This is a genomic window from Pseudomonas sp. MHK4 (assembly GCF_054600775.1).
The window spans coordinates 619,979-703,861 of the sequence record NZ_BAAIAK010000003.1 but is presented as its reverse complement, the minus strand read 5'-3'; the positions used below and the strand labels follow the sequence as shown (position 1 = coordinate 703,861).

Here is an 83,883-nt window from a genome sequence, read left to right as displayed (position 1 = left end):
AACCACTTGCGCTTCAGATCTCTCGTCAGCGGGAGGCGAATTCTACAGCGTTACACGCTGCTGTCAACACCTCTTTTTCAACTTCCTTCGCGCTTCGATGAACTGAAGCAACCTGCTGCCGAAAACCGCTTAACTCCTTGTTTACCAAGGAATTTTCCGTTTCGACTACGCCGGAAGTGGGGCGAATTATAGGCTTCTGAAATTCGCCGTCAACCTTTTGTTTCAGGTTTATTCAGACTTGAGCGTAATACGCGCAAATGCCTTCTTGCCGGCCTGACAAACGTGGGTCGCTCCCAGTACGCATATAAAGGAGCGATCGACGACCTCGCCATCGATACGCACACCACCAGAACCGAGCAGATCTCGGGCCACAGCCGAATTCTTCACCAGCCCTGCCTTATTAAGGACAGCGGCGATCGGCATATCTTCGGCAGCAGTCAATTCGATCTCAGGCAGATCGTCCGGCAGCTCGCCATCCTTCATACGGTTACCTGCCGCACGATGAGCGCCGGCCGCAGCCTCTTCACCATGGAAACGGGCAACGATTTCTTCAGCCAGCTTGATCTTGATGTCACGCGGATTGGCACCCGCCTCGACATCGGCACGCAATGCATTGATCTCATCCATGGATCGGAAGCTGAGCAATTCGAAGTAACGCCACATCAGCACATCAGGAATGGAGACCAGCTTGCTGTACATCACCCCCGGTGCTTCCTGGATACCAACGTAGTTGCCCAGGGACTTGGACATCTTCTTCACGCCATCCAGACCTTCAAGCAACGGCATGGTCAGAATGCACTGGGCTTCCTGGCCGTACCCACGCTGCAGCTCACGCCCCATCAACAGGTTGAACTTCTGGTCGGTACCGCCGAGCTCGACGTCTGCGCGCAAGGCGACCGAGTCGTAGCCTTGTACCAGGGGATACAGGAACTCGTGAATGGCGATCGGTTGGTTGGTCGTGTAGCGCTTGTCGAAATCATCGCGCTCGAGCATGCGAGCCACGGTGTATTGCGAAGTCAGGCGAATGAAGTCGGCCGGCCCCATCTGATCCATCCAGGTGGAGTTGAACGCCACCTCGGTTTTGGCCGGATCGAGAATCTTGAACACCTGAGTCTTATAGGTCTCGGCGTTCTCAAGAACCTGCTCGCGGGTCAGCGGAGGGCGCGTTGCGCTCTTACCGCTCGGATCGCCGATCATCCCGGTGAAATCGCCAATCAGGAAGATCACCTGATGACCCAGCTCCTGGAACTGGCGCAGCTTATTGATAAGCACGGTGTGCCCCAGGTGCAAATCAGGGGCAGTCGGGTCGAAGCCTGCCTTGATCCGCAGCGGCTGGCCACGCTTGAGCTTTTCGATCAGCTCGGACTCGACCAACAGTTCTTCCGCACCACGTTTAATCAGCGCTAGCTGCTCTTCAACCGACTTCATAACAGACCCGCAAGGCTCGAATTCAAAGGGGATCAACCATACAAGATCGCGCGGCAAATACAAAGTTTGGCCGGCGCAATGACGCCAATCCGCTGACAGAGCGTCTGCGGACTTGCTTAAGGGATGATTTGGTTATATTTTATACAGTTATTTCATCTTTATCATGTCATTCATCTTTTCCAATTCATCTTTTTCAAAGTCAAAACACTACTTATGACCAAAGAATCGTCTAAAGCGCCACCGCTTTACCCGAAGACCCACCTGCTCGCAGCGAGTGGCATCGCCGCCCTCCTGAGCCTGGCGCTTCTGGTATTTCCTTCCAGTGATGTCGAAGCCAAAAAGACAACCCTGAGCCTTGAACTGGAAAGCCCTGCTGAACAACTGACACAGGAACAAGACGCTGCAGAAGCCGTCCAGGCCACAAATGAGCCAGTCGAGTCTCCTTTTGCGCAGATAGAAGACAGTACACAAGAGCCCCAGGAAACCGCTCAAGCCGCACCCGCACCAGCTCCTGTACCTGTAACAGCCCCTGCACCGGTTGCCGAAGAAAAGAAGGCGCCCAATCACAGGGAAGTGATCGTCACCAAGGGCGACACGCTCTCCACGCTGTTCGAGAAAGTCGGCCTTCCAGCCCCCTCGGTACACGACCTGCTGGCCAGCAGCAAACAGGCCAAGCAATTCAGCCAGCTCAAGCATGGACAGAAACTCGAATTCGAACTGGGTCCTGACGGCCAACTGACCAGCCTGCACAGCAAGGTCAGCGACCTCGAGACCATTACCCTGACCAAAAACGACAAGGGTTACAGCTTCAACCGCGTGACCGCCATGCCCACCGTGCGTTCAGCCTACGTGCATGGCGTGATCAACAGCTCGCTGTCACAGTCCGCTGCCCGCGCCGGGCTGTCGCATAGCCTGACCATGGACATGGCCAGCGTGTTTGGCTACGACGTCGACTTTGCCCAGGATATTCGCCAGGGTGACCAGTTCGATGTGATCTATGAACAGAAAGTGGTCAACGGCAAAGCGGTCGGTAACGGCCCGATCCTGTCCGCACGCTTCATCAACCGCGGCAAGACCTACACCGCCGTGCGCTACACGAACAAGCAAGGCAACACCAGCTATTACACGGCTGACGGCAACAGCATGCGCAAGGCATTCATCCGTACCCCGGTGGACTTCGCCCGCATCAGCTCGAAATTTTCCATGGGCCGCAAGCACCCGATCCTGAACAAGATCCGCGCCCACAAAGGCGTCGACTACGCAGCACCGCGCGGTACGCCAATCAAGGCAGCCGGTGATGGCAAGGTCTTGCTGGCAGGTCGCCGCGGCGGTTACGGCAACACCGTAATCCTCCAGCACGGCAACACCTACCGCACGCTGTACGGCCACATGCAGGGCTTCGCCAAGGGCATCAAGACTGGCGGCACCGTCAAACAAGGCCAGGTCATCGGCTACATCGGCACTACCGGCCTGTCCACCGGCCCGCATTTGCACTACGAATTCCAGGTGAATGGCGTACACGTCGATCCGCTGGGCCAGAAAGTAGCGATGGCCGACCCGATTTCCAAGGCTGAACGCGCACGTTTCCTGGCGCAGAGCCAGCCACTGATGGCGCGCATGGACCAGGAAAAATCTACCCAGCTGGCTTCGGCCAAGCGCTAGGCCATGGCCCTCTATATAGGTGTGATGTCCGGGACCAGCCTTGATGGCCTGGACATAGCGCTGATCGAGCAAGCCACGGCGATCAGGCTGATCGCCACCCACTACATCCCGATGCCCGATTCCCTGCGCGCCGAGCTGCTTGGCTTGTGCGCCAGCGGTCCGGATGAGATTGCCCGCTCCGCCATCGCCCAACAGAACTGGGTGCAACTGGCGGCGCAGGGCATTCATGCTCTCCTTGCCCAGCAGCACCTCAAGCCCGAAGACATTCGCGCGATCGGCAGCCACGGCCAGACCATTCGCCATGAGCCGGCGCGCGGCTTCACGGTGCAGATCGGCAACCCCGCCCTGCTGACCGAGCTGACCGGCATCACGGTGGTCAGTGACTTCCGTAGCCGCGACGTCGCCGCCGGCGGGCAAGGTGCGCCACTGGTTCCAGCCTTTCACGAAGCACTCTTTGAAGAACGGTCCGGCAATCGCGCCGTGCTCAACGTGGGTGGTTTCAGCAATCTCAGCCTGATTGAACCCGACAAGCCTGTTGCCGGTTTCGACTGCGGCCCGGGCAATGTATTGCTGGATGCGTGGATTCACCAACAGCGCGGTGACAACTTTGACCGTGATGGTCAATGGGCCGCCAGCGGCAAGATCGAACCGGCACTGTTGAAAGCACTGCTCAGCGATCCCTTCTTCGTGACCAAGGGCCCAAAGAGTACTGGCCGTGAAGTCTTCAACCTGCCATGGCTGATCCGCCATCTGGCAACGCTGCCGACCTTTGCTGCCGAGGATGTTCAGGCGACGCTGCTGGAACTGACGGCATTGACCATCGTCGAATCGCTGCACAATGCCCAGGCCGATACCCGGGAACTGCTGGTCTGTGGCGGTGGCGCGCACAACGCCGCACTGATGAAGCGCCTGGCCAGCCTGTTACCGAATGCGACTGTCAGCAGCACCGCCACTCACGGAGTCGACCCTGACTGGGTCGAGGCCATGGCCTTCGCCTGGCTGGCCCACTGCTGCCTGGAAGGTATTGCGGCCAATCGCCCGAGCGTCACCGGCGCCCGAGGGCTGCGTGTACTCGGCGCCATCTACCCCACATAAGTGACGCACAGCAAAACGCCGCAGGGCCTCGGGCCATGCGGCGTTTTGATGATACCGACGCGCTGATCAGATCGAGAACGAAGAGCCACAGCCACAGGTGGTGGTCGCGTTCGGGTTCTTGATGACGAAACGCGAGCCTTCCAGACCTTCCTGATAGTCCACCTCGGCTCCTGCCAGGTACTGGAAGCTCATCGGATCGACAACCAGGCTCACACCTTCGCGCTCTACGATGGTGTCGTCATCGGCCACTTCTTCATCGAAAGTGAAGCCGTACTGAAAACCTGAACAACCGCCGCCCGTAACGAATACGCGCAGCTTCAAGCGATCATTCCCCTCTTCATCGACCAGGCTCTTCACCTTGTGCGCGGCACCGTGGGTGAATTGCAAAGCCGTGGGGGTGAAGGATTCGACGCTCATGCTGACTATCTCCCGGCGTTACGCCGTCATATTGCGTGATGACGCGCATTATCCGCTTCTCCTAGAAAAGCGGTCAACTATTGTTATGGTATATCAACCAATCCAATCGCCGGCCCGGAATGCAAAAAGGCCCGTTCAACGGGCCTTTTGCTGTGTGCGATACCGCGTTACGGCAACATGCCCGCGTGCGAAAGGCCCAGACGCTCATCCAGGCCGAACAGGATGTTCATGTTCTGCACGGCCTGACCCGACGCACCCTTGACCAGGTTGTCGATCACCGACAACACCACCACCAGATCACCATCCTGCGGACGGTGCACGGCAATACGGCATACGTTGGCGCCGCGCACGCTGCGGGTTTCCGGGTGGCTGCCGGCTGGCATCACGTCGACGAACGGTTCGTCGGCATAGCGTTTTTCAAACAGCGCCTGCAGATCCACCGAGCGATCCACGACAGTTGCGTAGAGCGTGGAGTGAATGCCACGGATCATCGGCGTCAGGTGCGGAACGAAGGTCAGGCCCACGTCCTTGCCCGCCGCACGACGCAGCCCCTGGCGAATTTCCGGCAGGTGGCGATGCCCTTTGACGGCGTAAGCCTTCATGCTTTCCGACGTCTCGGAATACAGCGAGCCTACGGCAGCACCACGACCGGCACCGCTGACGCCGGACTTACAGTCGGCGATCAGGCGCGAAGCATCAGCCAGGCCCGCTTCGAGCAACGGCAGGAAACCCAATTGAGTGGCGGTTGGATAGCAACCGGGCACAGCGATCAGGCGTGCTTTCTTGATCTGCTCGCGATTGACTTCCGGCAGGCCGTAGACGGCTTCATCCAGCAGTTCCGGCGCACCGTGCGGCTGGCCGTACCACTTGGCCCATTCATCCGCGTCTTGCAGACGGAAGTCCGCCGACAGATCGATGACCTTGGTCCCGGCCGCCAGCAGTTCACCCGCCAGGGCATGCGCAACGCCGTGCGGCGTGGCAAAGAACACCACGTCGCAGGCACCCAGGGTCTTGATGTCCGGAACGCTGAACGCCAGGCCGTCGTAGTGGCCTCGCAGGTTCGGGTACATGTCGGCCACGGCCAGGCCAGCCTCGGATCGGGAAGTGATCACCACCACTTCAGCTTGCGGATGCTGTGCCAACAGACGCAACAGTTCGACACCGGTGTAACCCGTGCCGCCGACGATACCGACCTTGACCATAAACCTGCCCTCAACGAACCCACTGGAAAGCCGTCGATAATAGGGCCCGTATCGTCCTGCGACAACCGGCAAGGTGACGTGCGGAGCCTCAAGCCTCTACTATCCGGGCTACCGTGAACCTTGGAATAACTAAAAATGCTTTATCTGTGGCTCAAAGCTTTTCACATCATCAGCGTTGTCTGCTGGTTTGCCGGCCTGTTTTACCTGCCTCGCCTGTTCGTCTACCACGCTCAAAGCGAAGACGCGGTCAGTAAAGAGCGCTTCAGCATCATGGAGCGCAAGCTGTACCGGGGCATCATGGGACCTTCGATGATCGCCACACTGATCTTCGGTGGCTGGCTCATCTACCTCAATCCAGGCATCTTCAGCCAAGGTGGCTGGATACACGCCAAGCTGACCCTGGTCGTGTTGCTGATCGGCTACCACCACATGTGCGGCGCCCAGGTAAAACGCTTTGCTCGTGGCGAGAACACCCGCAGCCATGTCTTTTATCGCTGGTTCAATGAAGTGCCGGTCCTGATATTGCTGGCTATCGTAATTCTGGTTGTCGTCCGGCCGTTTTAAATCCAACAGGCACAAATCACCGGGGTATTCCAAATGTCGCTGCCCGCTCTGCTCGAACAACGTTTGCGTCTGCCCGTGGTGGCGGCGCCGATGTTCCTGATTTCCAACCCGCAACTGGTGCTCGCCTGCTGCCGTCATGGCGTGGTTGGCAGCTTCCCGGCACTGAACCAGCGCGAGAGCAGCGGCTTCAAGGCCTGGCTGGAAGAAATCGAAGCCGGGCTGGCGACACTGGAGAATCCCGCGCCCTATGCGGTCAACCTGATCGTTCACAACAGCAACCCGCGATTGCAGGCGGATCTGCAAATCTGTATCGAACACAAAGTGCCGATCGTGATCACCAGTCTCGGCGCCGTGAAGGAAGTGGTCGATGCCGTCCACAGCTACGGCGGCCTGGTCTTCCATGACGTGACCACTCGCCGCCATGCCGAGAAAGCCGCCGAGGCCGGGGTGGACGGCCTGATCGCCGTCGCCGCGGGTGCCGGCGGGCATGCCGGGACCTGGAGCCCATTCTCCCTGGTCGCCGAGATCCGCCAGTTCTTCGACAAGACGCTACTGCTGGCCGGGTGCCTGAACCACGGCCACGAAATCCTCGCCGCGCAATTGCTCGGTGCCGACCTGGCCTACTTCGGCACGCGATTTATCGGCACCACCGAAAGTCATGCACCGGACGCCTACAAAGAAATGCTGCTGACATCCAGAGCGGCAGACATCATCCATACTCCAGCAGTGTCAGGCGTACCGGCGAGTTTCATGCGTCAGAGCCTTGAGGCCGCCGGTTTCGACATGGCAGCCCTGCAAAACAAGGGGGAAGTGAACTTCGGCTCCAAGCTCAAACCCATCAGCGATGAAGCCAAAGCCTGGAAAACCGTGTGGTCCGCGGGCCAGGGCGTGGGTGAAATCGATGACTTGCCGAGCGTCGAGCAACTGATAGCGCGTCTCGACGCCGAGTACCGCACTGCACAGGAACAAGCAGCGCAGCTGCGCCAGCACTGGCCGCGCTGAACAACCGGGCCAGCTGCGACTGGCCATTCGCAGCAATGAATCGCGACAAGGATGCCTCGGCAATGAGCGAAACCCGTTACAAGATCGTGTTCGACGGCGCCCTGTTGCCGGGCGTTGATATCAACACCGCCAAACTCAATCTCGCTGCGCTGTTCAAGAGCGACGTCAGCGCCATCGAGCGCCTGTTCAATGGTCGGCCGGTCGCACTCAAGCGCGATCTGTCGCAGGCTGATGCGCAGACTTATCTCCAGGCCCTGAAAAACATCGGCATCGATGCCCGGATCGAGGCGCAGCCTTCGATCGAGCTTAACCTGGCTGAAGTTCACGACCCTGCCATCGCGACAGAGCCGCACTCCCCTTATGCGCCGCCACAGGCCCGCGTCGGCGAAAAACTCCCGGCGTTCGCCGCACTCAAGCCCTTCAGTGTCGAAGGCCGAATCGGACGCCTGCGTTTTTTGGCCTGGACCTTGGTGCTGAGCCTGGTGACCCTGCCCATTGTCGGCGTGGTTGCGCTCATCGGCCTGGGACTGGTCAGTGGCAATTCCACCACAGGGCTGATCCTCGGCGGCATCCTTGCGTTCTTCCTGTTCCTGGCGTTCATGGTTGTCGGTGTTCTGTTCAGCGTTCAGCGCTTGCATGATATCGGCTGGTCGGGCTGGCTCTGGCTCCTGCACCTGGTTCCGTTCGTAGGCAGTTTTTTCCCGCTGGTGATCACGCTCGTGCCTGGCAACGCCGGCGCCAACCGCTATGGCCCGCCTCCGCCGCCTAACAGCACAGCAGTCAAGGTCTTGTGCGCGTTGTGGATTGTGTTTATCGGCCTGTTCGGCGTCGGTGCGATGCTGGGTGGCATCTCGGCGATCCAGCAAGAGTATGAACACAGCCTCGAAAGCAGCTACCAGAGCGGCTCGGTCACCACCGACGAAATCGATGTCGACGTCGAACCCGAAGCAAATTCCCCAGCCGAGGCAGCCGAAGACGCCCCGCCCCCTGTAGACTCTGCGAAAGAATGAACAGCGCTCCCCGCCCGTGACACCTGCGTCGCGGCGCGGAGCTGTTGCGATGGAGAATGGCATGACCCGTTACGCTCTGATCACTGGCGCCTCCAGCGGCATCGGCCTGGCGATGGCCGAAGCGCTGGCCCGGCGCGGCCGCAGCCTGATTCTGGTGGCCCGACAGCGTGATCAGCTGGAAAGCATTGCGATTGAATTGACCCAACGTTTTGGCGTGGAAGTGTTGTTTCGTGCCTGCGATCTGGGCGAGCCGCTGCGCCTGTCCGGCTTTTTGCTGGAGCTGGAGGAAGGCGACCGGCAAATCGACCTGCTGGTCAACTGCGCCGGCATCGGCACTTGCGGCCCGTTCCTGGCGCAGGACTGGATGACCGAGCAGGACCTGATCGAAGTGAACATTCTGGCGCTCACTCGCCTGTGCCATGCCATCGGCAACAGTATGGCGCTGCAGGGAGGCGGACAGATCCTCAACGTCGCTTCGGTCGCGGCGTTCCAGCCCGGCCCGTGGATGAGCACTTACTACGCCAGCAAGGCCTATGTGCTGCACTTTTCCGAAGGCCTGCGCGTCGAGCTGAAAAAATGCGCGGTCAAGGTCTCGGTGCTCTGCCCCGGCCCGACCCGCACCGCATTTTTCCGCACCGCGCAACTGAACAACGACAAACTGGCCAACAGCAAAATGCTGATGAGTCCGGAGGAAGTCGCGCTCTATACCGTGCGGGCCCTGGAGAAAAATCGCGCAATCATTATTCCCGGGAGGCGCAACCGCTGGTTCGCTACTCTGCCACGGTTCGGTTCGCGCTGGCTGATCCGGACAGTCACCGGCATGGTCATCAAGGCTCACTGCCCGCGTTGAGTGGCATTGCGGTAAAACACTGGGCTGGCACATCCACCATGGGTACACTCAGGCCAGCTCAAACAACGGAGAAAACAGCTGTGGATACTCTGTTCACCAAGATCATCAACCGGGAAATCCCGGCGAATATCATTTACGAGGACGACCAGGTACTGGCCTTCCACGACATCGCCCCACAGGCACCGGTGCACTTTTTGGTGATCCCGAAAAAACCGGTACGCACCCTGAACGACCTCACCGAGGACGACAAGGCACTGGCTGGACACATCCTGTTCACTGCCCAGCGCCTGGCCAAGGAACTGGGTTGCGAAAAAGGTTTCCGCGTTGTCATGAACTGCAATGAAGAAGGTGGGCAGACTGTCTATCACATTCATATGCATGTGCTGGGTCAGCGTCAGATGCACTGGCCGCCGGGCTGATTCATATCTTCCCTTGCCGGCAATGGCGTGATTGAGATCGCCATCGCCGGCAAGCCGGGCTCCTACAAATTCGGCCTGCGTCGCAATGTCCCAGCGCAATCCTTCCCCGGCCGATTGGGTTAAACTGGCCACCGAGATTCCTCCGGAGGTCAGCATGACTACCCAACGTCACTACTCGCCGATTGATCGCCTTCTGCTGCAAGCCGATGCCGCGATGCGAACCCTGCTGCCCTTCAGCGGCCAGCCCTTCCGTCCGTCACCCGCGATCGTGCAACCCGATGTGAAACTGAGTGACGAAGACACCCGCCACGTTGCCGGGCTGATGCGCATCAATCACACCGGAGAGGTCTGTGCCCAAGCGCTGTATCAAGGCCAGGCCCTGACTGCCAGGCTGCCGCAAGTTCGCGTCGCCATGGAGCACGCCGCCGAAGAGGAAGTCGACCATCTGGCGTGGTGCGAGCAACGCATTCATCAATTGGGCAGCCACACCAGCATTCTCAATCCGCTGTTCTATGGCATGTCATTCGGGATTGGTGCGGTTGCAGGTCTGATCAGCGACAAAGTCAGCCTGGGCTTTGTCGCTGCGACGGAAGATCAGGTGTGCAAGCACTTGAACGAACACCTGGAGCAATTGCCGGCCGAGGATGAAAAATCCCGGGCGATCCTGGAGCAGATGCGCATTGATGAAGAGCAGCATGCCGAAAGCGCACTGGAGGCTGGCGGTTTCCGCTTTCCGGCACCGGTGAAGTTCGGGATGAGCTTGATGGCCAAGGTCATGACCAAGAGTACTTATCGGATCTGACCGGCTGCGTCAGAAACAAAAAAGGCGACTGCCGTGAGGTAGTCGCCTTTTTTCGGTCCCGATTCAACCCAGCTCGATGATCTCGTAGTCGTGGGTGATCTCGACTCCTGCCGCTCCAAGCATGATCGAAGCCGAGCAATACTTCTCGGCGGACAGTTCGATGGCGCGCTTGACCTGCGCTTCCTTCAGGCCACGGCCCTTGACCACAAAATGCATGTGGATCTTGGTGAAAACCTTTGGATCTTCGGTCGCACGCTCGGCTTCGAGGAAGGCTTCACAGCTTTCGACGGCCTGGCGGGACTTCTTGAGGATGCTGACCACATCGAAATTGCTGCAACCGCCTACACCCAGCAGGAGCATTTCCATCGGCCGGACACCCAGGTTACGACCGCCGGCATCGGGCGGACCGTCCATGACCACGACATGACCGCTGCCGGATTCGCCGAGGAACATGGCTTCGCCAGCCCATTGGATGCGTGCCTTCATCGCCAAGACTCCACTGTCTAAAAAAAAGGGTCGCCAGCTTAGCACAGGCCCCTTGATTGACAGTGATTGCCGTCCTAGGACAGAACCATCGACGCTGTAGGTAAAATCTCGAATATGACAAGAAGTGTCTGGTAAGCTGGCGCCAATTCGCTGGCGCCTGGCCAGCTGTGCTTCAAAGCCCGCAAATCATAAAAACCCAACACACCGTGCAGTCTTTTCGGGATACAACCATGGTTGCTATTGCGCCCAACCCCAAGATGAAAAACCTCGACAAGCTGTTGATGCATTGCCAGCGCCGTCGCTATCAGGCCAAGAGCAACATCATTTGCGCCGGCGACCGCTCGGAAACGCTGTTCTTTATCATCAAGGGTTCGGTCACCATCCTGATCGAAGACGACGACGGTCGGGAAATGATCATCGCCTACTTGAACGCCGGCGATTTTTTCGGTGAGTTGGGTCTGTTTGAGCAAGCCGGCCTGGAACAGGAGCGTAGCGCCTGGGTACGCGTCAAGGTCGAATGCGACGTGGCGGAAATCAGCTACGCAAAATTCCGCGAATTGTCGCAGCAGGACCCGGAAATTCTTTACGTACTAAGCGGACAAATCGCACAACGCCTGCGCAATACCACCCGCAAGGTCGGTGACCTGGCGTTTTTCGACGTCACCGGTCGCGTCGCCCGCTGTCTGCTTGAACTGTGCAAGCAGCCAGACGCCATGACCCACCCCGACGGCATGCAGATCAAAGTGACCCGTCAGGAAATCGGGCGGATCGTCGGTTGTTCCCGGGAGATGGTCGGACGCGTGCTCAAGGATCTGGAAGAGCGCAACCTGGTGGACGTCAAAGGCAAGACCATGGTGGTCTTCGGAACGCGTTAAGCCCGCAAGCTCAGCCGCTGAACATCTGCGCCAGCATTCGTCGGTAGAGTTCATCGAGACTTTCCAGCGCATCCGGTGCGGCGAACTTCTCATGCAAGGCGATGTGGCTTTGCGCGCGCACCCGTTGCTCCAGGCCGCAGGCCTCATTGAAGCGATTGACTGCCTCGACCATCGATACGCGGTCGTTATTCAGCAGCATTGCTCCGTGCACCAGTCCTACCGGGCGCTGACCACCCTGGCTCTGGCGCCAGCGCTGGGCGGTGCCCACCATCTTGCGCCCATCCAGGTTGACGTTGAACCGGCCATCACAGAACGCGCCGTCGATTTCGCCCAGCGACGAAGTACCGCCCAGCTCATCCAGCAACTGGCAGATCGGATCGCACAGACGCCGGTAGCCGGTTTCGATTCGGTTCAGATCCCCTTCGCTGCGCGGTGGCGCGTAAACCAGGGCAATGTTGATCGTTGTGGCCGATTGCGGAACGGGTTCGCCACCGGTATCGCGCAATAGCACCGGCCAGCCTGCAGCGGCGGAGACTTCACAGGCGTGTTCGAAACCTGGTAAGCGATTCAAGCGGCGCGGCATCACCAGTGCCTGATCGCTTGGCTGCCAGAACAGCAGGCCAAACTCCGCGTCGCCGGCACAGACCGATGCCAGCAGATCCTGTTCGGCCTGCAAGCCGGATGCGATGGTCAGGTTTGTTGGCTGGTTCATAGGCCGCTCCGCAAGGCATGAGATCTTTATGAAATATGAGGGCCTCTTCGCGAGCAAGCCCGCTCCCACATTTTTCCCTGCGTACAGAGTTCTACTGTGGGAGCGGGCTTGCTCGCGAAGGGGTCGACTGGATCTACGAGCAATCAGTCGAGGGTCGAACCGCTGACGGGAATGCCACGCTCAGGGAAGAACAGACGTTGCAGTTCAGTGCCCGGATTCTCAGCGCGCATGAACGCCTCGCCAACCAGGAACGCGTAGACGTCGCTGATTTCCATCAGCTCGACATCGGCGCGATTGAGGATGCCGCTTTCGGTAATCACCAGACGGTCGCGCGGGATACGCGGCAACAGGTCGAGAGTGGTTTCCAGGTTGACATCGAAGGTGTGCAGGTTGCGGTTGTTGACGCCGACCAGAGGAGTGTCGAGGGTTTTCAAGGCCCGCTCCAGCTCATCGCCATCGTGGACTTCCACCAGCACATCTAGGCCAACCCCTTTGGCCACAGCCGCCAGTTCGGCCATTTTCACGTCGTCCAGGGCGGCGACGATCAACAGCACGCAGTCGGCGCCGAGGGCACGGGCTTCGACGATCTGGTACGGATCGATCATGAAGTCCTTGCGGATCACCGGCAGTTTGCACGCCGCACGGGCCTGCTGCAGGTACAGATCGGCACCCTGGAAGTAATCGATATCGGTGAGCACCGACAGGCAGGTCGCGCCGCCCTTCTCGTAGCTCCTGGCAATGTCGGCGGGAACGAAATTCTCGCGGATCACGCCTTTGCTCGGCGAAGCTTTCTTGATTTCAGCAATCACTGCCGGCTCTTTAAGCTTGGCCTGCGCCTGCAGAGCTTTGGCAAAACCACGAGGTGCATCGGCCGCCTTGGCCAGACTTTCCAGCTCGGCGAGGCTGACGCGAGCGCTACGCTCGGCTACTTCTTCAACTTTGCGCGCCAGAATGTTTTCCAGAACCGTCGGTACACTCATCCCTCATTCTCCACTTTGAATACCGCGGTAAATGCACCCAGCTCCTCGAGTTTCTCCCGAGCAAGGCCGGTGTGCAGCGCATCGTGCGCCAGGGCAACACCCTCTTTCAAACTGCTCGCATGGTCGGCGGCGTACAACGCGGCACCGGCATTGAGCATGATCATTTCAGCAGCTTTCTGACCGTTTTCGGTCTTGCGCTTGCCCAGGGCATCGCGGATCAACTCCAGGGATGCAGCCGGGCTGTCCACCGCCAGGCCATGCAGGCTCTGGCTTTTCATGCCCAGGTCTTCCGGCTCGACCCAATACTCGCTGATCTGGTCGTTTTTCAGTTCGGCAACAAAGGTTGGCGCCGCCAGGCTGAATTCGTCCAGGCCGTCCTTCGAATGCACCACCAGCACATGCTTGCTGCCCAGGCGCTGCAGGACTTCGGCCAATGGCCGGCATAGTGCTTGGGTGAACACACCCACCACCTGATGTTTCACACCGGCCGGATTCGTAAGCGGGCCGAGCATGTTGAACAAGGTGCGCAAACCGAGTTCCTTGCGCGGGCCGGCGGCGTGTTTCATGGCACTGTGATGGGTCTGGGCAAACATGAAACCGATACCGACGTTATCGATACAGCGCGCCACCTGGACCGGGGTCAGGTTCAGGTAGATACCGGCTGCCTCCAGCAAGTCGGCACTGCCGCTTTTCCCCGAGACCGCGCGGTTGCCATGCTTGGCCACCGTGCAGCCGGCCGCCGCGACCACAAAGGACGACGCGGTCGACACATTGAAGATGTTGGCACCGTCACCGCCAGTGCCCACCACATCGACTACACCGTCGAGGGTCTTGAGTTCGACCTGATCCGCCAGCTCACGCATGACCGACACGGCACCGACAATTTCGTCGATGCTTTCGCTCTTCATGCGCATGGCCATCATGAACGCGCCAATCTGCGCGTCCGTGCATTGGCCGGTCATGATTTCGCGCATCACGTCGCGCATTTCATCGGTGCTGAGGTCAAGGTGGTCGACGATACGGCCCAGGGCTGTCTTGATATTCATGAAAAGTCCTTAGCGCGTGCCGCCGGTTTGTTTGAGGAAGTTGGCGAACAACTCGTGACCCTGTTCGGTGAGGATCGACTCAGGGTGGAACTGCACGCCTTCAATGTTCAGGGTCTTGTGGCGCAGGCCCATGATCTCGTCGACCGAGCCGTCTTCCAATTGGGTCCAGGCGGTCAGCTCGAGGCAATCAGGCAGGGTTTCGCGCTTGACGATCAAGGAATGATAGCGGGTGACCGTCAGCGGCATGTTCAGGCCTGCGAAGACACCTTTGTCTTCGTGGAACACCGGACTGGTCTTGCCGTGCATGACCTGGCGTGCGCGAACCACATCGCCACCAAAGGCCTGGCCGATGGACTGATGCCCCAGGCAGACACCGAGAATCGGCAATTTGCCGGCGAAGTGCTTGATGACGTCAATCGAGACGCCGGCTTCGGTCGGGGTGCAAGGACCGGGAGAAACGACGATGCGCTCAGGGTTGAGGGCTTCGATTTGTGCAACGGTGAGCTCATCGTTGCGCACGACTTTGACCTGGGAGCCCAGCTCACCAAGGTATTGCACAACGTTGTAGGTAAAAGAGTCGTAGTTATCGATCATCAGCAACATGGCGTTAAGAACCTCTAAAACACTGACTTAATACAGCCTTCGAATGATTTACCCGCAGCGTCCTGCACTTTGGCGGTCGCTGGAATCGCGAAGCAAAGCGCAATGTCACGAATAATAAAGAAGGCAAAGCGGTAAAGATCCGGCCGGGCCGGCAGAAGGATTCAGGCGCGCCAACGCCAGCGGGCGTGTGCCTTGATGACTTGATCCAGGAGTTTGCTGACGATCAACACGGGGAAGGTCTCATTTATACGTCTTGGCACAGTAACTTAGCTGGGCAGAGCGTGCAATATGGGGCGATCGAAGCAAGTGAAACATTCGCCAGGTTCGCGCCGAATGGCATCAGCTTCTATAGTTTTTGGCACTGTCGTCTCACCCACTAAAACAATAAACAAACGGACTTGCTCATGATCAGACAGACGCTGTTTGCACCGCTTGCCGGTTGCCTGCTCGCCATGGCCTGCGCCCAGGCGATCGCGGCGCCCAATCCTTATTCGAATTTCATCGTCTTCGGTGACAGCCTCAACGATGCGGGGCAGTTCACCGACACGGGCGGCCCTCCCGGTTCGACCCTGCGCTTCACCAACCGGACCGGGCCGACTTATCAGGACGGCAGCGGCGAAGCCTACTCCGCCAACTCGACCCAACTGCTTGGGGGCAGACTTGGATTCTCAGCGGACCAGACCGCCGCTTCGACTTCAGCCGCACGTGCCGCCCAAGGGCTGCCAGATGGCAATAACTGGGCTGTCGGCGGCTACCGCACCGATCAGATCCTCGATTCCATCACCACCGTATCCGCCACGGGTGAACGTGCGCGACTCGGTTACTTACCGGCGAATAATTTGCGCGCCGATCCAAACGCACTGTATTACCTCTCCGGCGGCGGCAACGACTTTCTTCAGGGGCGCGTGCAAAGTGGCGCCCAGGCAAATGCCGCTGCGGACCGCCTGGCCAATAGTGTTCAGATTCTGCAAACGGCCGGCGCCCGATACATCATGGTCTGGCTGCTGCCCGACCTGGGACTGACACCGGCCATCAATGGCACCCCTCTGCAGGGGCCTACTTCGCAACTGAGCGCGGCCTTCAACCGGCAACTGGTCACTCGACTGGCGGGTATCGATGCCGAAATCATTCCGCTGAACATTCCCCTGTTGCTGCAGGAAACCTTCGCTGACCCCGCGCGATTCGGTTTTGCCACCGGGCAGAACCTGACCGCAACTTGCTTCAGCGGTGACGGTTGTACCGAAAACGCTACCTTTGGCATCAACAGCGCCAACCCGGACCCCAGCCAGCTTATTTATAACGATGGGGTGCATCCGACCGAGGCGGGGCAAAAATTGGTGTCCGACTACGCCTATTCCTTACTCGCTGCGCCTTGGGAGCTGACGCTGCTGCCAGAAATGGCCCACGCGACACTACGCGCGCATCAGGATGAACTGCGCAGCCAATGGCAAGCCGACTGGGAGGACTGGCAGGCCGTTGGCCAATGGCGCGCCATTGTCGCCGGTGGTGGCCAGCATCTCGACGTCGATCACCAGAGCAGTGGGGCCGATGCCGATGGCAGCGGCTACAACCTGAACATCGGTGGCAGCTATCGCCTCAATGAAGCATGGCGCGTGGGTGTGGCGGCGGGCTTCTATCGTCAGGATCTGGAGGCAGGCGATAACGATTCGGACTACAAACTCAACAGCTACCTGGCCACGGCATTCGCCCAGTTCCAGCAGAACCGGTGGTGGGCCGATGCAGCACTGACCGGTGGCAAGCTGGATTACGATAACCTCAAACGCAAATTCGACCTGGGCGCAGCCGAAGGTGCGGAGAAAGGCGACACCGACGGCTACCTCTGGGCCTTCAGCACACGCGTGGGCTATGACATTGCACAGCCGGGCAGCGACTGGCACCTGTCGCCGTTCATCAGCGCCGATTATGCGAAAGTGGAAGTCGACGGTTACTCGGAAAACACGGATCGCTCCACGGCGCTGACGTTTGATGACCAGAAACGCGATTCAAAACGACTCGGCGCCGGGCTGCAGGGGAAATACCGGATCACCCCGCAGACGCAAGTGTTTGGCGAGTACGCCTACGAACGTGAGTATGACGATGACGTGCAGAAGGTCAACATCGCCCTCAATAGCCTGCCCTCCCTCGATTTCACGCTTGAGGGCTATACGCCGCAGAGCCATTTGAATCGCTTGAGCCTGGGGGTTAGCCACAAGTTGACGGCCGATCTGGCACTGCGTGGCGGGTACACGTTTCGCAAGGATGATGACTTTACCCAGCAAGGAATCACCGTTGGGGTTGCTCTGGACTTCTGATTGAGCAAACAGCAGGCATAAAAAACGCGGCACCCTCAAAGGTGCCGCGTTTTTTTATGCTGATGAGATCCCTGTAGGAGCGGGCTTGCCCGCGATGGCGACCTGTCAGTCAACATGAATATTGAATGTTCCGCCCTCTTCGCGGGCAAGCCCGCTCCCACAGGTTTTGCGTGAACTCAGCTTTCTGGGGTTTGTTCGGCCAGGGCCACCGCACGGAACATCGCGCGGCGCTTGTTCAGCGTTTCTTCCCATTCCAGCGCCGGCACCGAGTCGGCGACGATGCCGCCACCGGCCTGCACGTGCAGTTCGCCGTTCTTGATCACCGCCGTACGGATCGCGATGGCGGTGTCCATGTTGCCGTTCCAGGCAAAGTAGCCGACGGCGCCGCCGTAGACACCACGCTTGACCGGTTCCAGTTCGTCGATGATTTCCATCGCACGGATCTTCGGTGCGCCGGACAAGGTGCCCGCCGGCAGAATCGCCCGCAGTGCATCCATCGCCGTCAGGCCGGCCTTCAATTGGCCGGTGACGTTGGACACGATGTGCATCACGTTGGAGTAACGCTCGATGACCATCTTCTCGGTGAGTTTCACCGAACCGATTTCCGATACCCGACCGGTGTCGTTGCGGCCCAGGTCGATCAGCATCAGGTGCTCGGCGATTTCCTTGTCGTCCGACAGCAGGTCTTTTTCCAGCGCCAAATCAGCCTCTTCGTTGGCACCCCGTGGGCGGGTGCCAGCGATCGGGCGCACGGTGATCAGATTGTCTTCTACCCGCACCAGCACCTCAGGCGAACTGCCGACGACGTGGAAATCGCCGAAGTTGAAGAAGTACATGTACGGCGTCGGGTTGAAGCAACGCAACGCCCGGTACAGATCGATCGGTGCTGCCTTGAAGTCGATCGACATGCGCTGGGACGGCACGACCTGCATGCAGTCACCGGCCAGGATGTATTCCTTGATGGTGTCGACGGCTTTTTCGTAGTCGTCCTGGGTGAAGCTGGAGCGGAACACAGGGTCAGCCGCCTGCTGCTTGCTGAAGTCCAGGCCACGGCGCGGGGTGATTGGCTGACGGAGTTTTTCCAGCAATTCTTCCAGACGCGCGCGACCTTGCTCGAAGGCATCTTCCTGTGCCGGATCGGCCAGGACGATTGCATGCATCTTGCCGGCGAGGTTGTCGAACACCACCACCGCGTCGGACACCATCAGCAGGATATCCGGTACGCCCAGCGGATCAGGGTTCGGGCACTTGCCCAGACGCTTTTCCACATAACGCACGCAGTCATAACCGAAATAGCCCACCAGGCCGCCGTTGAAGCGCGGCAGACCGGCGATGGTCGGCACGTTGTAACGGGCCTTGAAGGCTTCGACGAAGGCCAGCGGGTCTTCTACGTCGTGGCTTTCGGTCTCGACGCCGTCGATGGTCACACTGACGTGATGGTCATGCACCCGCAGCACGGTGCGACACGGCAGGCCGATGATTGAGTAACGACCCCACTTCTCGCCGCCCTGCACCGACTCCAGCAAATAGGAGTTGGGCTCGTCGGCCAGTTTCAGGTAGATCGACAGCGGCGTATCGAAGTCGGCCAGGGTTTCGCAGGCAAGCGGGATGCGGTTGTAGCCGGCAGCGGCCAAACGCAGGAATTCTTCGCGGATCATAGGTGCCTCGTGGCTTGAGGGTCGAACAGTCAGGTATGCAAACGCGCCGGATGACCGGCCAGGATCAAGTCAGGCGCGCCAACGCCAGCGGGCCAGAGCCTTGATGACTTTCATCCAGAGTTTGCGAGTGACCACCACGATGGCGTTTCCAGAAGGGGGTTGAACAGCGTCGGCCAACGTTATCTCAGCGGCCGGGTCCAGGCAACCGCGAATTAGCTTGCGCAGATCGTCGATCACCAGCGCCGGCGATTCTTCAGCGATCGGACGCCCGTGGTTATAGCCGTAGCTCAAGGCCACGCACTTGACCCCCGCCGCTTTCGCCGCCAGCACATCGCTGCGCGAATCGCCGACGAACAAGGATTGCGAGGCCGGGATGTTGGCCATTTTCATCACGAAAAACAGCGCGGCCGGATCGGGTTTTTTCTGTGGCAGGGTGTCGCCGCCGATGATCCACTTGAAATATCGGCCGATCTTCATCTGATCCAGCAGCGGCGCGACGAAGCGCTCCGGTTTGTTGGTGATCAGCGCCATCTCGACGCCCTGCTTTTGCAGCCATTTAAGGGTATCGCGCACACCGGGGTAGACCACGGTCAAGCCATGGCTATCGGCATAGGCCTGCATGAAAATCTCCAGCGCACTGTCGGCCTCGGCGTCATCGACCCTCGAATGGTCGATGCCACCGGCCAGCGCACGGCGCACCAGCACCGGCGCGCCATTACCCACCCATTCGCGCACCGCTTCGATACCGGCCGGTGCGCGACCGAGTTTGAGCAGCATCTTGTCCACAGCCACCGCCAGGTCCGGGACCGAGTCGACCAACGTGCCATCCAGATCGAACATCACCAGCCTTGGCAGGCATCCCGGGAAAAGCTGCTCAAAGCCACTCATGGGCGAGCAAGCGCCAGTTCGGAACGCATTTTTTCAATCACTTCCTGGTAGTTCGGTGCATTGAAGATCGCCGAACCGGCCACGAAGGTGTCGGCGCCCGCCGCCGCGATTTCACGAATGTTGTTGACGTTGACGCCGCCGTCGATTTCCAGGCGAATGTCACGACCCGAAGCGTCGATCAGCGCCCGCGCCTCACGCAGCTTGTCGAGGGTGCCGGGGATGAACTTCTGCCCGCCGAACCCTGGGTTGACGCTCATCAGCAGGATCATGTCGACCTTGTCCACCACATACTTGAGCACGTCCAGCGGCGTCGCCGGGTTGAACACCAGGCCCGACTTGCAGCCGCCTTCGCGGATCAGCTGCAGGGAGCGGTCGATGTGCTGGGTGGCTTCCGGGTGGAAGGTGATGTAGGTCGCGCCCGCCTCGATGAAGTCACCGACGATGCGGTCCACCGGGCTGACCATCAGGTGCGCGTCGATCGGCGCGGTCACGCCGTACTTGCGCAGCGCCGAGCAGACCATCGGGCCGATGGTCAGGTTCGGCACGTAGTGGTTGTCCATCACATCGAAGTGCACGAAGTCGGCACCGGCGGCCAGGACGTTGTCCACTTCTTCGCCCAGGCGGGCGAAGTCGGCGGAAAGAATCGACGGAGCAATTACGAAGGGCTGCATGACGCACCTTTTCTGAGCAGAATCACGATGGCGCGCATTGTATACCTCATGCTTTGACCCGCGCACCGAAAGCGCGATGATCAGTAGGCCGCCCGGTAGATTTTCTCGATATCGACAGCACTCAAGCGACGCGGATTGTTGCGCATCAGACGCTCGATCCCCGCCGCCTCCACGGCCATCGCCGCAATGGCATCCTCGGGAATCCCGAAACTGCGCAGCCCTTGGGGGATTTCCACGGCCGCGCACAGCTCGGCCATGGCGGCCACGGCTTTGTCGGCCGCCTCATTGGCGCTCAGATGAGCAGTCCTCACACCCATGGCTTCGGCGATATCCTGCATGCGTTCAACGCAAGCCATCTTGTTCCAGGTCATGACATGGGGCAGCAGCAAGGCATTGCTCACGCCATGGGCAATGTTGAAGCGCCCACCCAGGGGATACGCCAGCGCATGCACCGCACCCACCCCGGCATTGCCGAACGCCATGCCCGCCATCAGGCTGGCGGTGGCCATGTCTTCGCGGGCCTGCAGGTTGGACGGGTTGGCGTAGGCCTTGGGCAGGGCCTTGGCTATCAGTTTGATGGCACCGATGGCCAGGGCGTCGGTAATCGGCGAGGCATTGACCGACAAATAGGATTCGATGGCATGCACCAGCGCATCGATACCACTGGCCGCCGTGACCCCGCGCGGACAGGTCAGGGTCATCTGTGGGCTGACCAACGCCACGTCCGGTAACAAGTAGTCGCTGACGATGCCTTTCTTCAACTGCGCGACCTTGTCGGAAAGGATCGCCACGTTGGTGACCTCAGAACCCGTGCCGGCCGTGGTCGGGATGGCAATCAGTGGCGGGCCCTTGCGCGGCACCTGGTCGACACCGAACAGATCTTCGAGCGCGCCGTGGTAACCGGCGTAGGCCGCCACGCTTTTGGCGATGTCGATGGCACTCCCGCCGCCGAGGCCGATCAATCCGTCATGTCCACCGTTGCGGTAGACCCGCATGCAGTCTTCGACGATGGCGATTTCCGGGTCCGGCAGCACCCGGTCGAAGATTTCGTAGCTGCGCCCACCCAGCTGCGCCAGCGCCAGCTCTACCGTGCCGGACTTGACCAGCGCGGCGTCGGTGACGATCAGCGGGTTATCGATATCCAGGCGCGTCAATTCGGCGGACAGTTGCTCGATGGCCTCTGCACCGGTAATCAGTTTGTGAGCGATTTTGAAAGAGGAAAGACCCATGTGCGCAGCCTCTTATAGGTAGGGGAGCTGGGCACAATAGTAGCTGGGGATCGGGGGTTGTCTGGTATTCAGACGGTGAATGACCGAACGAGCGATGGAGATCCAATGTGTGTGGGCTTGCTCGCGAAGGCGGTGCGTCATTCGACTTATACGTCAACTGACACTGCGCTTTCGCGAGCAAGCCCGCTCCCACATTGTTACCGGGTCTACTTCAAACCTGTGCGGTACGCAGTTTTTCGCTGCGGCCACGCAGCCATTCCAGGGTCAGCAACAGGATCACCGAGAAGGCGATCAGCAGGGTCGCGGCGGCGGCGATGGTCGGGCTGAGGTTTTCACGGATACCGCTGAACATCTGCCGAGGCAAGGTCGCTTGCTCGGGGCCGGCAAGGAACAGCGTCACCACGACCTCATCGAACGACGTGGCGAAGGCGAACAAGGCACCGGAAATCACCCCGGGCGCAATCAACGGCAAGGTCACCCGACGGAACGCCGTCAGTGGCGAAGCACCGAGGCTGGCAGCGGCGCGCACCAGGTTCTGGTTAAAACCCTGCAATGTCGCCGACACCGTGATGATCACGAACGGCACGCCCAGTACCGCATGCACCACGATCAGCGAAAAGAAGCTGTTGCCCAGGCCCAAGGGCGCAAAGAACAGATAGCTGGCCACACCGATGATCACCACCGGCACCACCATCGGCGAAATCACCAGCGCCATCACCAGCGGTTTGCCGGGGAAGTCGCCACGGGTCAGGCCGATGGCCGCCAGCGTACCGAAGACCATGGCCAGCACCGTGGCCGCCGGGGCGACGATGATGCTGTTCTTCAGGGCGCGCATCCATTCCGCCGAGGCGAAAAAGTCGTGGTACCACTGCAGCGAGAAGCCTTGCAGCGGATACACCAGGAAACTGCCGGAGTTGAACGACAGCGGAATGATCACCAGCACCGGCAGGATCAGGAACAACAGAATCAAGCCGCAGAGAATCCGCAAGCTGTAGAACCACACCCGTTCGATGGGCGACATATAAGGACTCAGCATTTCGTTCTCCCCTTAGCTCAAGCGCAGGCGACTGGCGCCCACCAGCCAGCTGTAAATCAGATAAAGCACCACGGTCGCCAGGAGCAGCAGCCCGCCGAGTGCGGTCGCCATGCCCCAGTTGATGCTGGTGTTGGTGTAGAAGGCGACGAAGTAGCTGACCATTTGATCGTTCGGGCTGCCCAGCAACGCCGGGGTGATGTAGTAGCCGATGGCGAGGATGAACACCAACAGGCAACCAGCGCCAACACCGGCATAGGTCTGCGGAAAGTACACCCGCCAGAAGCTGGCGAACGGGTGGCAGCCGAGGGAAATCGCGGCGCGCATGTAGGTCGGCGAGATGCCTTTCATCACGCTGTAGATCGGCAGGATCATGAACGGCAGCAGGATGTGCACCATGGAGATGTAGACGCCGACCCGGTTGAACACCAGCTCGATCGGCTTGTCGATGATGCCCATGGCCATCAGGCCGCTATTGATCAGGCCACCCGATTGCAGCAGCACGATCCACGCCGCGACACGTACCAGGATCGACGTCCAGAACGGCAACAACACCAGGATCATCAGCAGGTTGCTCTGGCGCGACGGCAGGTTCGCCAGCAGGTAAGCGAGTGGATACGCCAACACCAGGCAGATCACGGTGATGATCAGGCCCATCCAGAAAGTGCGGGCGAAGATGTCGAGGTAGATCGCCTGGTCCGGAGTGGCCGGGGCGATTTCGCCGAGGTCGTCGATTCGGTGATCGACGGCGGCCAGCAAATAGTAAGGGGTAATGCTGCTGGTGTTGCGGCGTACGGCTTGCCAGTAGGCCGGGTCGCCCCAGCGCTCGTCGAGACCTTCCAGCGCTTCTTTATAAGAGGCCGGCTCAGTGGCGAACGGCAAGGCGCGGGCGGTTTTGGTCAGCAGGCTGCGATAGCCGGCCAACTCCATGTTCAAGCGTTTGGACAAATCGCCCAGGGTCTGATTCTTGCGCGCTTCGGCGAGGTCTTCGCTGGCCGCCTTGTACACGGGTTCCGCAGGCAGGCCTCGGCCGTCCCAGCTGGCAATGGCTGCCACGGTGCGCGGCATGCCGCCGACCACTTCCGGGTTACCCACGCTTTTGTAGAGCAGCGCCACGATTGGCACCAGGAACACCAGCAACAGGAACAGCACCAGCGGCGCAATCAACGCCTGGGCCTTCCAGCGGTTAACCCGCTCGGCATGCTTGAGCCGCTGCTTCAAGGTGGGGTCAGTGCCCGCGTTCACGGGAACGGCGATAGCCATGGCGTACTCCGGAAATCTTTGATCGTTACAGAGGTGGCACTCATTGGGGGCAAGGCCACCACTGTTCTTGATAACAACTGATCACCTGTAGGAGGCTGGCTTGCCAGCGATGAACGATAACGGGGTCTGGCTGATACACCGTGCCGCCCGGATCGCTGGCAAGCCAGCTCCTACAGGTTTAATCGCAAGTTATTTGGCAGCCCAGGAATTGAAGCGCTGTTCCAGTTGCTCGCCGTTGTCAGCCCAGAAGCTGACGTCGATCTGCACCTGATTGGCGATGTTTTCCGGGGTGGTCGGCATGTCTTTCAGGACATCCTTGGCCAGCAGCGGCACGGCTTGAGTGTTGGCCGGACCGTAGGCGATGTTTTCCGAGTAGGTCTTCTGCTGCTGTGGCTGTACCGAGAAGGCGATGAATTTCTTCGCAGCTTCGGCACGCTTGGCATCCAGACCTTTTGGAATGGCCCATGCGTCGAAGTCGTAGATACCACCATTCCACACCACTTTCAGGTTGCTTTCTTTCTGCACGGCAGCGATACGACCGTTGTAGGCAGAGCTCATGACCACGTCACCGGAAGCGAGGTATTGCGGCGGTTGTGCGCCGGCCTCCCACCACTGGATGCTTGGCTTGAGTTCATCAAGCTTTTTGAACGCGCGATCCTGTCCATCCTTGCTGGCCAATACCTTGTAGACGTCTTTCGGCGCAACGCCGTCGGCCATCAGCGCGAATTCCAGGGTGTACTTCGCACCTTTACGCAGGCCACGCTTGCCCGGGAACTGCTTGGTGTCCCAGAAATCCACCCAACTGGTCGGTGCGGTCTTCAGCTTGTCGGCGTTGTAGGCCAATACGGTCGACCACACGAAGAAACCTACGCCGCACGGCTGGATAGCGCCTTTGACGTAGTCTTCGTTCTTGCCGAACAGGGCCGGGTCGAGCTGTTCGAACATGTCTTCGTCGCAACCGCGGGACAGTTCCGGCGACTCTACTTCCACCAGGTCCCAGGACACGCTCTTGGTGTCGACCATGGCCTTGACCTTGGCCATCTCGCCGTTGTACTCGCCCGCCACGATCTTGCCGTTGCCTGCCGCTTCCCACGGTGCATAGAAGGCTTTGACCTGCGCGGCCTTGTTCGCCCCGCCGAAGGACACCACGGTCAGGTCCGGGCCAGCCGCCATTGCGCTTGCTGCCCCCATCATGCCCAGTGCCAGAGCGGTGAATTTCAGGGATCTCAACATTTATTGTTCTCTCCACGTGCAGGGTTGGTGTTGTTGAAGCCGGGGCGATCAGTTCGCCTCTAGAAGTGGGTCGAGCGCGCGCACGTGCTCGACCTGCCAGCCAAGCGGTACCACGTCGCCGACCGCGAGCGCAGGATCCAGCTCGGCGATCGGTTGCTTCACGAAGAAGTCGGTCTTGCCACAGACTTCCAGGCGAACCCGGACGTGGTCGCCCAGATAGATGAATTCCGCCACCCTTCCCGAGAAGCGGTTGACGCACGATTCACTGGAGCCATTGAGGCTCACGCGTTCCGGGCGAATGGACAAGGTGACGGGTTCGCCGGTCTGGCCGACATTGACCGCCAGGGCTTCGACCTTTTCACCGCGACCCAGCTCCACGATGCAACGATCACCGGTCTGGCTGTGCAAGCGGCCGTTGAGGCGGTTGTTTTCGCCGATGAAGTTGGCAACGAAGGTGTTTTTCGGCTCTTCATAAAGGGTGCGCGGCGGTGCGATCTGCTGGATTTCGCCTTGATGGAACACTGCCACACGATCAGACATGGTCAGGGCTTCGCCCTGGTCGTGGGTCACGTAGACCACGGTCACGCCCAGACGCTGGTGCAGGTGCTTGATTTCCATCTGCATGTGTTCGCGCAGCTGTTTATCGAGTGCGCCCAGGGGTTCGTCCATCAGCACCAACTGGGGCTCGAACACCAGTGCGCGGGCCAGTGCCACGCGCTGCTGCTGACCGCCGGACAGCTGTGCCGGGTAACGCTGGGCGAACGTATCGAGCTGCACCATGCTCAGGACTTTTTTGACTTTGTCGCTGACGTCGCTCTTGCTCAAGCCACGCACGGTCAGCGGGAACGCCAGGTTCTCAGCCACGGTCATGTGCGGGAACAACGCGTAATTCTGAAACACCATGCCGATGTCACGCTTGTGCGGCGGCACGTTATTGATGGCACGTCCCGCCAGCAGGATTTCACCCGCTGTCGGTGTTTCGAAACCGGCGAGCATCATCAGGCTGGTGGTCTTGCCGGAGCCGGACGGCCCGAGCAAAGTGAGGAATTCGCCCTTGCGAATGTCCAGGTTGAGGTCCTTGACGATCAGGTTCTCGCCATCGTAGCTCTTCTGCACCCCACGAAAGCTGACCAGAACATCATTGGCCCCTGCGCTTGAATCGACCTGGCTCATACCCACACCCTTGTTGTTGATGACTGCTGTGGACTAAGCCTAGTGGACGCTGGGGACCACGCAAATCGGGGGGCAAGAGAGAATAGCCTCAGCCATCTGGAAGACTGGGGGTAGGGATTGCCCTACAAGGATGGCGCGTTTTGGCAACCGCAGCGGCAGGTTGTTAGCTGGAAGCCGCAAGAATCATCAAAAGCACATGGGCGGAATGTCGTAAATGGATATGGGTGATCCCCTGTAGGAGCCCGGCTTGCCGGCGAAGGCGATTCCGAGGGCGCCTTCGCCGGCAAGCCGGCTCCTGCAAGGGATCGGTGTATTAGAGGAGTTTGTGTTCCATCGCGTATTTCACCAGCTCCGCCAGCGAGGTGATGTTGAGTTTCTGCATCAACCGCGCCTTGTGAGTGCTGATGGTTTTGCTGCTCAGCGCCAATTGCTGGGCGATGTCGTTGACGTTGGCGCCCTGGGCCAGGCGCTCGAACACGGAAAACTCACGTTCCGAGAGTAATGAGTGCAACGGCCGCGAATCAGTCAGGCCGACTTCGAAGACCATCCGGTCGGCCAGGTCCGGGTCGATGTAACGCCCTCCCGCGGCTACCCGGCGGATGGCCGTCAGCAACAGGGCCGGATCACTGTCCTTGGTGGCATAGCCCGCCGCTCCGACCTTCAAGGCCCGCGCAGCCATCTGCGCCTCGTCGTGCATCGACAACACCAGGATCACCGGCGGATTGTTCAAGGCACGAATCCGCGGAATCGCCTCGAGACCGTTGACACCCGGCATGGAGATATCCAGCAACACCACTTCACAGGGCACATGCCGCAAGGTTTCGAGCAACTGTTCGCCATTGCTCGCCTCCCCCACCACCAGCAAATCCTTGGCCAGGCCGATCAATTGCTTGATGCCCTCGCGGACGATGGTGTGGTCTTCGGCTACCAGTACACGGATCACTTACATCTCCTCATCCAGGGGTATTCGCACGATCAGGGTCGTACCCTCACCCGGCTCACTCTCAAGGGAAAGCTGCCCACCCATGATCAGCACCCGCTCGCGCATGCCGACCACCCCGAAGGAAGTTGGCCTGCCGTTCGAGGCGACAAATCCTACGCCATCATCGCTGACGGTCAGGCACAGGTCGTCGCCCTCAAGGGCCAGTGTCAGTTCGACAGTATGCGCCTGGGCGTGACGCATGACATTGGTCAGCGCTTCCTGAAGGATTCGAAACAGGCCGATGGCCTTGGCATCACTGAGCACCGGCAAATATTCCGGCACCTGTACCAGACACGGGATCTGCGTGCGCGCTTCGAAGCGACGCGCCTGCCATTCGATGGCCGAGGCAATCCCGGCATCCAGAATCGGTGGCCGCAACGCCGTCGCCACATCGCGCACCAGCTGGAACAGCTGGGCGATCAAACGCTTCATGCTGTTCAAACGCTCGTTCAACCCGGGGTCGAGTTGCGCATAAGCCAGCTCGCACATGGACGTTTCCAGCTTGAGCACCGTCAACATCTGGCCCAGTTCGTCGTGAACTTCCCGGGCAATGCGCGCCTTTTCCTCTTCCCGAACGCTCTCCAGATGCGCGGACAATTCGCGCAATTGCTCACGGGAGCTGGCCAGTTCCAGTTCGATGCGCTTGCTCTCGCTGATGTCCCAGACAATGCCATCCCAGACGTAGGCCCCGTCCTCGAGTTGCCGGGTGATCGCCTTGATTTCCGCCCAACGCTGCTCACCCTGTCGCGTCAGGATTCTCCCCTGCCAGGACCAATCGCTGTCGGTGTCCAATGCATGGTCCTGGGTCTGGTGATAGCTCGCCTTGTCATCCGGATGCACCAGGCTGCGCAGGCCTTTGTCACGATGGGCCAGGGTCGCCGGCGAGTAACCCACCAGGCTCTCGCTACCTTCACTGATGTAGGCAAAGTCGATCTGCCCCGTCACTGGCGCCCGCTCCAGGCGAAAGACCAGGCCGGGCACATTTGCCGCGATCCCTTGCAAGCGTGCTTCACTTTCCTGAAGCGCCGCCAGGGCACGGCGCCGTTCGGTGACATCGGTCAGGTAGACCACCAGGTACTCGCCATCGCGAAAGCGCAGAAAGCTCAACGAGACATCAGCCGGCAGGATGCTGCCATCGGCCCGCAGGCAATTGGTTTCGAAACTTTGCGGTGCATCGTCGCTGGCCCTGGCGCGCTTCCACAGGTTCAACCAGCGATCCATGTGCAGGCCGGGCTCGAACTCAATCAACGGCCGGTCGATGATCCCGCCCGGCGGATAGCCCAGCATGGTTTCGGCAGCGCGGTTGGCGTAACGCACGTGACTGTCCCAGTTCACCCACAGAATGCCGACGGTGCTCTGGTCGATGGAAAACTGCGTGAGCCGCAAGGCCTCTTCGCTGGCGGCGCGCAAGGCGATGTCTGCCTGCGCGGCCGCCAGGCGTTGCTCCAGGTTGTGCTGCTGGCGTCGTTGCCAGAACACGATGGCCATGGCGCTGAGCGCCACCACCACCAACAACAGCAGGCAGAGATTTTGCCAGAACCCCGGGGACTCGCTGAGCCGTGGGTACTTGGGCTGCAGCCACTGGTTGTGCAGCGCCTCCAGATCCTTGGCCGGGATCGCCCGCAGCGCACTTTCGACGATACCGGCCAACTCCGGCAGGTCGCGCCGTGTGGCCACCCGCAACAGCTGAGGCAAGCCGATATCACCGACCACCACTAGCCCGGCGAACTCCGGCTCGACGGACAGGCGCCCCAATTGCGCCTCGTCGACCACCGCGTAGGCGGCTTGCTGGCTCAGCAACAGCTGCAACGCCTGGCGTTCGACCGGTACACCCTGCAAGTTCAAATGAGGATAGTTGCCGCGCAGGTAGTCGGCAGTGGCACTGGGCATCCGTACGACGACGCGGGTCTGGCTATCGAGTTTTTCCAGCTCCACCGCACCGGTGCTTTTCTGGTCGCTGACCACCAGTTGCGGCACCCGCATGTACGGATCGGAATACTGCCAGAAGCGCAGGCCGCCAGGGGTCTGGGTCAGGCCCGGGGCGATGTCGATTTCGCCTGCGCGTGCGGCCGCTTCCAATTGCTCGAGGTCGGGAAAGTTGCGCCAGCTCAGTTCGACCTTGAGCGACTTGGCCAGCCACTTCATCAGCTCGACATTGACCCCGGACAGACGCTGCAAGCGGCGGTCGTACTGGGCATAGGGCGCTTGCAACACCAGCCCCACCCGCAGATCGCCCTGCTGCGCCAGCCATTGCTGCTGGCCTGCCGACAATGGCGCGGCATGCGTCGCTGGCGCGGCGCTCGCCCAGCCCATCAAGGGCAACCACAAACAGCCGATAACCCACAGGCAGCGAAAAAGCATCATCGAACTCTCACACACTGACAAACACTGACCAACCCATTAGGCTGCCGGAATAACTTCTGGCCTGGAATATCCGATGCTCCCTGTCTACCGCCTGGCACTGCCAGCATTGTGCCTGTCGCTGATCCTGCCATGGGCTTTTTCCGTTGAGGCGGCCGATCCGGCAGCCGGCGCAGCGGCAAAACCCGCTGAAGAAAAACCGTTTGAACGCCAACCGCTGCCCGAGCGCAGTCAGGAAGAAGCGACTGCACTCGAGCGAAAAATTCCAGTCCAGGAGCAGCAACAACTGCAAGCGGGTAACGATACGTTCCTGGCCCTGTGGAAACCGGCCAACTCTGCTGACCCCAAAGGCGCAGTCATTATCATCCCCGGCGCCGGTGAAACCGTTGACTGGCCGCAAGCAATCGGTCCGCTGCGTCGCCAATTACCGGACGCCCAATGGGGCAGCCTGAGCGTCACCCTGCCTGATTTGCAAAGTGATGCCATTGCACCACGCGTGACGGAAACCGCTCCAGCCCCCAAGGCGCCGGACGTCGACAGCAAGGACTCGACCACCGCCGCCCCCATCGAACAGGCGGCGGGCGGCGAAGCCGAGGTGGCGGACAAGGCCGTCGCCGAAAGCACCGACGAGCAGAGCAAGGCTGACGCCGAGCGAATCTTCGCCCGCATCGACGCGGCCATCGCGTTTGCCGAACAGCAAAGCGCCCGCAGCATTGTCGTGCTGGGGCATGGCACGGGCGCCTATTGGGCCGCGCGATATCTGAGCGAGAAGCAGACGGCGCAAGTCGAGCGCTTCGTCATGGTCGCCGCACAAACTCCGGCCAAAGTCACCCCCGAACTGGACGAGCTCGCGCCAACCCTCAAGCTGCCCACCGTCGACCTCTTCTATATGGACAAACCGCTGGATCGCAACGCGGCACTGGCCCGCATGCAGGCCAGCAAGCGCCTGAAGACTTCGGCCTTCAGCCAGGTCTCGTTAAAGGCTTTGCCGGGCAACAACAAGGCGCAACAGGAACAACTGGTACGCCGGGTGCGGGGCTGGTTGAATCCGCAAAATGCGGCAGACTGATCGACCGGGTCGCGGCTAGCGAAAATCCCGTCGCTGACGAATCAACGTATAGGCATTGTGCAGCTCGCGCGTCTTGTCGGTGGCCTCGCGAACCTGTGACGCCGTTGCACCACTGCCGGCAATCTTGTCCGGATGATGGCGACTGAGCAGGCGCCTATAGGCACGCTTGATCTGCGCGGGCTCACTGGTGGCAGTCACCCCCAGCAGCCGCAACGCATCCTGATAGGTTGTAACACTACTGACCAACGGTCGATGTTGCGGCTCGTAATCGGCCGCCAACCCCTTGACCTGCGGCGCACTCCACCCCAGCCAACTGCCCCACTGCAGGACCAGTTCACGCTCGCGGAGACCGGCATGACCATCGGCCCAAACCATCCGCCAGCAAGCACGCAACACGCCTTCCGCGGCAAAGGGCTGAGACCTGAGCCGGCGCAAATGACCCCGCAACCGGTCACTGCCCGACTTGCCCCGATTGAACGCGGCAATCGCCCGGCGCTGTGCCGACTCGGACATTTCCAGCGCACGCATCTCCGTGCGAGCCTGCTGGATATGCCCCTCCACGACCCTTCCATCACACTTGGCCAGGCGCCCCAGCAACACGAACAACAACTCGTCGTTGCGCAGGACCGGTCGACCGCCGAGCTTTTCGCGCAGATGCGCCCAACTTTGCAGGTGCAGATGCCTGTCCAGCACCTGCCCCAGCAAGGCCCCGAGCATGGCCCCCGGAATGCTGGCGATGGCAAAGCCCGCTCCGGCTCCGATCAGAGTCGCTGGCCACAGCATGTCAGCGGCTCGCTTCGATCAGGGTTTGAGCTTCGGCAAGACGCTCGTGAGTACCGACATCGACCCAAAGCCCCTTCAGGCGTTCGCCGGTCACCTGCCCGTCAGCCATGGCCTTGCGCAACAGCGGCGCAAGCTTGAAGGCCCCTGCCGAGCATCCATCGAACAACTGTGGATGCAGCACGGCGATACCGCTGTAGGTCAGGGTAGCGGTGTCCGGCTGACTGTCCCGGACCTGATCGCCGATCAGGCTGAAATCACCGGCGAGGTGGTGGGGCGGGTTGTCGGCCAGCACCAGGTGCGCAAGCCCGGTGATGGGTTGATGCAGCACGCTGAAATCGTAGTCGGTCCAGATGTCACCGTTGACGACCAGGAAAGCCTCGTCACCCAACAACGGCAACGCGCGGAAGATTCCGCCACCGGTTTCCAGGGGCTCACCTTCGGCCGAATACTCAATGCGCACGCCGTAGCGCGAGCCATCGCCCAGATAGTCTTCAATCTGCTGGCCGAGCCAGGCATGATTGATCACGATCTCGGTAAACCCTGCCGCGACCAGGGCTCGCAGGTGATACTCGATCAGCGGTACGCCTCCGGCGCGAACCAGCGGCTTGGGTGTGGTCAGGGTCAAGGGACGCATGCGCTCGCCCTTGCCTGCCGCCAGAATCATTGCCTTCATGCCGTCACTCCGGCACGCAGGCTGGCCAGCAATACATCCAGCTCGGCCAGTTCGGGACGACGCGCGATCACGGCATCTATATAAGCGAAGAAGCGTGGCACATCCGCCAGGTAACGCGGTTTACCGTCGCGGTGGCAAATACGCGCGAAGATACCGATCACTTTCAGGTGACGCTGCACGCCCATCAGGTCGCTGGCGCGCAGAAAGTCTTCGATGTCGGGCTGTACCGGAATATTCAACGCAGCCGCTTGCTGCCAATAACTTTCCAGCCAGCCACGCACGCGCTCCTCCGGCCAACTGAGGAACGCATCCTTGAACAGGCAGGTCACGTCGTAGGTGACAGGACCGTAGACGGCGTCCTGGAAGTCCAGTACTCCGGGGTTGGGTTCACTGAGCATCAGGTTGCGCGGCATGTAGTCGCGGTGCACCAGGACTTTCGGCTGGGCCAGGGCACTGTCGATCAACAGATCGATGACCTGCTGCCAGAGTACTTGCTGCGCCGCATCGAACTCGATGCCCAACTCGTGCTTGACGTACCACTCGGGGAACAATTCGAGTTCCCGTCGCAACAACGCCACGTCGTAACTCGGCAGTGGCGCAACCATCGGTAACTGCTGGAACGCCAGTAGCGCTTGCAGGGCGTCCTCAAACAAATCGTCGGCATTCGCGCTGTCGATCACGTCCAGATACGTCTTGTTGCCCAGGTCATTGAGCAAAAGAAATCCGCGCTCAAGGTCTTCGGCGTAGATTTGCGGCACATTTATTCCGGATTTCGCCAGCAAAAAAGCGATATCCACGAACGGCTTGCAGTTTTCCTGGGGCGGTGGCGCGTCCATCACGATCAAGCTTTTGCCCGCGCCTTCCCAACGGAAATAGCGCCGAAAACTCGCATCGCTGCTGGCCGCAGTCAACGTGGCCGGGGGGACGGCACCCCATCCCTGTTGCGCAAAAAGGATAACCAGTTGTTCATCGAGCCAAAGTTTCAGGTGTTGCAAACGTAGATCTTGGTCAGGCATTGCAAGGGTCTCCGACGGCGCTAGCCGTCAAGCGGGTCATGCTTTATTATCCAGCATCTTTTTCAGACCATCGAGAGGCGTGCGGCCCACACCGCGGGCAGATGGCACGCAGGAAGCCCGGACTATTAAGATGGCATTGAAATCCCCCGCGTTTCGTAAAAAATTTCCGTTGTTGATGACCGGCAGTTTGCTGGCTCTGCAACCCTTGGCCAGCCCTTTCGTGGTCGCCGCGGAACAGTATGACTGCTCGGTCTCCGCTTCGGGTGCCTGGAATTGTGCGCCAAAATCGACGGCGGCTGCATTGCCTCCGCGTCCAATCCATGAAGGCAGCGCCGTTTCCGCCACCGGCGAGACACCCGCCGAAACGGGCGCCAGCGAAGACACGGGCGCCAAACAAGCATTGGTCACCGAATCCAAAGGCCGTGGCCTGAAGTCGCGTAGCGCAGACTACAGCCACCTCGACTGGGTTCCGCGCGAACAGCTCACTGCAGCACAATTGGCCGAAACCGGTCCTTATTGCTCTGGTTCCTATATCGAACCGACTCGTCCTGGCATGAATGACAAGACGAGTAAAAGTGACGCCCCAACCTTTATCGGCGCCAAAGCCTCCCGCTACAAGCAGGATGAGCAAGTCGCCACCCTGGCCGGTGACGTGGTCATGCGCCAGGGCAGCATGCAGGTCGAAGCCGACGAAGCCAACCTATACCAGGCCGAGAGCCGTGGCGAACTGGCCGGCAACGTACGCATTCGCGATAACGGCGCACTGATCGTGGGTGACCACGCCGACGTGCAGCTCGATACCGGCGAAGCCAAGGTCGACAACGCCGAATACGTGATGCACAAATCGCGCATCCGCGGTAACGCGCTGTACGCCAAGCGCGCCGAGAACGCGATCATCCGCCTCAAGGATGGTACGTACACCACGTGCGAACCGAACAGCAACGCCTGGCAGCTCAAGGGCAACAACATCACCTTGAACCCGGCTACCGGCTTCGGTACCGCGACCAACGTGACACTGCGGGTCAAGGACATTCCGGTCCTGTACACGCCGTATATCTACTTCCCGATCGACGACCGTCGTCAATCCGGCTTCCTGCCGCCGACCATCGGCACCGGCAGCGACACCGGCTTCCTGCTGGTTACGCCGTATTACTTCAACCTGGCACCGAACTACGATGCCACGTTGTACCCGCGCTACATGAGCGATCGCGGCCTGTTGATGGAAGGCGAATTCCGCTACCTGACCAAGTCCAGCGAAGGTCAGTTCGGCGCCGCGTACCTCAACGACGAGAACGATGATCGCAAGCTGCAGAGCGATTACGAAAAAACCCGCTACATGTACAACTGGCAGCACAAGGGTGGACTCGACTCGCGCGTCCTGACCCAGGTCGACTACACCAAGATCAGCGACCCCTATTACTTCCAGGATCTGCAAACCGACCAGATCGGTGTGAAAAGCGCCGACTACGTCAACCAGCAGGGCTCCGTTTCTTACCGTGGCGACAGCTACACCGCCCGCGTGAATGCCCAGGCTTATCAGCTGGCGACTGTGTCGAACATCACGCCGTACGACCGTTTGCCGCAGATCACCTTCAATGGGGCACTGCCGGATCGTCCAGGCGGTCTGAATTTCACCTATGACACCGAACTCGTGCGCTTCGACCGGGACCTGAAGAACGGCAACTTCACCGATGAAGACGGTAATGTTGAGCCGCGCCTCGACACCAACATTCAAGGTCTGGCCCGCGCCAATGGCGATCGCCTCAACCTTGCGCCAGCGGTCAGCTATCCGATGGAGGCGAGCTACGGCTTCCTGACGCCTAAGCTCAAGTATCAATACACGCAGTACCAACTGGATCTGGACAGCATCGGCAAGAGCCAGGTTGCCGCGCAGACTGCAGAACAGGACCGTCTCAACGGCACGTTCGACAGCAACCAGAACCGTGGCGTGCCGATCGCGAGCATCGACAGCGGCCTGTATTTCGATCGCAAGACCAGCTGGTTTGGCAAAAACTATAACCAGACCCTTGAGCCACGCCTGTTCTACCTCTACGTACCCGAGAAGGACCAGGAAGACATTCCGGTATTCGACACCAGCGAATACACCTTCAACTATGCATCGCTGTTCCGCGACAACCGCTTCTCTGGCTCCGACCGCGTGGGCGACGAGAACAAACTGTCCCTGGGCGTGACCAGTCGCTGGATCGAAGAAAACGGTTTCGAGCGCCAACGCATCAGCGTCGGCCAGGCTCTATACTTCAAGGATCGCGAAGTCCAATTGCCGGGTATCGATGCAAAAACCCGCGAAGACGCGCACTCTGACGTTTCTCCTTATGCGCTGGAGTACGAATATCGCTGGAACCGCGACTGGCGCACCACGGCCGATTACAACTGGGACCCGGACAGCCGCAGCCCTCGTTCGGGCAGCGCGATGTTCCACTACCAGCCTGAAGACAACCCGAACAAGGTCATCAACGCTGGCTATCGCTATCGCAATGACCAGGTTCGTTACGACCAGAACTCCGGTAAATGGCAGGTAGGCGGCGGTGACTACGGCACCCCGGGCCAGCCTGGCTATGTGAAGGACTACTACAAGATCGAACAGCACGACTTCTCGGTGATCTGGCCGGTCGTGCCGCAATGGAACGTCATCAGCCGCTGGCAGTACGACTACAACCGCAACCGTACCCTGGAAGCCTTCGGTGGCTTCGAGTACGACAACTGCTGCTGGAAACTGCGCCTGATCAACCGTTACTGGGTCGATTATGACGAAACCAGTCAAGACGCCCCACAAAACGAAAAAGGCGACCATGGCGTCTTCCTCCAAATTGTTCTGAAGGGACTCGGCGGCCTCACTGGCTCCAAAGTAGAGAGTTTCCTCGACAAAGGCATCCAAGGTTATCGTGAACGTGAAGACCAAGCTTTCTGATTGTCTGCGCCCGCTGTTGCTGGGCGCGCTGTTCCTGGGTACCGCGGCCAACGCCGCGGTACAGTCCATCGATAAGGTGGTGGCCATTGTCGACAACGACGTGGTCATGCAGAGCCAACTGGACCAACGGGTCCATGAAGTCCAGCAAACCATCGCCAAGCGCGGCTCCGCCGTGCCACCGGCCAGCGTACTGGAGCAACAGGTGCTTGAGCGCCTGATCGTCGAGAATCTGCAACTGCAGATCGGCGAACGTTCCGGTATCCGTATCACCGATGAAGAACTGAACCAGGCTGTCGGCACCATTGCCCAGCGCAATAACATGTCGGTCGAGCAATTCCGGGCGGCACTGACTCACGATGGCCTGTCTTACGACGATGCCCGTGACCAGATCCGTCGCGAGATGGTCATCAGCCGCGTGCGCCAGCGCCGTGTGGCCGAGCGCATCCAGGTGTCCGAGCAGGAGGTCAAGAACTTCCTCGCTTCAGACCTGGGCAAAATGCAGCTATCCCAAGAGTTCCGCCTGTCCAACATCATGATTGCTACGCCGGAGAGCGCCAATTCCGACGCCATTCAGGCTGCAGCCAAACAGGCAGACGCGGTGTACCAACAGCTTAAGCAAGGCGCTGACTTCGCTCAGTTGGCCCTCGCCAAATCCGCCAGCGAAACCGCTCTGGAAGGCGGCGACATGGGCTGGCGTAAGGCCGCTCAACTGCCTCCTCCGTTCGACCACCTGCTGAGCACCATGGCCGTTGGCGACATCACCCAGCCAATGCGGACACCAGGTGGTTTCATCATCCTGAAGATCACCGACAAACGCGGCGGTGAAGCCCAGGTACGCGACGAAGTGCATGTTCGCCACATTCTGGTCAAACCAAGTCCGATCCGTGATGAAGCAAAAACCAAGGCCCTGGCCGAGTCGCTCTACAGTCGCATCGAATCGGGTGAAGACTTCGGCGAACTGGCGAAAAGCTACTCGGAAGATCCGGGCTCCGCGCTTAACGGCGGCGACCTGAACTGGATCGACCCGAGTGTATTGGTTCCAGAGTTCCGCGAAGTGATGGCCAAGACCCCACAAGGTCAGCTGTCCAAGCCGTTCCAGACTCAATACGGCTGGCACGTCCTGGAAGTCCTTGGCCGTCGCGCCACCGACAGCACCAACCAGGCTCGCGAGCAACAAGCGATGACCGTACTGCGTAACCGCAAATACGACGAAGAGCTGCAAACCTGGCTGCGTCAGATCCGTGACGAAGCGTACGTGGAAATCAAACTCCCTGGCGCTGACCAGGCAGCACAGTGAAACCCAAGCGTTTCGCGCTGACACCCGGCGAACCGGCCGGCATTGGTCCCGACCTGTGCCTGCTGCTCGCTTCGCAAGCCCAGCCACACCCCCTGATTGCCATTACCAGCCGCGACCTGCTCCTTGAGCGGGCCGCGCAGCTGGGTGTGGCGGTCGACTTGCTGCCGGTATCGCCGGAGCACTGGCCGGACGCGCCTGCGCCAGCCAACAGCCTGTATGTCTGGGATACGCCGCTCAACGCCAAGGTCGTCGCCGGACAACTGGACAAGGCCAATGCCGCTTTCGTCCTGGAAACCCTGACCCGCGCCGGCCAGGGCTGTCTGGACGGGCAATTTGCCGGCATGATCACCGCCCCGGTGCACAAGGGCGTGATCAACGAATCGGGAATCGCCTTTTCCGGGCACACGGAATTTCTCGCCGACCTGACCCATACCGCGCAAGTGGTGATGATGCTCGCCACTCGCGGGTTGCGTGTAGCGCTGGTCACCACTCACCTGCCCCTGCGCGAGATTGCCGATGCAATCACGCCGCAACGCCTGGAGCGAGTGACGCGAATCCTGTACGCCGATCTGCAAGACAAATTCGGTATCGCCCAGCCACGCATCCTGGTGTGCGGGCTCAACCCCCATGCCGGTGAAGGCGGACACCTGGGCCATGAAGAAATCGATATCATCGAACCCACATTAGAGCGCCTGCGCGGCGAAGGCATGGACCTACGCGGCCCCTTGCCCGCCGACACTCTGTTTACCCCCAAATATCTGGAGCACTGCGATGCAGTGCTGGCGATGTACCATGACCAGGGCCTGCCTGTGCTGAAGTACAAAGGCTTCGGCGCAGCAGTCAACGTGACCCTTGGCTTGCCGATCATCCGCACTTCGGTCGACCACGGCACCGCCCTGGACCTGGCCGGCAGCGGCAAGATCGACACCGGCAGCCTGCAAGTCGCCCTGGAAACCGCCTACCAGATGGCCGAGACCCGTTTATGACCGAGCAATACCAACACAAGGCACGCAAGCGCTTTGGCCAGAACTTTCTGCACGATGCTGGCGTTATCGACCGCATCCTGCGCTCCATCCATGCCAAGGCCGAAGACCGTCTTCTGGAAATCGGCCCTGGCCAGGGCGCGCTGACCCAGGGCCTGCTCAGCAGCGGCGCCCAGCTTGACGTGGTAGAACTGGACAAGGACCTGATCCCTATCCTCAACCAGCAGTTCGCCGGCAAGAGCAACTTCAACCTGCACCAGGGCGATGCGCTGAAGTTCGATTTCACCAGCCTGAATGCCGCACCCGGCAGCCTGCGTGTGGTCGGAAACCTGCCCTACAACATCTCCACACCGTTGATTTTCCATCTGCTGCACAACGCCCACCTGATTCGCGACATGCACTTCATGCTGCAAAAGGAAGTGGTTGAGCGCCTGGCCGCAGGGCCCGGCGGCGGTGACTGGGGCCGGCTGTCAATCATGGTCCAGTACCACTGCCGGGTCGAACATCTGTTCAACGTAGGTCCTGGCGCGTTCAATCCGCCACCGAAAGTCGACTCGGCCATCGTGCGCCTGGTGCCCCACGCGGTGCTGCCGCACCCGGCCAAGGACCACCGCTTGCTTGAGCGCGTCGTGCGCGAAGCTTTCAACCAGCGCCGCAAGACCCTTCGCAACACACTCAAGTTGTTGCTGAGCAACGCCGAAATCGAAGCCGCTGGCGTCGATGGCAGCTTGCGTCCCGAGCAGCTCGATCTGGCGGCCTTCGTGCGCCTTGCCGACAAGCTTAGCGAACAGGTCCTACAGAAAGCCGCGGACGCCTGACAGAACTGAAGCGTTATCGGGTAGGACACCAGCGCCCATGTCTGGTTTACTATCCGATACCTGGCCTAGACTGAGTCATCAGTCATGCCCCGCGTTCCGCTTCGTTTTTAAGGCCCTTTGCATGTCCGATCCTCGTTATCAGGTCGACGTCAGCGTCGTCACCCGCTATCTGGCAGAACAATCGCAACCCGAGCAAGAGCGTTTTGCCTTCGCGTACACCATCACCGTGCAAAATAACGGCCTGCTACCGGCCAAACTGTTGTCTCGGCATTGGGTCATCACCGATGGCGACGGGCATGTCGAGGAAGTTCGCGGTGCGGGCGTAGTTGGCCAGCAACCGCTGATCGAGCCCGGTCAAAGCCATACCTACAGCAGCGGCACCGTGATGACATCCAAGGTCGGCACCATGCAGGGTACTTACGAAATGCTCGCCGATGACGGCAAACATTTCGATGCCATCATCGCCCCGTTCCGCCTGGCGGTGCCCGGAGCCTTGCACTGATGGCAACCTATGCCGTTGGCGACCTGCAAGGCTGCCTTGGTGCATTGCAATGCCTGCTCAAGAAGGTCGCCTTCGACCCGGCAAACGATCGTCTGTGGCTGGTGGGCGACCTGGTCAACCGTGGCCCGCAGTCGCTGGAAACCCTGCGTTTCCTCTATAGCATCCGCCAGTCGCTGGTGTGCGTGCTCGGCAACCATGACCTGCACTTGCTGGCGGCCGGGAGGAACATCGAGCGCCTGAAGAAGGCCGACACCCTGCGCGAGATCATCGAAGCCCCCGATAGCGCCGAGTTGCTGGAATGGCTGCGCCAGCAAAAACTCATGCACTATGACGAACAACGCAACATTGCGATGGTGCATGCCGGCATTCCACCGCAATGGTCGCTGCGCAAAGCGCTGAAATGCGCGGCCGAAGTCGAGACGGCACTGCGCGACGACAACCTGCTGCCACCCTACCTCGATGGCATGTACGGTAACGATCCGGCGAAATGGGACAGCGACCTCAAAGGCGTGACGCGCCTGCGGGTGATTACCAACTATTTCACGCGCATGCGTTTCTGTACGGCCGAGGGTAAGCTTGACCTCAAGAGCAAGGAAGGCCTCGGCACGGCACCAGCAGGCTACAAGCCCTGGTTCCAGCACAAGGAGCGCAAGACCAGGGACCTGAAGATCATCTTCGGCCACTGGGCAGCGCTGGAAGGCAAGATCCAGGAGCCGAACATCTCGGCCCTCGATACCGGCTGCGTCTGGGGCGGTGCCCTGACCCTGATGAATGTCGACACGTCCGAACGCCTGTCCTGCAAATGCGACGAACATGGCCAGGCCGCCGAGCCGCCAGTCGCCCCACCGATTTCCGAACCATCGTCAGCCAGCGCCCCGCGCTAGACTGCGCTTTCAGCCGAGCCACAGGAGCCCGCCATGAGCGAATTCAAACGTATCCCCCCGGAACAGGCCCAGGCCCTGCGCGAACAAGGCGCAGTGGTGGTCGACGTCCGCGATCCTGCGACTTTTGCCGCTCTGCACATCAGCGGCTCGAAGCACCTGGATAACCACTCCCTGCACGCCTTCATCCAGGGCGCCGATCTGGACGCGCCAACCGTGGTGGTCTGCTACCACGGCAACTCCAGCCAGGGCGCCGCCGCTTACCTGATCAGCCAGGGTTTCTCCGACGTCTACAGCATGGATGGCGGTTTTGAGCTGTGGCGTACGACTTATCCTGCGGAAACGGCGCAAGGCACCAGCGAATAATTTTTTTGTCATGCGCAAGCCCCGGCTACCGCGGGCTTGCGCGGTGGCAGACGAACGGTCAGCCACAACTAATTACGTATCTCGCCTTTACCTCCCGAATTCCCAACTATCCTTAAGCGCAGGCCATCCAAAACAGGGGAGAGCCGGTACACCGGCGCACGGGTCATCGGGAGTAGCTTTCGGAGTAGTCAACTTCGAAAGAGTTCTGGGGGGTAAACAGCGACTGCCTGTTCGGTTGCTGCCAGCATCGACTGAGTGATCCGGCGTCGGCTCCACGTATCGAGCGAGGTGACGTCATGAGTATCTTTAGCCACTTCCAACAACGTTTCGAGTCCACACGCCAGGAAGAACTCTCGCTGCAAGAGTATCTGGAGTTGTGCAAAAAGGACCGTAGCGCCTACGTTTCCGCCGCCGAGCGTCTGTTGCTGGCCATCGGTGAACCGGAACTCCTCGACACCTCGACCAACTCGAGGCTGTCGCGAATCTTCTCCAACAAGGTGATCCGCCGCTACCCGGCCTTTGAAGACTTCCACGGGATGGAAGAATGCATCGACCAGATCGTGTCGTATTTCCGCCATGCCGCCCAAGGCCTGGAAGAGAAGAAACAGATCCTTTATCTGCTCGGCCCCGTCGGCGGCGGTAAATCGTCCCTGGCCGAAAAACTCAAACAACTGATGGAAAGGGTGCCCTTCTACGCAATCAAGGGCTCGCCAGTATTCGAATCGCCCCTGGGTCTGTTCAACGCCACTGAAGATGGCGCGATCCTCGAGGAAGACTTCGGCATCCCGCGGCGCTATCTCAACACCATCATGTCGCCATGGGCCACCAAACGCCTGGCCGAGTTCGGCGGCGATATCAGCCAGTTCCGCGTGGTCAAACTCTATCCGTCGATTCTCAACCAGATCGCCGTGGCCAAAACCGAACCGGGCGATGAAAACAACCAGGACATCTCGGCACTGGTGGGCAAGGTCGATATCCGCAAACTGGAAGAATTCCCGCAGAACGACGCCGATGCCTACAGCTACTCGGGCGCACTGTGCCGGGCCAACCAGGGCCTGATGGAATTCGTCGAAATGTTCAAGGCGCCCATCAAGGTGCTGCACCCATTGCTGACAGCCACCCAGGAAGGCAACTACAACAGTACCGAAGGCCTTGGCGCGATTCCGTTCACCGGGATCCTGCTCGCCCACTCCAACGAATCTGAATGGCATACCTTCCGCAACAACAAGAACAACGAAGCGTTCATCGACCGGATCTACATCGTCAAGGTGCCGTATTGCCTGCGGGTCAGCGACGAAGTGAAGATCTACGACAAACTGCTGTTCAACAGCTCGCTGGCCAAGGCCCATTGCGCGCCCGACACCTTGAAGATGCTCGCCCAGTTCACCGTACTTTCACGCCTGAAGGAACCGGAAAACTCCAACATCTACTCCAAGATGCGGGTGTATGACGGCGAAAACCTCAAGGACACCGATCCGAAGGCCAAATCGATCCAGGAGTATCGCGACAACGCCGGTGTCGATGAAGGCATGAACGGCCTGTCGACCCGCTTCGCCTTCAAGATCCTGTCCAAGGTCTTTAACTTCGACCCCCACGAAATCGCCGCCAACCCGGTGCACCTGCTCTACGTGCTGGAGCAACAGATCGAACAGGAACAGTTCCAGGCTGAAACCCGCGAACGCTACCTGCGCTTCCTCAAGGAGTACCTGGCACCGCGTTACATCGAATTCATCGGCAAGGAGATCCAGACCGCCTACCTCGAGTCCTACAGCGAGTACGGGCAGAACATCTTCGATCGTTACGTGCTGTACGCAGACTTCTGGATTCAGGATCAGGAGTATCGCGACCCGGAAACCGGCGAGATCCTCAACCGCGTCGCTCTGAACGAAGAACTGGAGAAAATCGAAAAACCGGCCGGCATCAGCAATCCGAAGGATTTCCGCAACGAAATCGTCAACTTTGTGCTCCGCGCCCGTGCCAACAACAACGGCAAGAACCCGACCTGGCTCAGCTACGAAAAATTGCGGGTGGTCATCGAGAAGAAAATGTTCTCCAACACCGAGGACCTCCTGCCAGTCATCAGTTTCAATGCCAAGGCCAGCAAAGAGGACCAGCAGAAACACAACGACTTCGTCACTCGGATGGTCGAGCGTGGTTACACCGACAAACAGGTACGGCTGCTGTCCGAGTGGTACCTGCGGGTTAGAAAGTCCCAGTAAGGGAGCTGCAAGCGGCAAGCGACACCTCACCACCGAAAACGCGTTGTTGGCGTAATTGTGGCCATATGTCGCGCGCCGCTTGTTTCTGAAGCTTCTGTCTTGCAGCTTGAAGCTTATGACTCGAAGCTCCCCGGAGGGCCTATGAGCTATGTGATCGACCGACGTCTCAACGGCAAGAACAAAAGCACGGTGAACCGCCAGCGGTTTTTGCGGCGCTACCGTGATCACATCAAAAAGGCTGTCGAAGAGGCGGTCAGCCGGCGCTCCATTACCGATATGGAACACGGCGAGCAAATCAGCATCCCGGGGCGCGACATCGACGAACCGGTGCTTCACCACGGGCGCGGTGGCAAACAGACCGTCGTGCATCCGGGCAACAAGGAGTTCACCAGCGGCGAACACATTGCCCGCCCACCTGGGGGTGGCGGCGGCAGAGGGCCTGGCAAGGCCGGCAACTCGGGCGAAGGGATGGACGAGTTCGTCTTCCAGATCACCCAGGAAGAATTCCTCGAATTCATGTTCGAAGACCTGGAGTTGCCGAACCTGGTCAAGCGCAACCTGACCGGCACCGACACCTTCAAGACCGTACGCGCGGGGATCAGCAACGAGGGCAATCCGTCGCGGATCAACATCATCCGCACCTTGCGCTCAGCCCATGCTCGGCGAATCGCCCTCTCTGGCAGCAGTCGGGCAAAACTGCGCGAAGCCAAGGAAGAACTCCTGCGACTCAAGCAGGAAGAGCCGGATAACTTCGGCGATATCCAAGAACTTGAAACGGAAATCGAAAAACTCAGCGCACGCATTCATCGCGTACCCTTTCTCGACACCTTCGACCTCAAGTACAACCTGCTGATCAAACAACCCAACCCCAGTTCGAAGGCTGTGATGTTCTGCCTCATGGACGTTTCCGGTTCGATGACCCAGGCGACCAAGGACATCGCCAAGCGCTTCTTCATCCTGCTGTACCTGTTTCTCAAGCGTAACTACGACAAGATCGATGTAGTGTTCATTCGCCACCACACCAGTGCCCGCGAAGTGGATGAAGAGGAGTTTTTCTACTCCCGCGAAACCGGCGGAACCATCGTGTCCAGCGCCTTGAAGTTGATGCAGGAGATCATGGCCGAGCGCTATCCGGCCAACGAATGGAACATCTACGCCGCCCAGGCCTCCGACGGCGACAACTGGAACGACGACTCGCCGATCTGCCGCGACATCCTGATCAACCAGATCATGCCATTCGTGCAGTACTACACTTACGTTGAGATTACCCCACGGGAACATCAGGCCTTGTGGTTCGAGTACGAGCGCATCGCCGAAGCCTTTTCTGACACTTTTGCCCAACAACAACTGGTCTCGGCCGGGGATATCTATCCGGTCTTCCGTGAACTCTTCCAGCGCAGGTTAGTGACATGACCGCCAAAGAGCAGAAGCGCCAACCCATATCCACCGGATCGGAGTGGACCTTCGAGCTGATCCAGGCCTACGACCGTGAAATCAGTCGTATTGCAGCTCGCTACGCGCTCGATACGTACCCTAACCAGATCGAAGTGATCACCGCAGAACAGATGATGGACGCCTACGCCTCTGTCGGCATGCCGCTGGGGTATCACCACTGGTCCTACGGCAAACACTTCCTCAGCACCGAAAAATCCTACACGCGCGGCCAGATGGGGCTGGCCTATGAAATCGTAATCAACTCCGACCCGTGCATTGCCTACCTCATGGAGGAAAACACCATCTGCATGCAGGCGCTGGTGGTGGCGCATGCATGCTACGGGCACAACAGCTTCTTCAAGGGCAATTACCTGTTCCGGACCTGGACCGATGCCAGCTCGATCATCGATTACCTGGTGTTCGCCAAGCAGTACATCATGCAGTGCGAAGAGCGCCATGGCATCGATGCGGTCGAGGACTTGCTCGACTCCTGTCACGCATTGATGAATTACGGGGTCGACCGTTACAAACGTCCCTACCCTATTTCCGCCGAGGAAGAACGGCGCCGGCAAAAGGACCGGGAAGAACATCTGCAGAAGCAGATCAACGATCTGTGGCGCACCATCCCAAAAGGCGCGGACAAGTACAGCGACAAGGACAACGCACGCTTCCCCGCCGAGCCGCAGGAAAACATCCTGTACTTCATCGAAAAACATGCACCGTTGCTGGAGCCATGGCAGCGGGAAATCGTACGGATCGTCCGCAAGATCGCCCAGTATTTTTATCCACAGCGCCAGACCCAGGTCATGAACGAAGGATGGGCCACCTTCTGGCACTACACCCTGATGAACGACCTGTACGACGAAGGCCTGGTGACCGACGGCTTCATGATGGAGTTCCTGACGTCCCACACCAGCGTGGTCTTCCAGCCGGGCTTCGACAGCCCCTATTACAGCGGCATCAACCCCTACGCCCTTGGTTTCGCCATGTACCGCGACATCCGTCGCATGTGCGAAGAACCTACGGAAGAGGATTATCGCTGGTTCCCGGACATTGCCGGCACCGACTGGCTGGCAGCCATCAAGTTCGCCATGAGCAGCTTCAAGGATGAGAGTTTCATCCTCCAGTACCTTTCACCCAAAGTAATCCGCGACCTCAAGCTCTTCAGCATTCTTGATGACGACCAGAAGGACGATCTGCTGGTGCCGGCCATTCACGACGAAGGCGGCTATCGCATCATTCGTGAAACCCTGGCGGCCCAGTACAACCTCGGCAATCGCGAACCCAACGTGCAGATCTATAGCATCGACCGACGCGGCGACCGCTCCCTGACCCTGCGCCACCAACAGCACGACCGTAAACCGCTGGGAGAGTCCACCGAGGAAGTGCTCAAGCACCTGCATCGTCTCTGGGGGTTCGATATCCACCTGGAAACCTTGCAAGGTGACCAGGTCATGAAAACCCATCATGTCCCACCCAGGAGTGAACACGCCGAAGGCGATTATGGCCGGCTGGACCTGGCTGTCATCCATTTGTGATGCCGTTTGTGCCTCCGAAAGCTCGACGCAAGGGTTATCCTGTCGAGCTAACGGAGGTTTTTCATGCAGATTTATAAAGTTGGCGGTGCGGTACGCGATCGCCTGCTCGGCATAGCTGTCACCGATATCGACCGAGTGGTGGTCGGTGCGACCACTGAAGAGATGCTCGCCAAGGGTTATCGGCCGGTCGGTGCTGACTTTCCGGTGTTTCTTCATCCGAAAACCGGCGAGGAATACGCCCTCGCCCGCACCGAACGCAAAAGCGGACGCGGTTACGGCGGGTTCACTTTCCACGCCAGCCCCGATGTGACCCTCGAAGAAGACCTGATTCGTCGCGACTTGACGATCAATGCGATGGCCGAAGACGATCGGCAGAACCTGACCGATCCGTACCACGGCCAGCGCGATCTCGAGGCCCGGGTACTGCGCCACGTTTCCCCTGCGTTTGCCGAAGACCCCCTCAGGGTCTTGCGCGTAGCCCGCTTCGCCGCGCGCTATGCCGAACTCGGCTTCACCGTTGCCCCCGAAACCCTCGAACTAATGCGCCAGCTCAGTGAGTCTGGTGAACTCCAGGCGTTGACGGCGGAGCGTAGCTGGAAGGAAATCTCCCGCGCCCTCATGGAAAACCAGCCGCAGGTATTTATCGAGGTATTGCGCGCGTGTGGCGCGCTTACAGTGCTTTTGCCGGAAGTCGACGCGCTGTTCGGTGTCCCGCAGCCCGTGGCCCACCACCCGGAGATTGACACCGGGGCGCACACCCTGAGCGTGCTGCAGCAAGCGGCACAACACAAACAACCGCTGACCGTGCGCTGGGCCTGTCTGCTGCATGACCTGGGTAAAGGGCTGACGCCAGAGGAACAATGGCCGCGCCACATTGCCCATGAGACCAAGGGGCTGAAGCTGATCAAGGCGGTCAACGAACGCTTCAAGGTGCCCAAGGATTGCCAGGAGCTGTCGCTGCTGGTGGGCGAGTATCACACCCACGGTCATCGCGCACTGGAACTGAAACCATCGACCTTGCTCGAGCTACTGCAGAGCTTCGACGTTTACCGTCGGCCACAGCGATTCGAGGAATTCATCGCCGCATGCGAGATGGATGCGCGTGGGCGTAAGGGGCTGGAGCAGAGAAGTTATCCACAGGCCGATTACCTGCGCGGGGCGGCGACGGCGGCGCGTAGCGTGGCGGTTCAGCCGTTGCTGGAGCAGGGATTCAAGGGGCCGGAGTTGGGTGAGGCGATCAAGCGTGAACGACTCAAGGCGTTGAAGGCGTACAAGGAACAAGCCTAAGCAAGATCAAAGATCGCAGCCTGCGGCAGCCCCTACACAGAATAAACGTTTCCCTGTAGGAGCTGCCGCAGGCTGCGATCTTTTGCTTTAAAGCAAGCTGGACGGGGTTAATGGCTGCCCACGCCACTCAAACGCCACCGGGGCCAACACCTGATCAATCTGCGATTCGGCCCACAACGCGGCGAAACTTTTACCTACGCCCGGGTGCACGCGATCCGGCGCAATTAGCGACAACGGCCACAACACAAAGGCATTTTTAAGAATTTCCGCCCTCGGCAGCACCAGGCCATCGAAGTTGCCAACCAAGTCACCGAACAGCAAAACGTCGATATCCAGGGGTAAACCTCGGCGATCAGGCGCGTAACGTCCATTATCCGCCTCGATAAATTTCAGCCGGCGATCCAGTTCCATCAGTGGCAAGTCGGTGAAGGCCGACACCACGAAGTTGAAGAACGGACCGCTCTTGATCCCCACCGGCTGGCTTTCGAAGACCGCGGAGCAACGCATATCCACCAGAAAACCCGCCAGGGCTTCCAGGCCGGCTTGCAAATGGGTTTCGCGCTCGATGTTGCTGCCGAGCCCTAGATACACCTGAGTCAGCGACATCCGCGCTCGATCTCCACGCCCACGCCACCGGTAGCGGCAGGAACCGCACCTGGCTTGGTCAGCTTGAGGCGCATCCAGGTGATCTTGAATTCGCTCATCAGCACTTCCACCAGGCGCTCGGCAAAGGTCTCGACCAGCTGGAACTGTGCCTGCTCGGCAAAGGCCTGGATGCGCGACGAAACACTCGCGTAATCAAGCGCCAGGGTCAGGTCATCGCCAGCGGCGGCCGGGCGATTGTCCCAGGCGAAACTCAGGTCAAGCCGCAAGCACTGTCGGATGCCTCGCTCCCAGTCGTAGGCACCGATCACAGTGTCGACTTCCAGGCCCTCGATAAACACTCTGTCCAAGCACTTTTCTCCGCTGCACGACAAGGGCGCAATGCGCCGTTAGAATCAGGGCGTCCTCGCCCGGAATAGTTAGCATGTTTTGGTTACTGGCGACCCTCGCCTACCTGCTCGGCTCTCTGTCCTTCGCCATCTTGCTCAGCCGCCTGACCGGTAACCCCGATCCGCGAATGAGTGGCTCAGGTAATGCTGGCGCCACCAACATGTTGCGCCTTGCCGGCAAGAAACTCGCCATCCTGACCCTGCTCGGCGACCTCTGCAAAGGCCTGTTGCCCGTACTGGTGGCCGGCCTCGCAGGCCTGTCACTGCAGGATCAGGCCTGGATCGGCGTTTGCGCCGTCATCGGCCACCTGTTCCCGCTGTACTTTCGCTTTCGCGGCGGCAAGGGTGTCGCCACCGCCGCCGGCATGTTGCTGGGGTTGTACCCGCCCGCGGCCCTGATGGCGGTCTGCGCCTGGCTGCTGACGTTCTACCTGACCCGTACCAGCTCGCTGGCGGCGCTGATCGCCACACCCTTGACCCTGCCACTGCTGGCCTGGCAAGAACCGGCCGCACTGCTGCCCATGTGCGCCCTGACCGCAATGATCGTCTGGCGCCACCGAGGCAATCTACGCGACCTGTTTGCCGGGCGCGAACGGCATTTTTAGCGGCCAGGCGTGAACATCACTCATCACAGGGGCGACAACTGCTCCATCGGCCACCGAGCCTGCACGCTGATCGCCAGGCTTTCCTGCTGGCCGGCCTGCAGACGCTGGCAGCCGGCAAACGCAATCATGGCGCCATTATCGGTGCAGAACTGCGGACGGGCGTAAAAAACATCACCTTTCATGTCGCCGAGCATTTTTTCCAGGGAAGTGCGCAACGCCTTGTTGGCACTGACGCCTCCGGCGATCACCAGGCGCTTCATGCCAGCCGCTTTCAGGGCGCGCTTGCACTTGATGGTCAAAGTCTCCACCACGGCCTGCTGGAACGCCAGCGAGATGTCGCAACGGGCTTGCTCACCGTCGTCCCCGGCACTTACACACTGCTGCCAGGTGTTGAGGGCGAAGGTTTTCAAGCCGCTGAAGCTGAAGTCCAGGCCAGGACGGTCGCACATCGGACGCGGGAAAACGAAACGTCCTGCAACGCCCTGCTCTGCCAGGCGAGCGATTTCCGGACCACCTGGATAATTGAGCCCCATCATCTTCGCGGTCTTGTCGAAGGCCTCGCCCGCGGCGTCGTCCAGGGTCTCACCCAAAAGCGTGTACTGGCCGATCCCATCGACCTGAACCAACTGGGTATGACCGCCCGACACCAACAAAGCGACGAACGGGAATTCTGGCGGCTGAGACTCCAACATCGGTGCCAGCAGGTGACCTTCCATGTGGTGCACACCCAGCGCCGGAATACCCCACGCAAAGGCCAGCGCCTGGGCGCAGGAAGCACCGACCAGCAACGCACCGACCAGGCCAGGGCCCGCGGTAAAAGCGATGGCGTCGATCTCGGTCGGCACACAGCCGGCTTCGGCCAACACCTGACGAATCAAGGGCAGCATGCGCTTGACGTGGTCGCGCGAGGCCAGCTCCGGCACTACGCCACCATAGGCGCGGTGCAGGTCGATCTGGCTGAACAGCGCGTCGGCCAGCAAGCCGCGTTCACTGTCGTAAAGTGCGACACCGGTTTCGTCGCAAGAGGTTTCTAATCCCAGTACTAGCATGGGTTTGCGCCTTGTTTAGGCTGAATTCGAAGGCGCGCATAATAGTCGTCACGAGATGCCCCGACCAGCGGTTTTCGATCAGAGGCTTTGCATTCCGTGCGATGAGGGGTTAACATCCGCAACCCTTAAAAACCGACGTCTTCAAGTGCTCTTTTGCCGCGAGGATGTTGACCCCGGTAATGAATGAAGGTAGCTCTGGATGCCAGCCGTCAAAGTAAAAGAGAACGAACCCTTCGACGTAGCTCTGCGTCGTTTCAAGCGCTCCTGCGAAAAAGCCGGTGTACTGGCTGAAGTTCGTAGCCGCGAATTTTACGAGAAGCCAACTTCTGAGCGTAAGCGCAAGGCAGCAGCCGCTGTTAAGCGTCACGCCAAGAAAGTTCAGCGCGAACAGCGCCGCGCCGTTCGTCTGTACTAATACGCAGACGTTCGTAGCAAGCTTCTGCCAAGCCCGGCTCTGAGCCGGGCTAATGGCATTTGCGTAAAACGCTTGATGCTTCACCGTCGAAGCCGCAGACGCGACCGAGACAAATCTGCTTCACTGCGTCAGACCTGGCTCTTTTGCCAGCGGTGCACGTCTTTTCTGACGAGCCTTTCAAGGCTACTGACGAGCACACCCACTGATTCCTCTCACGACGATCAGCCCAAGGCACCTATATGCGTGCCGAAAAAGAGCTATCCGAGACCACTGACGGGTCGTAGCCGGATTCAGCGCAACACTTTCAAACAGTCGAATACTGACAGGCAGTACCGTCAGTGGATTTTCGGCAGATACACTTCCCGACAGCGATCATGCAGGCGATACCGGTCGAGCAGCACATTTTGCGCGCCTCAAGCAATGACCCACGCCCAGCTACCCTTCGCTTCGGTTCCCTTTCAGCTCAGATGACGAGAACGCCATGGCCGGGCTAATTCCCCAGAGCTTCATTGACGACCTTCTGAACCGCACCGACATCGTCGACGTGGTCAGCTCGCGCCTGCAGCTGAAAAAGGCCGGCAAGAACCACACGGCCTGCTGCCCGTTCCACAAAGAGAAAACACCCTCTTTCAGCGTGAGCCCCGACAAGCAGTTTTATTACTGCTTCGGCTGTGGCGCTGGCGGCAACGCCCTGGGCTTCATCATGGACCACGACAACCTGGACTTCCCCCAGGCTGTCGAAGAACTGGCCAAGGCCGCCGGGATGGAAATCCCCCGGGAAGAAAGCGGGCGCCCGCACAAACCGCGCCAGCCAACCGATTCGCCGCTGTACCCGCTGCTCACAGCCGCCGCCGACTTCTATCGTCAGGCCCTGAAAAGCCATCCGGCGCGCAAGGCTGCGGTGGACTACCTGAAAGGTCGCGGGTTGACCGGTGAAATCGCCCGGGACTTCGGTCTCGGTTTTGCGCCACCTGGCTGGGACAACCTATTCAAGCACTTGAGCAGCGACACCCTGCAACAAAAAGCCATGATCGATGCCGGCCTGCTGATCGAAAACGCTGAAACCGGCAAACGCTACGACCGCTTTCGTGATCGCGTGATGTTCCCGATCCGCGACAGTCGCGGGCGCATCATCGCCTTTGGTGGCCGAGTGCTGGGCGACGACAAGCCCAAGTACCTCAACTCGCCGGAAACCCCGGTCTTCCATAAAGGTCAGGAACTCTACGGCCTGTACGAAGCACGCAAGAACAACCGCAACCTCGACGAAATCATCGTCGTCGAGGGCTACATGGACGTCATCGCCCTCGCCCAGCAAGGCTTGCGCAATGCCGTCGCGACCCTGGGTACCGCGACCAGCGAAGAACACATGAAACGGCTGTTTCGCGTGGTCCCCAGCGTGCTGTTCTGCTTCGACGGCGACCAGGCCGGCCGCAACGCCGCCTGGCGAGCCCTCGAAGCCACGCTGTCGAGCCTGCAGGATGGCCGTCGCGCCCGATTCCTCTTCCTGCCCGAAGGCGAAGACCCGGACACCCTGGTCCGCTCCGAAGGCACCGATGCCTTCCGTGCACGCATCAACCAGCATGCCCAGCCGTTAGCCGATTATTTTTTCCAGCAACTGACGGAAGAAGCCGACCCGCGCTCACTCGAAGGCAAGGCCCACATGGCCACCCTGGCAGCACCGCTGATCGACAAAGTCCCGGGGGCCAACTTGCGCATCCTGATGCGTCAGCGCCTGAGCGAAATCACCGGCCTCAGCGGGGAGGCCGTCAGTCAACTGGTGCAAAGCGCCCCTCAAGAAGCGCCACCGGCCTACGATCCGGGCATCGATTACGACGCGATGCCCGACTACAGCGACTATCATCAGCCGCAATCGCAGGAGATGTACGTACCGCAACAGGAATGGACGCCGAAGAAACCCGGCGCGGGCGGCAAGAAGTGGGACAAGAAACCCTGGGACAAGAACGGCAAGCGTGGCGGTGATCGCGATCAACCCCGCGCACCCAGGGTGCCGGCGGCCGTGGAGCCACCGACGCTCGCCGCGTTGCGCACGCTGCTCCACCACCCGCAACTGGCCGAGAAAGTCGAGGATGCGGGGCACTTTGCCGCCGAGGACCACACCAACACACAACTGCTGGTGGCGCTGCTCGAAGCCGTACAGAAGAATCCCAAGCTAAACTCATTTCAGTTGATCGCGCGCTGGCACGGCACCGAGCAAGGACGTTTGCTCAAGGCGCTGGCGGAAAAGGAATGGCTGATTGACGGTGATAACCTTGAACAACAGTTTTTCGACACCATTACTAGCTTGTCAGCCCGCCAACGCGAGCGAAATCTGGAACAACTGCTCAGGAAAGCCCGACAAAGCGAGCTGAGCACAGAAGAGAAAAACCAACTGCGCGACCTATTAAGTCGCAATGTTTGCGCATCAAACCCGACCTCAACTGGCGCGTGAGGTCATAGCTCAGGTATAATCCTCGGCTTGTTTTTTGCCCGCCAAGACCTTCAGTGGATAGGGTGTTATGTCCGGAAAAGCGCAACAGCAGTCTCGTATCAAAGAGTTGATCACACTTGGTCGTGAGCAGGGCTACCTGACTTACGCGGAGGTCAACGACCACCTGCCGGAGGATATTTCAGATCCGGAACAGGTGGAAGACATCATCCGCATGATTAACGACATGGGGATCAACGTATTCGAGGTTGCGCCAGATAAGGATTCCCTTATGCTGGCCGACGCCGATACCGACGAAGCCGCGGCCGAAGAGGCAGCTGCTGCGTTGGCAGCGGTCGAGACCGACATTGGTCGCACTACCGACCCGGTGCGCATGTACATGCGCGAAATGGGTACGGTCGAGCTCCTCACGCGTGAAGGCGAAATCGAAATCGCCAAGCGTATTGAAGAGGGCATCCGTGAAGTGATGAGCGCAATTGCGCACTTCCCTGGCACGGTTGATCATATTCTCTCCGAATACACTCGCGTCACCACCGAAGGTGGCCGCCTGTCCGACGTCCTGAGCGGTTATATCGACCCGGACGATGGTATTGCGCCGCCTGCTGCGGAAGTGCCGCCGCCGATCGACGCCAAGGCCGCGAAAGCGGATGACGATTCCGACGACGATGACGCCGAAGCTTCCGATGACGAAGAAGAAGCCGAAAGCGGTCCGGATCCGATCATCGCCGCTCAGCGTTTTGGCGCTGTCGCCGATCAGATGGAAATCACCCGCAAGGCGCTGAAAAAGCACGGTCGCCACAACAAGCTGGCAATTGCCGAGCTGTTGGCCCTGGCCGAGCTGTTCATGCCGATCAAACTGGTTCCGAAGCAATTCGAAGGCCTGGTCGAGCGTGTGCGCAGTGCCCTGGATCGCCTGCGTCAGCAAGAGCGTGCAATCATGCAGCTCTGCGTTCGTGATGCGCGCATGCCGCGCGCCGACTTCCTGCGCCAGTTCCCGGGCAACGAAGTCGACGAAAGCTGGAGCGACGCACTGGCCAAAGGCAAGAGCAAATACGCTGAAGCCATTGGTCGCCTGCAGCCGGACATCATTCGTTGCCAGCAGAAGCTGACCGCGCTGGAAACCGAAACCGGTTTGACGATCGCCGAGATCAAGGACATCAACCGTCGCATGTCGATCGGTGAGGCCAAGGCCCGCCGCGCGAAGAAAGAGATGGTTGAAGCGAACTTGCGTCTGGTGATCTCCATCGCCAAGAAGTACACCAACCGTGGCCTGCAATTCCTCGATCTGATCCAGGAAGGCAACATCGGTCTGATGAAAGCGGTAGACAAGTTCGAATACCGCCGTGGCTACAAATTCTCGACTTATGCCACCTGGTGGATCCGTCAGGCGATCACTCGCTCGATCGCCGACCAGGCCCGCACCATCCGTATTCCGGTGCACATGATCGAGACGATCAACAAGCTCAACCGCATTTCCCGCCAGATGCTGCAGGAAATGGGTCGCGAACCGACCCCGGAAGAGCTGGGCGAACGCATGGAAATGCCTGAGGACAAGATCCGCAAGGTATTGAAGATCGCTAAAGAGCCGATCTCCATGGAAACCCCGATCGGTGATGACGAAGACTCCCATCTGGGCGACTTCATCGAAGACTCGACCATGCAGTCGCCAATCGATGTTGCGACCGTTGAGAGCCTCAAGGAAGCGACTCGCGAAGTGCTGTCCGGCCTCACTGCCCGTGAAGCCAAGGTACTGCGCATGCGCTTCGGTATCGACATGAATACCGACCACACCCTCGAGGAGGTTGGTAAGCAGTTCGACGTGACCCGTGAGCGGATTCGTCAGATCGAAGCCAAGGCGTTGCGCAAGCTGCGCCATCCGACGAGAAGCGAGCACCTGCGCTCCTTCCTCGACGAGTGACACCAGAACCCCCGGCCCAGGCCGGGGGTTTTGTTTTATGCAGATTAAATCCCCCGCGCCACCCCGCCTGCCGATTTGCCCGTCTACACTCGAAACATTCCCCGAGCCATAACGAGACCGTTATGCCCAGACTGCCGACCGTGTTTTTTTTGCTGTCGCTGATAACCTGGACCGCAACGGCTGGCGCGCTGACTCTAACCGACGAAGAACGTAGCTGGCTTGCGGCCCACCCGGACCTGCGCCTGGGCGTCGACGCGTCCTGGCCGCCCTTTGAGTTTCGCGACGACCAAGGGCGCTACCAGGGTCTTGCGGCAGACTATATCGACCTGATTCGCCAGCGACTGGCCATCCAGCTCACACCCATCGAGCCCATGAGCTGGACGGTCGTGCTGGACCAGGCCAAGCAAGGCAAGCTGGACCTTTTGCCGGGCATCATGTCGACTCCGGAACGCCAGGCCTACCTGTCATTCACCCGCCCCTACCTGGATTTTCCGATCGTCATCCTGGCGCATGTCGGAGGCGCCCAACCGCGCAAGCTCGACGACCTGTACGGGCTGAAAATCGCCGTGGTGGAAAACTACGCACCCCACGAACTGTTGCGCACCCACAATCCCGATCTGAACCTGGTGGCGATGCCCAACGTCAGCTCGGCCTTGCAGGCGCTGGCCACTGACGAAGTGGATGCCGTTGTAGGCGACCTCGCCTCCAGCGTCTGGAGCTTGCGCCAGCTCAAGCTCGACGGTCTGTATGTCAGCGGCGAAACCCCCTACCGCTATCAGTTGGCCATGGGCGTACCACGGGACAACAAGATGCTGGTCGGCATTCTGGATAAAGTCCTGGCCGACATGTCGCCTGCTGAAATCAGCTCGATCCAGGAGCACTGGGTGGGCAACGTCCTCGATCATCGAACATTCTGGTCCGATCTGCTGGTCTACGGCCTGCCTGGGCTACTGCTGCTGGTCCTCGTGCTGGCCGCCGTGATCCGCGTCAACCGCCGCTTGAGTTCGGAGATCGCCCGCAGGGTTGATCTGGAGCAGGAACTGCGCAGCAGCGAATACCATTATCGCGGGCTGGTGGAGAGCCTGTCGGCCATCGCCTGGGAAGCGCGGATGAGCGACTTCACCTACAGCTATGTGTCGCCCCACGCCGAAGAACTGCTCGGTTACCCTCTGTCCCACTGGTTGATTCCCGGCTTCTGGCGCAACATCATTCACCCCGCCGACCTCACCCGTGCGCAGAGCTTCTGCGACCACGAAGTATTGGCCGGACGAGACCACAGCCTCGATTACCGGGTCATCACCGCTGACGGGCGTTGCCTGTGGGTCCGCGACATCGTCAGCCTGATCGAACACGGTCATGAGCCGGTGATGCGCGGCCTGATGATCGACATCAGCGAAACCAAGCGCACCGAAGAAGCACTGCGCCTGTCTGAACAGAAGTTTGCTTCGGTGTTCCAGCAATGCCCGGACATCCTGGTTATTGCACGCCTGAGCGACGGCTGCCTGCTGGAGGTCAACGAGGCGTTCGAAGAACAGATCGGCCTAAGGGCCGAGGACGTCATCGGCCAGACCGCCACCGACCTGAACATCTGGGGCATCCCCGGCGTCGGGCCCGGGCTGCTGCAGCGCTTGCAGGCCGGCAGCATCCGCAACCTGGAGATGCCCTTTCGCCGCAGCAATGGCCAGGTGTTCACCGGCCTGATCTCTGCCGAGCCGTTCGACCTCGACACGACCCCGGCGCTCGTGGTCGTGGTGCGCGACATCACCCAGCTCAAGGAAACCCAGCAACAACTGCAAACCTCCGAAGAGAAATTCGCCAAAGCGTTCCACGCCTCGCCGGACGGCTTGTTGCTGTCCCGGCAAAGTGATGGCCTGCTGATCGAGGTCAACGAGGGCTTCAGCCGCATTACCGGCTTCAACAGCGCTATGTCGGTGGATCGCTCGGCCCTGGACCTGGGGATCTGGGTCAACCTCAACGAACGTAAACAAATGCTCGACCTGTTGCACCGGGATGGTTTCGTCCGCGATTTCAGCTGCCATATCCGCCGCAGCGACGGGCAGATCCGCCTTTGCGAGGTCTCCAGCCGTCCGCTGCCGATTGGTGACGATGACTGCATGCTGACCATCGCCCGGGACATCACCGAACGCCACCTGATGCAGGAAAAACTGCAACAGGCCGCCACGGTATTCGAGAGCACCGCAGAAGGCGTGTTGATCACCGATACCCAGCAACACATCAGCGCAGTCAACCGCGCCTTTACCGAAATCACCGGCTACAGCGAAAGCGAAGCACTGGGCCATACCCCGCGCCTGCTTGCCTCGGGCCTGCATGACAGCGCGTTCTACGCCGCCATGTGGCATCAACTGACCGCCGAAGGTCACTGGCAAGGCGAAATTTCCAACCGACGCAAGAATGGCGAGCTCTATCCGAGCTGGCTAACCATCAGCGCCGTGTGCAATCGCGACAATTTCATCACCCACTTCGTGGCCGTGTTCGCCGACATTTCCAGCCTCAAACACGCCCAGGCCAAACTTGACTACCAGGCCCACCACGACCCGCTGACCGGCCTGCCCAACCGCACACTGTTCGAAAGCCGCTTGCTCAACGCCCTCAATCACCAGAAGGAAAACGGCGGCCAGGGCGCGGTGCTGTTCCTCGATCTGGACCGTTTCAAGCACATCAACGACAGCCTCGGTCACCCGGTCGGCGATCTTTTGCTAAAGGGCATCGCCGTGCGCCTCAAGGACCAGTTGCGAGACATCGATACCGTCGCGCGCCTGGGCGGCGACGAATTCATCATCCTGCTCCCCGGCCTGCAACAAGCCAGCGACGCCGACAACATCGCCACCAAGCTGCTCAACTGCTTTACCGCGCCGTTCCAGGCTGGCGAGCATGAGTTTTTCATCAGCTCCAGCATCGGCACCAGCCTCTACCCCAAGGACGGCTGCGACGTCGCCACCCTGATCAAAAACGCCGATGCGGCGATGTACCGCTCCAAGGCCAAAGGGCGCAACCGCGTCGAAAGCTATACCTGCGACCTCACCGCCCAAGCCAGCGAGCGCGTGGCGCTGGAGCACGAACTGCGCCGCGCCATCGAGCGCAATGAATTGCACCTGTGCTACCAACCCAAGATCAGCCTCGACGACTATCGCCTGGTGGGTGCCGAAGCGCTGATTCGCTGGCGTCATCCGACCTTTGGCGACGTGCCGCCCGAACACTTCATCTCGCTGGCCGAAGAAAACGGCATGATCCTGCAGATTGGTGATTGGGTACTCGAGACCGCCTGCCGCCAGATGTTTGAATGGAACCAGATGTACGAAGGACTCGGCCCGCTGTCGGTCAACCTTGCCGGTGCGCAGCTGCGCCAACCGAACCTGCTGGGACGCATTGAGCAACTGCTCAAGGACAATCGCCTCAACCCCGGCTACCTGCAGCTGGAGATTACCGAAAACTTCATCATGAGCCAGGCCGAAGAAGCGCTGGCGGTGCTGCACCAACTCAAGCACCTGGGTGTGCAACTGGCGATCGACGACTTCGGGACCGGGTACTCCTCGCTGAGTTACCTCAAACGCCTGCCGCTGGACATTCTCAAGATCGACCAATCCTTCGTCCGCGGCCTGCCGGATGACCCTCACGACGCTGCGATCGTGCGCGCCATCATCGCGCTCGGCCGCAGCATGCAATTCACGGTCATCGCCGAGGGCGTCGAAACCCAGGCGCAACAGCAATTCCTGGCCGCCGAAGGCTGTGAGCAGATCCAGGGCTACATCGTCAGCCTGCCCCTGCCCCCCGACGAATTTGCCGCAACGTTCCTTCGTACAGTAGTTTCAGATTTTTCGGATAGCACAGCCGCGAAACCATCGCTATAATCCGCGACCAATGGGGCCTATAGCTCAGTTGGTTAGAGCAGAGGACTCATAATCCTTTGGTCCACGGTTCAAGTCCGTGTGGGCCCACCAAACAAGAAAGCCGCGCAATGCGCGGCTTTTGCGTTTCTGAATGGCCCGAAGTAGTCGAGCCATTGTTCAACGCGATCTTTACCTGGCCCTCGGGGAAAGTCGCAATGATTTCCAACTCGCTGACTCAACGCTTGTGCCTGGCGCAACTCATGCAACGGCATTTTTGCGCGCAACTTCTGATACAAGGTCTCGACACGCTCTTCGGACTCTGGAGCGCGACGCGCCACCCTGATTCCTCCGTCATTTGTTAACGATATTTACCGGCGAGGCGCTAACGCAGGCCTGTTCCGACATGTAACGCGGGTATGGCCTGCACTGCCCGAAGCCGCTCAAGCATCTGCCCCGTCAACATAACCTCGTAGGTATCTGCCGCCCTTCCCCACTGCTCGACGATAACCATGCCTTCCACCAAGGCCGCTGACAATTCGGTTATGGTCCCGGACAATTCTTCCACGATGCCTTGAGCCCGCTGCCACGCGCGATCCGTCAGCGTTTTCAGCTCAGCCGTTATACGCTTAGATGCCGCCGGATCAGTCTCGGGGTAGAGGATATTGCGCAGCAGATGCTGCAGCTCCCTGATCTTCGCGTAATCCTGCTCCGCCCCCTGCTCTCCCTTGAGAATGGTCGTGGCTTTCGCCTTGTCGACCCGTAGCCCGGTTGAATATCTTGCAGGCAGTGTCTGCGCCATCGCGCCAGCCAGGAGGACCATCATTCGGGCTTCCAGATGTTGCTTCATGGCGTCTATCGACGAAATCGCCCGCACCAGGCTAATGGTCGCCCCGCCGTGATGGCGTAAGTCCATAGTCACTGTCAGGTTCACGCTGCCCGTGGCAAAACCCAAGGCACGGGCCACGACGTAGTGGCCCATTTCGTGATGGGCAATCTCCCATGCACGATCCCGTACAGCAGGAGGCATTTTCTTCGTCATGACTGTCCCCTCATGTCACGGCCGCAATTGAGCTGTCATACATCACAGATCAAATGCGGGTCCAGGGTCAATCATCAAAACCTGAATCGAAAAACCGTTCGCCACAGGTTTTTCCACACCGAGCGTTTGTGTTTCCTCCAGTTGCGCTCCCACCACTTATCTTCATTCATGGCGAACACCTCGATGTCGCTGCCTGTCACTGCCGCCGCGTGCTGGCGAAACAGCATGGGAAATACGCAATGCTGTTTGATCTGCCGTTTGAACAGGACATCGACTGGTTCCCCGGCATAGGGCGCTTGAGCCAGCACCCTGCAACCCTTGCGGGAGAGGATATAGGCGTGCAGCGCCACCACGTTGCCACGGGCAATGAACGGAAACCAGGTCAGCCATGTGCGTCCCATGCTGTATCCCAGGTGCAGCGCTTGAAAACGGCGATTGCGAATAAACCGGTTCACCCAGCGCACCTGTACCGGATGAAGGCCATAAGGCTTGGCATCGTCCTCGAAGATCAACACCCGTTGCCAACCTTCGGCCAGGACTTTTCTGGCCAGTGCCTGATGCGACTCGTAACAGCCTCGGATCGGGTCGCTGCAGCGCTGCGCAATGAAGAATTCGATCGGGTTTGAAAGGAGCGTTGCGACGGTGCTTCGGAACAATTGCCGCCGGTCATGGCGCTCACTCAGGGATATGCAATACACCTGATCAACATCGAACAAGATCTTTTCCATTCGCTCCTTGGCACCTTCACAGACCTCTCCGCGACCTGACGCCACGGAAAAAATCAATGATCGCCAAATGGGTCCTGCCACGTATGTCAGACGCGTCCTGAAATGGCGTTGGCTTTTCTGCCCGGTTATCGTCCACGGTCAGCAGGATGTTGGCGTCCCGAGCGCTGCAGGGGATGTGCCTGTAACATGCCTGGACATTGATCCATGCCGCTGGAGACCGCCCTTGCCTGACATTCGCCCGCCCGTTCTTGACGAAATCGACCGTCAGCTGATTGCGGCCCTGCAGATCAACGCTCGCGAAAGCGTGGCCATGCTCGCCCGGCAACTGGGCATCGCCCGGACCACCGTCACATCGCGCCTGGCGCGCCTGGAAAAGGCCAAGGTCATCACCGGCTACGGCGTGCGGCTCGGCCAGCGCGTGGTGGATGGCGGGCTGCAGGCGTATGTGGGGATCACCGTGCAGCCGCGTTCCGGCAAGGAAGTGTTGCGGCGCCTGAGTACGATGGCCCAAGTGCAGCAGCTATGTGCGGTGAGTGGCGAATTTGATTATGTGGCCTGGTTGCGCAGCGATTCGCCGGAACAACTGGATCAGTTGCTGGATCAGATTGGCAGTGTGGATGGGGTGGAGAAGACCACGACGTCGATCATCCTGAGCAGCAAGATTGATCGGGGGCAGCCGGTTTAAGGTTGTTCCGGTGGCCATGGGTGTCTGGCTGGCCTGCAAAGAACCTGTAGGAGCTGGCTTGCCAGCGAAGGCTTGCGGACCATCAACACAAAACTCAAAGGCCTCATCGCTGGCAAGCCAGCGCCTACAGTGGTCAGTGTGCGCAATTCGAGCGTCATATTGATCAGTAATATGGCAAAACGACGACACTTTGCGTCTTATTAACGTGTTCTGCGCGCTCTAGAATGGCTGGCATCTTTTCCTATACTCAGATGCGCATTCCGCGTCGGGTCGACAGCAAGGTCAGACATGAACAAGAACAATCGCCATCCTGCAGACGGTAAAAAACCAGTCACCATTTTCGGCCCGGACTTTCCTTTCGCCTTCGACGACTGGATCGAGCACCCGGCCGGGCTGGGCAGCATTCCCCAGCACCATCACGGTGCCGAAGTGGCGATTGTCGGCGCCGGTATCGCCGGGCTGGTGGCCGCGTACGAGCTGATGAAGCTTGGCCTCAAGCCCGTGGTCTATGAGGCCTCGAAGCTGGGTGGCCGACTGCGCTCCCAGGCGTTCAATGGCACCGACGGCATCGTCGCCGAGCTGGGCGGCATGCGCTTTCCGGTGTCGTCCACCGCGTTCTATCACTATGTCGACAAACTGAACCTTGAGACAAAACCCTTTCCCAACCCGCTGACACCTGCCTCCGGCAGTACCGTCATCGATCTGGAAGGCAAGACCCATTACGCACAGAAACTGGCGGATCTTCCTGCACTGTTCCAGGAAGTCGCCGACGCCTGGGCCGATGCCCTGGAAGCGGGCTCGCAGTTCTCCGATATCCAGCAAGCCATCCGCGACCGCGACGTGCCGCGCCTGAAAGAGCTGTGGAACACCCTCGTGCCGCTGTGGGACGACCGCACCTTCTACGATTTCGTGGCCACCTCCAAAGCCTTTGCCAAGTTGTCGTTCCATCACCGTGAAGTGTTCGGCCAGGTTGGTTTCGGTACCGGTGGCTGGGACTCGGACTTTCCCAACTCGATGCTGGAAATCTTCCGCGTAGTGATGACCAACTGCGACGATCACCAGCACCTGGTGGTCGGTGGCGTCGAACAAGTGCCACAGGGCATCTGGCGCCATGTCCCGGAACGCTGCGTGCACTGGCCGCAGGGCACCAGCCTCAAGTCGTTGCACAGCGGTGCGCCACGTTCCGGCGTGAAGAAAATCGCCCACGCGCCGGGCGGCCGTTTTGCGGTCACCGACAACAACGGCGACACCCGCGAATACGCCGCGGTACTGACCACCTGCCAGAGCTGGCTGCTGACCACCCAAATCGAATGCGACGAAACCCTGTTCTCGCAGAAGATGTGGATGGCCCTGGACCGCACCCGCTACATGCAATCGTCGAAAACCTTCGTGATGGTCGATCGCCCGTTCTGGAAAGACAAGGATCCGGAAACTGGCCGCGACCTGATGAGCATGACCCTCACCGATCGCCTGACCCGCGGCACCTACCTGTTCGATAACGGCGACGACAAGCCCGGGGTGATTTGCCTGTCCTATTCGTGGATGAGCGACGCGTTGAAAATGCTCCCGCACCCGGTGGAAAAGCGCGTGAAACTGGCGCTGGATGCGCTGAAAAAAATCTACCCGAAAGTCGACATCGCCGCGCGCATCATCGGCGATCCGATCACTGTGTCCTGGGAAGCCGACCCGCACTTCCTCGGCGCCTTCAAAGGCGCCCTACCCGGCCACTACCGCTACAACCAGCGCATGTACGCGCATTTCATGCAGGACGACATGCCGGCCGAACAGCGCGGGATTTTCATCGCCGGCGACGACGTGTCCTGGACGCCGGCCTGGGTCGAAGGCGCGGTACAGACCTCGCTCAACGCGGTGTGGGGCATCATGAAACACTTCGGCGGTGCAACTCACGCCGAGAATCCAGGTCCAGGAGATGTGTTCAACGAGATCGGCCCGATCGCCCTGCCCGAGTAAGAGGAATCCGAAATGCGCGTAGCCCTTTACCAATGTCCACCGTTGCCCCTGGATGTCGCCGGTAACCTTCAGCGCCTGCATCAGCTGGCGCTGGAGGCAAAGGGCGCCGATTTGCTGGTACTGCCTGAGATGTTCCTGACCGGCTACAACATCGGCGTCGATGCCGTCAGCGTACTGGCGGAGGTGCACAACGGTGAATCGGCGCAACAGATCGCGCGCATCGCCAAGGCCGCCGGGATCGCCATCCTGTATGGCTATCCCGAACGCTGCGAAGACGGACAGATCTACAACGCCGTGCAACTGATCGACGCCCATGGCGAGCGCCTGTGCAATTACCGCAAGACGCACCTGTTCGGTGACCTCGACCGTTCGATGTTCAGCGCCGGCACGGATGACTTCCCCATCGTTGAACTCAATGGCTGGAAGCTCGGCTTCCTGATCTGTTACGACCTCGAGTTTCCGGAAAATACCCGGCGCCTGGCCCTGGCCGGCGCCGAATTGATCCTGGTACCGACGGCCAACATGATCCCGTTCGACTTCATCGCTGACGTCACCGTCCGCGCCCGGGCCTACGAGAATCAGTGCTACGTGGCTTATGCCAACTATTGCGGGAGCGAAGGCGATATCCACTACTGTGGCCAAAGCAGCATTGCCGCACCGGATGGCAGCCGTATCGCCCAGGCTGGACTCGATGAAGCGCTGATTGTCGGCGAGCTGGACCGCCACCTGATGCTCGACTCCCGCGCCGCCAATCGCTACCTCATCGATCGCCGCCCCGAGCTTTACGGCGCGCTGAACAAGCGCTGAGCCACCGTTATCCGCTAGCATTGGCACTTCTCTGTCCTGGAAGTGCTCATGCCTGCGCTGAATTCCCCTCGCCCCCACACTGAAACCCTGGCCAACGGCTTGCGGGTGACGCTGCGTCATGCCCCGGATTTGAAGCGCTGTGCGGCGGCGTTGCGGGTTGCCGCCGGCAGCCATGATGTGCCGTTGACCTGGCCAGGCCTGGCGCACTTTCTCGAACACCTGCTGTTTCTCGGGACCGAGCGCTTTGCCGCCGACCAAGGGCTGATGGCCTTCGTCCAGCGCCACGGCGGCCAGGTGAATGCGCAAACCCGCGAGCGCACCACCGATTACTTTTTCGAGCTGCCACCCCAATCGTTTGCCCAGGGCCTGGAGCGGCTGGCAGACATGCTCGCCCATCCGCGCATGAGTCTGGATGACCAGCACCGGGAACGGGAAGTGCTGCACGCGGAGTTCATTGCCTGGTCGCAGGATGCCGCGGCGCAGCAACAACTGGCACTGATGGACGGGCTTGGCGACGCTCATCCGTTGCGCGGTTTTCATGCGGGCAACCGCGACAGCCTGCCGGTGTCGCAACCCGAATTCCAGCAGGCCTTGCAGGATTTTTACCAGCGTTATTACCAGACCGGACAAATGACCTTGAGCCTTGCCGGCCCCCAGAGCCTTGAAGAGCTGCGGCAATTGGCCGAAGCGTTCGACAACGTCATCGCCAAGGGCGAGGGAGTCCCGCAACAAGTCCCTGCACCGTTGATGGCTGGGGTGGACAATAGTTATCAACAGGTCGGCGAGCATCGGCTGGACCTGCTGTTTGCCCTTGAAGCGCTGCCCGACTCATCCGCCGAAGCGCTGGGCTTTCTGTGTCACTGGCTGAACACCGCGAAACCCGGTGGGCTGCTGGCTGAACTGCGCAAACAGGGCCGGGTTGAAAACCTCAAGGCGCGCCCCCTGTATCAGTTCGCCGGACAAGCCTTGCTGCACATTGAGTTCACCCTGCCTGTCTATGTACCTGCTGCACCGGCAACCGGGATTGGCGAGCAATTGCAGGACTGGCTGGGCTTTTTCGCCCGGCAAGACTGGCGCGGGTTGCGCGAGGAATACGCCACGCTACGCCAACGTCGACAAGGCAGCGCCTTGCAACTGGCTCGGCAGGACAGCGAAGAGCGCGCAGCAGGCTTATCCGACATCGGTGTTAGCGCCCTCAAGGTCATTCTGGAAAAAATCGGCGCTGTGGATAACTTCAACGGCCCGTGGCAACTCCCCGCGCCCAATCCGTTCCTGCACACCGAAGCTGCGCCTCCAGGGGCCGGCTTGATTCGCGGTCAAACCAGTGCCCATCGAGGCCTGCGCACCTTTGCCCAGGACCGCTCACGCAGCCGCCGCGAACGTTCACCGATGCAGTTCAGCCAGGCGTTGCCGGATAACAGCACTGAAGCTGCGCTGTACTTGCGCTGGCGCCTGGACGCGGCTCCCGGCGCCAGCCTTCAATCGCGCCTGGACAACACCCTGCAAGCGTTGCGCGAAGATGCAGGTGAGGCCGGCGTGGACTTTTCCTTCAGCGCATCGGGCAATCAATGGCTGTTGAAAATGACCGGCCTGCAAGCGCCGATGCCGACCATCCTCGAACACGCGCTGACCCTGCTCACCCAGCCTGATGCTGCGCTGTCACCGCCATCTCCGGCTCGCCCCGCCTTGATGCCGATTCGACAGCTACTCAAGGTGCTGCCCGATCACTGCCTGGAACCAACGACCGAATCGGACAACCTGGCACAACTGTGGTCGAGTGCATGCTGGACTGGCCTGGCGAGCGGTATTTCTGCCCAGACCCAAGCGGCCATGGGCCTGGCGTTGAGTCAAGTGCCCGGTACTGCGCAGACGCAACTGGCGCCGGCACCGTCAATTCATTCGCAGCACCTGTGGAGCAGCGTAGAGACCGACTCGAGCGAACACGCGCTGCTGTTGTTCTGTCCAACCGCCACCCAGGACCTGGCCGACGAAGCCGCCTGGCGTTTGCTCGCCCATCTCTGTCAGACGCCGTTCTATCAGCGCCTGCGGGTGGAGTTGCAACTGGGCTACGCGGTGTTCAGTGCCCTGCGACAGATCCATGGGCAGACCGGACTGCTGATGGGTGTGCAATCGCCGAACGTGGCCGCTGCGGAGCTCTTGCAGCACATCGAACAGTTCCTGAACGGGTTGCCGGCGCTGATCCAGGCCCTCGACGAAAACGCCTTCATCAGCCAACGCCAGGCCCTGGCGGATCAGTTTTCCAGCGCCACCCTGACGACAAGCCAAGCCGCCGAATTGCTCTGGCAGGGTAAATTGGCGGGCCGCCCGTCGGATTATCTGGCGCAGTTGCCCCAGGCCATTCTCCTGACCGACCGCGCCGCACTGCTGGCCGCGGTCCAGCGCTTGAACCAGGCCGAGGGCGGCTGGTGCTGCCTGGCGAACTGCCCTGCACCCGGTGCGCCCTGGCAAGCGACAAAATGATCATTACCCAAACGGTAAGGAGCTTTTTCAAAGTTTCACGGGCAATCCCTGTGAAATTTTGAGTAACATAGCAACCTAACTATCTGGAACATCTCCGAGCAGATGGACTATACATATGGATAGCGCTGTCCCACCCCACCTTAAGGAGTTCTACTGATGGCCTGGACCAAACCGGCTTACACCGACCTGCGTATCGGCTTCGAAGTCACCATGTACTTCGCAAGCCGTTGATCTCTGCCTTGGCAGAAATGCAGCACAACGCCTCGGTTAACCGAGGCGTTTTATTTTCAGCGTTGAAATGATGGAGCGTCCATGTTTGTCCAGATCCTGGGTTCCGCCGCTGGCGGTGGTTTTCCACAGTGGAACTGCAACTGCGAGAACTGTGCAGGTTATCGCAATGGCAGCCTGCGGGCCGAGGCGCGCACTCAATCGTCCATCGCGATTTCCGATGACGGCGTGAACTGGGTGCTGTGCAACACCTCCCCGGACATCCGTGCCCAGCTGCAAAGCTTCGCGCCCATGCAACCGGGGCGTGCCCTGCGGGATACCGGGATCAGCGCGATCATCCTGATGGACAGCCAGATCGACCACACCACCGGACTGCTCATGTTGCGTGAAGGTTGCCCGCATCAGGTCTGGTGTACCGACATGGTCCACGAAGACCTGAGCACCGGTTTCCCGCTGTTCAACATGCTGACCCACTGGAACGGCGGCCTGAACTGGAACCGCATCGAGCTCGACCAGAGCTTCAGCGTTCCCGCCTGCCCGAACCTGCGTTTCACCCCACTGCCGCTGCGCAGCGCCGCCCCGCCCTACTCGCCGCATCGCTTCGACCCGCATCCGGGCGACAACATTGGCCTGATCGTCGAAGACCTCAATACGGGTGGCAAACTGTTCTACGCACCGGGCCTGGGCAAAGTCGACGCGCCGCTGCTGGAGATCATGGCCGCCAGCGATTGCCTGTTGGTGGATGGCACGTTGTGGGACGACGACGAAATGCAGCGCCGTGGTGTTGGCACCCGCACCGGCCGGGAGATGGGCCATCTGGCGCAGAACGGCCCTGGTGGCATGCTCGAAGTGCTGGAGCAACTGCCCAATCAGCGCAAGGTCCTTATCCACATCAACAACACCAACCCGATTCTCGATGAGGATTCGCCGCAGCGGGCGGAGCTGCAGCGGCGTGAAGTTGAAGTGGCGTATGACGGCATGAGTATTGTGTTGTAGCGGATGCCCCCTTCGCTGGCAAGCCAGCTCCTACAGTGACCGCGTAACCCTGTAGGAGCTGGCTTGCCAGCGATGAGGCCAGACCAGGCACCCAAGAATCCACCGGTTGTACTCCGGAGAACCCCGATGACCGACACCCCGATGTCCCCCGCCGAATTCGAAGCTGCCCTGCGCGCCAAGGGCGCCTATTACCACATCTATCACCCGTATCACGTGGCGATGTATGAAGGCCGGGCGACCCGCGAGCAGATCCAGGGCTGGGTCGCCAACCGTTTTTACTATCAGGTGAACATCCCGCTGAAGGACGCGGCGATCCTGGCCAACTGCCCGGACCGCGAGATCCGCCGCGAATGGATTCAGCGCCTGCTGGACCATGACGGCGCCCCCGGCGAAGACGGCGGCATCGAAGCCTGGCTGCGCCTGGGCCAGGCCGTCGGCCTCGACCCGGACCAATTGCGCTCCCAGGAACTGGTGCTGCCCGGTGTGCGATTCGCCGTCGACGCCTACGTCAACTTCGCCCGCCGGGCCAGTTGGCAGGAGGCTGCCAGCAGCTCGCTGACGGAACTGTTCGCACCGCAGATCCACCAGTCACGCCTGGACAGTTGGCCGCAGCATTACCCATGGATCGACCCTGCCGGCTACGAATATTTCCGCACTCGCCTGGGTCAGGCGCGGCGCGATGTCGAGCACGGCCTGGCAATCACGCTCGAGCACTACAAGACCCGGGAAGGCCAGGAGCGCATGCTGGAAATTCTCCAGTTCAAACTGGACATTCTTTGGAGCATGCTCGATGCCATGAGCATGGCTTACGAACTCAATCGCCCGCCGTATCACAGCGTCACCGATCAACGGGTCTGGCACAAAGGAATTACCCTATGAGTTTCGATCGCAGCAAGACCCCGACCTGGCGCCCTGGCTACCGTTTCCAGTACGAGCCGGCGCAGAAAGGCCACGTGCTGCTGTATCCCGAAGGCATGATCAAGCTCAATGAAAGCGCCGCGCTGATCGGCGGCCTGATCGACGGCGAGCGCGACGTCGCCGCGATTATCAACGAGCTCGACACGCAGTTCCCTGGCGTGCCCGAACTCGCTGACGACATCGAGCAATTCATGGAGGTTGCCCGTGCGCAGCACTGGATCGAACTTGCCTGACTCATCCAGGCAAGTACCGCCCACACCCGAAATCGGCCTGCCGCTGTGGCTGCTGGCCGAGCTGACCTACCGCTGCCCGCTGCAATGCCCGTACTGCTCCAATCCGCTGGATTTTGCCGAACAAGGCAAAGAGCTCAGCACCGAACAATGGCTCAAGGTGTTCCGTGAAGCACGGGAGATGGGCGCGGCGCAGTTGGGTTTTTCCGGCGGCGAACCGCTGGTGCGCCAGGACCTTGCCGAGCTGATCGCCGAGGCGCGCAAACTGGGTTTCTACACCAACCTGATCACCTCCGGCATCGGCCTGACCGAGCAGAAAATCAGCGACTTCAAGAAGGCCGGGCTCGATCATATCCAGATCAGTTTCCAGGCCAGCGACGAGCAGGTGAACAACCTGCTGGCGGGCTCGAAAAAGGCCTTCGCGCAAAAACTCGAAATGGCCCGCGCAGTCAAAGCCCATGGTTATCCGATGGTGCTGAACTTCGTGACCCATCGGCACAACATCGACAAGATCGACCGCATCATCGAGCTGTGCATCGCCCTGGAAGCCGACTTCGTCGAACTCGCCACCTGCCAGTTCTACGGCTGGGCGCAGCTCAATCGCGTTGGGCTATTGCCGACCAAAGAGCAACTGGTTCGCGCCGAACGCATCACCAATGAATACCGCGCCAGACTCGAAGCCGAAGGTCATCCCTGCAAGCTCATTTTCGTGACGCCGGACTACTACGAAGAACGCCCGAAAGCCTGCATGAATGGCTGGGGCAGTATTTTCCTGACGGTGACGCCGGACGGAACCGCCCTGCCCTGTCACGGCGCCCGACAGCTGCCGGTGCAGTTTCCCAACGTACGCGACCACAGCATGCAGCACATCTGGTACGACTCGTTCGGCTTCAACCGCTTTCGCGGTTACGACTGGATGCCCGAGCCGTGCCGCTCATGCGACGAGAAGGAAAAGGACTTCGGCGGCTGCCGCTGCCAGGCATTCATGCTCACGGGTGATGCGAGCAACGCTGACCCGGTGTGCAGCAAGTCGCCTCAACACGGCGTGATCCTCAAGGCCCGTGAAGAGGCGGAACACGCGACCCAGACCATTGAACAACTGGCCTTTCGCAATGAACGAAACTCACGCCTCATCGCCAAGAGCTGAACCCTTCAGCGCCGCCAACGCCGTCGCGGCCGGCATCGACTTTGCCGAACTGCAGGTCGGCGCCCATGGCTTGTTCTGGAACGAATACCGCCCGGAAGATGCCGCGTGTCGGATCTGGCACTGGCGTGATGGCGTGGCCCACTGCCTGACGCCCCCGCCGTTCAGCGTGCGTAGTCGGGTGTACGAATATGGCGGCGGTGCGTTTTGCCTGACCGACGCCGGCGTGGTGTTCGTCAATGAAGCCGATCAGCAGCTGTATCGCCAATCGTTGCAAGGCGAGACGCTCCAGGTGCTGACGTCCGGCGTGTGTCGATACGGCGATCTGCAATTCGCCCATGGCCAGGTGCTGGCGGTCGAGGAAAACCGCAATGAACACCGCCTGGTGGCGATCGACCTGGCGGATGGCACGCGGCATTTGCTGGCCGAAGGCGCGGACTTCTACGCCGCACCGACCTTGAGTCCCGATGGGCAACGACTGGCCTGGATCGAGTGGAGTCGGCCAGATCAGCCGTGGACCGCGACCCGCTTGATGGTCGCCCAACGCCAGGGTGATGGCGGTTTTGCTGCGCCCTGTTGCGTGGCCGGCGACCAGGCGCAAGAGTCGCTGCAACAACCGCGCTTCGATGGTAACGGCCGTTTGTACTGCCTGACCGATCGCGCTGGTTACTGGCAGCCTTGGGTGGAATCGGCCGACAGCCTGAGTCCATTGCCAAGCGCCGCCGCCGACCACGGCCCGGCGCCCTGGCAACTGGGCGGCTGCACCTGGTTACCATTGAGCGAAGGCAGTTACCTGGCCAGCTGGACAGAAGGCGGTTTCGGCCGTTTGGGGCTTTGCGCCAGCGCCTGCGACGACTTTACCGGCGACTACAGTCGCTTTCGTCATCTTGCCGTGGATGAGCAGTTCATCTACTGCATCGCGGCGTCCCCCGTCAGTTCATCGGCGGTGATCGCCATCGATCGCCAGACCCGCCAGGTGAAGGTCCTCGCAGGCGGCATTACGCCGCTGCCCGCCGAGCAAATCAGTCGCCCGCAAACCCTGCGCTACCCAAGCGGTTCGGGTGAAGCCCACGGCTTTTTCTACCCGGCGATGACCGGCGACGCCAAGCCGCCACTCGTGGTATTCATCCATGGTGGCCCGACTTCGGCGTGCTATCCGATGCTCGATCCGCGCATCCAGTACTGGGCGCAACGCGGTTTCGCCGTGGCCGATCTCAATTATCGCGGGAGCAGCGGTTACGGCCGGGCCTATCGTCAGGCCTTGCATCTGCGCTGGGGGGAAGTCGATGTCGAAGACGCTTGCGCGGTGGTCAGCCACCTCGCGGAACGGGGTTTGATCGACGGCGCCAAGGCCTTCATTCGCGGTGGCAGCGCCGGTGGCTACACCGCGCTGTGCGCGCTGGCGTTCCATCAGGTGTTTCGTGCCGGCGCCAGTCTTTATGGGGTCAGCGACCCGGTGGCGCTGGGCCGGGCGACGCACAAGTTCGAAGGCGACTACCTGGATTGGCTGATCGGTGATCCGCAAGAGGATGCCGATCGCTACGCCGCACGCACGCCGTTATTGCATGCCAGCAACATTCGCGTGCCGGTGATCTTCTTTCAAGGCGAGCTGGATGCCGTGGTCGTGCCGCAGCAGACCCGCGACATGGTCGAGGCCCTGCAGCACAACGGTATTCTGGTCCAAGCCCATTACTATGCCGACGAACGCCACGGCTTTCGCAAAGCCGGTAACCAGGCCCATGCGCTGGAGCAGGAATGGTTGTTCTATCGGCGGGTTATTGCGTCCGCAAACTGAATTTCTCAGCGCTTGGCGATGATGTACACCGCATGCACGATCCCGGGAATGTAGCCGCACAGCGTCAGCAGAATGTTCAGCCAGAACGCTCCGCCGAATCCCACTTGCAGAAACACGCCCAGTGGCGGTAACAGAATGGCGATGATGATGCGAATAAAGTCCATATAAGCAGCTCCTGATTGAAGTGGGCTCACCCGAGCCCATAACCAATCGACCTGTACCGTTGGTCAGGGTTCAGCCCGATTTTCCCGCCAGTGTATCCAGGCCATGTTTCTGAACGATGCACAGCCACAAAAAAACGCCCCACGCCAAAAGAATCAGGCGTGGGGCGTGCGTTATACCGCGAGACGGTTCGGGAATTCGTGGGACCTGCCTAGACGGCGATCCCTTTGCGGCATTGCAACTGCGCGGTGCGCACGCGGGAGAAGGCTCGGGCCAGGCGCAGCAGCATTTCATCGATATTGGCTTTGCTCACCGTCAGCGCCGGGGTGAAACGCAGGCAGTCGGCTTGCGGCGCATCGAGCAACAGCCCTTCATACAACGCGGCCTTGACCACGGCGTCGGCCGAGTCGTCGGACAGGGTCATTCCCCAGAGCAGCCCTTGTCCGCGCAATTCGCCGTGGCCATAACGATGGGACAAGCGCTGCAGGCCTTCGCACAGGTGCTGGGCCATTTCCCCGACATGCTCCAGAAAACCCTTGTCCTGCACGCTGTCGAGCACCGCCAGGCCTGCGGCGGTAAGCAGCGCATTGCCATGATGGGTGCCGCTCATTTCGCCCGCCTCGATGCAGCAGGCCTTGCCCCGCGCCAGCAGCGCCGCTACCGGCACGCCACCGCCAAGCCCTTTGCCGAGCACGACGATATCTGCGCGCACGCCGTAGGACTGCTCTGCCAGCAAGCTGCCACAGCGACCGACACCGGTTTGCACTTCGTCGAAGATCAACAGGATGCCCAGCTCGCGACACAGGCGCTCGACTCCTTTGAGGTAATGCCCAGTGGCCGCAATCACCCCGGCTTCGCTCTGGATCGGCTCGAGCATGATCGCCACGGTCCGTTCATCCACCGCCGCATGCAGCGCCGCGAGATCATTGAAGGGAACGCGGCTGAAGCCCGGGAGCTGTGGCTCAAAACGGTTGATCAGGGCCGAGCTGTCCGACGCCGAAATCGTCCCCAGGCTGCGGCCATGGCAAGCCTGATGGGCAACGATGATCCGCGAAGCGCCGCCGCGATGCCGTTGACCCCATTTGCGTGCCAGCTTGATTGCTGCTTCACAGGCCTCGCTGCCGCTATTGAGCAAATACGCCTGGTCGCTGCCAGTGCTGGCACACAGTCGCTGGGCGAGGTTGAGCATGCCGCGGTTATGCAAGCCGAAACCGGGATTGATCAGCGCTTGCGCCTGCGCGGTAATGGCATTCACCAGTGCCTTGGGGCTGTGGCCGAGGCTGTTGGCGCCGCCGCCCTGGGAGAAATCCAGATAGGCACGGTCATCGCTGTCCCACAACCAGGAACCCTGGCCACGGACAAACACCTGCTTGGGCCGATCGACACTGGGCATCAGGCACTCGCTGCAAAGATTGTCGTCCCTGACCGGGGAGCAATCGTGCGCCAGCAAATCATCGAGGCTTGGCGATTGCCGACGCAGGCTGAACAGGTTCATGGGTTCAACCCTCGCAGAAGGTTTTTTGCGTTACCTATGCAAATGCCGTCGAAGCAAAGGGTGTTCATCGCGTTCCGGGGCCCTGTAAGCCTTGTGAATGCGGTTAGACTAGGCCCAGGCGAGGCGATGAGCCATTTCGATTTACCAGCATTTTCGATAAGCATTACTTATGGATTTCAAGCAACTGCGTTACTTCGTCGCTGTCTATGAAGAGGGCCATGTGGGCCGGGCTGCCGAACGGCTGTCCATCTCACAGCCGGCGCTGTCCCAGCAGATCCGCCACCTCGAACAAAGCCTCGATGTGAGCCTGTTCGAACGCAGCAGCAAACGCCTGCTGCCGACCCTGGCGGCCCATACGCTGTACAACCATGCCCTGCCCTTGCTCGATGGCCTGCAACGGGCACGGGAAGCACTGGGCAATTTCAAGGGGCATGCGCTGCGCACCCTGGCCATTGGCGTACTGCAAACGGTCCATACCAGCCTGGTGCCACAAATGCTCGAACGGGTGCGTAAGGCGCAGCCCCATCTGGTGGTGCAGATCTATGAACTGACCGGGCTGGAAATCGAGCGACGCCTGCTCAATGGCTCGCTGGACATTGGCATTGGCTACTTGCCGCCTCGTCAGCCGGGCTTGCATGGGGTGATGTTGTACGAAGATGAACTGACGCTCGTCATCCCGAGTGACCATCCTTTGCGCGAATTCAAGAAAGTCTCCATGAGCCAGGCCGCGGAATTGCCGATGTTGTTGCTGGGCGAAGAGTTTCAGATACGGCAGATCTGGCAGGCGCAGCTGGCCAGCCTCGGACGACGTCCGCAGGTGCAGGCCGAGTTGAACAATATGGCCGGCATTCTCGACAGTCTTCCGCACACGCGGCTGGCGACGGTGCTGCCCGGACGCTCGCAGAAGACCCATGGCAACCAGCAATTGTTGTGGAAACCCCTGAGCGAGCCGCGGGTGCCGCTGAAAGTCGGGTTGGTCTGTCGCGATGTGCAACGGCAACAGGCCTCGCTGGCCTTGCTGCGCACGTTACTGGAGGAGGTGATCAATCGGCCGGATGAGCGCTTGAACAGCCCGCCTGCACTGGATGGCCTGAGCTGAACACTTTTCTCGAGAACACTTTTCTCAAGGCCAAAGAAAACCCCGCCGAAGCGGGGCTTTGCAGACTGTTTCCCTGACATCCATTTCACTCCGCCGTCCTGGCAGAATCCTACGTGTCCGTGTTGTTACTTTGCGCTTCCTGCGCTACGTCCATGAGAAGTAGATTAGCTGTGGATCCAATTTCCGACTATGGGAGAACAGCAGTACGTCATGTAAGAGAATGCTTACATTAGGTTACAACATCAGAATTGCCCGGCATCCAGCAGGAACAGCGATTCGCTACCGGCCTTCACCGACGCGCTCAGCGAATGAATCCGCGGCAGCAAGCGGGCGAAATAGAAGCGTGCGGTGCCCAGTTTGCTGGCGTAGAAATCGTCCTGGGTTTCTTTGCCCAGGGCGGCCTTGGCCATCAACGCCCACATGTAGGCATAAGCCACGTAACCGAAAGTCTGCAGGTACTCGACCGATGCCGCGCCGATTTCATTCGGGTTGTTCTTCGCCCGGTCCAGCAGCCACGAGGTCAGTTCGTCGAGGGTAGTCACTGCATCGTTCAGCGGCTTGGTGAACTCTGCCAGGTCCGCGCTGGCGGTGGCGGTGAAGTGACGAATCTCGTCGGCGAACAGGTTGTAGAACGCACCACCCGTGCCGACGATCTTGCGTCCGACCAGGTCCAGCGCCTGGATGCCGTTGGTGCCTTCGTAGATCTGGGTGATGCGCACGTCACGCACCAGTTGCTCCTGGCCCCATTCACGGATGTAGCCGTGGCCGCCGAATACCTGCTGACCGTGAACCGTGGTTTCCAGGCCGAGATCGGTGAGGAACGCCTTGGCCACCGGGGTCAGCAAGGCCACCAGGTCTTCCGCGCGCTTGCGGGTGGTGGCGTCTTCGCTGAACTTGGCGGTGTCCAGTTGCATGGCCACGTAGGTGGAGAAGGCACGGCCGCCTTCGTTCGCAGCTTTCATGGTCAGCAACATGCGACGCACGTCCGGGTGGACGATGATCGGGTCGGCGACCTTGTCCTTGTTCTGTGCACCGGTTGGCGAACGGCTTTGCAGACGATCACGGGCGTATTCCACGGCATTCTGGTAGGAGCGCTCGCCGGTGGCCAGGCCCTGGATGCCAACGCCCAGACGCTCGTAGTTCATCATGGTGAACATCGCCGCCAGGCCCTTGTTCGGCTCGCCGACCAGGTAACCCACTGCTTCGTCGAAGTTCATCACGCAGGTCGCAGAGGCCTGGATGCCCATCTTGTGCTCGATCGAACCGCAGTTTGCCGGATTGCGCGCGCCCAGGCTGCCGTCGGCATTGACCATGAACTTGGGCACCAGGAACAGCGAAATCCCTTTTGGTCCGGCCGGCGCATCCGGCAGTTTGGCCAGCACCAGGTGGATGATGTTTTCGGTCAGGTCGTGTTCGCCACCGGTGATGAAGATCTTGGTGCCGCTGACCTTGTAGGAACCGTCGGCCTGAGGCTCGGCCTTGGTGCGGATGATCCCAAGATCGGTACCGGCGTGTGGCTCGGTCAGGCACATGGAACCGGCCCACACACCGGCGTACATGTTCGGCAGATACGCCGCCTTCAGTTCTTCACTGGCGTGGGCGTTGATCGACAGGCAGGCGCCAGCGGTCAGCATCGGGTACAGACCGAACGAGAGGCTGGCCGAGTTGACCATTTCTTCGACCTGGGCCGAAACGGCCTTGGGCATGCCCATGCCGCCGTAGGCCGGATCGCCACCGACACCGACCCAACCGCCTTCAGCGTAGGTCTGGTAAGCCTGTGGGAAACCGGCCGGGGTGGTGACTGCACCGTCCGCCCAGTGGCAACCTTCTTCGTCAGCGGCACGGCTCAGGGGTGCGATACTTTTGCTGGTGACCTTGCCGGCTTCTTCGAGAATGGCTTCAACCGTTTGCGCATCAACGGTCTCGGCCAGCGCTGGCAGCTCGGCCCAGAGTTTGGCGACCTCGAAAACTTCATTGAGGACGAAGCGCATATCGCGCAGGGGCGCTTTGTAGTCAGCCATGGCAAACCTCGCAAGATCTAAACAGGTGAATCGTAGGAGTGATTTTTTCGTTGGGTCCGAGTGTAACCCAACAACTTTTGCGACACATAGGGTCAGCCAGTGACCGTTTTGTAATGTTTAGTCACTGACTATTTGGTCATAAAAAAGCCCGCAGTTACGCGGGCTTTCTTTGTGATTCATTTTAAAAGACTAAAGCGCGAACAGTTCCGCAGGCAGTTTCATCAGGCAATCACTGCCTGCCTCGATGGCTGCCCGATGAGCGGCAGTACGCGGCAGCAATCGCTTGAAGTAAAACTCGTTGGTGGCGAGCTTGCCCTGGCAATAATCGGCATCACTGCTACCCGAATCCAGCTGCGCCTGAGCCACCAGCGCCATGCGCAACCACAAATAGCCGAGGATGATGTAACCGCTGTACATCAGGTAATCCACCGACGCGGCGCCGACTTCATCCGGGTTTTTCATTGCGGCCATGCCGATCCGGGTGGTCAGTTCGCCCCACTGCTGATTGAGCTCGTCGAGTTGCGCCACATAACTGGCCAACTGCGGATGCCCGGCGTTCGCCGCGCAGAACTTGTGGACGATTTTGGTAAAACCGCGCAGCAGCTTGCCCTGGCTGCCGAGGACTTTACGCCCGAGCAGGTCCAGCGCCTGGATGCCGTTGGTGCCCTCATAGATCGGCGCGATGCGGCAGTCACGAACCAGCTGTTCCATGCCCCATTCACGAATGAAGCCATGACCACCAAACACCTGCATGCCGTGGTTGGTCACTTCCAGCCCGGTCTCGGTCATGAAGGCTTTGCAGATCGGCGTCAGGAAGGCCAACAGGTCTTCGGCGTCCTGGCGCACCGCTGCATCCGCGCTCAGGTGCGCCACGTCGAGCAGTTGCGCGGTGAAGTAAGTCAGAGCCCGGTTGCCTTCGTTGAAGGCTTTCATGGTCAGCAACATCCGGCGCACGTCCGGATGCACGATGATCGGGTCAGCGGCTTTTTCCGGCGCCTTTGGGCCTGTCAGCGCGCGCATCTGCAAACGGTCGTTGGCGTACTTGATCGCGCCCTGGAAACTGGCTTCGCCCAGACACAACCCCTGCATGCCGGTGCCCAGGCGTGCGTGATTCATCATGGTGAACATGCAGTTGAGGCCCTTGTTCGCCTCCCCGATCAGAAAGCCCTTGGCCCCGTCGAAGTTCAGCACGCAGGTGGCCGAGGCCTTGATCCCCATCTTGTGCTCGATGGAGCCGCAGGAAACGCCATTGCGCTCGCCCGCCTCACCGTCGGCACCGGGGAGGAACTTGGGCACGATGAACAGCGAGATGCCTTTGGTCCCGGCCGGCGCATCCGGCAGTTTCGCCAGTACCAGGTGAATGATGTTGGCGCTCATGTCGTGCTCGCCGGCGGAGATGAAGATTTTGCTGCCGGAGATCGCGTAGCTGCCGTCGGCCTGAGGCACGGAACGGGTCTTGATGATGCCCAGGTCGGTGCCGCAATGGGCTTCGGTCAGGCACATGGTGCCGGTCCATTGGCCGGCGGTGAGTTTGCTCAGGTAGGTGTGTTTCTGCTCGTCGGTGCCATGGGCGTGGATCGCCGACATGGCGCCGTGCGTCAGGCCGGGGTACATGCCCCAGGACGTGTTGCTGGAACCGACCATTTCGCTGATGACCAGCCCCAGTGAGCTGGGCAGACCCTGGCCGCCGTACGCCGGATCAGCCGCCAGGCCGTGCCAGCCGCCCTCGACGTATTGGGCGAAAGCCTGCTTGAAACCTGCAGGCGTCGTGACCACGCCGTTGTCGAAATGGCAGCCCTCTTCGTCGCCACTGCGGTTGAGCGGCGACAGCACGTTCTCACAGAACCGTGCGCCCTCTTCGAGGATCGCATTGATCATGTCCGGGCTGGCATCGGTGGCGCCGAGGGCGGCGTAGTTGCTGTGAAAATCGAAGACGTGGTCAATCAGAAAGCGCATGTCGCGCAGGGGAGCCTTGTAGTCGGGCATGGTCATTTCTCCGGCAGCAGATTGCTCCAACCTACTGCCGCCGACCCACCCTTCACAATCACAGTCCAGACGCTGAATGCGCCGTCATCACTCAACCGTAGCGGCGTCCATGCGCACCGCGCCACGGCGGGTCTGACCGAACGCCATCACACAGTTGCGCCCGGCGCCCTTGGCGCTGTAGAGCGCCTCGTCCGCGGACTTGAGCACTTGCTCTGGCGCGCGTTGCTCCACGCGTTCGGCAACGCCGATGCTGACCGTCACCGACACACTCGAGGCACTGGTGCCCGCTCGGCGCTGGCGGCCCTGATTGTCATCCTGTGGACGGCTGTCCTGATTGCGCAGATGAATGTTGTAGGTGGCGATGGACTCGCGAATGACCTCCAGGTGCGGCATGCACTCGTCTAAGGTCTTGCCTGCAAACACCAGGGCGAATTCCTCACCGCCATAGCGATACGCCTTACCGCCCCCGCCGATTTTCGACAGTTTGCTGGCGACCAGTCGCAGCACCTGATCACCCACGTCGTGCCCGTGGGTGTCGTTGAATTTCTTGAAGTGGTCGACGTCACTCATGGCCAGCACATAGTTGCGCCCCAGGCGCTGCATGCGTTCATTCAACGCACGACGCCCCGGCAGCCCGGTCAGTTCGTCGCGGAAGGCCATTTGATAGGCCTCATGGGCCACAGCGGCCGCGATCATCAGCATCACCTGGCTGCACATGATGTTCAGGGTGAAGGGCAGGATGAAGGTTTTCGGCAACATCCAGAACAGCCCCAGCACTCCCACCAACTGTGCCGCATGCAGGGGTCTGGGGTGGCGCCAGTACTGATAGGCCAGCAGCAGGAACGCTGCGATGAACACCGGATACGACAGCTGGATCAGGCTCATCCAGGCGCCGTGCAAGGCAGGCCAGCGAATCTCCGCCAGCCACACCAGCAACGCCTGCGGGTAACTTTGTTCAAGGGCCAAGGCCACGCTACCCACGGCCAGCAACACGGCGAAACGGGCGACCATGTCCTGGAACAGATGCGTACGCTCCTGCCACGCGGCGAACACGCCGAACAGCAACGGCAACAGCAGGCAACACAAATGAAAAACCACCGCGGCGTCGTCACGCACCTTGCCGTTGTCGCGGTAGTAATCGGTCTGGGTATCGAGCAGGAAGTAGGCGATGTACACCGTGACCATCAGAAACAGCTCGCGCTGGCGCCGGTAGACCGCGCAATAGGCGCCGCCGAGCAACAGCACCAGGGTCGGAAGCACTTGGAACAGCGACGTGAAGAACACGTTCAGCTCCCTGATGTAGGCAGCCGCGAGCCCCGCCAGCAACAGCAGCAGTGACGGCAAAAAGTGACTCACACGTGCAGGGGAAGAACGCGGCAAGGGTAAGGCTCCGACCCGTCATATCAGTGATGGCAATGTGCCCATGACTGTAACGGCAGAAACCGGGACTTACTTAGCCTTTTAGCGAGGTATTTTCAAAACAGCGTCACTGCCAGCAACCAAAGCCACCAGTGACGCAAGGGAAAATGGGTTCAAAGGTCGTTGTAGAACGGCTGCAGTGGTCCCTCATCGGCCCTGCGGCCTTCGGCTCCGATCGGCTTGAGCTGAATGTTGGCGTCCATGGCCTGGCGAGTGGTGATCTTCGGACTGACCGGTTTTTGCGTCACGGTGTTCTCATCACCTACATGACCCTGTGGCAGCACCAGTGACGGATGATCGAACGGCGCCCGTTCCCACGCGACCCGCGGATCGGTCAGCCCGACCTCCATGAATTTGACCAGCGCATCGATCTCATCCGAGGTCAGGTTCAAGTTGGTCATGTCCGGATCGAGGTTCGAGCCGTTGTGCTGATTGACCGACGGGTGCTCGAAACCGCTGGTGTTGCTCGCGTCCTCACCGCGCCGGTCACCGCCGCGGTTGTAGAACTCCATCACCTGCTTGAGCGTGGCGCGGCTGCCATTGTGGAAATACGGCCCGGTCAGCGCGATGTTGCGCAGCGTCGGGGTCTTGAAGGCACCATCGACCGCGTCGCGGAAACCGACATTGGGTTGCAGCGTTGCATCGCAAGGCAATGCTGCGCTCAAGGGCGCTTCGAAGGTGCAGACATCGACATCCAGCGGGTCAGGGATCTTGCCGCCCTGCAACTGGCTGTTGTACTCACGGGTGAAGGACAACGGGTTGCCCCAGGCATCGGCGCCACCGAGCGCCAGGTCTTCCGAGGTCGGGCGCACGCCGGTGTTGTAGAAACCGTTGTCGTAGAGCGTGGTCAGGTTATCCGCCATGACCATGCGTTCGATGCGTTCGCGGGGATGGAACTGCAAGCGACTGGCGGCATTGGTCAGCTCTGCGCCACCGTGGCAGTTGACGCACTTGCCCTTGCCCAGGAACAGATTCATACCCTGGACTTGCTGGTCGTTCATGGCCGAGTGATCGCCCTGTAAATAGGCATCCAGCGGCGCCTGGTCCGATACCAGCGTGGCTTCGTACATCTGGATCGCCAGGCCGAAAAACAACGGGAAGTTGGCCTCCATCTGGGTGTAGGGCGCACCGCCCACCAGCACGTTCTGCGTGGCATTCCACAACCGTGGCTGGAACGCGTTCTTGATCAGCTCGCGATAAGTCGGACGCCGCGCCCCGGAAACCGGACCGAGCACCGAGTCGGTGGACGAGATGCGCTGCTGCTTAAGCATCAGCGTGTCGAGCATGCGTCGGCCAATGTCGGCAAAGGTGCGTCCGCCACAGGACATCTCGACGGCACTGCCGGGCGGTCCCACGGCCTGCGACGCGGCCGAGGCATCGCTGAGCGCCATGCGTACCTTGACCGCCACGGTGCTGCGTTCATTGGTCACGTAGATCCCGGCATCGGGATCGCGATTGCCAAAGGGTGAGAAGCCGTTGAACACGTTGTTGGCCCTGCCGTCCCAGAAATTGCGCACGTTGAACGCAGCGTTGATCACCGACGGCGCATTGCGCCCGGTGCTACGGCGAACATTGATGCCACCGACCTGGAAGATGCCGTCCGGTTGCTGGGTGCATTTGTCGAACCGCGGCTGGTTGGGCTTGACGAAGTTGGCGTCGAACACGCCTTGCGAGCCGATCACGTCATCGCTCGAATAGAGGATGGGTGAGTTGCGATCCAAGGGATTGGTCAGCACATGGGTCGGGAAGTCGGCTTTCTTGAGCAGGTAGTTCGGGCCGCCCTTGCCCCCGGACAGGGTCTTATAGGAAGCCACGTCACCAGGGATGTCGGACGCAACGAACGGCTTGTTGAAGATCGACGCGACGTTGGCATTGGTGTGCGCCTGGCCGGGATTGAGCTGATTGGTGGTTCGGTGATCAACGCCGGCGTGATAGTGGCAGGAGGCGCAAGCGGTCGTGCTGTCGCTGCCGATCTCCATGTCCCAGAACAGGGCCTTGCCCAGGAGGATGGCCGCTGAGCGATTGAGCACATAGTCGGTCATCAGGTCGACCTTGCGCCCGCCTTCGGTACCGGAAGGGTCGGGCGGGGTCATGCCGCGCAGCGACTGCAGCGTGGGCACCTCAGGCACGGGTGGGTCGACCTCGGCCGGGTCAGCGGCAAAGACACCGGTGCTGATCAGTACGCCCGCGATCGCGCAGGCCAGGGGGTTTGTTCGAAGGATGCGCAAGTACTTCAGCATGATGTCACTCCCGATTCAGATCAGAGCTGCCAAGGCTCCGGCAACCCGTCGCGAGTTGGACTCATGGCCAGGAATCGTGCTGACACTACAACTAGAGAATCAAGTTGCAGCGTGCAGGGCATTACGGTACTGGCAAAGTACTCGCTAATCATTGGCTAATAGCGGTTGGCGGGGCGCGCTTGCGGCGACGCTTACTTGCACTGTAGTCGTAACAAAAGATTTCAGAGAAAGATCTTTATATTTTTTTGCTTGATCGAAATTTAACCACAGCGACTTGCGCAACTTTGGTGGAAGCCCTCCCCAACACTGGGTAATAGCCCCCAAAATCGGCCATTTGCAGGACGCTGACACACAGGCTTGCGCGGGCCAACGCGTTGGCAAAGTATTTGCTCAACAGCAATGAACTAGCTCGACAAGAGGCAATTAATGAAATCAGGCGAAGCTATCTTCCTGAGAAAGTATCACTACAAACACAACTGAATTAGCTCATTGCACTTTCAGAAAACAAACCTGCACACAACGTTAACCAAACAATAACTTTTAAACAAAAAAGCCGCCGTTCCCAAAGGAACAGCGGCTGTTGAAGAAGCGCGTTAAGACTTAGTAGCCCAGCGCGAAATCTTCTTCTTTCATGTCCATCAGGTTGTTGGCGCCCGACAGCATGGTAACAACGTGAGAGCGGGTACGCGGCAGGATGCGCTGGAAGTAGAAGCGCGCAGTCTGCAGCTTGGCGGTATAGAACGCCTCTTCGGAAGTGCCGGCAGCCAGTTTCTCGGCAGCCAGGCGCGCCATGTCAGCCCAGAAGTAGGCCAGGCAGGCGTAACCGGAGTACATCAGGTAGTCCACGGAGGCCGCGCCGACTTCTTCGCGATCTTTCATGGCAGCCATGCCGACCTTCATGGTCAGCTCGCCCCATTCCTTGTTCAGTGCAGCCAGCGGTTCGACGAACTCTTTGACCGCTTCGTTGCCTTCGTTGGTCTGGCAGAACTTGTGGACGATCTTGGTGAAGCCTTTGAGGGCCTCGCCCTGGGTCATCAGCACTTTACGGCCCAGCAGGTCGAGTGCCTGGATACCGGTGGTGCCTTCGTACAGCATCGAAATGCGGCTGTCGCGAACGTTCTGCTCCATGCCCCACTCGGCGATAAAGCCGTGGCCGCCGTAGATCTGCACGCCGTGGTTGGCGGACTCGAAACCGACTTCGGTCATGAAGGCCTTGGCGATTGGCGTCATGAAGGCCAGCAGTGCGTCGGCTTTCTTCTTCTCTTCTTCATCCACGCCGTACTTGACGATGTCGACTTGCTTGGCGGTGAAGTAAACCATCGCGCGGTTGCCTTCGGCGAATGCCTTCATGGTCAACAGCATGCGACGTACATCCGGATGCACGATGATCGGGTCAGCGGCTTTGTCCGGCGCTT

The 83,883-nt window shown here is 60.1% G+C and carries 71 protein-coding genes, 1 tRNA gene and 1 pseudogene (1 of these 73 running past the window's edge); 39 read left to right on the top strand and 34 right to left on the bottom strand.

Annotated elements, in window-relative coordinates; translation table 11 throughout:
* Positions 1–228: 228 nt before the first annotated feature.
* Entirely contained in the window at positions 229–1,428 is a 1,200-nt protein-coding gene (gene tyrS, locus ACYP2Q_RS11880) for a tyrosine--tRNA ligase (protein WP_459730633.1), read from the bottom strand.
* A gap of 213 nt (positions 1,429–1,641) precedes the next feature.
* Between tyrS and ACYP2Q_RS11875 the strand changes: the two genes are divergently transcribed.
* Positions 1,642–3,090 (top strand): peptidoglycan DD-metalloendopeptidase family protein, encoded by a 1,449-nt coding sequence (locus ACYP2Q_RS11875; RefSeq protein WP_459730615.1) that lies wholly within the window; start codon positions 1,642–1,644, stop codon positions 3,088–3,090.
* Between the two features lie 3 nt (positions 3,091–3,093).
* Positions 3,094–4,185, top strand: a complete 1,092-nt coding sequence (locus ACYP2Q_RS11870) for an anhydro-N-acetylmuramic acid kinase (RefSeq protein WP_459730614.1) — start codon at positions 3,094–3,096, stop codon at positions 4,183–4,185.
* A gap of 66 nt (positions 4,186–4,251) precedes the next feature.
* Here the strand turns inward: ACYP2Q_RS11870 and erpA are convergent, their stop codons facing one another.
* Together erpA and argC are read right to left on the bottom strand one after the other, a co-directional pair.
* Positions 4,252–4,602 (bottom strand): iron-sulfur cluster insertion protein ErpA, encoded by a 351-nt coding sequence (gene erpA / locus ACYP2Q_RS11865; RefSeq protein ID WP_007906865.1) that lies wholly within the window; start codon positions 4,600–4,602, stop codon positions 4,252–4,254.
* A gap of 167 nt (positions 4,603–4,769) precedes the next feature.
* Positions 4,770–5,804: an N-acetyl-gamma-glutamyl-phosphate reductase gene (argC, locus tag ACYP2Q_RS11860; RefSeq protein WP_274078002.1), complete on the bottom strand. Its 1,035-nt coding sequence runs from the start codon at positions 5,802–5,804 to the stop codon at positions 4,770–4,772.
* A gap of 135 nt (positions 5,805–5,939) precedes the next feature.
* Here argC and hemJ point away from each other — a divergent pair, with 135 nt between their 5' ends.
* The 6 genes from hemJ (at position 5,940) to coq7 (ending at position 10,451) form a co-directional block, all read left to right on the top strand.
* The gene (gene hemJ, locus ACYP2Q_RS11855) at positions 5,940–6,368 is read left to right on the top strand and encodes a protoporphyrinogen oxidase HemJ (RefSeq protein ID WP_323628445.1); all 429 of its coding nucleotides are present in this window, start codon (positions 5,940–5,942) and stop codon (positions 6,366–6,368) included.
* 33 nt (positions 6,369–6,401) lie between these two features.
* Positions 6,402–7,370 carry an NAD(P)H-dependent flavin oxidoreductase gene (locus tag ACYP2Q_RS11850; RefSeq protein WP_459730613.1) on the top strand — a complete coding sequence of 323 codons (969 nt, stop codon included), beginning with the start codon at positions 6,402–6,404 and terminating at the stop codon, positions 7,368–7,370.
* A gap of 62 nt (positions 7,371–7,432) precedes the next feature.
* Entirely contained in the window at positions 7,433–8,380 is a 948-nt protein-coding gene (locus tag ACYP2Q_RS11845; protein WP_459730612.1) for a DUF805 domain-containing protein, read from the top strand.
* Between the two features lie 61 nt (positions 8,381–8,441).
* Positions 8,442–9,230, top strand: a complete 789-nt coding sequence (locus tag ACYP2Q_RS11840; RefSeq protein ID WP_459730611.1) for an SDR family NAD(P)-dependent oxidoreductase — start codon at positions 8,442–8,444, stop codon at positions 9,228–9,230.
* Between the two features lie 80 nt (positions 9,231–9,310).
* Entirely contained in the window at positions 9,311–9,649 is a 339-nt protein-coding gene (locus ACYP2Q_RS11835; protein ID WP_274077997.1) for a histidine triad nucleotide-binding protein, read from the top strand.
* A 154-nt stretch (positions 9,650–9,803) separates the two neighbouring features.
* The gene (gene coq7, locus ACYP2Q_RS11830) at positions 9,804–10,451 is read left to right on the top strand and encodes a 2-polyprenyl-3-methyl-6-methoxy-1,4-benzoquinone monooxygenase (protein ID WP_459730610.1); all 648 of its coding nucleotides are present in this window, start codon (positions 9,804–9,806) and stop codon (positions 10,449–10,451) included.
* A gap of 63 nt (positions 10,452–10,514) precedes the next feature.
* Here the strand turns inward: coq7 and ACYP2Q_RS11825 are convergent, their stop codons facing one another.
* On the bottom strand, positions 10,515–10,937 hold the full coding sequence (locus ACYP2Q_RS11825; RefSeq protein WP_008061600.1) for an OsmC family protein: 423 nt from the start codon (positions 10,935–10,937) through the stop codon (positions 10,515–10,517).
* 230 nt (positions 10,938–11,167) lie between these two features.
* Between ACYP2Q_RS11825 and crp the strand changes: the two genes are divergently transcribed.
* Positions 11,168–11,812: a cAMP-activated global transcriptional regulator CRP gene (gene crp / locus ACYP2Q_RS11820; RefSeq protein WP_459730609.1), complete on the top strand. Its 645-nt coding sequence runs from the start codon at positions 11,168–11,170 to the stop codon at positions 11,810–11,812.
* Positions 11,813–11,822: 10 nt separating this feature from the next.
* Here crp and ACYP2Q_RS11815 read toward each other — a convergent pair whose 3' ends face one another.
* The 4 genes from ACYP2Q_RS11815 to ACYP2Q_RS11800 all read right to left on the bottom strand — a co-directional run bounded on the left by ACYP2Q_RS11815 (position 11,823) and on the right by ACYP2Q_RS11800 (position 15,153).
* Entirely contained in the window at positions 11,823–12,524 is a 702-nt protein-coding gene (locus ACYP2Q_RS11815) for a lipoate--protein ligase family protein (protein WP_459730608.1), read from the bottom strand.
* A 143-nt stretch (positions 12,525–12,667) separates the two neighbouring features.
* Complete coding sequence (gene trpC, locus ACYP2Q_RS11810; RefSeq protein WP_459730607.1) at positions 12,668–13,504, bottom strand: indole-3-glycerol phosphate synthase TrpC; 837 nt, start codon at positions 13,502–13,504, stop codon at positions 12,668–12,670.
* A complete protein-coding gene (gene trpD / locus ACYP2Q_RS11805; protein WP_459730606.1) occupies positions 13,501–14,550 on the bottom strand; it encodes an anthranilate phosphoribosyltransferase in 1,050 nt (349 codons plus the stop codon). The genes trpC and trpD overlap by 4 nt, the downstream gene beginning before the upstream one ends.
* 9 nt (positions 14,551–14,559) lie before the next feature.
* The gene (locus tag ACYP2Q_RS11800) at positions 14,560–15,153 is read right to left on the bottom strand and encodes an aminodeoxychorismate/anthranilate synthase component II (RefSeq protein ID WP_408599142.1); all 594 of its coding nucleotides are present in this window, start codon (positions 15,151–15,153) and stop codon (positions 14,560–14,562) included.
* Positions 15,154–15,557: 404 nt separating this feature from the next.
* On the opposite strand from ACYP2Q_RS11800, the gene estP reads away from it, so the two are divergent.
* The gene (estP, locus tag ACYP2Q_RS11795) at positions 15,558–17,465 is read left to right on the top strand and encodes an esterase EstP (protein ID WP_459730605.1); all 1,908 of its coding nucleotides are present in this window, start codon (positions 15,558–15,560) and stop codon (positions 17,463–17,465) included.
* Between the two features lie 176 nt (positions 17,466–17,641).
* On the opposite strand, the gene trpE is transcribed toward estP, so the two are convergent.
* From trpE to ACYP2Q_RS11745, 10 genes are all read right to left on the bottom strand, one after another.
* Positions 17,642–19,123: an anthranilate synthase component I gene (trpE, locus tag ACYP2Q_RS11790; protein WP_459730604.1), complete on the bottom strand. Its 1,482-nt coding sequence runs from the start codon at positions 19,121–19,123 to the stop codon at positions 17,642–17,644.
* 69 nt (positions 19,124–19,192) lie between these two features.
* Entirely contained in the window at positions 19,193–20,011 is an 819-nt protein-coding gene (locus ACYP2Q_RS11785; RefSeq protein WP_459730603.1) for a phosphoglycolate phosphatase, read from the bottom strand.
* On the bottom strand, positions 20,008–20,682 hold the full coding sequence (gene rpe, locus ACYP2Q_RS11780) for a ribulose-phosphate 3-epimerase (protein ID WP_459730602.1): 675 nt from the start codon (positions 20,680–20,682) through the stop codon (positions 20,008–20,010). The genes ACYP2Q_RS11785 and rpe overlap by 4 nt, the downstream gene beginning before the upstream one ends.
* Before the next feature lie 80 nt (positions 20,683–20,762).
* Positions 20,763–21,911, bottom strand: coding sequence for an iron-containing alcohol dehydrogenase (locus ACYP2Q_RS11775; RefSeq protein ID WP_459730601.1), 1,149 nt, complete (start codon positions 21,909–21,911; stop codon positions 20,763–20,765).
* 211 nt (positions 21,912–22,122) lie between these two features.
* On the bottom strand, positions 22,123–22,947 hold the full coding sequence (locus ACYP2Q_RS11770) for an ABC transporter permease (RefSeq protein WP_008061581.1): 825 nt from the start codon (positions 22,945–22,947) through the stop codon (positions 22,123–22,125).
* A gap of 12 nt (positions 22,948–22,959) precedes the next feature.
* Positions 22,960–24,207: an ABC transporter permease gene (locus tag ACYP2Q_RS11765; RefSeq protein WP_459730600.1), complete on the bottom strand. Its 1,248-nt coding sequence runs from the start codon at positions 24,205–24,207 to the stop codon at positions 22,960–22,962.
* A 189-nt stretch (positions 24,208–24,396) separates the two neighbouring features.
* Positions 24,397–25,440 (bottom strand): polyamine ABC transporter substrate-binding protein, encoded by a 1,044-nt coding sequence (locus ACYP2Q_RS11760; RefSeq protein WP_077184552.1) that lies wholly within the window; start codon positions 25,438–25,440, stop codon positions 24,397–24,399.
* 48 nt (positions 25,441–25,488) lie between these two features.
* A complete protein-coding gene (locus ACYP2Q_RS11755; RefSeq protein ID WP_459730599.1) occupies positions 25,489–26,613 on the bottom strand; it encodes an ABC transporter ATP-binding protein in 1,125 nt (374 codons plus the stop codon).
* Between the two features lie 313 nt (positions 26,614–26,926).
* Positions 26,927–27,556, bottom strand: coding sequence for a response regulator (locus ACYP2Q_RS11750; protein WP_020798801.1), 630 nt, complete (start codon positions 27,554–27,556; stop codon positions 26,927–26,929).
* On the bottom strand, positions 27,557–29,959 hold the full coding sequence (locus tag ACYP2Q_RS11745) for a PAS domain-containing sensor histidine kinase (RefSeq protein WP_459730598.1): 2,403 nt from the start codon (positions 29,957–29,959) through the stop codon (positions 27,557–27,559).
* A gap of 73 nt (positions 29,960–30,032) precedes the next feature.
* On the opposite strand from ACYP2Q_RS11745, the gene ACYP2Q_RS11740 reads away from it, so the two are divergent.
* Entirely contained in the window at positions 30,033–31,025 is a 993-nt protein-coding gene (locus ACYP2Q_RS11740; protein WP_459730597.1) for an alpha/beta hydrolase family protein, read from the top strand.
* Between the two features lie 15 nt (positions 31,026–31,040).
* On the opposite strand, the gene ACYP2Q_RS11735 is transcribed toward ACYP2Q_RS11740, so the two are convergent.
* From ACYP2Q_RS11735 to ACYP2Q_RS11725, 3 genes are read right to left on the bottom strand one after another with little or no spacing between them, the layout of a single operon-like run.
* Complete coding sequence (locus tag ACYP2Q_RS11735; protein WP_459730596.1) at positions 31,041–31,808, bottom strand: DnaJ domain-containing protein; 768 nt, start codon at positions 31,806–31,808, stop codon at positions 31,041–31,043.
* A gap of 1 nt (position 31,809) precedes the next feature.
* A complete protein-coding gene (murU, locus tag ACYP2Q_RS11730; RefSeq protein ID WP_459730595.1) occupies positions 31,810–32,481 on the bottom strand; it encodes an N-acetylmuramate alpha-1-phosphate uridylyltransferase MurU in 672 nt (223 codons plus the stop codon).
* Positions 32,478–33,497: an aminoglycoside phosphotransferase family protein gene (locus ACYP2Q_RS11725; protein ID WP_459730593.1), complete on the bottom strand. Its 1,020-nt coding sequence runs from the start codon at positions 33,495–33,497 to the stop codon at positions 32,478–32,480. The genes murU and ACYP2Q_RS11725 overlap by 4 nt, the downstream gene beginning before the upstream one ends.
* A 130-nt stretch (positions 33,498–33,627) precedes the next feature.
* Here ACYP2Q_RS11725 and ACYP2Q_RS11720 point away from each other — a divergent pair, with 130 nt between their 5' ends.
* The 11 genes from ACYP2Q_RS11720 to ACYP2Q_RS11670 all read left to right on the top strand — a co-directional run bounded on the left by ACYP2Q_RS11720 (position 33,628) and on the right by ACYP2Q_RS11670 (position 47,751).
* On the top strand, positions 33,628–36,426 hold the full coding sequence (locus ACYP2Q_RS11720) for an LPS-assembly protein LptD (protein ID WP_459730591.1): 2,799 nt from the start codon (positions 33,628–33,630) through the stop codon (positions 36,424–36,426).
* Positions 36,401–37,723, top strand: a complete 1,323-nt coding sequence (surA, locus tag ACYP2Q_RS11715) for a peptidylprolyl isomerase SurA (RefSeq protein ID WP_459730590.1) — start codon at positions 36,401–36,403, stop codon at positions 37,721–37,723. The genes ACYP2Q_RS11720 and surA overlap by 26 nt, the downstream gene beginning before the upstream one ends.
* Positions 37,720–38,709 (top strand): 4-hydroxythreonine-4-phosphate dehydrogenase PdxA, encoded by a 990-nt coding sequence (pdxA, locus tag ACYP2Q_RS11710; protein ID WP_459730589.1) that lies wholly within the window; start codon positions 37,720–37,722, stop codon positions 38,707–38,709. Before surA ends, pdxA begins: the two co-directional genes overlap by 4 nt.
* Positions 38,706–39,524 (top strand): 16S rRNA (adenine(1518)-N(6)/adenine(1519)-N(6))-dimethyltransferase RsmA, encoded by an 819-nt coding sequence (rsmA, locus tag ACYP2Q_RS11705; protein WP_008061562.1) that lies wholly within the window; start codon positions 38,706–38,708, stop codon positions 39,522–39,524. Before pdxA ends, rsmA begins: the two co-directional genes overlap by 4 nt.
* Positions 39,525–39,645: 121 nt before the next feature.
* Entirely contained in the window at positions 39,646–40,026 is a 381-nt protein-coding gene (gene apaG / locus ACYP2Q_RS11700) for a Co2+/Mg2+ efflux protein ApaG (protein ID WP_459730587.1), read from the top strand.
* Complete coding sequence (locus ACYP2Q_RS11695; RefSeq protein WP_459730586.1) at positions 40,026–40,910, top strand: symmetrical bis(5'-nucleosyl)-tetraphosphatase; 885 nt, start codon at positions 40,026–40,028, stop codon at positions 40,908–40,910. Before apaG ends, ACYP2Q_RS11695 begins: the two co-directional genes overlap by 1 nt.
* A gap of 33 nt (positions 40,911–40,943) precedes the next feature.
* Positions 40,944–41,273: a thiosulfate sulfurtransferase GlpE gene (glpE, locus tag ACYP2Q_RS11690; RefSeq protein ID WP_008061556.1), complete on the top strand. Its 330-nt coding sequence runs from the start codon at positions 40,944–40,946 to the stop codon at positions 41,271–41,273.
* Between the two features lie 296 nt (positions 41,274–41,569).
* Entirely contained in the window at positions 41,570–43,492 is a 1,923-nt protein-coding gene (locus tag ACYP2Q_RS11685) for a PrkA family serine protein kinase (RefSeq protein ID WP_008061555.1), read from the top strand.
* A 141-nt stretch (positions 43,493–43,633) separates the two neighbouring features.
* Positions 43,634–44,905, top strand: coding sequence for a YeaH/YhbH family protein (locus tag ACYP2Q_RS11680; RefSeq protein ID WP_459730583.1), 1,272 nt, complete (start codon positions 43,634–43,636; stop codon positions 44,903–44,905).
* On the top strand, positions 44,902–46,464 hold the full coding sequence (locus ACYP2Q_RS11675) for a SpoVR family protein (RefSeq protein WP_459730581.1): 1,563 nt from the start codon (positions 44,902–44,904) through the stop codon (positions 46,462–46,464). The genes ACYP2Q_RS11680 and ACYP2Q_RS11675 overlap by 4 nt, the downstream gene beginning before the upstream one ends.
* A gap of 63 nt (positions 46,465–46,527) precedes the next feature.
* A complete protein-coding gene (locus ACYP2Q_RS11670) occupies positions 46,528–47,751 on the top strand; it encodes a multifunctional CCA addition/repair protein (protein ID WP_459730579.1) in 1,224 nt (407 codons plus the stop codon).
* An 87-nt stretch (positions 47,752–47,838) separates the two neighbouring features.
* Here the strand turns inward: ACYP2Q_RS11670 and folK are convergent, their stop codons facing one another.
* Positions 47,839–48,357 carry a 2-amino-4-hydroxy-6-hydroxymethyldihydropteridine diphosphokinase gene (folK, locus tag ACYP2Q_RS11665; RefSeq protein WP_459730577.1) on the bottom strand — a complete coding sequence of 173 codons (519 nt, stop codon included), beginning with the start codon at positions 48,355–48,357 and terminating at the stop codon, positions 47,839–47,841.
* A complete protein-coding gene (gene folB, locus ACYP2Q_RS11660) occupies positions 48,348–48,704 on the bottom strand; it encodes a dihydroneopterin aldolase (RefSeq protein ID WP_008051601.1) in 357 nt (118 codons plus the stop codon). The genes folK and folB overlap by 10 nt, the downstream gene beginning before the upstream one ends.
* A gap of 74 nt (positions 48,705–48,778) precedes the next feature.
* Between folB and plsY the strand changes: the two genes are divergently transcribed.
* On the top strand, positions 48,779–49,348 hold the full coding sequence (gene plsY / locus ACYP2Q_RS11655) for a glycerol-3-phosphate 1-O-acyltransferase PlsY (RefSeq protein ID WP_459730575.1): 570 nt from the start codon (positions 48,779–48,781) through the stop codon (positions 49,346–49,348).
* 23 nt (positions 49,349–49,371) lie between these two features.
* Here the strand turns inward: plsY and tsaD are convergent, their stop codons facing one another.
* On the bottom strand, positions 49,372–50,397 hold the full coding sequence (tsaD, locus tag ACYP2Q_RS11650) for a tRNA (adenosine(37)-N6)-threonylcarbamoyltransferase complex transferase subunit TsaD (protein ID WP_459730574.1): 1,026 nt from the start codon (positions 50,395–50,397) through the stop codon (positions 49,372–49,374).
* 199 nt (positions 50,398–50,596) lie between these two features.
* Here tsaD and rpsU point away from each other — a divergent pair, with 199 nt between their 5' ends.
* From rpsU to ACYP2Q_RS11625, 5 genes are all read left to right on the top strand, one after another.
* Entirely contained in the window at positions 50,597–50,812 is a 216-nt protein-coding gene (rpsU, locus tag ACYP2Q_RS11645; protein WP_002551877.1) for a 30S ribosomal protein S21, read from the top strand.
* A gap of 481 nt (positions 50,813–51,293) precedes the next feature.
* Positions 51,294–53,261: a DNA primase gene (dnaG, locus tag ACYP2Q_RS11640; RefSeq protein ID WP_459730572.1), complete on the top strand. Its 1,968-nt coding sequence runs from the start codon at positions 51,294–51,296 to the stop codon at positions 53,259–53,261.
* 67 nt (positions 53,262–53,328) lie between these two features.
* Positions 53,329–55,176 carry an RNA polymerase sigma factor RpoD gene (gene rpoD / locus ACYP2Q_RS11635; protein WP_459730571.1) on the top strand — a complete coding sequence of 616 codons (1,848 nt, stop codon included), beginning with the start codon at positions 53,329–53,331 and terminating at the stop codon, positions 55,174–55,176.
* A gap of 122 nt (positions 55,177–55,298) precedes the next feature.
* Positions 55,299–59,045: a bifunctional diguanylate cyclase/phosphodiesterase gene (locus ACYP2Q_RS11630; RefSeq protein ID WP_459730570.1), complete on the top strand. Its 3,747-nt coding sequence runs from the start codon at positions 55,299–55,301 to the stop codon at positions 59,043–59,045.
* Positions 59,046–59,058: 13 nt separating this feature from the next.
* Positions 59,059–59,135: transfer RNA gene (locus tag ACYP2Q_RS11625), tRNA-Ile, on the top strand.
* A 73-nt stretch (positions 59,136–59,208) separates the two neighbouring features.
* On the opposite strand, the pseudogene ACYP2Q_RS11620 reads toward ACYP2Q_RS11625, so the two are convergent.
* The 3 genes and pseudogenes from ACYP2Q_RS11620 to ACYP2Q_RS11610 all read right to left on the bottom strand — a co-directional run.
* A pseudogene (locus tag ACYP2Q_RS11620) lies at positions 59,209–59,362 on the bottom strand (transcriptional regulator); the annotation flags it as partial.
* A 44-nt stretch (positions 59,363–59,406) separates the two neighbouring features.
* Positions 59,407–60,063 (bottom strand): site-2 protease family protein, encoded by a 657-nt coding sequence (locus ACYP2Q_RS11615; RefSeq protein WP_459730569.1) that lies wholly within the window; start codon positions 60,061–60,063, stop codon positions 59,407–59,409.
* A gap of 74 nt (positions 60,064–60,137) precedes the next feature.
* Positions 60,138–60,791: a hypothetical protein gene (locus ACYP2Q_RS11610; protein WP_459730568.1), complete on the bottom strand. Its 654-nt coding sequence runs from the start codon at positions 60,789–60,791 to the stop codon at positions 60,138–60,140.
* 223 nt (positions 60,792–61,014) lie between these two features.
* Between ACYP2Q_RS11610 and ACYP2Q_RS11605 the strand changes: the two genes are divergently transcribed.
* From ACYP2Q_RS11605 to ACYP2Q_RS11560, 10 genes are all read left to right on the top strand, one after another.
* Positions 61,015–61,476, top strand: a complete 462-nt coding sequence (locus ACYP2Q_RS11605; RefSeq protein ID WP_459730567.1) for an Lrp/AsnC family transcriptional regulator — start codon at positions 61,015–61,017, stop codon at positions 61,474–61,476.
* 288 nt (positions 61,477–61,764) lie between these two features.
* A complete protein-coding gene (locus tag ACYP2Q_RS11600) occupies positions 61,765–63,447 on the top strand; it encodes a flavin monoamine oxidase family protein (RefSeq protein ID WP_459730565.1) in 1,683 nt (560 codons plus the stop codon).
* Positions 63,448–63,459: 12 nt separating this feature from the next.
* Positions 63,460–64,254 (top strand): carbon-nitrogen hydrolase family protein, encoded by a 795-nt coding sequence (locus ACYP2Q_RS11595; RefSeq protein WP_459730564.1) that lies wholly within the window; start codon positions 63,460–63,462, stop codon positions 64,252–64,254.
* A 48-nt stretch (positions 64,255–64,302) separates the two neighbouring features.
* On the top strand, positions 64,303–66,735 hold the full coding sequence (gene pqqF, locus ACYP2Q_RS11590) for a pyrroloquinoline quinone biosynthesis protein PqqF (protein WP_459730563.1): 2,433 nt from the start codon (positions 64,303–64,305) through the stop codon (positions 66,733–66,735).
* A gap of 156 nt (positions 66,736–66,891) precedes the next feature.
* On the top strand, positions 66,892–66,966 hold the full coding sequence (gene pqqA / locus ACYP2Q_RS11585) for a pyrroloquinoline quinone precursor peptide PqqA (protein ID WP_003444522.1): 75 nt from the start codon (positions 66,892–66,894) through the stop codon (positions 66,964–66,966).
* An 81-nt stretch (positions 66,967–67,047) separates the two neighbouring features.
* Positions 67,048–67,959, top strand: coding sequence for a pyrroloquinoline quinone biosynthesis protein PqqB (gene pqqB, locus ACYP2Q_RS11580; RefSeq protein WP_459730561.1), 912 nt, complete (start codon positions 67,048–67,050; stop codon positions 67,957–67,959).
* 126 nt (positions 67,960–68,085) lie between these two features.
* Positions 68,086–68,838 (top strand): pyrroloquinoline-quinone synthase PqqC, encoded by a 753-nt coding sequence (gene pqqC / locus ACYP2Q_RS11575; protein ID WP_459730560.1) that lies wholly within the window; start codon positions 68,086–68,088, stop codon positions 68,836–68,838.
* Positions 68,835–69,110, top strand: coding sequence for a pyrroloquinoline quinone biosynthesis peptide chaperone PqqD (gene pqqD, locus ACYP2Q_RS11570; RefSeq protein ID WP_274077743.1), 276 nt, complete (start codon positions 68,835–68,837; stop codon positions 69,108–69,110). The genes pqqC and pqqD overlap by 4 nt, the downstream gene beginning before the upstream one ends.
* Entirely contained in the window at positions 69,103–70,254 is a 1,152-nt protein-coding gene (gene pqqE / locus ACYP2Q_RS11565) for a pyrroloquinoline quinone biosynthesis protein PqqE (protein WP_459730559.1), read from the top strand. The genes pqqD and pqqE overlap by 8 nt, the downstream gene beginning before the upstream one ends.
* Positions 70,220–72,046, top strand: a complete 1,827-nt coding sequence (locus ACYP2Q_RS11560) for a S9 family peptidase (RefSeq protein ID WP_459730558.1) — start codon at positions 70,220–70,222, stop codon at positions 72,044–72,046. The genes pqqE and ACYP2Q_RS11560 overlap by 35 nt, the downstream gene beginning before the upstream one ends.
* A gap of 5 nt (positions 72,047–72,051) precedes the next feature.
* Here ACYP2Q_RS11560 and ACYP2Q_RS11555 read toward each other — a convergent pair whose 3' ends face one another.
* Positions 72,052–72,210: a YqaE/Pmp3 family membrane protein gene (locus ACYP2Q_RS11555; protein WP_003228885.1), complete on the bottom strand. Its 159-nt coding sequence runs from the start codon at positions 72,208–72,210 to the stop codon at positions 72,052–72,054.
* 209 nt (positions 72,211–72,419) lie between these two features.
* Positions 72,420–73,703, bottom strand: a complete 1,284-nt coding sequence (locus ACYP2Q_RS11550) for an aspartate aminotransferase family protein (RefSeq protein WP_459730557.1) — start codon at positions 73,701–73,703, stop codon at positions 72,420–72,422.
* 169 nt (positions 73,704–73,872) lie between these two features.
* Here ACYP2Q_RS11550 and ACYP2Q_RS11545 point away from each other — a divergent pair, with 169 nt between their 5' ends.
* Positions 73,873–74,802 (top strand): LysR family transcriptional regulator, encoded by a 930-nt coding sequence (locus ACYP2Q_RS11545; protein ID WP_459730556.1) that lies wholly within the window; start codon positions 73,873–73,875, stop codon positions 74,800–74,802.
* A 242-nt stretch (positions 74,803–75,044) separates the two neighbouring features.
* Here the strand turns inward: ACYP2Q_RS11545 and ACYP2Q_RS11540 are convergent, their stop codons facing one another.
* From ACYP2Q_RS11540 to ACYP2Q_RS11520, 5 genes are all read right to left on the bottom strand, one after another.
* The gene (locus tag ACYP2Q_RS11540; protein ID WP_459730555.1) at positions 75,045–76,823 is read right to left on the bottom strand and encodes an acyl-CoA dehydrogenase C-terminal domain-containing protein; all 1,779 of its coding nucleotides are present in this window, start codon (positions 76,821–76,823) and stop codon (positions 75,045–75,047) included.
* 189 nt (positions 76,824–77,012) lie between these two features.
* Positions 77,013–78,809, bottom strand: a complete 1,797-nt coding sequence (locus ACYP2Q_RS11535; RefSeq protein ID WP_459730554.1) for an acyl-CoA dehydrogenase C-terminal domain-containing protein — start codon at positions 78,807–78,809, stop codon at positions 77,013–77,015.
* Between the two features lie 87 nt (positions 78,810–78,896).
* Positions 78,897–80,189, bottom strand: coding sequence for a GGDEF domain-containing protein (locus tag ACYP2Q_RS11530; protein WP_459730553.1), 1,293 nt, complete (start codon positions 80,187–80,189; stop codon positions 78,897–78,899).
* Between the two features lie 152 nt (positions 80,190–80,341).
* Positions 80,342–82,468 carry a cytochrome-c peroxidase gene (locus tag ACYP2Q_RS11525; protein WP_459730552.1) on the bottom strand — a complete coding sequence of 709 codons (2,127 nt, stop codon included), beginning with the start codon at positions 82,466–82,468 and terminating at the stop codon, positions 80,342–80,344.
* Positions 82,469–83,068: 600 nt separating this feature from the next.
* Positions 83,069–83,883 carry the end of a phenylacyl-CoA dehydrogenase gene (locus ACYP2Q_RS11520; protein WP_459730551.1) on the bottom strand. It continues 991 nt past the right edge of the window, so only the last 815 of its 1,806 coding nucleotides appear in the window; its start codon lies off the right edge, out of view; the stop codon is at positions 83,069–83,071.

Excerpts from the sequence above, each read along its gene's own strand:
- tyrS (WP_459730633.1), bottom strand. The coding sequence starts at position 1,428 with ATGAAGTCGGTTGAAGAGCAGCTAGCGCTGATTAAACGTGGTGCGGAA.
- ACYP2Q_RS11875 (WP_459730615.1), top strand. The coding sequence starts at position 1,642 with ATGACCAAAGAATCGTCTAAAGCGCCACCGCTTTACCCGAAGACCCAC.
- ACYP2Q_RS11870 (WP_459730614.1), top strand. The coding sequence starts at position 3,094 with ATGGCCCTCTATATAGGTGTGATGTCCGGGACCAGCCTTGATGGCCTG.
- erpA (WP_007906865.1), bottom strand. The coding sequence starts at position 4,602 with ATGAGCGTCGAATCCTTCACCCCCACGGCTTTGCAATTCACCCACGGT.
- argC (WP_274078002.1), bottom strand. The coding sequence starts at position 5,804 with ATGGTCAAGGTCGGTATCGTCGGCGGCACGGGTTACACCGGTGTCGAA.
- hemJ (WP_323628445.1), top strand. The coding sequence starts at position 5,940 with ATGCTTTATCTGTGGCTCAAAGCTTTTCACATCATCAGCGTTGTCTGC.
- ACYP2Q_RS11850 (WP_459730613.1), top strand. The coding sequence starts at position 6,402 with ATGTCGCTGCCCGCTCTGCTCGAACAACGTTTGCGTCTGCCCGTGGTG.
- ACYP2Q_RS11845 (WP_459730612.1), top strand. The coding sequence starts at position 7,433 with ATGAGCGAAACCCGTTACAAGATCGTGTTCGACGGCGCCCTGTTGCCG.
- ACYP2Q_RS11840 (WP_459730611.1), top strand. The coding sequence starts at position 8,442 with ATGACCCGTTACGCTCTGATCACTGGCGCCTCCAGCGGCATCGGCCTG.
- coq7 (WP_459730610.1), top strand. The coding sequence starts at position 9,804 with ATGACTACCCAACGTCACTACTCGCCGATTGATCGCCTTCTGCTGCAA.
- ACYP2Q_RS11825 (WP_008061600.1), bottom strand. The coding sequence starts at position 10,937 with ATGAAGGCACGCATCCAATGGGCTGGCGAAGCCATGTTCCTCGGCGAA.
- crp (WP_459730609.1), top strand. The coding sequence starts at position 11,168 with ATGGTTGCTATTGCGCCCAACCCCAAGATGAAAAACCTCGACAAGCTG.
- ACYP2Q_RS11815 (WP_459730608.1), bottom strand. The coding sequence starts at position 12,524 with ATGAACCAGCCAACAAACCTGACCATCGCATCCGGCTTGCAGGCCGAA.
- trpC (WP_459730607.1), bottom strand. The coding sequence starts at position 13,504 with ATGAGTGTACCGACGGTTCTGGAAAACATTCTGGCGCGCAAAGTTGAA.
- trpD (WP_459730606.1), bottom strand. The coding sequence starts at position 14,550 with ATGAATATCAAGACAGCCCTGGGCCGTATCGTCGACCACCTTGACCTC.
- ACYP2Q_RS11800 (WP_408599142.1), bottom strand. The coding sequence starts at position 15,153 with ATGTTGCTGATGATCGATAACTACGACTCTTTTACCTACAACGTTGTG.
- estP (WP_459730605.1), top strand. The coding sequence starts at position 15,558 with ATGATCAGACAGACGCTGTTTGCACCGCTTGCCGGTTGCCTGCTCGCC.
- trpE (WP_459730604.1), bottom strand. The coding sequence starts at position 19,123 with ATGATCCGCGAAGAATTCCTGCGTTTGGCCGCTGCCGGCTACAACCGC.
- ACYP2Q_RS11785 (WP_459730603.1), bottom strand. The coding sequence starts at position 20,011 with ATGAGTGGCTTTGAGCAGCTTTTCCCGGGATGCCTGCCAAGGCTGGTG.
- rpe (WP_459730602.1), bottom strand. The coding sequence starts at position 20,682 with ATGCAGCCCTTCGTAATTGCTCCGTCGATTCTTTCCGCCGACTTCGCC.
- ACYP2Q_RS11775 (WP_459730601.1), bottom strand. The coding sequence starts at position 21,911 with ATGGGTCTTTCCTCTTTCAAAATCGCTCACAAACTGATTACCGGTGCA.
- ACYP2Q_RS11770 (WP_008061581.1), bottom strand. The coding sequence starts at position 22,947 with ATGCTGAGTCCTTATATGTCGCCCATCGAACGGGTGTGGTTCTACAGC.
- ACYP2Q_RS11765 (WP_459730600.1), bottom strand. The coding sequence starts at position 24,207 with ATGGCTATCGCCGTTCCCGTGAACGCGGGCACTGACCCCACCTTGAAG.
- ACYP2Q_RS11760 (WP_077184552.1), bottom strand. The coding sequence starts at position 25,440 with ATGTTGAGATCCCTGAAATTCACCGCTCTGGCACTGGGCATGATGGGG.
- ACYP2Q_RS11755 (WP_459730599.1), bottom strand. The coding sequence starts at position 26,613 with ATGAGCCAGGTCGATTCAAGCGCAGGGGCCAATGATGTTCTGGTCAGC.
- ACYP2Q_RS11745 (WP_459730598.1), bottom strand. The coding sequence starts at position 29,959 with ATGATGCTTTTTCGCTGCCTGTGGGTTATCGGCTGTTTGTGGTTGCCC.
- ACYP2Q_RS11740 (WP_459730597.1), top strand. The coding sequence starts at position 30,033 with ATGCTCCCTGTCTACCGCCTGGCACTGCCAGCATTGTGCCTGTCGCTG.
- ACYP2Q_RS11735 (WP_459730596.1), bottom strand. The coding sequence starts at position 31,808 with ATGCTGTGGCCAGCGACTCTGATCGGAGCCGGAGCGGGCTTTGCCATC.
- murU (WP_459730595.1), bottom strand. The coding sequence starts at position 32,481 with ATGAAGGCAATGATTCTGGCGGCAGGCAAGGGCGAGCGCATGCGTCCC.
- ACYP2Q_RS11725 (WP_459730593.1), bottom strand. The coding sequence starts at position 33,497 with ATGCCTGACCAAGATCTACGTTTGCAACACCTGAAACTTTGGCTCGAT.
- ACYP2Q_RS11720 (WP_459730591.1), top strand. The coding sequence starts at position 33,628 with ATGGCATTGAAATCCCCCGCGTTTCGTAAAAAATTTCCGTTGTTGATG.
- rsmA (WP_008061562.1), top strand. The coding sequence starts at position 38,706 with ATGACCGAGCAATACCAACACAAGGCACGCAAGCGCTTTGGCCAGAAC.
- apaG (WP_459730587.1), top strand. The coding sequence starts at position 39,646 with ATGTCCGATCCTCGTTATCAGGTCGACGTCAGCGTCGTCACCCGCTAT.
- ACYP2Q_RS11695 (WP_459730586.1), top strand. The coding sequence starts at position 40,026 with ATGGCAACCTATGCCGTTGGCGACCTGCAAGGCTGCCTTGGTGCATTG.
- glpE (WP_008061556.1), top strand. The coding sequence starts at position 40,944 with ATGAGCGAATTCAAACGTATCCCCCCGGAACAGGCCCAGGCCCTGCGC.
- ACYP2Q_RS11685 (WP_008061555.1), top strand. The coding sequence starts at position 41,570 with ATGAGTATCTTTAGCCACTTCCAACAACGTTTCGAGTCCACACGCCAG.
- ACYP2Q_RS11680 (WP_459730583.1), top strand. The coding sequence starts at position 43,634 with ATGAGCTATGTGATCGACCGACGTCTCAACGGCAAGAACAAAAGCACG.
- ACYP2Q_RS11675 (WP_459730581.1), top strand. The coding sequence starts at position 44,902 with ATGACCGCCAAAGAGCAGAAGCGCCAACCCATATCCACCGGATCGGAG.
- ACYP2Q_RS11670 (WP_459730579.1), top strand. The coding sequence starts at position 46,528 with ATGCAGATTTATAAAGTTGGCGGTGCGGTACGCGATCGCCTGCTCGGC.
- folK (WP_459730577.1), bottom strand. The coding sequence starts at position 48,357 with ATGTCGCTGACTCAGGTGTATCTAGGGCTCGGCAGCAACATCGAGCGC.
- plsY (WP_459730575.1), top strand. The coding sequence starts at position 48,779 with ATGTTTTGGTTACTGGCGACCCTCGCCTACCTGCTCGGCTCTCTGTCC.
- tsaD (WP_459730574.1), bottom strand. The coding sequence starts at position 50,397 with ATGCTAGTACTGGGATTAGAAACCTCTTGCGACGAAACCGGTGTCGCA.
- rpsU (WP_002551877.1), top strand. The coding sequence starts at position 50,597 with ATGCCAGCCGTCAAAGTAAAAGAGAACGAACCCTTCGACGTAGCTCTG.
- dnaG (WP_459730572.1), top strand. The coding sequence starts at position 51,294 with ATGGCCGGGCTAATTCCCCAGAGCTTCATTGACGACCTTCTGAACCGC.
- rpoD (WP_459730571.1), top strand. The coding sequence starts at position 53,329 with ATGTCCGGAAAAGCGCAACAGCAGTCTCGTATCAAAGAGTTGATCACA.
- ACYP2Q_RS11630 (WP_459730570.1), top strand. The coding sequence starts at position 55,299 with ATGCCCAGACTGCCGACCGTGTTTTTTTTGCTGTCGCTGATAACCTGG.
- ACYP2Q_RS11615 (WP_459730569.1), bottom strand. The coding sequence starts at position 60,063 with ATGACGAAGAAAATGCCTCCTGCTGTACGGGATCGTGCATGGGAGATT.
- ACYP2Q_RS11610 (WP_459730568.1), bottom strand. The coding sequence starts at position 60,791 with ATGGAAAAGATCTTGTTCGATGTTGATCAGGTGTATTGCATATCCCTG.
- ACYP2Q_RS11600 (WP_459730565.1), top strand. The coding sequence starts at position 61,765 with ATGAACAAGAACAATCGCCATCCTGCAGACGGTAAAAAACCAGTCACC.
- ACYP2Q_RS11595 (WP_459730564.1), top strand. The coding sequence starts at position 63,460 with ATGCGCGTAGCCCTTTACCAATGTCCACCGTTGCCCCTGGATGTCGCC.
- pqqF (WP_459730563.1), top strand. The coding sequence starts at position 64,303 with ATGCCTGCGCTGAATTCCCCTCGCCCCCACACTGAAACCCTGGCCAAC.
- pqqB (WP_459730561.1), top strand. The coding sequence starts at position 67,048 with ATGTTTGTCCAGATCCTGGGTTCCGCCGCTGGCGGTGGTTTTCCACAG.
- pqqC (WP_459730560.1), top strand. The coding sequence starts at position 68,086 with ATGACCGACACCCCGATGTCCCCCGCCGAATTCGAAGCTGCCCTGCGC.
- pqqD (WP_274077743.1), top strand. The coding sequence starts at position 68,835 with ATGAGTTTCGATCGCAGCAAGACCCCGACCTGGCGCCCTGGCTACCGT.
- ACYP2Q_RS11560 (WP_459730558.1), top strand. The coding sequence starts at position 70,220 with ATGAACGAAACTCACGCCTCATCGCCAAGAGCTGAACCCTTCAGCGCC.
- ACYP2Q_RS11555 (WP_003228885.1), bottom strand. The coding sequence starts at position 72,210 with ATGGACTTTATTCGCATCATCATCGCCATTCTGTTACCGCCACTGGGC.
- ACYP2Q_RS11550 (WP_459730557.1), bottom strand. The coding sequence starts at position 73,703 with ATGAACCTGTTCAGCCTGCGTCGGCAATCGCCAAGCCTCGATGATTTG.
- ACYP2Q_RS11545 (WP_459730556.1), top strand. The coding sequence starts at position 73,873 with ATGGATTTCAAGCAACTGCGTTACTTCGTCGCTGTCTATGAAGAGGGC.
- ACYP2Q_RS11540 (WP_459730555.1), bottom strand. The coding sequence starts at position 76,823 with ATGGCTGACTACAAAGCGCCCCTGCGCGATATGCGCTTCGTCCTCAAT.
- ACYP2Q_RS11535 (WP_459730554.1), bottom strand. The coding sequence starts at position 78,809 with ATGCCCGACTACAAGGCTCCCCTGCGCGACATGCGCTTTCTGATTGAC.
- ACYP2Q_RS11525 (WP_459730552.1), bottom strand. The coding sequence starts at position 82,468 with ATGCTGAAGTACTTGCGCATCCTTCGAACAAACCCCCTGGCCTGCGCG.